The organism is Paraburkholderia sp. RL17-347-BIC-D, from assembly GCF_046027915.1.
Taxonomy (GTDB): Bacteria; Pseudomonadota; Gammaproteobacteria; order Burkholderiales; family Burkholderiaceae; genus Paraburkholderia.
The window spans coordinates 1-115104 of sequence record NZ_JARESS010000006.1; the positions used below are offsets into that span (position 1 = coordinate 1).

Below are 115104 nucleotides of genomic sequence, written 5' to 3' on the forward strand. Positions count from 1 at the left end.
GGGGGGGCCCGGGGGGGGGGGGGGCGGGGGGGCCCCAACACCCCCCCCGCCGCCCCCCGCGCCTGGAAACCGGGAGTGAACGTTATGTGTCGGATATACATCAACGCCGATCCGATCCTGTATGAATCGCGCACGCGCTCGTTGCGCATTCACGGCGTGATCACCACGGTCCGGCTGGAGAATCTGTTCTGGGACGTGCTACACGAAATCGCCGCGCGCGAGAGCATGACGACCAGCCAGTTCGCCGTGAAGCTCTACGACGAACTGATCGCGCTGCGCGGCGAAATGCCGACTAACTTCGCATCGTTTTTGCGGGTGTGCTGTTTGCGCTATCTGTCGATGCGCACGGAGAAGGGCGACAGTGCGCCCGATGCGGTGCCCGAGCCGGCAAGCGTGTTGAACGAAACGAGGCCGCGGATTCTGAAGACGGTTTGATGCGAGAGGGCAGCGCGAAGCCGCAGTTACGGTTTCTTCTGCATTGCATCAACGCATCATTGGTGCTTCGGGGCCTTCACAGAAGGAGCCTGCGTTTCGGGAAGTCGCCTTCGCTTTTCCACCGCCCCGGCCGTTGACGTCGCGTCAGTTGCCGCTTGACAGTGACAAAGCGGCGAGTGGCGTAGCGCGTTAGGAAGTAGTTACCCCGGCCGAGCGCGCCTGATAGCTGTCGGATTTCATCGGCGCCGCCTTGACGCGCGGGCACAATTTTCCAGTCCGCCTCGCCGGTTCCGGCGAGCATCGGCGCGCGGCTTTTGCCATCGTCCGCAGTGTATTACGCCGGTCCCACCGACTGCCGTCCCGGCATCAGGATTTCCGTGGCCGGGCCGCTGTACGAACCCATCGGCGCCACGGCGCCCACCTTCTTCAGAAGCAGGACCGGCGCAAGCTAGCGGTGCAAAGGCGCGGCTTCCATGCGAGCGAGCGGATAGTCGGCGTCGGTCAATATCGCGCCAGCCTGCTCGGCTTATGCGCCTTATGCGATTGTGCGCAAATGGGAAACTGATCGGAGGTGCAATTTAGGATTCCTCCTATTCTCTTGGTCGCTTCAACCTAGTGAAGTGTTGGCGGCAATATCAATTTCTAACACGCATTGGGGTTTGGGAGCTTGATGAACTATGAAGAATGTTTTAACGGGGCAACAAGAATACTAGCTCGGACTGCCACCGCACTTGCTTGCTTGCTCATGAGCGCTCATGTGAGTGCAGACGGTGGCGACTCGCTTTGTCTCGGCCTCTACGGCAAATCCGGCGCTTCACCGGGTACGCCTGCGTGTGTTCTAACCGTTACGTCAAATACCCCAGTCGGGATGGGTAGCTATAACTGCCCAAACAATCGACCTCTCATTGAGAGCTGGTGCGGGACCCCCTCTCCGGCCGATCCCGACAAAAATTGTGCGGCCGCCGATCCGGTCCTTCCGGCAAATGGGGTGACCATCTTAACGGAAACTGATTTTGCAAGCGGCGACGATACACCTTTAAAGTTCATTCGCTCATATCGGTCATCACCGTTTATCAGGACCGACGCGGGTATTGGTGTCAGCTGGTTCCATAATTGGCAAAGACAGCTCGGGCTGGCAAATGCGGGCGGAAATCCACCGCAAGTTAGCGCGTACCGACCGGAGGGAGGTCGAGTCGTCTTTGCGAAGTCCGGCGACGCATGGCGAGTCGTGGATGGTTCGCCGCTGAGCCTAACGCAGCAGTCGTCGTCGTGGACGCTGAAAGACCTGCTTACCGACGAAACGGAAACGTATTCGGCTCAGGGCGTCGTACAGTCCGTCAGTACCCGGACGAACATGACCACCAGTCTCACCTATAGCGACTCCAGTACGCCGATGAGCATTGCACCGGCATCGGGGCTCCTCATATCCATTAGGCAGCACGCCGCCGGTTCCAATCCGAACATCGATCTGAGGATTCAACTCGCCTACGATTCGCAACAGCGCATCATTCAAATGACCGACCCTACCGGTGCTGTTACACGGTACGGGTATGACACGCACAACAATCTCGTTTCCGCTACGTTGCCGGACGGCAATGTACGCCGCTACGTCTATGACGATAAGCGATTTCTTGCGGTTCTCACTGGAATCATTGATGAGGGCGGCTCGCGCGCAGCGACGTGGGCATACGATGAGCAAGGCCGAGTTGTTGCTGTAAGCCATCCCGACACGACAAAGAATGTGCAACTATCCTATGGCGGTGGTTCGACCACACTTACAGACGGCAAAGGATATACGTTTCTCGCGTCGTCGCTGATCGCTGGTATGCAGCGACCAACCGTAGTGAATTCGACGTTTGCTAACTCAGACGTCGGGCAATGGAGATAGCGCCACCTATACTTACGATGATGCTGGGCGTCCGACAAAATCGGTGAGAACGACGACGTCTGGCACTGCCATAACCTCGATACGGTATGCCGACGCAACGAGTCTATTGCCCTCGTTGATCGCATCCCCTGGATGGATGCGTTCTTACGTCTATGACACGAACGGCAACACAACGGGGATTAGCGAACTGTCTACGGACGATCCGACGGGTGTCAAAGGTTTCGATGCGTCAACGGCCGGAGGTCAAACGCGCACCTATGGGATGGCCTACGACCCAACGAATCTACTGCTGTTCGCTCAGATGTACGAGAACGGAATCAAAACGGGAGAATGGTCATATGTGGTGGACGCGTACGGTAGCCTCCGCCAGAGCACAAATCGTATCAATCTTTCCTCTCAAACAATATCGATTCGGGATCAAGCGCATAGAGCCGCACAGATCAATGGTCCGGGCTTCACCGCAAGTATCGCTTATGACTCACGCGGACGAGTGACTATCTTCTGGTACAGCGAACAAGCCGGCGTGCTCAACGGAAATGTATCGCGCACATTGAAGGTCAATTTCGCCTACACAGCGAATGGGGATGTGTCATCACGGACCGCAACCGTTTCAACCAACCAAGGGCCTGACGTTGCAATAACAAGTGATGAGATTGACACATGGCTCAGCAATTACGAGAGGGGCATTACGCCCGCTGGGCCGCCACCGAATCATGTAGGGGCAGCAAAAAGTATGCTCGGGGCAGCGAACCAGACTGAACCCTTGTGTGTACTATGCTATCTGAGAGCGGCCAATCCAGTCGCCCAGCGGCTCTACTACGGAGAGTCCAATCGGTGGGCAAACCCGCTTGACACGGGACCAAATCTGCCCAGTACGCCGAAGAAAATCCTTGCTGCGGCTAAGTGCACTGACGGCTGTGCGGCTGAGAAGGCAGCGTGCAGGACTTTATGTTCTACAGCGCGTTATGATCCCGACATGCGCAACATCTGGGGCGGCTCAATGCGCAGATGTATGATGGGTTGCATCCCCGCTCGATGCGGGGGTAATTGAGGCAATACAACCGCGCACCGACGCAGCAAACGTTCACTTAGGAGCAGGCGGGCTCTTGCATCATCCGGGCCGCCTATTTGAAAAACACGCTCTATTCCGTTTTAAGGCAGACTTCTGGAATGAAAGATCGAAAACAAAAAAAGACGCCTTCGATAACTTCGATTCAAGCGCAATTAGTGGACAACCTGGATTCGAAGCAGTTATTTCAGATTGACGAGGCGATTCTGCAAAATGTTACGCACGACTGGCGGAAGGTGGCGATGGTCGCGGGAATGGCGATGATTCAAAACAAGGGCCACCTTAAAGGGGTCCCCGATGTCTTTTATGCGCGAAGGATCGAGATGCTGGCGTCGGATGGAAAACTTGAAATATCCGGCGATGCAATGGAAATGCGGCATAGTGAAGTCCGGTTGCCGACGAAGACATAGGCGCGGTCAATCACGGCGATGCCAGAGTTGGTCGATGCATTGCTGCTCAAAGGGGCGCGGCTCGGAACTTCGCGATGCTGCGTCGTATTGCCCTGAATCTGCTCGAACGCAATACGTCCTCATGGGTAGGACTGAAGAGCCGCTGTCTCAAGGCTTGCACCGACGATCGATATCGCGCCAGTCTGATCGACTTATGAGCCTTGTGCGATTGCCCTGATGCCGCCGCGGCGGATCCACAACCGGCGCGCACCTCCGCGCGTGCTACGATGTCTAGCTCATCACGCACAAAAGTCGGAGACACAGATGCGTCCCGAGAGCGCCGCCCGTTTCGATGAACAATTCGCGCCTCGCATCGCCGAGGCGATTGCCGCCTGTTTCGCCACTACGGTGCATACCGAAGTGCTGCCGTACGGTGGCCATGGACGTCCCACACGCGTGCGAATTCATGCAACGCCCATCGAAGATATGGGACATTACCCGTATCCGTTGAATCTGTATCTGACCTGGGACAGCGACGAGATCGAGAGACTGATGGGCGAGGAAGGGCCGTCGCGTTTCGCCGGCTACCTGGCCGCGTTGCCGCGCAAGCTTGCAGGCTGGGATCATGCGCGCGAACTGGATTTTCTCTCGCATACGCAGGCCGATCCTCTGGTTTTGATCGGCGGACTCGACTTCGAGTCGTAAGCGGCGCATTGCGCGCCGCTTCATCCTCACACGACAACAGGCGCCGCGCGGCGCCGATCCCTCAAGCCGCGGCGCCCAGCCTGAAGAAACTCACGCTTTGCACCAGCCCCGACGCCTTGCTTTGCACCGCATCGGCCGCGGCGGCTGCCTGTTCGACGAGCGCCGCGTTGCTTTGCGTCACCTGGTCCATCTGCGTGACGGCATCTTTTACTTCCGCGATACCCGCTGCCTGATCGACGCTCGCCGTCGCGATCGATTCGACGATACGCGTCACGCTGCCGGCGCTTTCCACCACACCGTCCATCGTATTGCTCGCGTGATTGATCAGTTGCGTGCCAGCGTCGATCGTGGCGACCGACTCGCGAATCAACGCCTTGATCTCGTGCGCGGCATCGGCGGAACGTTGCGCGAGACTGCGTACTTCGCTCGCCACCACCGCGAAGCCGCGCCCTTGCGTGCCGGCACGGGCCGCTTCGACCGCGGCGTTGAGCGCGAGGATATTGGTCTGCGCCGCGATCGCTTCCACCACCGCGATGATATCGACGATGCGCTTGGACGCCGCGTCGATCTGGCCCATCGTGCGCACCGCGTCGCTCATGACGGCGCCGCCTTCGCGCGCGGCTTGCGCGGCGGTTTGCGCGAGCGTCGTGGCCTCGCGCGCATTGGCGGCGTTGCGCTGAACCGAGTCGGTGAAGTGCTGCATCGAAGCAGCGGTTTCTTCGAGCGAGGCCGCTTGCTGTTCGGTGCGCGCGGACAGGTCGAGGTTGCCCGCCGCGATCTCCTGCGTGGCCGACGAAATCGTCGTCGCGCCTTCACGAATCTCGCTGACGATATGCCGCAAGCGCTGGTTCATGTCGTTGAGCGCGATGAGCAACTGGCCGGTTTCGTCGCGGCTCATCACCGCCACGTCCGCGCGCAAATCGCCTGCTGCGACCGCCTGCGCGACGCCCACGGCCTGCCTGACCGGCAGTGTGATGCTGCGGCTGAGAAACCAGACCGCGAATGCACCGGCGCCGAGCGAACCGATCACGACCGACAGCAACAGCGCCGTGGCAAGCGTATAGGAGCGTTCCGCCGCTTCGCTCGTGCGCACATTGGAGTCTTGTGCCTGTTGCATCACCGTGGCGACGATGTCGTCGATCGCGGCGGTCGGCGCGCGGTCGATGCCCTTCACGAGACCGTCCACTACGTGCGCTGTGTTCGGATCGGCGGCATCGTAATGCTTGAGCGCATCGAGGTAGCTGTCCTGCAACGAAGCATGCGTGGCGAGCGCCTTGTCGACACCGTCCACGTTCGCACCCAACGCACTCAACTGATCCTTCAGGCGCAGCAGGGCGGCGTGCGTCGTGCCGCTTTCCTTGCCGAAGGCATCACGGTATTTGGCGAACGCGGCCGGATCGGCGCCGCGCAACAACAGGTCCTTCCATTCCTGCACCTGTTTCTTGAACTCGACCTGCGCGACGCGCGCCGTGTCGGCGGCTTGCGCGTATTGACTGAGCGATTGCGCCGACTGGATTTGCAGCTCATGCGTTTTCAACAACGCGTGCCAGCCTTCCAGACCCACGATCATCGTCGCGGCTAACAACACCGCGCCGAGCAACGCCAATTTAACGGCGATCTTCAGATTTCTATAGAACGTCACTGCGATGTCCCAGGTAAGGCGTTTAATCGAGTTTGAATTGCGTCACCGCGCTTGCGAGGCTCACGGCCTGGCTTTGCAGCGCGGCGGCGGCCGCTGTGGATTCCTCGACCAGCGCGGCGTTCTGTTGAACCATCTCGTCGAGCTGGCTGACCGCGCGGTTCACTTCCTGAATGCCGCGCGTCTGCTCGTTGGCGGCCTGGGTGATTTCGGAAATGATGGTCGTCACGTTGGCGACGTTGCTGACGATCTCCGTCATCGTCTCGCCGGCCTGGCGCACCTGACCGGAACCCGACGTGACGCTGGCCACGGTCGATTCGATCAGCGCCTTGATTTCCTTCGCCGCCTGCGCGCTGCGTTGCGCGAGGCTGCGCACTTCGCCGGCCACGACCGCGAAACCGCGGCCCTGTTCGCCCGCGCGCGCGGCTTCCACCGCGGCGTTCAACGCGAGGATGTTGGTCTGGAACGCAATGCCGTCGATCACGCCGATGATGTCGGAGATCTTCACCGACGCATGCTGGATCTCGCCCATCGTCGCAATCACTTCGGAGATCACCACGCCGCCGCGCGAGGCGACCTGCGAGGCGGAGACGGCGGTATCGTCGGCCTGCTTCGCGGCGCTTGCCGATTGCGTGACGGTCGAGGTGATTTCCTCCATCGACGCGGCGGTTTGCTGCAAGCTCGCCGCGGCCGATTCCGTGCGGCCCGACAGATCGACGTTGCCCGCCGCGATTTCGTTCGCGGCCACGCGCACCGATTCGCTGGCGTCGCGAATCTGGCGCATCACGTGGCTGAGTTTGTCGATGAAGGTGTTGAACGAACGCGCGATCTGCGCGACTTCGTCGTTGCCGGCGGCCGGCAGGCGTTGTGTGAGATCGCCTTCGCCGGAGCCGATGGCGTCCATGGCGTCGCGCACTTTCGACAGACGCTGAAACGAAACAGCCGTGACCGCCGCCACGACCGCGGCGGCGATGCCGGCGATCACGATCAGCGCGATCACCGAAGCGGTCAGCAGCGAACGCATGCCGGCCGTCGCTTCGGCTTTGTCGAGCGCGACGACCGCGTACCAATCCGTGCCGGGAATCGCTTGGGCACGCATCAGCTTCGTGCTGCCGTTCACGTCCATTTCCAGCGGACGGTCGGTACTGAAGAGGGCGGCGAGCTTGTCGCTCGTCAGGGCCGGCGCCACGTCGGAGACCGGCTTCAAGGTTAGTTTCGCGTCGGGATGCGCGACGATATGGCCGCTCGCATCGATCAACATGCCGAAGCTCGCCGGCGTCGGATGAATCGACTTGACGTTGGCGATCACGCTGTCCATCGCGACGTCGCCGGAGACTACGCCTTTCACCGCGCCGTCGCGCACCACGGGCGCGGCGAACGCTACCACCAGTTTGCCCGTGCCCACGTCCACGTACGGCGGCGTCACCACCGGCTTGCCCGCCGCGGCGGCCTGCTTGTACCAGGGACGGCCGGTCGGATCGTAGTCGGGCGGAATGCCGGTCGGGTCGGAGAACTTGGCGGTCTTGTCCGCGTAGCCGACATACACGTTCGTGAACTTGCCGGCCGCGGCGATCTGCTTCAGCGCGGCGGACGGATCGGCTTGCAGCACTGCGTCCTGCAACGAGTTGATCATCTGGCTGTTGGCGGCGACCCAGTCGCTGATGCCGTCCGCGTGACCGCTTTCGACCGCGGTCAGGCTGCTGTCGATCGCATCGGCGTTGTACGAGTTGGCGACGACATAGTTGAGAACCGCGTTGGCGGCGAGCGCGACCACAACGATAGCGACGCACAGGGCGACGATGCGCGCGCGAATGGAGGTGAACATGTCGGGAGTCTTTCGGAGTGAGCGGTGAACCGGAGTCGGTGAGGCGGGGGCCTCACACGCTGTATACGGCTTCAACAAGTGGGACTTGAGCGGCGATTGCTTTCAATTGCTCACCAACGGCGGGAGAGCCGTGCGGGGCGGCGTGTCGACTGTCGGCGAAATACTTCTTGCGGGTTGGCGTTTTCAATGCGTGCGGAAACAGCGTTTCGCTGCACGCTGGTAAGCGGCCGGTGATGCGCTGTATTCGTATGACAATAACGCCGATCGCCTTACATGACTGGAGAATGCAAATGATGCGGATGGTCGAGTGTCTCCGCCACGATGCGCAACGCCTCCTCGCATTCGTCGCGCGTTTTCGATCCGCCGAGACAGACGCGCATGGCGTTGGGCGGATTGCCATCGGTGGAAAATGCGGCGCCCGCCACGGCGGCGATCCCCTGATTGCGCAACTGCAAGGCGAGTTCGGACGCGCTCCAGCCGCTTTCCACCGGCACCGGCAACCACAAATGAAAGCCATCCTGATGCGCTTCGTAAGGCCACGCTTCGAGCATGCGCGAGGCAATCGCCTGGCGAGCGCGCGACTCGTTGCGGATCGCGTTGAGCATGTCCGCAGCGGTCCCGTCCGCGATCCACTGCGTCGCGAGCGTGACCGTGAACGGACTCGCCATCACGGTGGTGGCGCGTAATGCGCCGGCTAGCCGCTGTGTTTGCCGCGGCGTCGGCGCATGCAGATGCGCGACGCGCAAACCGGCGCCGAAGCTCTTCGACAAACCGGTCACGTAATACGTCAGTTCGGGCGCGAAACTCGCGAGCGCATCGGGCGCGCTCTGCGGCAGCATTGCGTACGCATCGTCTTCGATGATCGGCACGCTGTAGCGCAGCGCCACGTCGGCGAGCGCCTCGCGCCGTTTGTGCGTGAGCGTCAGCGTGCTCGGATTCTGCAGCGTCGGATTGCAATAGAACGCGCTCGGCTTGTCCGTCTTGCAGAGCGCTTCGAAGGCATGAGCGAGCGGCCCTTCGTCGTCGCGTGGCAACGCTTGCAGACGCACGCCGAGTTGCGCGGCGATCGCCTTGATGCCGGGGTAGGCGAGTGCATCGAGACAGATGGTGCCGCCGGGCCGCGCGAGTTGGGAGACGAGCGCCACCAGCGCGCTATGGATGCCGGGGCACACCAGCACGTTCTGCGCGTCGCAATGCGGCACGCGGCGCCTCAGCCATTCGGCACCCGCGTTCTTGTCGGCCGCCGAGCCGCCGAAGTCCTGATAACGGAGCAACTGATAAGGATCGCTATCGGCCATCTGCCGCGCGGCGGATTCGCGCAGGCGGGTCACGTAATCGGGCGGCTCGGGCGGCGTGTTCATCGACATTTCGATGCTGCTGCCGCCTGCGAGCGGCAAGGTGGCCGTACGCCCGCGCACGAACGTACCGCTGCCGGCGCGCGAATCGAGCAGGCCACGTTTGCGTGCTTCGGCGTAGGCGCGCGCCACCGTCGTGTAGTTCAGCGCGAGTTCCAGGGCGAGATCGCGCAATCCCGGCAAGCGGTCGCGCGGACGCAGTCGCCCGGTGGCGAGATCTTCTTCGATCAGATCGGGAATCGCCAGATAGGCCGGCTTGCGAATGTCGGCGAGACGCTTGATCCAGTGATGTGTCGGGCTGCTCATTGCCTTCGGGTCTCTATTCACGTTGAAAGAAGTTGATCGCATCCGCATGCAATCAATGATCGGATTGATCGACCGTGGTGAATGACTGCACCATGCCGACACGTCGTTATGCGCGAATCGCACATGGGTGGTGCGGTAGAACCCCGCCAACGGCGTTAGCGCGGTATGTCTGAGTCGTATGCAACCTTCGCGCCAAAAATTTTTTCGAGTCGCACTTCGAATCGAGACGGAATTGATTGCTGATTGATCGCATTCGCCTGGCCGATCAATGGCACGGCCGTTGCATTGGAAGAAGCGCGCACAGCTTGAACGCGCGCCCTCTTTTACTTAGCAAACCTGATCGGAGAGTGTCATGCCAGCCGTCAACAAACCGCTGCATCAGAAAGGCGATTACCTTGTCGACTACGAGGAGAAAGTCTTCGAAGACGTGAAAGCCGAGCCGGGCGAGAAGGCGCTCGTCACGTTTCACACGGTCGCGTTCGAAGGCTCGATCGGCTTCGTCAATCTGCTGCAGGCGACGCGCCTGCAACGCAAGGGCTTCGAAACCTCGGTGCTGCTGTATGGACCGGGCGTCACACTCGGTCTGCAACGCGGCTTTCCCACGCTCGGCGACGAAGCGTTTCCCGGTCATCTGAACTTCAACAAGCAACTGATGAAGTTCATGGAAGAGGGCGGCAAGGTCTACGCGTGCCGCTTCGCGCTGCAGGCACTGTATGGCCACGGGGAAGCCTCGCTGATAGAAGGCATCCGGCCGATCAGTCCGCTCGACGTGCTCGACATCCAGTTGCTTCACCGCAAGGACAACGCGTTGATCATCCATACGTGGACGGTTTGACGAAAGGCGAGTGACCACCATGTCCGAAAAATCGACGGGCAAGCGCGTCGTGCGCGCCGCAGCGGTTCAGATCGCGCCCGACTTCGAGCGCAGCGGCGGCACGCTCGAAAAGGTCTGCGAGGCAATCGAAAAAGCCGCACGCGATGGCGTGCAACTGATCGTGTTTCCCGAAACCTTCGTGCCGTATTACCCCTACTTCTCTTTCGTGCGGCCGCCCGTTGCGTCCGGCGCCGATCACATGAAACTCTACGAAGAGGCCGTGATCGTGCCGGGCCCGGTGACGCATGCGGTGGCCGAGCAGGCGCGTTTGCATCGGATGGTGGTGGTGCTCGGCGTCAACGAGCGCGATCACGGCAGCCTTTACAACACGCAGTTGATCTTCGACGTGGATGGCCGGATCGTCCTCAAGCGCCGCAAGATCACGCCGACGTTTCATGAACGGATGATCTGGGGGCAGGGCGACGCAGCGGGTTTGACGGTGGCGAATACGGCGGTGGGGCGAGTCGGTGCGCTTGCCTGCTGGGAGCACTACAACCCGCTCGCGCGTTATGCGTTGATGACGCAACACGAAGAGATTCATTGCAGTCAGTTTCCCGGTTCGCTGGTGGGGCCGATCTTCGCCGATCAGATCGAGGTGACGGTCCGGCATCACGCGTTGGAGTCGGGTTGCTTCGTCGTGAATGCGACGGGGTGGCTCACCGAAGCGCAGATTGCGTCCGTGACGCCGGATACGAATTTGCAGAAGGCGCTGCGCGGCGGCTGCAATACCGCGATCGTGTCGCCGGAAGGCCAGCATCTTGCCGAGCCGCTGCGCGAAGGCGAAGGCATGGTGATCGCCGACCTCGATATGGCGCTGATCACCAAGCGCAAACGCATGATGGATTCGGTCGGCCATTACGCGCGCCCCGAGTTGCTGAGCCTCGCGATCAACCGGCGTCCTGCGGAAACCGTGGCGCCGATGCCGGCGTGGCCGGCCGCCGCGAGCGCCGATTTCAATTCAACCGAAGGAGGATGCGATGAGCGCCAGCGAGTCGCTGTCGGCGCAGAGCCGGCAATTGATGACTGAATTGCAGTCCGCCGGTCTGCGGCTCGTCTCGCCGGATGCGGGCGCGGCGAGCCGGCGCGGCGGCGCGGGACCGTCTGACCACAAGGCGGTGACGGTGGACGGGGTGACGATCATGGTGCCCGTGCATACGAGCACCGCGTGGCACTCGCCCTTCGTCGCGCAGACGCCCGATGCGAGTGGTTCGAGCGCGCTGCTGCGCGGCACGATTCCGATCGCCAACATCAGCTTTCCGAAAGCGCCGCGTTTTTACTCGATGCAGACGCTAGACGGCGTGCCGTACTCGCATATCGCCGCATTGCACAGTGCGGACGTGCTCGCGACCACCGTGTTGCAAACCTGTATTCGCTACGAGAGCCGGCGCAAGAGTTGCAAGTTCTGTGCAATCGGGCAGTCGCTCGCGGCGGGCCGCACGATTGCGCGCAAGACACCGGAGCAACTCGCGGAAGTGGCGCGCGCGGCCGTATTGCTCGACGGCGTGAAGCATATGGTGTTGACCACTGGCACGCCGCCCACGCCGGATCGTGGCGCGCAGATTCTGTGCGAGAGCGCATTCGCGATCAAGGCCGCGGTCGACCTGCCGATCCAGGCGCAATGCGAGCCGCCCGACGACGATCGCTGGTTCGCGCGCATGAAAGCGAGCGGCATCGACACACTCGGCATGCATCTCGAAGTCGTGACGCCCGCTTTGCGCGAATGGATCATGCCGGGCAAGGCGAGCGTGCCGCTGTCGCGCTACATGGAAGCGTTCGAGTCCGCCGTGGCCGTATTCGGGCGCGGGCAGGTCAGTACCTACATTCTCGCCGGGCTCGGCGATAGCGCGGAAGCCATCCTGACGATGTCGCGCGAACTAATCGAGCTCGGCGTGTATCCGTTCGTCGTGCCGTTCGTGCCGATCAGCGGCACGCCGCTCGAAGATCATCCGGCGCCCACGCCTGAATTCATGAAGTCGGTGTTGCAGCCGCTTGGCGGCATGCTCAATGCCGCTGCCATGCGCTCGAGCGATATCAAGGCCGGTTGTGGCAAATGCGGCGCGTGCTCGTCGCTGTCATCGTACGAGGAGTGATCATGTTCGGTGAAGCGATTGCAGGCGAGGCGCTGGATGGTGACATCGTTTTCGCGCCATATGCGCCGGGCGAATTCCGGATCAAGTGGACCACGTTGAATTGGGAAGCCGAAGAGGCGTTCAAATTGCGGCGCGCTGTGTTCTGCGTCGAGCAGGGCATTTTCGTCGGGGACGATCGCGACGATATCGATCAGCACGCACAGCAACTGGTCGCCGTCAGTTGCCTCGGCGGCATGCCGGAGCAGGTGGTCGGCACCGTACGCATTCATCGCGATCACGACAACGTGTGGTTCGGTTCGCGCCTCGCCGTGCATGCGGCGTTTCGCCGACATGGAAAGATCGGTGCGACGCTGATTCGTCTCGCCGTGAGCAGCGCGCATGCGCTCGGCTGTGAGACGTTCCTGGCGCATGTGCAGAGCCAGAATGTGCCGCTCTTTCGCGCGATGTATTGGGACGTGCTCGCGGAGGAAACCCTGCTCGGCAGACCGCATCATCTGATGCAGGCGCAATTGGACCGCTATCCGCCGTGCGTGACGCCTAATAGCGGCTTTGTCACGCGCACGCAAGCGCAAGCGTATTCGCGTCGTCTCGAACCCGCGCGGAGTGGGGCATGAGCGTCGCCGATCTCGTCGCCGGCTTGCGCGAAAGCCGCGGGTTCCGGCACAAGACCGATATCGTCGACGTGGTCGACTCTCTGGCGAAGCGTTTGCCTCGCGGCACGCACGATCTCGCGCAAGCCGTGGCGCTCGGCGACGACTGTGCCGCGCTCGCCGATGGCGACGGCTATCTGCTCTTTGCGATCGAAGGCATGGTCAGCGATTTCGTGAGCACCATGCCGTGGTTCGCCGGCTACAGCAGCGTGATGGTCAACGTCAGCGATATCTATGCAATGGGCGGGCGGCCGTTGGCGGTGGTGGACGCGCTGTGGAGTCCGGGCATCGGCGCGGCCGACCAGGTGCTGGCGGGCATGGCGGCGGCCTCTGTCGCGTATGGCGTGCCGATTGTCGGCGGCCATACGAATACGCGCAGCGACGCGGCGCAACTGGCGGTGTCGATTATCGGCCGCGCCAAGGCGTTGCTGTCGAGCTTCAACGCGAAACCGGGCGACAGTCTGATGATGGCAGTCGATCTACGCGGCCGTTTCGAAGAACCGTATCCGTTCTGGAATGCTTCCGTGAACGCACCGCCCGAGCGTCTGCGCGGCGATCTCGAACTGTTGCCTCAACTGGCGGAAAGTGGTCTGTGCGACGCCGCGAAAGATATCAGCATGGCGGGCACGCTCGGCACTGCGCTGATGTTGCTCGAATGTTCGAAGATGGGAGCGCGGATCGATCTCGCGTGCATTCCCAAGCCTGACGGTGTGACGCTGGAGCGCTGGGTGACTGCCTTTCCGAGTTTCGGCTATTTGCTTTCCGTGCGGCCGGAGCATGTCGATGCCGTGCAGGGGCAATTCGACGCGCGTGCCCTCGCGTGTGCGGTGATCGGTTCCGTTGATGCAACGAGCGAGGTTGTTATGCATCAGCGGGACGATGTTGCAACGCTATGGGACTTTCAGCGCGAACCGTTCATCGTCGGGAAGGGTGATACGAAATGAACGCGTTGCGTATCGCCTTGCTGACGCACTCGGTCAATCCGCGCGGCGGCGTCGTGCATACGCTGGAACTGGCGGCGGCGTTGACGATCCTTGGGCACGACGTGACGGTGTTCGTGCCGGCCGCGCCTGGCGAGACGCTGTTTCGTCTGCCGGCGTGCCGCGTGGTGTATGCACCTATCTTATTGGCTCAGGCCGATGCCGTTGCGATGGTCGAAGCGCGGATCGATGCGTTCCGGCGAGCACTCATCGAACACGACGCAAGCGCGTTCGACGTGCTGCACGCGCAGGACAGCATCAGCGGCAATGCACTCGCCGAGATGAAAGCGGAGGGATTCATTCACGGCTTCATGCGTACGGTTCACCACCTGGATCATTTCAACGATCTCAAGTTGGCAGCCTGGCAACGGCGCGCGTATCAGGACGCGGATCAGGTGTTGTGCGTGAGTGATACTTGGGCGCGTGAAATGCAATCCATGTATGGCATTAGTGCCATCACTGTGTCGAACGGCGTGGACGTGAAGCGTTTTTCTTCGCAGCCGGATCAACACGACGCGCAGCTCAGGCAGCGCTTCGGCATCGACGGTGGACCTATCGTGCTGGCAGTGGGCGGCATCGAGGCGCGTAAGAACACACTGGCGCTGCTCGAAGCGTTCGCATCCATGCGCCGCAATGTGCCGCATGCGCAACTCGTTATCGCGGGCGGTGCGAGTCTGCTTGATCACGATGCCTATACCAGCCGCTTGCTGCAACGCGCAGGCGAGTTGGGTCTGTCCATCGGCCCGCATGAAAGCGTCATGGTGACGGGTCCGCTCGAAGACGCTGTCATGCCCGCGCTGTTTCGCTGCGCCGATGTCCTTTCAATGGTGTCGTTGCGAGAAGGTTTCGGTCTCGTCGTGTTGGAGGCGCTCGCGAGCGGCACGCCGGTGGTGGCCTCGTCGATTGCGCCATTCACCGAGTATCTCGACAACACCACTTGCTACTGGGCCGATCCACTCGACGTGGATTCGGTCGCTGCGGCATTAACGCGAGCGTTGAGCGAGAGTTGTCTCGACTTCGAGCACGCCGTGCCTGCGTTGCTCGCGCGCTTTAGCTGGGCCGCGAGCGCGCAGCATCACGTAGACGCCTACCGCCGTTACCTCGCGAAGCGCGCTCTGCTTACTCATTGATTCGAGGATTAGCGATGCCTGTCATGCACTTTCGCATTAAATGGCCAGATGGCGACGAAGCGAACTGTTATTCGCCTTCGCTCGTGATCGGTGACTTTTTCGCACCGGGCGAGGCCTACGCGTTGGAAGATTTCGTCGCGCGATCGCGGCAGGCGCTGGGTATCGCGTCCGAGCGTGTGCGCGAGAAATACGGCTTTGCCTGCTCGGCGGCGATGGACCAGCTTGCGCAGATCGAGCGCGACGCGGCGCGCTTTCGCGATCGTCCGGGGGCGACCGTCAAGGTCATCGAATTCAGCTAGGCGCTTATTCTTTCAGAGGACGCATCATGTCGAATCCAGCACATCGCGCACGCGCCGAGGGCCATTACAGTGTGCTCGTCATCGGCGGCGGGCAGGCGGGTCTGTCGGTCAGCTACTACCTCAAGCAGGCCGGCATCGACCATCTGGTCGTGGAGAAGAACACCGTGACGCACACGTGGCGTGAGCAGCGTTGGGACGCGTTCTGCCTGGTGACGCCAAACTGGCAATGCGCGCTGCCCGGTTATCCGTATCGTGGCGACGATCCACACGGCTTCATGAAAAAGGATGAGATCGTTGCGTATCTCGACGGTTTCATTGAACACGTCGATGCGCCGCTGATGGAGCGCACTGAAGTCAAGCGCGTCAAGCAGCGCGACGACGGCGTCTATTCGATCACCACGACGCAGGGCGATTTCACCGCGGATCAGGTGGTGGTGGCCTCGGGCGGTTATCACACGCCGATCGTGCCGCGCCTTGCCGAGCGCTTGCCTGCGCGGATCGTACAACTGCAGTCGTCGGCGTATCGCAATCCGCAGGCTCTGCCTGATGGCGCGGTGATGGTGGTCGGCACGGGGCAGTCCGGCGCGCAGATCGCTGAAGATTTGCATCTGGCCCGCCGCAAGGTCGTACTCGCCGTCGGCGAGGCGCCGCGTTGCGCGCGTTTCTATCGAGGCCGCGACGTGGTCGACTGGCTCGCCGACATGCAGTACTACGACATGCCGGTCGAAAAGCATCCGTTGCGCGAAGGCGTGCGCGACAACACCAATCACTACGTCACGGGCCGCGACGGTGGCCGCGATATCGATCTGCGCAAGTTCGCCGCCGAAGGCATGGAGTTGTACGGCCGCCTCGACGATCTGCGCGACGGGCAATTCCATTTCTCGCCCACGCTCGCGGCCAATCTCGATGCGGCGGATGATACGTATAACCGGATCAACGTGAGCATCGACGGCTTCATCGAGAAGCACGGTATCGACGCGCCGCAGGGTGGCGCGTACGAACCGGTGTGGCGTCCGGCGCAAGAGCGCACTAGGCTCGACGTGGAAGCGAGCGGGATTGCCGCGATCATCTGGTGTATCGGCTTTACGCCGGACTTCAGCTGGCTCGACGCCCCCGTGTTCAACGGTCGCGGTTATCCGGCGCATACGCGCGGCATCACACCGATCGACGGCTTGTATTTCGTCGGCTTGCCGTGGCTGCATACGTGGGGCTCGGGGCGTTTCTCCGGCGTCGCGCGCGATGCGGAGTTCATCGTGCACGCGATTCGCGAGAAGGCACGCGAGCGCGCGTCCTTATCGGCCGCCGTCGCCGCGTGACGTTGCCAGGCGCAAGTGCCAAGGATGGAGCAAAAAAAAACGGCCGCTGCGTTCTACATCGCAGCGGCCGTTGTATTTCACCGAAACTTTCGGCTAAGGCTTAACTACCCAGCGCCGGATCGCTCATGCTGCTCTTGCCGGTCTCGACGTGTCCGGCAAAGCGCCGCGCGAACAGCGGATCAGTATTGACCGTAATGGCCAGGTCGTACCAACCGTGGGCGTTGCGCAGATCGAGGTAGAGCTGGTCAGTATCGCCGCCGCGTACCGTACGCCTGATCACGTTGTTCGGGTCGTACGCGTTGATGATCTTGAACTGGGAAGGCGCACTGCCCACGTTCTCCAGCCGCAATTGCAGATTGCCGTTCGCGACGTCATAACCTTCCTCGACTTCAGGCCGCGCGATGTCGGAGCCGTTCCACCAGCTGCGCGAGACCGGCTTGCCCGCAAAGCGGCGCAGAAAGCCATTCGGGCCGTACACGGTGAAGTCATAGCTGCCGTCGGCGTTCAACGGAAGCTGATCCTGCAGACGCTTGCCGGCTTCGACCGTATACGTGCGCGGCGCGTCGAGACCGTGAGCGGCGTAGACGAGAAACACCGCGCCGGCGCGGCCCGTATTGACGAAACGCATCGTGAGCTGGTTCGTCGCGCCTTCGCCATGTACGCGCACGAACAACTCGTACGGCACCGCGCGAGCGGGGCGCACGCCGGGTTCCTGTTTCGGCACCGCCTGGATGGCCGGCGGCAGCGGCACATAATCGGGATGACGGTTCTGATCGGGCGGCACGTAGCCGCTCGTGCCCGGCAGCGTCGGGAAGGCGTCGTTCGGATTGCTGAAGTTGAACGCCGACAGCAGGTCGCCGCATACCGCGCGGCGCCACGGTGTGATGTTGGATTCGCCGAGATTGCGCTCATGACCGAAACGCTTTTCGATGAAACGGATCACCGACGTGTGGTCGAACAGTTCCGAGCACACGTAACCGCCTTTCGACCACGGCGACACCACCAGCATCGGCACGCGCGGTCCGAGTCCGTACGGGGCGGCGGGAATCTTCGCATCGCCGGGATAGATTTCGTTGCTGGTATCGACGGTGGACAAACCGTTCGCGCTCGACGACGGTGCGAACGGCGGCGACACGTGGTCGAAGAAGCCGTCGTTCTCGTCGTAATTGATCAGCAAGACCGTCTTGCTCCATACCTCGGGATTCGACGTGAGAATCTGCAAGACCTGGTCGATGTACCACGCGCCGTAATTCGTCGGCCAGTTCGGATGCTCGGAATAGGCTTCGGGCGCGACGATCCACGACACTTGCGGCAAAGCATTATTCTGCACGTCGCGCTTGAGGATATCGAAATAGCCGTCGCCCTTTGCGGCGTTCGTGCCGGTGCGTGCGTTGTCGTAGAGCGGATTGCCGGGCTGCGCGTTGCGGTACTGATTGAAGTAGAGCAGCGAGTTGTCGCCGAAGTTGCCGATGTACGGGTTCTGCGTCCAGCCCCACGCGCCGTTCGCGTCGAGACCGGTGCCGATGTCCTGATAGATCTTCCACGAGATGCCGGCGTTTTGCAGCACTTCGGGATACGTGGACCAGCCGTAGCCGAGCTCGGAGTTGTCGATCACCGGACCGCCGCCGCTGCCGTCGTTGCCCACCCAGCCGCTCCACATGTAGTAGCGGTTCGGGTCCGTCGGTCCCATCAGCGAGCAGTGGTACGCGTCGCAGATCGTGAACGCGTCGGCGAGCTGATAGTGAAACGGAATGTCCTCGCGCGTGAAATAGGCCATTGTCGTGGCGCTCTTGGCGGGCACCCATTGATCGTAGCGGCCGCCGTTCCATGCCGCGTGCGTGCTGGTCCAGTCGTGCGCGAGATCCTGCAGGAATTGCAGACCCAGATTGGGCGCGGTGGGGCGGAACGGCAGCACGTAGCCGACATCCGCCGCGAGCGGCTGATACCACACGGGCTTGCCGTTCGGCAAATTGATCGCGCGCGTATCGCCGAAACCGCGCACGCCCTTGAGCGTGCCGAAGTAATGGTCGAACGAGCGGTTTTCCTGCATCAGCACGACGATGTGCTCGACGTCGCGGATCGTGCCGGTCTTGTTGTTGGCAGGAATGGCGAGCGCGTTGCGAATGCCCAGCGGCAGCATGCTCAACGCGGTGGCGGAACCGGCTGCATGCGCGGCGGAGCGCAGAAAATCACGGCGATTTTTTGAGGTCATGGTATTGGCTTTTGATCTTCGGTGGAGGAACGAGGCACGTGGCGCGCGAGCCTCGCCCGCGCGTCGCGTGACACGCAAAACTCAGTCGACGGTGTGGATCACAGGTGTGGCGAGCGGCGTCGACGCGGCGGCGGACAATGCCGGATCGGCGCTTGATGCGGGTAGTGCAGGGGTTTGAATCGTCAGTGCTGGGGGCGCGGGTGAAGCGGAAGATGGATTCGCCGACAGAACCGTGGCGGCGCTGCTGTCGCCGGCGGAACTCTCGGTAGAACTAAGGGCGCGTGTGTCCGGGGATTTGTCGTCGTCGTTGCCGCAAGCGCCGAGCAGCATGCAGAGCGACACGGCGGCCAGTGCGCCCGCCAAACGTTTGCGATGGAAGGCAATAGACGGCTGCGACACAACAGACATGGCAATGTCTCCGGCACGGGGAAGTTGCGCCAGGGCATCCATGTGCCCAGGTCAGCGATGCGCAAGAATAGTCGCTTACCTGTGTAACTTTTGTGAAGATGTGGAAATTTGGGTATTTGTTGAGAATTGGGCGGCGGGCGATTACATCTAGGCCAGCCAATAGATATGCGCTGTTCGGCGTCGGGAAGGTGGCTGCTTAGCGCTGCGTCAGAACGAATGCCGCAATGGCTTCGTTCAACGGCCCTGGCGCGTCGCGATGCGGCGAGTGCCCGCAAGCGTCGAGCTTGACCAGTTGCGCATGCGGCACGTGTGCGGCGATCGTATCGATCTGCGCCATCGTGCCGTAGTTGTCGCCATGGCCTTGGACCGCGAGCAAGGGCTTGCGGATAGACGCCAGTTCCCCGGCAATGGACCACTGCCTGAAAGCCGGATTCAACCAGATGTCGTTCCAGCCATAGAACGCGGAATCGACGTCCGCGTGATAGCGGCTGAGCTTGCTGCGCAGGTCGGTGGTTTCGTAGAGTTGTTTGGTTTGCGCGATGCTTTCCACCGAAATATCTTCGACGAAGACATGCGGCGCAATCGCCACCGCGCCAGCCAACTCGTCGGGATGGAGCGCCGCGTACAACAGCGTGATCGAACCGCCGTCGCTATGGCCGATGACCCACATGCGCCGGCGTTCGCGCATATCGATATCGAGTGCGTCGAGCAACGCGGGCAGGATATCGCGCGCCTGCGCCGTCATGAAATCGACGGGCCACTTCACCTCATGCGGGCGCGGTGTGGAAAGCCCGTAACCGGGCCGCGAATAAACAAGCCCGCGCATGCCGAGCCGCTCGCACAGCGCTTGCGGCCAGTCGCGCCACATCGCGATCGACCCGAGGCCTTCATGCAGGAAGACGGCGATCGGCGCGTTGCCCGCCGCTTCATTCACCCAGCGATACTCGATGCGCAACGGTCCATGCGACGCGGTAGCGGGCAAGTCAGCGAAATTGCTAGCGGTCGTTGCTGCAACGCTGCCAATGGCGGGGTTCTGCATAAATCACCTTATGACTGCTCGCGCAGTTTGAAGCGTTGAATTTTTCCGGTGGCCGTCTTCGGCAGATCGTCGACGAACACGATGTCGCGCGGATATTTATGCGGCGCGAGCCGGTCCTTCACGAAGGCCTTCAACTCATCCGCGAGTATCTCAGACGCCGCGAATTCACGCTTTAACACCACGAACGCGCGAGTCTTCACGAGGCCGCCATGATCGACACCGACCACCGCCGCCTCGAGCACCGCGTCGTGCTGCACCAGCACCATTTCCACTTCGACAGGAGAAACATACTGGCCGCTCACTTTGAGCATGTCGTCGCTGCGGCCCGCGTAGACATAGCAGCCGTTCGCCAGCCGGCAGTATTTGTCGCCGCTGCGAATCCACTCGCCGAGAAAGGTGGCACGCGTCTTCTCGCGGTTGTTCCAGTACATCACGGCCGCGCTCGGCCCCTTGATATACAGGTCGCCGACTTCGCCATCGGCCACGGCGTTACCGGCATCGTCGCGCAATTCGACTTCGTATCCCGGCACCGGACGGCCCGTCGTGCCGTATTCGACCGCGCCCGCACGATTGGACAGGAAGATGTGCAGCATTTCTGTCGAGCCGATGCCGTCGAGAATCTCGCAGCCGAAGTGCGCGGTAAAGCGCTCGCCGATTTCACGCGGCAGCGCTTCACCCGCCGAGGTGCAAATGCGTATCGCGACATCGGCGCGCGCGGGCAGGTTGGGCGACACCAGCATGTTCGCGTAGAGCGTCGGCACGCCATAAAACACTGTCGGGCGATGCTTGACGAGGCGCGTGAAAATCGCGTCGGCGGTGGGGCGTTCCGCCATCAGGATCGCCGTGGCGCCGACCGACAGCGGGAACGTCAATCCGTTGCCGAGACCGTACGCGAAGAACAGCTTGGCCGCGGAGAACACCACGTCGCTCTCGGTGATGCCGAGAATCGGCTTCGCATACAGCTCGGCGGTCCAGTACAGGTTTGCATGCGTGTGGACGGTGCCCTTCGGTTTGCCGGTCGAGCCCGACGAATATAGCCAGAAGGCGATGTCGTCACAACCCGTTGCGGCGGCCTTGGTGGCAGGCGCGGCGGCGTCGATCAGTTCTTCGAGCAAGGGCGCGAGGAGCGGCTCGCCTTCACACGGCTGCGAGACGATCAACTGACAACCGTCATGTTCGGCGGACTCCAACGCCTGCGTCACATTCTGCAACAGCGCACCCGAGGCGATCACGGCGCGCGCATGGCTATGCGTGAGCATGTAGACATAGTCGGCGGGTGTGAGCAGCGTGTTCGCGACCACCGGCACGACGCCCGCGTAGAGCGCGCCGAGGAAGGCAACCGGCAGCGCAACGGTATCGAGCATCACGAGTAACACGCGCTCTTCGGGATGCACGCCGAGCGTGCGCAGCGCGCTCGCGAAGCGCCTCGCGCGTTCCTCGAGTTCACCGTAGGTGGCGCTGCCGGTGTCGTCGATATAGGCGGTTTTGGCGGCGCGAGCTTCGTTCAGCCGAAACAGGTAGGCTGCGAAATTGAATAGCGCGGGCGGCGCTTCGACCGTCGCGGCGGGCTGATTCGCCGTCTTGTCCAACAGGGCTTCCATGTGTCTCCTCCATCGGGTGGGTGCGGTCCGGCTGTTCTGTGCTCGTGATCCGCTCGATGCTTGCAGGCTAATGGGTGGACTCGGTCCTCATCGCTGAACGCGTGCGCGGTCAGGCCGCGGGCAAATGAGTCGCTTGCGTCAGCGCGTCCAGTGCCCCGCTGGCCGCCTGGATGGCTGAGCGCCGGTGATAGAAACCCAGCGCGCGCAAACCGCCCAGTTCTTCGCCGCCGCCAGCGCGGCCGGGGCCGCCGTGCAGGGACATCGGCATCACGTTGCCGTGACCGGTTTGACTCTGCTGGACCGAGGGCGAAATGGCATGCACGCGGCCGTGCGAATCCGCGAGTTCCAGCGCAAGGCGGCCGAGATGCGCGTCGTCGTTCGAATAGATCGAGGCGACGAGCGATCCCTGGCCGCGTCGCGCGAGAGCGACCGCGTGCGCTTCGGGCAATGCGTTTACATCAGCGGTGACGCGATAGGGCGCCACGCTTGCCACCGGTCCGAACACCTCGACATCGTGCAACAGCGTCGCGCTATCCGGATCGTTGACGAGGAACAGATGCGGCGCGATGCAAGCCGCGATATTCGCGTCCGCATCGATGAGCGGTACAGCGGAGCCGTCGTAGGCGAGCACCGCTTCTTCGCGCAGCGCCGCGATGCCGGCCAGCACGTTCTCGTATTGCTCGCGGCTCACGAGCGAGCCCATGCGCACCGCCTCGTTGCGCGGATCGCCGACGGTGATTTTCGCGAGCTTCGCCTTGAGCGCTTCGAGCACCGCTTCAAGTACAGCCTCGGGGACGAACGCGCGACGGATCGCCGTGCATTTCTGCCCGGATTTCACGGTCATTTCCCGTACCAGTTCCTTGATGAACAATTCGAAGGCGGGCGTGTCGGGCGTGGCGTCGGCGCACAGAATCGCGCTGTTCAGACTGTCGGCTTCGACGTTCAGGCGCGCGCCGCGCTGCACGAATGCGGGGTGCGCGCGCAACGTGGCGGCGGTTTCGGCCGAGCCCGTGAACGACACCACGTCGAAGGGTTGAATCTGATCGAGCAGGCCCGCCGAGCTGCCGCAAATCACCGAGAGCGCGCCGGGCGGCAGAATGCCGGCGTCGATCACATCGGCGATCATGCGCAGGGTGAGCCACGCCGTTGCCGTGGCGGGCTTGACGATGACGGGCACGCCGGAGAGCAAGGCCGGCGCCACTTTTTCCCACAAGCCCCACGACGGAAAATTGAACGCGTTGATAAAGAGCGCGACGCCGCGGGTCGGCGTGAGCACGTGCTGCGCGCTGAACGATTGATCCTTGCTCAGCGAGACGCTGTTGCCGTCGCGCAGCGCATGCACTTCGCCGAGCGACGCGCCGAGTTTCGCGTAATACGACAGCGTGAAAATGCCGCCGTCGATATCGACCGCCGAATCGTTGCGCGTGGTGCCCGAGTTCGCGGTGGCGATCGCGTAGTAGTCGTCGCGCTTCGCTTGCAGCAGCTTGACGATATCGGCGAGGCTGGCGGCGCGTTGCGCGTAGGTCAAAGCGCGCAATGCGGCGCCGCCGTTATCGCGTGCAAAGCCGAACGCGCGGGTGAGATCGAGGCCTTCGCTCGATACACGCACGAGCGCCTCGCCCGTCACCGGATCGGTGAGCGTGACGCCGGCGCCGCCGCCGGCGATCCACTGGCCGGCCACATGGTTCTTCAAGAGTTCGGTCATGGCAGCGCTCAGGCGGGAGTGAATTCGATTGCGCCTTGCGGCAGGAGGTACAGCACCAATGCTTCGCCGTTCGCCACCGTCGGACGATGCGCGGTGCCGGGCCCGTACACGCACCAGCCGGCCGGGTGGCCGTCGAAGGTCGCGCCTTCGGTGAGCGGCATGATCAGATCGATCTCGCCGTTCGGGTGAACATGATGCGGACCGGCAATATCCTTCATATCGACGACGTCGACGGAAAAGCCGTGGGTCTCGGGCAGCGCCTTGAAGATGCGGCCGTAGCGAATGCCACCGCCTTCGCGATTGCACAGCCAGCCTTCGGCGACACCGGTTCGGCACGCCTCGGCAAGTTCGCGGAACGTGACGCTGTCCGCGGGATAGGCGTCGTTCAGCCAGTCGGCCAGTCTGCTGTCGAGCGGTCGGCCGTCGAGTTGCTCTGTGACGCCCGCGATCAGGCGCTGGAATTCATGTGGGGACATGCGAGCCTCCAGATCGGCGCATTCGACCGCCGCACGCACGTTAATGCATGCGAGCCGTCGCGCCATCTCTGTGACGCTGCCGAAAAATCTCGACAGCGTTTGTTATTGGATCAATATTTGGCGAAAATTAACCGTTCACTCGGTGCCTGTCAAGCACTATAGTACATGTATCGCAGTTAGGAGGCAGCAAAACATGAACCAAAATTACTCTCCTGCACCGCTGGACGATTCCGCCGACGACGCCGCAGGCCGCACCGAACGGGCGGCGGAGCGCGATCCCTTTCTGACGGCGATGGGCGAACGCGTGCGACTCCTGCGCGCGCGCCGCGGCATGACGCGCAAAACACTGGCAACGGAAACCGGCTTGTCGGAGCGGCATCTGGCGAATCTGGAATCGGGCGTGGGCAATGCGTCGGTGCTGGTGCTGCGGCAGATCGCGGCTACTCTGAACTGTTCGCTGGCCGAGGTGATCGGTGACGAAACCACCGCTTCCGCCGAATGGCTGCTGATCCGCGAACTGCTGCAGGGGCGCGATCAGGCAGCCTTGCAGCGCGCCCGCGTGGCGCTCGCCGAGATGTTCGCGCAGGCGCCGCGCGACCCGCATCGCAAGGACCGGATTGCGTTGATCGGCCTGCGCGGCGCCGGTAAATCGACGCTCGGGCGAATGCTGGCGCAGGAGCGCAAGGTGCCGTTCGTCGAACTCACGCGCGTGATCGAACAACTGGCCGGCTGCCCGCCGTCGGAGATTCATTCGCTTTACGGCGCGGCCGCTTACCGGCGTTATGAACATCGCGCGCTCGAGGCTGTGATTCAGGAGCACGAGCGCGCGGTGATCGCGTCGCCGGGCGGGCTGGTGTCGGAGTCGGGCACCTTCAATACGTTGCTGTCGCACTGCTATACGGTGTGGCTGCAGGCCGTGCCCGAAGAGCATATGCGCCGCGTCGTCGCGCAGGGCGATCTGCGGCCGATGTCGGGCAACAAGGAGGCAATGGACGACCTGAAGCGCATCCTGGCGGGACGCGGCGAGCTATATGGCCGCGCTGACATGACCTTCGACACCAGCGAAAAAACCTTGGCAGACGCCTATCTGCAATTGCGCGACCGCCTTGCTGCAAGGCTCGCCGCGGAATCGCCGGACGAGGCTGGCGTAAGCTGACATGCAATTCGGCGCCAGGGTTTACGTGTAAACATGCACTAAAGTGCTTTACATGGATTTGACGATGCACTATTGTTCAAAAACAGTATTTGCATCGTCCAGCCAGGAGAGGCCCCATGTCTACAGCAGAAACCGCCGTCGCGCCGGTCGACTACCGCACCGATCCCTCGCAGTACAAGCATTGGAAGCTGAGCTTGAATGGTCCCGTTGCGACGCTCGGCATTGATATCGCCGAGGACGGCGGCATCCGTGACGGCTACAAGCTGAAGCTGAATTCGTATGACCTCGGCGTCGACATCGAATTGCACGACGCAATACAACGGATCCGCTTCGAGCATCCGGAAGTGAGAACCGTGGTGCTGACGAGCCTGAAGGACCGCGTGTTCTGCTCGGGCGCCAACATTTTCATGCTGGGTCTCTCCACGCACGCGTGGAAGGTCAACTTCTGCAAGTTCACCAACGAAACGCGCAACGGCCTGGAAGACTCGTCGCGCTATTCAGGTTTGAAGTTTCTCGCGGCAGTGAACGGTGCCTGCGCCGGCGGCGGCTACGAACTCGCTCTGGCATGCGACGAGATCTATCTGGTGGATGACCGTTCGTCGTCGGTCTCGCTGCCGGAAGTGCCGCTGCTCGGCGTGCTGCCCGGCACCGGCGGCCTGACGCGCGTCACGGACAAACGCAAGGTGCGTCACGATCGCGCCGACATCTTCTGCACGGTGGTGGAAGGCGTGCGCGGCGAACGCGCGAAAGCATGGCGCCTGGTGGATGAAGTCGTGAAGCCGAACCAGTTCGATCAGGCGATCCAGGCGCGCGCGCTCGAACTCGCCGAACAAAGTGACCGTCCCTCGGACGCACAGGGCGTTGTGCTCACGCGTATCGAACGCACGGATCGTGAAGACGGCCTCACTTATAAAACGCTCGACGTGACGATCGACCGCGCGAAGCGCATTGCGACGTTCACGGCCAAGGCACCGCAATCCGAACCGCCCTCGAGTATCGATGCCATCGTCGCGGCCGGCGTGAACTGGTGGCCGCTGCAATTCGCCCGCGAACTCGACGACGCTATCCTTTGCATGCGCACCAACGAGCTCGCGATCGGCACGTGGGTCTTCAGGACCGAAGGCGATGCCCGCAATCTGCTCGCCGCTGACGCCTCGCTCATGCAGCACAAGGACCACTGGTTCGTGCGCGAGACCATCGGCCTGTTGCGCCGCACGCTGGCGCGCATCGACGTTTCGTCGCGTTCGCTGTTCGCGCTGATCGAGCCGGGTTCGTGCTTTGCCGGCACCTTCGCGGAACTCGCGTTCGCCGCTGATCGCACTTACATGGCGGCGCTGCCGGGCAATGAAGAGGAAGAGCCGGCTATCACGCTGTCGGAAGTCAACTTCGGCCTCTATCCGATGGTCACGCATCAGTCGCGTCTAGGCCGGCGTTTCTATGAAGAAACCGAGCCGCTCGACGCCGTGCGCTCCCTGATCGGTCAGCCGATCAAGCCGGTCGAAGCCGAACGCCTCGGCCTCGTGACCGCATCGCCCGATGACATCGATTGGGCCGACGAAATTCGCATCGCGCTCGAAGAACGCGCCGCGATGTCGCCGGATGCATTGACCGGACTCGAAGCGAATCTGCGCTTCAACGGGCCGGAAACGATGGAGACGCGCATTTTCGGCCGTCTCACCGCATGGCAGAACTGGATCTTCAACCGGCCGAACGCGGTGGGCGAGAAGGGCGCGCTCAAGGTGTACGGCAAGGGCAGCAAGGCGCAATTCGACGTCTCGCGTGTTTGATAAGCATTTGATACGCGCTTGATGGACATCTGAACGCCATCAACGCAACGAGCGCGAAACAGGCCGCCATCAGCCCGACACGCGCCTCTCACCGTCACTGCAGTTTCTGAACCAGGAACCGACCATGTCATCGATCAACTACAGCGAAAAGATTCCGAACAACGTCAACCTCGCCGACGACCGGGCGCTACAGCGCGCGCTCGAACAATGGCAGCCGAATTTCCTCGCGTGGTGGGGCGATATGGGCCCGGAAGGCTCGCATGGCTACGACGTGTATCTGCGCACCGCGGTGAGCGTCGATGCGGGCGGCTGGGCGCATTTCGATCACGTGAAGATGCCGGACTACCGCTGGGGCATTTTCCTCACGCCCGGCGAGCGGGACCGCAAGATTCACTTCGGTGAACACAAGGGTGAAGCGGCCTGGCAGGAGGTGCCGGGCGAGCATCGCGCGAATCTGCGCCGCATCATCGTGACGCAGGGCGATACCGAACCGGCGTCGGTCGAGCAGCAGCGCCACCTCGGTTTGACGGCGCCCTCCATGTACGACTTGCGCAACCTGTTCCAGGTCAACGTGGAAGAAGGCCGCCATCTGTGGGCGATGGTGTATCTGCTGCATCGCTACTTCGGCCGCGACGGACGTGAGGAAGCCGAAGCATTGCTCGGCCGCCGTTCAGGCGACGACGACAATCCCCGTATTCTCGGCGCATTCAACGAGAAAACGCCGGACTGGCTCGCGTTTTTCATGTTCACGTACTTCACCGATCGCGACGGAAAATTCCAGTTGTCGGCACTTGCGGAGTCGGGATTCGATCCGCTCGCGCGCACCACCAAATTCATGCTGACCGAAGAAGCGCATCATATGTTCGTCGGCGAATCGGGTGTGTCTCGTGTGATCCAGCGTACGGCCCAGGTGATGAACGAACTCGGCACGGACGACGTCGCGAAGATCCGCGCGGCCGGCGTGATCGATCTGCCGACCATTCAGCGCTATCTGAACTTTCATTACTCGGTCACGATCGATCTGTTCGGCGCGGATCATTCGTCCAACGCGGCCACGTTCTATAGCTCGGGCCTCAAGGGCCGCTACGAAGAAAACAAGCGCGACGACGATCATCAGTTGAACGGGCAGAGCTACAAGCTACTCGACGTGCAGGACGGCAAGCTGGTCGAGCGCGAAGTGCCCATGCTCAACGCCATGAACGAAGTGCTGCGCGACGACTACATCAAGGATTCGGTGGCGGGCGTGGGGCGTTGGAACAAGGTGCTCGAAAAGGCCGGTATCGATTTCCGGATGACGGTGCCGCATAAAGCGTTCAATCGGCAAATCGGCACATTCGCCGGCACGCGTGTGTCGCCCGACGGCCGCGTGGTCAGCGAAACCGAATGGGCCGCCAACGAAGCGAAATGGCTCGCCACACCGGAAGATCGCGCTTACGTCGCGTCGTTGATGGGCCGCGTTACGGACGCGGGCAAATTCGCCAACTGGATTGCGCCGCCTGCGATGGGCGTGAACCGTCAGCCGGTCGATTTCGAATACGTGCGCTTCAACTGAGTGCGCGAGCGGCGCGTGGCACGTTGGCGCCGCATCTCAAGGTGGAGGAAGTCATGAACGGCCCAGTATCGATCGAAGTTCTCCGGCAGCATCTGATCGATCCGGAAATCTGCATTCGCTGCAATACGTGCGAAGAGACTTGCCCGGTCGATGCGATCACGCACGACGACAACAACTACGTGGTCAAGGCGGATATCTGCAACGGCTGCATGGCATGCGTGCCGCCGTGTCCGACCGGCGCGATCGACAACTGGCGCACGGTATTGAAGGCCGATGCGTATCCGATCGAAGAGCAGTTCACGTGGGACGTCCTGCCGGAACAGAACACGATGGCCGTGCCCGCCGCGGACGAATCGTCGGGCGCGGGCGCATCGGGTGATTCGCCGGCCGAGGCGAGCGGCATCGAAGTGGATACCGTGCGCGGCTCGGTCGTGCCGCCGTGGTCGGCCGCAAAGCCGTATGTGAACCTCTATACGCACAAGGAGCCGACTAGCGCGACGGTGGTCGGCAACTACCGGCTCACCGATGGCTCGACCGATAGCGACATTCATCACATCGTGCTCGATTTCGGGTCTATGCCGTTTCCGGTGCTGGAAGGCCAGTCGATCGGCATTCTCCCACCCGGTGCGACCGCCGATGGCCGTACGCATCACGCGCGCCAGTATTCGATTGCGAGTCCGCGCGATGGCGAGCGGCCCGGTTATAACAACGTCTCGCTCACTGTCAAACGCGTGTCGCAGCAGCACGGCGATTCGACCGATGGCGTGTGTTCGAATTACCTGTGCGATCTGAAGAAGGGGGACGTGGTCAACGTGATCGGCCCGTTCGGCGGCACCTTCCTGATGCCGAACCATCCGAACTCGCATTTGCTGATGATCTGCACCGGCACGGGTTCAGCGCCGATGCGCGCGATGACCGAGTATCGCCGCCGGCGCCGTTTGAAGGGCGCGACCGGCAAGCTGATGCTGTTTTTCGGCGCGCGGACCAAAGAAGAGTTGCCGTACTTCGGGCCGCTCACGAATCTGCCGAAAGACTTCATCGATACCAATCTGGCGTTCTCGCGTACGCCGGGTCAACCGAAGCGCTATGTTCAGGACGCCATGCGCGAGCGCGCGGTCGATGTGGCGCACATGCTCAAGGACGACAACACGCATATCTACGTGTGCGGGTTGAAGGGCATGGAAGATGGTGTGTTGCAGGCGCTCAAGGAGATCGGTGAGCAGCATCAACTGGACTGGGAAGCGCTGTGGGTCAAGTTGAAGAAGGAGGGGAGGTTGCACCTGGAGACGTATTAAGGTGCCGTGTCTTCTAAGGCTCCGCTGTTCATCATCGACAGCGGGGCCCTTTCAGTTACTTCTATCTCGCCAGGTCGGCGCCATCCTCATGCTGTGCGGGTGACACCGCCCCGCACGCCCGAATCACCAACTGCACCACTTCCTCCGTCGTCGCATCGAACGCCTTCTGCGTCAACGCACGCTTGCCTTTAAGCGCGCGAATCTGCGCATCAAAGTCGGCGTAATGCTGAGTCGTCGCCCAGATCATATACATCAACGTTTGCGCATTCACCGGCGCGAGCAACCCGCGCGCGATCCAGTCGTCGATCACCTTAACGCGGCTGTCGAGCCACGGCTTCACGCGTTCGGTGAGTATGTCCTCCATGTGTTCCGCGCCGTGAATGATCTCGCTTGCCCACACCTTCGAACCGAGCGGACGGCGGCGCGACAATTCCATTTTCGCGCGCACGTACCCACCGATCGCTTCGACCGGGTCGTCGCTGCATTCGAACGTATCGGCCGCGCGATGCCAGTCTTCGAACAGGTCTTCCAGCACACGCCGGTAGAGCGCGAGCTTTGTCGGGAAGTAGTAATGCACGTTGGCTTTCGGTAAGCCCGCACGCTCCGCGATCATCGCGGTGCTGGTGCCGTCGAGTCCGCGCTCGGCGAAAACCGCCTCGGCGCACGCCAGAAGATGGGCTTCATTCGACTCGCGAATGTGCGCCTTGCGCCGCCGCAAAGGTGCGCGTGTTTCCTCGTTTTCCGTGATGTCGGCCGCCACGTCGTCGTCTCTCATGTTCGCCTTCGGCGGCATGGGTGCCGCGTCGCGCTTCATTCTAGTCGTTTGGCGCGCTGCCCACACGCGCATTCGTCGCACGCGCCGAAGCCATGCTGCGGTGCAATGGCACACTTCTCGCTATGTTTCTCACCGCACGAAAGGTGTTGATTTGGCGAGCTTAATCGTCTACAACCTGTCCAACTGGACAGGATTGGAAGAGCGGCCGATGCCCCAGGGTTTGCCCTCTGTATAAGAGGCGATCGAAGGTGTCGAATGTGCACTGCCCCCGTGCGAGCACGCCCCAAAACCCGCCACCAATGCACCAGTTTCAAGTCGGTTCACCGAAAGGAGCGAGACGAATGAACGCGGTATCCGAAGCGCTGAAGCACGCTGAACCCACCACGTCGATCAAGGTCGACGGCAAGCGGCTGTGGGACAGCCTGATGACGATGGCGAAGATCGGCGCGACGCCCAAAGGCGGAGTCTGCCGCCTGGCGCTCACCGACCTCGACAAGCAAGGACGCGACCTGATCGTCAGTTGGGCGAAGGAAGCCGGCTGCACGGTCAGTGTCGACCAGATGGGCAATGTATTCATGCGCCGCGCCGGGCGCAATCCCGATGCGTTGCCGGTCATGACCGGTTCGCACGCCGACTCGCAGCCGACCGGCGGCCGCTTCGACGGCATCTACGGCGTGCTGGGCGGTCTCGAAGTGATTCGGAGCCTGAACGATCACGGCATCGAGACGGAGCATCCGGTTGAAGTGGTGATCTGGACCAACGAGGAAGGCTCGCGCTTTGCGCCCGCGATGGTGGCGTCGGGCGTGTTCGCCGGCGTGTTCACGCTCGACTATGGCCTGTCGCGCAAGGACGTGGACGGCAAAACCATCGGCGAGGAACTCAAGCGCATCGGCTATGCGGGCGATATTCCGTGCGGCGGACGGCCGCTGCACGCGGCGTTCGAGTTGCATATCGAACAGGGGCCCATTCTCGAAGCCGAACAGAAAACCATTGGCGTCGTGACCGACGCGCAAGGTCAGCGCTGGTACGAAATCACGCTGACAGGGCAGGAGGCGCACGCGGGTCCGACACCCATGCCGCGCCGTCGCGATGCGTTGCTCGGTGCCGCGCGCGTGGTCGATCTGGTCAATCGCATCGGTCTCGACAATGCGCCGTTCGGCTGTGCGACGGTCGGCATGATGCAGGTCTATCCGAACTCGCGCAACGTGATTCCGGGCCGCGTGTTCTTCACGGTCGATTTCCGCCATCCGGACGATGCGGTGCTCGCGAAAATGGATGCGGCCTTGCGCAAGGGCGTGGCCGACATCGCCAACGGCATTGGTCTTGAAACCGAACTCGAACAGATCTTTTACTACGCGCCAGTCGCATTCGACGAAGCCTGCGTGAAGTCGGTGCGCGCGGCGGCCGAACGCTTCGGTTATCCGCATCGCAACATGGTGTCCGGTGCAGGACACGATGCCTGCTATCTGTCGCAAGTCGCGCCGACCTCGATGGTGTTCGTGCCGTGCGTGGACGGCATCAGTCACAACGAGATCGAGGACGCCACTTTCGAATGGATCGAGGCCGGCGCCAACGTGTTGCTGCACGCCATGCTGGAGCGTGCATGCGAGCCGGTTTCATGACGCTGTCGTAACTCTTTGGCGGTTGCGCTCGCTTTACCCGCTTCACCGTAGTGCCCATAAAACATGCCGTCCCGGCTCCGCTTGAAGCGTGGCCGGCAGGAGCGGCTACGTCCTCACATCGAAGAAGGAACGAGTATGGCCATCAAGCAAACCGGCGACATTGCCGCTCAGCGGCTATCGCCCGAGCAGCTCTCGTGCGAGTTCTCCGACATCGCGCCCTTGCTCGACGCAAGCGCCGCAGCCGCGGCGGCGAGCCGCTGCCACTACTGTTACGACGCGCCGTGCGTGAACGCCTGCCCGACGCAGATCGACATTCCCAGCTTCATCCGCAAGATCAGCAACGGCAATCTGAAGGGCGCGGCCGTGGATATTCTGTCGGCCAACCCGTTGGGTGGCATGTGCTCGCGCGTCTGCCCGACGGAGATTCTTTGCGAAGGCGCATGCGTGCGTAACCATCAGGACGCGAAGCCGGTGGCGATCGGCGCGCTGCAACGTCATGCCACCGATTGGGCGATGGCGCGCGGCGAAGTGCTGTTCAAGCGCGCGGCTGAAACCGGACGACGCGTCGCGGTGGTCGGCGCGGGTCCGGCGGGACTCGCCTGTGCACACCGGCTCGCGCTGGCCGGTCATGACGTGACGATCTACGACGCGCATGAAAAGGCCGGCGGTCTGAATGAATACGGCATCGCCGCCTATAAAACCGTCGACGATTTTGCTCAGCGTGAAGTGGAGTGGCTGTGCTCCGTCGGCGGCATTGAGATCAAACACGGCGTCGCGCTTGGTCGCGATGTCGACCTCGACACGCTGCGCAAGCAACACGATGCGGTGTTCCTCGCGATCGGCCTCACGGGCGTGCGCTCGCTTGCCATGGAAGGCGAGGATCTCGGCGGCGTGATGAACGCGGTGGACTTCATCGAACAGGTGCGCAGCGCGAGCGACTTCGGCACGGTGCCGGTGGGCCGGCGCGTGGTGGTGATCGGCGGCGGCAATACGGCGGTCGACGCGGCCGTGCAAAGCCGCAAGCTCGGCGCAACATCGGTGACGATGGTTTACCGGCGCGGCGTCGAAGCAATGAGCGCCACTTGGGCCGAGCGCGACTTCGCGCAGACCAACGGTGTCACGCTCGTCACGCACGCCACGCCGATGCATTTGATCGGCGACGGCGGCGTGGTCACGGGTGTCGAATTCGCGCGCACATCGCGTGAAGGTGGAGAGGAGCGCTTCATGGTCGAAGCCGACATGGTGCTCAAGGCGATCGGTCAAACGCTGGTGCCGGTCGGCATCGAGCGTGAATTGCTGACGCTGGACGACAGCCGTATCGCTGTCGATGCGAACGGCCAGACCTCGCTGGCGGGTGTATGGGCCGGCGGCGATTGCGCGGCCACCGGCGGCATCGACCTCACGGTGCAAGCGGTGCAGGACGGCAAGATCGCGGCTGCCGCGATCGACGCGCAGTTCGCCCGCACGGCGGCGAAAGCCGCCTAGAGCGACCCAAGCCAAACCAAGCGAAGCAGCACCTCAGACAAAGAACAGCAGTCCCCAAGGAGCCGAACATGGCCGATCTGCGCTGTACGATTGCCGGCATCACTTCGCCGAATCCTTTCTGGCTCGCCTCCGCGCCGCCGACCGACAAAGCCTATAACGTGAACCGCGCCTTCGAGGCGGGCTGGGGCGGCGTGGTGTGGAAGACGCTCGGCCTCGACCCGCATGTGGTGAACGTCAGCTCGCGCTACGGCGCGGTGCAATGGAACGGCCAGCGCATGGCGGGCCTGAACAACATCGAACTGATCACCGACCGTCCGCTCGACGTCAATCTCAAGGAAATCGCGCAAGTCAAACGCGACTGGCCGGACCGCGCGATGATCGTCTCGCTGATGGTGCCGTGCAACGAACGCGACTGGAAGTGGATTCTACCGCTCGTCGAAGACACCGGCGCGGATGCGGTCGAATTGAATTTCGGCTGTCCGCATGGCATGAGCGAGCGCGGCATGGGCGCGGCGGTCGGCCAGGTGCCCGAGTATGTCGAGATGGTCACGCGCTGGGTGAAAGAAGGCACCAAGCTGCCGTGCCTTGTCAAACTGACGCCGAATATCAGCGACATTCGCCTCGGTTCGCGTGCGGCCTACAAGGGCGGCGCGGATGGCGTGTCGCTGATCAACACGATCAACTCGATCGTGGCGGTCGATCTCGATGCGATGTCGCCGTTGCCGATGGTCGATGGCAAAGGCACGCACGGCGGCTACTGCGGACCAGCTGTGAAGCCGATCGCGCTGAACATGGTCGCGGAAATCGCGCGTGACGTGGAAACGCCGAATCTGCCGATCTCCGGCATCGGCGGGATTTCCACATGGCGCGACGCCGCCGAATTCATGGTGCTCGGCGCGGGCAGCGTGCAGGTCTGCACGGCGGCGATGCACTACGGATTCCGTATCGTTTCCGACCTCGCGGATGGCCTCTCCAACTGGATGGACGAAAAAGGCTACGCGACGCTCGACGACATTCGCGGTCGCGCCGTCCCGAACGTCACCGACTGGAAGTACCTGAACCTCAAATACGACATCAAGGCGCGCATCGATCAGGACAAATGCATTCAGTGCGGCCTGTGTCATATCGCCTGCGAGGACACGGCTCACCAGGCGATCATGAAAGAAAAAGATGGCGTCCGGCATTTTGAAGTGATGGACTCCGAATGTGTCGGCTGTAATCTGTGCATGCACGTGTGTCCGGTCGAACAGTGCATCACGATGGAGCGCGTGGACAACGGCGAGTACGCGAACTGGACCACGCATCCGAACAACCCGGCACGCGTGGGCGCAGAGGAGGGCGCAGCGGCGGACGCGACCGAAACCGCGGAGCACGCCCATGCGGACGCGGCAAAAGCGGCCTGAAATACGATGTGGTTAGAAATAACGCAGCGCTAGTACTGAACCTGTCATTCCCCAAAGGTCCCGACGCGCCGATAGAAGCCGCGCGGGCCTCAACGATCGAGTGGAGATCTTTAGATGAAGCAGACAGCGCAACCCGTCGACCCGCAGTTCGCGGCCGGCGTGCAGGGCAGCAGTCTTTACAACGACGATCTTGCGCCGACCGGCGTCGCGCAGCGCACCTGGAAGTGGTATCACTTCGCCGCGCTGTGGGTGGGCATGGTGATGAACATCGCGTCGTACATGCTGGCCGCCGGCTTGACGGAAGAAGGCATGTCACCGTGGCAAGCCGTGATCACCGTGCTGCTCGGCAACCTGATCGTGCTGGTGCCGATGCTGCTGATCGGCCACGCGGGCGCGAAGCACGGCATTCCGTACGCGGTGCTGGTGCGCTCGTCGTTCGGCACGCAGGGCGCCAAATTGCCGGCGATGCTGCGCGCCATCGTCGCCTGCGGCTGGTACGGGATTCAGACGTGGCTCGGCGGCAGCGCGATCTATACGCTGCTCAACATTCTCACCGGCAACGCGCTGCACGGCGCGGCTTTGCCGTTTCTCGACATCTCGCTCGCTCAGCTCGCGTGTTTCCTGGTGTTCTGGGCACTGCAGATCTACTTCATCGTGCATGGCACCGATTCGATCCGCTGGCTCGAAAGCTGGTCCGCGCCGATCAAGATCGTGATGTGCATTGCGCTCGTGTGGTGGGCGACTTCAAAAGCGGGCGGCCTGGGCTCGATGCTGTCGGCGCCGTCGCAATTCGTGCCGGGCGGCAAGAAAGAAGGCCTCTTCTGGGTCACGTTCTGGCCCGGCCTCACGGCCATGGTCGGCTTCTGGGCCACGCTCGCGCTGAATATCCCCGACTTCACGCGCTTTGCCAGAACGCAGCGCGATCAGATCATCGGCCAGTCGGTCGGCTTGCCGGTGCCGATGGCCTTGCTCTCGGTGATCTCGGTGGTCGTCACGTCGGCGACCGTAGTGATCTACGGCAAGGCGATCTGGGATCCGATCGACCTGACGAGCCGGATGACCGGCATCGGCGTGGGCGTCGCGCTGATCATCCTGACGCTCGACACCATGTGCTGCAATCTCGCGGCGAATCTCGTCGGCCCGGCGTACGATTTTTCGAGCCTGTGGCCGAAGGGCATTTCGTATCGCGTGGGCGGCATGATTACCGCGACCATCGCGATCGTGATGATGCCGTGGAAGATTCTCGCCACCACGCAGGGCTATATCTTTACGTGGCTGGTCGGCTACTCGGCGCTGCTTGGTCCGGTCGCGGGCATTCTGATTGTCGACTATTTCCTGATTCGTGGCACGCGTCTCGACACGCGTGAACTCTTCGACGAGCACGGCGAATACAGCTATACCGGCGGCTGGAATATCGGCGCGGTGGTCGCGCTCGTGATCGGCGTGCTGCCGAATCTGCCCGGCTTTTTGCACACCGCGTTTCCGGCGTCGTTCCCGAACGTACCGGCGATCTTCAATACACTCTATACGTATGCGTGGTTTGTCGGGCTCGCGTTGGCGTCGATCGTATACAGCGCGTGGATGAAACTGAGCAAGGGACCGAGTGCGCGCGTGGCGAGCGCGTGAGCATCAACGAAACGAAGTACGTAGCACCGAAACCAGCAGTTCATAAGGAGGCGGCAACATGACGACCCTGATTCGCGGCGGCACGATTATCGACGCGGAGAACACGTATCGTGCGGACGTGTTGTGTGCGGACCCGCAGGACGGCGGCACGATCCTGCAGATCGGAGCGGACCTGGAGGCGCCCGCCGGCGCCACGATCGTCGATGCGGGCGGGCAGTATGTGATGCCCGGCGGCATCGATCCGCACACGCATATGGAATTGCCGTTCATGGGCACCACGGCGAGCGACGACTTCTACACGGGCACGGCAGCAGGTTTGTCGGGCGGCACCACGAGCATCATCGACTTCGTGATTCCGAGCCCGAAGCAACCGCTCATGGACGCCTTCAAGGAATGGCGCGGCTGGGCCGAGAAGGCGTCGGCGGACTACGGCTTTCACGTCGCGGTGACGTGGTGGGACGATTCGGTCTATCGCGACATGGGCACGCTGGTGCAGGAGCACGGCGTGTCGAGCTTCAAGCACTTCATGGCCTACAAGAACGCGATCATGGCCGACGACGAAGTGCTGGTGAACAGCTTCTCGCGTTCGCTCGAACTCGGTGCGCTGCCCACCGTGCATGCGGAAAACGGTGAACTGGTGTTCCAGTTGCAGCGTCAGTTGCTGGCGAAAGGCTTTACCGGTCCGGAGGCGCATCCGTTGTCGCGGCCGCCGGAAGTGGAGGGCGAGGCCGCCAATCGCGCGATCCGGATCGCGCAGGTGCTGGGCGTGCCGGTGTATATCGTGCACGTGTCCTCAAAGGACGCGGTCGATGCGATTGCCCGCGCGCGCAGCGAAGGTCTGCGCGTGTTCGGCGAAGTGTTGCCCGGCCATCTGGTGATCGACGAAGCGGTGTATCGCGATCCCGACTGGACGCGCGCGGCGGCCCACGTGATGAGCCCGCCGTTCCGCTCGGCCGAGCATCGCGAGGCGCTATGGCGCGGTTTGCAAGCTGGCCAGTTGCACACTACGGCCACCGACCACTGCGTGTTCTGCGCGTCGCAGAAGGCGATGGGCCGCGAGGACTTCACGAAGATCCCGAATGGTTGCGGCGGCGTGGAAGACCGCATGGCGGTGCTCTGGCATCACGGGGTGAATTCGGGGCGGCTCACGCCGAACGAGTTCGTGCGGATTACGTCGACGAATGCCGCGCAGATCTTCAACCTGTATCCGCGCAAAGGCGCGGTGCGGGTCGGCGCGGATGCCGACCTCGTGGTGTGGGACCCGAACGCGAGCAAAACGATTTCGGTGAAGACGCATCATCAGAAGGTCGACTTCAACGTGTTCGAAGGCATGACGGTGCAAGGCGTGGCGATGCACACGCTCACGCGCGGCGCGCTCGCCTGGACCGACGGCGAGCTGCGGGCGGTGCGCGGTGCGGGCCGCTATCTGAAGCGTCCGCCGAACGGCGCTTACTTCGACGCGATCCGCGTCGCCAACAAGCGCAAGGAGCCGCATCCGGTGGAGCGGTAAGCTATTCGCAATCCGACGACGGGCGGCGCCGCATTCAAACGCGGCGCCGCCCGTTTTTTCCTGCCGCGCGCTCACCGCGGCGAGACCTCTCGCGTTTTCCCCGATGGCGCGCAACATAGGTTCCGTGTTGCGATGCATGCCGCGTCTGTCTATCTGCTGTAGAGTTGAAATCCACGTCACACCAGAGGCTATGGCTGTTCGCTTAGCACGCAAGCGCATATCGATCGGAAACCTGATCCTTTGTAAAAACGCAGGCCGTTTGCTACAGTCCGCCCACTCTGCGGGCGCAAGCGCCGGCGGGGACTGTCCAACACAAGACTCAGCCACCGACGTGGCACATTTGACGGAGCCGCCTGATGAAATCGATTCGTTCCATTCTGCTGATCGCGTTGTTCCAGGCGGTGGCCGTGAATTCCGCATTCGCCGCCGACGAACTCGCGCAGATCAAATCCGCCGGCGTGTTCAGGATCGGCACCGAAGGCACCTACGCGCCGTTCACGTACCACGACGAATCCGGCAAGCTGACCGGTTTCGACGTCGAAATCGGCACAGCGATCGCGCAGCGTCTCGGCGTCAAGCCGCAATTCGTCGAGGGCAAATGGGACGGTCTGATCGCCGGTCTCGACGTGAACCGCTACGACGCGGTGATCAACGAAGTGGCCGTCACCGACGCGCGCAAGGTCAAATACGACTTCTCCGACCCGTACATCACGTCGCACGCGGCGCTGATCGTGCAGTCGAACAACACCACGATCAAGAACTTCGACGACCTGAAGGGCAAGAAGTCGGCCAACACGCTGACCAGCAACTTCGGCAAGATCGCGGCGGCGCACGGCGCGGAAGTGATCCCCGTACAGGGCTTCAATGAATCGATCGATCTGCTGACCTCGGGTCGCGTCGATGCCACCGTCAACGACTCGCTGTCGTTCCTCGACTTCAAGAAGCACAAGCCGGACGCGAAGGTGAAGATCGCCGCGCTCGATACCTCGGCCGACAGCAGCGACAAGTCCGCCGTGCTGATCCGCAAAGGCAGCCCCGAATTGCAGGCGGCAATCAACAAGGCGCTCGCCGACATGAAGAAAGACGGCACCTACGCGAAGATCTCGCAGAAGTATTTCGGCAAAGACGTCTCCCAGTAAACGCCTTCCGCGAGTCTGAATCATGCCGGCATGGTTGCATCTGATGGCGCAGTCGCTGTGGCCCCTGCTGTATGCGGGGCTCGTGTTTACCGTGCCGCTTACGCTGATATCGTTTGCGATCGGACTTGCGCTGGCGTTCCTCGTCGCGCTGGTCCGCCTGTTCGGGCCGAAGTGGGCCGTGGCGATCGTGCGCTTCTACGTGTGGCTGTTTCGCGGCTCGCCGTTGCTCGTGCAACTGTTCGTGATCTTCTACGGGTTGCCGAACGTGGGCATCGTGCTCGATCCGTTGACGGCGGCGATCATCGGCTTTTCGCTGAATGTCGGCGCGTACAACTCCGAAGTGATACGCGGCGTGATCGAGTCGATTCCAAAAGGGCAGTGGGAGGCGGCGTATTCGATGGGGATGACGCGCGAGCAGGCCCTGCGTCGGGCGATCCTGCCGCAAGCGGCGCGCGTCGCGTTGCCGCCGTTGTCCAATTCGTTTATCGCGCTGGTGAAGGACACCTCGCTCGCCGCGGTGCTGACCGTGCCCGAGGTATTTCAGGCGGCGCAGCGGATCGCGTCGGTGACTTACGAGCCGCTGATTCTGTACACGGAAGCCGCACTGGTCTATCTGGTGTTCAGCTCGGTGTTGTCGTCGGCGCAAGTCAGGCTCGAGCGCAAGTTCGGCCGCCACGCACTTTTCCAGGCAGGCAACTGATGATCCGACTGGAAAAAATCGACAAGTACTTCGGTGGTCAACGGGTGCTCAACTCGGTCGATCTGCAACTCGCCTCGGGGAATGTCACCGCGTTGATCGGTCCATCGGGCAGCGGCAAGAGCACGCTTTTGCGTTGCGTGAATCTGCTCGAGATTCCCGAGTCCGGTTCGCTCGAACTCGGCGATCAGCGGCTGGAATTCAGCCGTGACCATCGGCCCTCGCGCGACGCGGTGCTGACGATTCGCCGCCGCACGGGCATGGTGTTTCAGAATTTCCAGCTCTTTCCGCATCTCACAGTGCGGCAGAACGTGATGGAAGGCTTGGTGACCGTTCTGAAGTGGGACAAGGACAAGGCGCGGGCTCGCGCGGACGAACTGCTGGAGAAGGTCGGCATCGCGCAGAAGGCGGATGCATGGCCTTCGACGCTCTCCGGCGGGCAACAACAGCGTGTGGCGATTGCGCGGGCGTTGGCGCCGTCGCCGGAAGTGTTGTTGTGCGACGAGCCGACCTCGGCGCTCGACCCCGGTCTCGCCGCGGAAGTGGTGGAGGTGCTCAAGCAACTCGCCACCGAAGGCATGACCATGCTGATGGCCACGCACGATTTGCGGCTCGCCGCGACGATCGCGCGTGACGTGGTGTTTCTGAACAACGGCGTGGTGGTGGAGGCCGGGCCGTCGCGCGAGATCTTCATGCAGCCGCGCGCGCCGGAAACCGAGCGTTTCGTGTCGACGTTGACGCACAGTCTGCCGGATGAATGGACTCAATGACGCGAACCTGCAAGGCCGTCACGCCCGCGATGCGGTTGAATAAAAAAGGGGGCGTCGTCGAGACGCCCCCTGCGCATATAACCGCTACAAATCGACCACCAACGGCCAAGAACCTTAGACCCCCACGCTCTCCGTGACATCGTTCATCGCGGCGTCGAAGAAGCTCTCCTTCGCCTGCGCATTGACCCGTGCGTAAGCGCGATTCACGCCGCTGATCACCGCGCGAATCGACGCCGTCACCAGATTGGCATCGATGCCGACGCCGAACGCGCTGCCGGTCACATCGGCGCCGGCCATTTCGGCGACCGCCACCGCGCGGGCATCCGCACCCTGCGTCAACGCGCGTTCTTCATAGTGCTGAATCCGCACCGGCACGCCGATCGCGTGCATCAACGCGTCGAGCGGACCATTGCCTTCGCCGGTCAACACGCGCCGCGTGCCATTGATGTCGACCGTGAGTTTGATGTGTTCGCGTCCTTCACGCTCGGACAGGCTGTGACCGACGTAGTGGATCGGCGCCGTGTTCTGCACATACTCCTGCTGGAACAATTCCCAGATTTGCGCGGACGTGACTTCCTGGCCGCTGTCGTCGGTGAAACGCTGCACCGCCGAGCTGAAGTCCACTTGCAGGCGGCGCGGCAACACGACGCCGTAGCCCTGTTCGAGCAGATAGGCAATGCCGCCTTTACCCGACTGGCTGTTCACGCGAATCACCGAGTCGTAGGTGCGGCCGAGATCGGCCGGATCGATCGGCATGTAGGGCACTTCCCAGACGGCGTCCGGTTTCTGCACCGCGAAGCCCTTCTTGATCGCATCCTGATGCGAGCCCGAGAAGGCCGTGAATACCAGATCGCCGACATACGGATGACGCGGATGGATCGGCAATTGCGTGCATTCTTCCGCGGTGCGCGCGACTTCGTTGATGTTCGAGAAGTCGAGCCCCGGATCGACGCCCTGCGTGTAGAGGTTCAACGCGAGCGTGACGAGGTCCACGTTACCGGTGCGCTCGCCGTTGCCGAACAGGCAGCCTTCGATACGATCCGCCCCGGCCATCACGGCAAGTTCAGCGGCCGCCACCGCGGTGCCGCGATCGTTATGCGGATGCACGGAGATGAACAGCGAATCGCGGCGCTTGAGATTGCGGTGCATCCACTCGATCTGGTCCGCGTAGATGTTCGGCGTGGACATTTCGACGGTGGCCGGCAAGTTGACGATGGCCTTGTGTTGCGGCGTCGGTTGCCAGATGTCGAACACGGCGTCGCAGACTTCCTTGGCGAATTCGATTTCGGTGCCGCTGAACACTTCCGGGCTGTACTGGAACGTGAAGTGCGTTTCCGGCATGGTCTCGGCGATCCGCTTCATCGTGCGGGCAGCGTTTTGCGCCAGTTCCTTCACGCCGCTCTTGTCCAGATTGAAGACGATCTTGCGGAATTCCGGCGCGGTCGCGTTGTACAAGTGGACGATGGCGCGCGGCACGCCACGCAAGGATTCGAAGGTGCGCTCGATCAGGTCGTCGCGTGCTTGCGTCAAGACTTCGATGGTGACGTCGTCGGGAATGTGGCCGCCTTCGATCAACTCACGCACGAAATTGAAGTCGGTCTGCGAAGCGGACGGAAACGCGACTTCGATTTCCTTGAAGCCGATCTGCACCAGCGTCTTGAACATGCGCATCTTGCGCTGCGCGTCCATCGGCTCGAAGAGCGACTGATTGCCGTCGCGCAGGTCGGTGCTCATCCAGATCGGCGGGTGCGTGATGGTGCGCGACGGCCACTGGCGATCCGTCAAGTTGACCGGTTTGAACGAGCGGTATTTGGTAGCAGGGTTCTTCAACATTTTCATCATCCGTGGGTGAGACCAGGTAGCTGGGAGTCGACCGGACGACGAAAAGACACAACTGGGCCGCCGGTCGGAAACCGGGGCTGGGTCAGTTACTGGGGAATTGAGCGGTGCTTCGTGTGGTTCAGATGGAAGCGCGCAGCAGCAGACCTAGCCCGGTAGAGGGGGCTAGTAGTAGCGATAGGATGGTCTGGGCGCGGTACATAGTGCGCAATAGGAACATATTATTGGGACGGCGTCAAGCGCCGCCCCCGTGCGGCGCGAGATCAGTGCGCCGGCTTCACGAAGCGCAAGGTCATGCGGTCCGATTCGCCGATGGCCGCATATTTCGCCCGGTCGACGTCGCCGCCCTCGAAGGTCGGCGGCAGCGACCAGACGCCGTTGGGGTAATTTTTGCTGTCGCGCGGGTTGGCGTTCGCTTCGCTCTTGCCGGCCAGTTCGAAGCCGGCCGCGCGCGCATGTTCGATCACGTAGTCTTCGGTCACATAGCCGGTGTCGATGGTTTGTTGCAGCGAAGTGCCCGGCGCTGCGCGGTGTTCCTCGACACCGAGCACGCCGCTTGGCTTGAGCACCGCGTAGAAGGCGCGCAGGTTTGCGTCGATCTGGCCGTCCTTGATCCAGTTATGGATGTTGCGGAAGGTCAGTACCTCGTCGAAGCTGGCATCGGCCGGAAAACCGCTGAACTGGCCGGCGTGCAGCGTGCCGACCACGACGTTGCCGTAGACGGCGGGCGTGGCCGCCAGTTTGCGCGCAAATGCTGCCCGATTGGCCTGCGCTTCCGCCGACGGCGTCCCCTGTGGGCCGTCGTACTGCGCCTCGTAGAGCTTGCCGTGGTCGTGCAGATACGGCGCCAGGATCTCCGTGTACCAGCCGCCGCCCGGCTCGATCTCCAGCACGCTTTGCGACGGCGTAAGTTCGAAGAATTGCAGCGTTTCCCGCGGATGACGGTAGACGTCGCGGGCGCGGGCCTTGTCGCCGCGTTGTGGTCCGGCAATCGCCGCGTCGAGCAGCGCCGGACTGGACGACGCGGACGCGGAAGTCGAGGCCGATGGGCCGGCGCAGGCCGCCAGCAACAGCGTTGCGGTCAGTGCCGCGAGTGTGGCGCGCAGCGCACGAGACCGGAGATTGGGTCGAAGGTTCATGACGTCCATTATCGGGCGCGATCGCGCGGGAGGGAAATCGGTAATCGGCATAAGGATAGGCGCTCACTGGATTTGCGTGTCTGCAGCCGCGGCCCGGAATAAAAGGCCATACCCGCCAGTTTCTCTGTTTACCGCGACTCGCGCTTACGTCGCCGAATCCGAAGCGCGGCATGGCGCGTATAAATGGTGTGATCAGCGTTTGGCGTCGCGAGCGGGCTTGTTGTGTGGCGGGCGCGACTTGATTCCCTTCATTTCATTTTGCCGGAGGCAGGTATGAAACGAACATCGACGATGTCGCGGGTAGGGCGGGTTTTGCTGTGCGCGGCCGCGTGCGCGATTGCGGCGCAGGCGGGAGCGCAAGGTTTGAGCCCGCAGGACGACATGAACGCGCCGCAAAACAGCACGCGTTTGATGCCGAACGCGGCGCGCGGCAGCGAATATCCGACGCACGGCAACCAGCAGGCAGGCGAATTGAACCTGAACCCGACCGACCCGCGTGCGCAGCTGGTCAACGGCTTGCCGAATCACACCAATTCCGGCGGTTACGGTTCGCCGCTCGCCGGCGTGCGCACTTACGTGCAACCGCAAATGCCGTCGAATTGAGCGCTCGCGTGGACGACGGTCGTGCCGCATCGCGCGTTGGACTGCAGCGCATCCCTGCACGGACCGTGTTGTTCAATTGGGCTTTTTCGGGTAATGGGCCGTGCGTTCCCCACATGCGGGCACTGGTCAGAGTCCGAACATGATCCGCAGCGTATCGTTCTGCACGATCACCGAGACGCCGATGATCACCAGGATCAGCGGCAGCAGCGCGGTGCCATAGCGCCGGATCGGTGCGCCCAGCAACGGATGCTCCACCAGCCACACCGCGCCGGCGCACCAGAACCCGATCATCACGATAAAGATCAGCGAGATGAATGCGCCCGCGCTGTGCGAATGACTGGCGTACAGAGGCACATAGACGGCGAGATTGTCGGAACCATTGGCGACGGCCACGCACGCTACAGTCCACCAGGATGAGGCGCGGCTTGCGTGGGATGGGGCGGTTGGAGCGGGCGAGCTTGCCTGATTCGCTGCACTAGCCGGATACCCCGACCCGGCCGGCCCGGATGATGCGGGTGGCGCCGTTTCGATTCGCGCTGCTTCCTCCTGCTGCGGGCTGCCGGGACCAAAGCGCTCCCACGCTTTGCCGAACCCCACGCCGATCGGCAAAATGCCGAGCAAACCGACGTAACCAGCCGGCAAGTGCTTGAGCAATGCGGCGAGCAGCGCCGACCCCGCGATAAGAATTAGCGAGCCGGCATACTGCCCGGCGATCACGCGACGCCGCTCGTCGCCGGCTTCCGCCAGGAAGGCGAGCAGCACGAACAGGTTGTCGACGTTGGTAGCGGTGTAACCCGCGATGGCGAGCAGGGCAAGGCTGAACATGCGGGAAAGCCGGTCGGTACACAGTGAGAAAGCGTGACAAGGCGAAGCGATGCGCATCGCGAGGGCCCCGTCGCAACGTCGGCAGCGCGCCGATCGAATGGCGGCCGGTCAACACGATGCCGATGCGAGCCGCCGCGGTCAAGCAGTCACTGGGTTTCGGGCGCGCTGGATGCGCGGTGAAAGTGTCGATCGCCTTACGCGGCTCGCGCGCTGCCGGCGCTCGAAGCCGGCGCCGCTCAAGCAGGCCGTAAGCTACAATTGCCGACGGCTTGAAAAACGGAACACCAATGAAGATTCGGATTCTCTCTATCGCCTGCGTCACGACCGCTGCCGCGCTGCTGGCGGCGTGCACGGCCGTCTATAAGAACACGGACGCGTGCGAGCAGTTGATGCGAAGCAAGCTGGCGGAAACGTCGGCGGATCCGCTGAAGATCACTCATGCGGGCGCAGGCATCTATGGCTCGCGAGTGGTGGTTGAGGGATCGATCGAACGTGTGGCGGTTCCGGCGTCCGAGACTGCGGAGGCGGGTGCAGCCAGTGCGCCGCTTGCAGCTTCGGGTGCGCCGGCGGCTTCCGCTGTGACTGCTGGTGGAGCAGGTGCAGCGGGCGCCTCAGATGCATCGGCAACAGCGCTTTCGCTCAAGCCCGCCAAACCTAAGAAGACCGCCACGCCAGCAGCCGCGGAGTGCACCTTCCACGGGCCGACGCTGGACGTGTTCAACTGGCTGGCGCCGGCTGATCTTGTAACCGCGAGCCCTAACGCGACCGAGTAGCGTATCGGCGCACGGGTACGGCGGCCCGGCGCCGAATAATCTCGTGACCCCGGGCATCATGCGACCGGGTGGCGACCGGGTAGCGCACTGAGCGGCGCCGAATCTCAAGCCATCGCTTCTTCCTTGCACCGGCGTTGCTTCCCCCGCACCCGTTCCAGCACGCATTCACCGAACGCCTGCGGCCGCCCTTCAAAGCAACGTTCCACGGCCCGCGTATCGATCAGACGCTGCCGCAAGGCTGCGCGCTCGTTATGCGCGTCGATCATCCGCACGGCGGCGGCGATGTAATCCTCGACGCTCTCCGCCGTGGTCCACGACGGCATGCCCACACGCTCGAACAGCGCGCCGTCGATCCGCTCGAACACTTCCGGCCCGCGTTTGCAGATGCCGGGCAAACCCAGCGTGAGCGCGTCGACGATACCGTTGGTATTGCCGAACGGAAACGGGCTTAGAAACAGATCGGAGCGATTGACGCGCGCCAGATAGCCCGCGTATTCGTGAAAGCCGTGCACGACGGCGCTCGGCAGTGTCTGGCGGATCACATCGCGCATGCGCTCGAGCGGCAAGCCGAAGGGCACGCCGCTCATGAAGTGAAACTGGACCGGCGTCGCCGCGCGCGCGCCGATCTCACGGCACGCTTCGAGAAAGCCGGGATTGAGCTTCATCGCGCTGGCCGTGATGACGATCTTCAGCGTTTCGCGTGACGGCGGAATCTGCGCGACGATGTCCGGCAGCGCTACCGAGGGCCGGTACGGTTGACCGTCTTTCGGCAGCTTCATCAAACGTTCGCTGAAGCAGGCGGGATCGCCGACATAATCTTCCTCGACACTGACGTATTCGATCTTGTCGGAGTGAGTCGTGGCGGGGTGACCGAGGCCGACGATCTGCAGCGGCGCAATACGCAGATTCGACATGAACACCGTGAGCGCGAACATGCCGACGCTCGGCATGTAGAGCACGTCAGGCTGTTCCGCCTCGGCAAAGTCGCGGATCGTTTTCAGACATTCGCCTATGTATTCCGGCTCCTCCAGTTCGATGAAACGGTCGAACACCGCGCGCCCCATATCGTCGATGGCGTAGCCGAAGCCGAAGGCCACCACTTCGAAATGCTCGCGCGCGGCTTCGAGCGTGCGCGAGTGCGTGCGGTAGATCGAATGGGCGCCGCCAAACCATTCGAGCACGACCACCATCAGCGGTTTTTTGCCGCGCGGCTTGCGGCTTTTCGCGCGGGCTAGATTCGCCGCGGGAATATCGGTCAGCCCTAGTTGATCCAGCTTGCGGCGCACCAGCGCGTTGATGTCCCGTTTGATCTCGTGCCGCCGCGGCGTGTCCGCGTAGCTGCAGAACATATAGGCGTTGTGCAGCAAGGCGGTCGGCAGGTCGTCGAGGTCGTCGATTTGCTGCAATTTGCCGGGCAGCCATTCCATCAACGCTTCGCGCTTCATATGCGCGCTCGCCGATCCTTTGAAGACCGGCGCCAGCAAAACGAGGGCAAGGCAGGCGGCGAGCGATTTGTCGTACGCCCACAGCGCGGCGAAGTCGAGTTCCAGTTCGGACTCGGTCGAGTAGAGCGCGCAGAGTTTTTCGACGAAACTGTCGCCGGACAGAAACTGGGCGTTGTCCGCACCGCGCGGATTCAAGTAACGGGTCACATGGTCCGCATTGCCGAACGACGTGCAGGCGAACACCAGTCCGACCCACTCGTGCAGGGTCAGAATCAATCTGAAACACTCGGGTGGCAATTGGAACGCCGGGTCGGCGAACAGGGTCGACGCCGCGCTCGCGAGGCGTGTGCAGAAGCGCTTGCGTTGCTCGTCAGGCGGCAGGTCGGCGATGCCCGAGGCAAGAAAGCTGCCGTCCAGTTCGCCGCGCTTTTGCTGAAGGAGCGCCAGCGCGGCAATGAACTGGATCGCGGCTTTGACATGCTGCCGCGTATAGACGAGCTGCTCGAAATGATCGAGCGAAAAAGTGGGTTCTTCCATCTGCCGACAATTCCAGGATTTGCATGACTAACTAATTGGAACGGAGTTAGCCGGAAGGTGGAATTATCTCAGCCGATACGTACCAAATCTGTCCGTCAGGTGATTTTGCGAAATTTCGGCGTCGAAAGAAGCCGTCCGTTCAGAACGCGTAGTAAGGCCCCGGGCCCGCCGACGTTTCGCGCGAGGCGATCGCCGTATAGACGCGTCGTCCGAAGAAGAACGGCAAGCCCCAGCCGAAGCCGCTGCTGGCCACGCCGGCCAGATTGTTGAAGGCGTTATTCGACGACGCGAACAGCGCGCTCGAATTACCGACCGCAAACGACACCGTGTTCGACGCGCCGTCCGTCCCGGTGATCGCGGCGTTCGCGGCTTGAATCGAAGCCGGGCAGTACCAGAAGCCGCACTGCGGAAACTGGGTGGTGCGGAAGAACAGCCCATTCGAGCCGCTGTCGACATAGCTCTGCGAATAAGTCTGCCCGCCGCTCGTGGTGACGACGTAGCCCGTCTGCGAATTCGCCTTGAGGACGCTGGCGCCGTTCAGCGTGTTGTTGGCCTGGGTGCCGATGCCGAAGATCATCGAACCCGATACGCTGGCCGCGCCGGCATCGGCGATGGCCGGCAGGTCGATCACCACGCCATTGTTGTCGAGCGCAAAGCGGCTGACCGGATTGGTCACCTGCTGCGCCAGCGCTTGCGTGCTGGCGAGGCAGGCGCCGCCGGCGTCGCAACGGTAGTACCAGCGCGGCAGCGCGGCGGTGACGCAGCCGCTGCCACAGTCGCCCGCGAACAGGCCCACGCCGAGAATGCCGTTCGAGCGCAGGCCCGCCACCGTCTGCATGGCGCGGCCGGAGCCCGCGCAGTCGGCGGGCACGGTGGGCAGCGCCGGGTCCGCGATCGTCTGGATCGGGATCGACGCGGCCAACTGGCCGGCCATGCGCACGTCCGCGCTGCGCACCGCGCCCCAGGTGTAGCCGCCGCCGAACACCGCGCATTCGCCCGCGATGCCGCTGCCCGACGCGATTGCCGCGAGCGACAGGTCCGCCGGCAGCGCGGACGCGAGAATCCTGAGCCCGTGCGAACCGGTGTCGACCTGGACATTATCGATCGTCGCGCAATTGCTGGTGCCGGGCTCGCAGACGGTGACGCTCGTCGTCAGCATGTTGCGCGTCAGACCCGGTGCGGCGGTGACGGCGATCGGCTGGACGTTCGGGATATTCGACTGCGGCACGGAGGCGGTCGGGCCGGCACTCGAGGCGCCTACCGACCCACTGGCGGGGCTCGGGATGCTGGCCGGGGCCGCCGAGCCCGTCTGCGATGTCGCGGCCGGCGAGCCGCCGCCACCGCCGCCGCATCCCGCGAAGGCGGCGCAGACCAGCAGTAGGGCGTAAATGGAAAGGGCGGATTTCATGGCGTGGTCAGTGCTCGTCGCGGCGTGGTGCCGATGCTGGTGCTAGTGCTGAGTGCTTGCGCACATCACAGAAAATCGTCAGCCGTGACGCCGGGCGGCAGCGCCGCGGGCAGCCATGCGCGGCCCACGTAGCCCCGCATCGGGCCGCCGGATTCCACGATCACGTCCGGCCGCGCCACGCGCGAGACATGCAGATTGCCGTCCGACGGCGCCGCAGCGGCGCCGGCGCGATACGAGGCGGCGTACTTGCCGAGCAGCGCGCGCAGGTCCGGCATGGTTGGGCCTTGCCACGCGTAGCCTATGATCTGGCCGGTGCTCGTCGCGTACTCGTTGATGGTCGTGTTGCCCGCGTCGGTCAGCGTGCGCATGCGCAGTGCCCCGTTCAACATGGCGCGCGGCGCGCTCGCGCTCGCATCCGCCTGAGCCGGCATGGCGCCGCCCAATTCGGCGTGCGCTTCGAGGCTCGTGCACAACGCGGCAACCGCGATCGCTGACGCAGCAAAATTCGGGGTAAGGGTACGCAAGGGCATGACGGTCGGTCCCGTGGTTGGAGCGCTCAAAGGCTCTTGAGTTGTCTATTTCAAGATATCACTCGGGTTTTCAGACCGTGACCTGAAGCGGCATTCAACAAATTTCGATATATCAAAATCGACGTGGCGAGGGCCCCGGAAAGTGCCGTCGAATCAATGATCTGACGATCACGTAGGGCGTATCTGACAGACCGTTGGGAAATGTGGGGGATTGTTAAATTTGCAGTGCGCCGTTCGTTTTCACGCGCGAAAATGCGGCTCTTGCAACTCATGGAAACGTTGACGGAAGGAGTCGCTTCGGTGTCCTTCTCGCGCGTCGATCCCGCGTCCTTTGCGCACGTCTCACGCTGCTCAATTCACGGGCAAACCCGGGTTTTTGCACATGACTCGCCGGGATCGGTAAAATGTTGGGTTGATCCACGGAAACTTGCCGTGGCGTAGCGGAAGGATTCCCCGAACATGACTGATCTTCGTCTTACCAAGCGGTTTGCAGTAATGCTGATGGCAGGCGGTCTGGTCGCCGGCTGCGGCACCTCGTCGCCGACCAAAGTCGACTACAAGAGCGACTCGAAATCGAAGCAAGTGTCACTTGCCGTACCGCCGAACATGATCGATGAGACGGCCGATCAGCGCTCGTTGCCCCCGCAGGGCGGCGAAACCTCGTTGTCCGCGCTCAAAGAGGTTCAGGCGCAAGCCCCGTCGGCCAATTCCGTGGTGGTGGCGCCGGCGGTCAACGGCATGCATATCCAGCGCGACGGCACGGAAAGCTGGCTCGTCATCGACAACAAGGCGCCCGAGCAGGCATGGCCGCAGATCCGCCGCTTCTGGCAGGAACAGGGCTTCCTGCTGGTGGTCGACCAGCGCGACAAGGGCGTGATGGAAACCGACTGGAACGAAACGCACGCGCAGATCAACGAAGGCCTGATCCGCAACACACTGTCCAAGGCCATGGGCAACAGCTACGTGACCTCGGAGCGTAACAAGTACCGCACGCGCCTGGAAGCGGCGCCGAACGGCGGTACGTACGTGTTCGTCAGCCAGAAGGGCATGCGCGAGGCGCTGACCGGCACGAACAACGATTCGAGCACGTGGGTGCCGAAGCCGAACGATCCGGGCCTCGAACAGGAATATCTGAAGCGGCTGATGGCGGCGCTGGCGTTGGCCGATTCGCGTTCGAAACCGGCTGACGCGCAAAACGCCGACCTGTCGGCCGGCGCGCAAACGGCGCCGAACGCGGCTACGGCGGGCGCCAAGTCGGCGGCGGCGGCCACGGCGGCGCAAAACGTCGCGCTGTCCGCCCAGCAACCCATGCCGGCTGGGGACGCGGCGAACGGCACCGACGCTCAGCTTTCGTCGACGGAACTCACGCTCGGCGAGCCGTACGACCGCGCATGGTTGCGCGTGGGCCTCGCGCTCGACCGCAGCAACTTCACCGTCGACGACCGCGATCTGACCCGCGGTCTGTATTTCGTGCGCTACGTCGATCCGAAGGACATGTCGTCGGCCGAACAGGGCTTCTGGAGCCAGGTTTTCCACGGCAAGAAGGAAAAAGTTGCCAAGCAGTACATGGTGAACGTGCGCGCGGTGACGCCGAACCAGACGCGCGTGGCTGTGGTCGACGACAAGGGCGCCATCGACCAGAGCCCGCAGGCCAAGCAGATCATGAGTTTGATGTCCGACCAGCTGCACTAAGGCTGCAGCAGCTGGAACGCTGTCTGAAAACCCGCCCGGCGATCACGCCGGGCGGGTTTTTTTGTGCCTTGGGTTTCACGCAGTGCGTGGCCGACAAGAGCGCGGTCAACCCGCGTGCACGTCTTTTTGCATGGTTTCCTGAATACCGGTCCGAACCGGAATTCGACGGGAGATGGCCATGCGTGATTCCTTACTGCGGCCGGCCTGGTGGCGGGAAAGAGGAGAGTCGGCGACGCGGGGCAAGCGTCGCGCGACATGAAGCGGGTTTCAGGTATCGGCGCGGCGGGTGCCGATCCACGGCAGACGCTTGATCACGCCGGTGGCGAGCGCGGTGCCGACCAGAATCACGCCGCAACCTTCCAGCATGCCGGGCGAGACGCTTTCGCCGAGGAACAGCGCGCCCCACAGAATGCCGAAGATCGGAATGACGAAGGTCACCGTAATCGCACGCGCCGGTCCGGCCACCGCGATCAGGTGGAAGAACAGCATATACGCGACGCCGGTACAGGCGACGCCGAGCGCGATCACCGCGCCCCATGCATGCAGCGAGATCGGCGCCGCCGGCCAGTAGATCACGGCGAGCGGCAGCAACACGATGGTGGCGCCGGTCATCGTGCCGGTGGCGACGGTCAGCGCATCGACGCCGGTCAGATGGCGCTTGGTGTAGTTGGCGGCGATGCCGTACAGCAGCGTGGCGCCGAGCGCCGCGCCGGCCGCGAGCGCGGTGGTGAGCGGGGTGGCCGGCGTGCCGTTCGGCGCGGCGATCTGATCCCACACCAGCATCAGCACGCCGAGAAAGCCGATCATCAGACCGAGCGTGCGCAGCGCGCTCAACCGGTCGCGCAGCCACAGAAAGCCGACCAGCGCGCCCCACAGCGGCGTGCTCGCATTGATCACGGACGTGACGCCGGCCGACAGCGTCAACTCGGCATAGGCGAACAGGCAGAACGGCGCCGCCGAATTCAGAATGCCGACCACCAGCAGCGGGAAGGCCCGGGTGCGCAGGATCGTCGCGGATTGGCGCAGCGGACGGCGCGCGATCAGCACGATCGCGAGAAACGCCGCGCCGATGCCGACGCGCAGCGCCATCAACGGCGCCACGCCGAAGTCGGTGACGCCGACGCGGATAAACAGGAATGAGGCGCCCCACAGGGCGGCGAGGATCAGCAACTGCAGCAGGTTTTTAGCATTCATCGAGGTGGCGCCGCGCGCGGTTGAGTCGAGACGCCTGCGCATCGTAGCAGCGCAATCATGCGAAACGTTTCAGGCTGGAATGAAACGGCAAGATATGGGAGAGGCAAGGCGTCTGGTAATTGTCCATCGTAAGCGCAGCGGCGCTCTGGGCAAAACGAGCAATTCTCACGCTGATGTGAGAAATATTGCGAACAAGGCGGTGGGATGGGACGAAGCGCTAGGGAAGGATAGGGGCTCGAGCGAAGAAGCGTGAGTTATTTTGCGGCAGCGCATCAGCCGCAAATGGTCGGGATGGTCATCCTCGCATCGTTGAAGCGGCGCGCGCTAGTGAGCGCGCGGCCGCCGGTTGACGAGAGTGCATCCTACCAGGCGGGTTGTGAGAGTTGAGCAACCCGCCCAACCCGCCTCAATGCGGAATCATCCACTGCAAGAAATTCTGCTGCAGCCACACCAGCACACCAAGCAGTACCGTTAACAGAATCGAATGCTTGAAGGTTTTGGCGAACACCACGCCTTCCTTGCCTTTGAGTTCGGTGGTCGCCACCCCGGTCGAGATGTTCTGCGGCGAGATCATCTTGCCCATCACACCGCCCGACGAGTTCGTCGCCGCCATCAGAATCGGGTTGAGATTCAACTGATTGGCCGCCACCACCTGCAGGTTGCCGAACAGCGCGTTGCCCGACGTGTCGCTGCCGGAGAGGAAGACCGCGACCCAGCCGAGGAACGCCGACACCAGCGGAAAGAACGGTCCCACCGACGCGACGCCCAGCCCGAGCGTGTACGTGAGCCCCGAGTAGTTCATCAGATACGCGAGCCCGACGATGGTCGCCACCGTCAGGATGGCGATGCGCGTCTGCACCCACGTGTCGGCGATGGCCGCGCCGAACTCGCGCGGGCTCAGTTTGACCACGAACGCCGTGATGAGCGCGGCGACCAGAATGGCGGTGCCGGTGGCGAGCGGCTGGAAGTCCCACACCGCGCCGTACGGCGTGTTGTACAGCGTGATGAACACGGCCTTGTCGAGGCCGGGCCACGGCACCTTGACGTCGCCGATCAGGAAGATCTTCGCCACGGTCCAGACGATCACCACCACCGATACGATGATCCACGGATACCAGCCCTGGCCGCCGCCGATCTTGCCGCGCACTTCGCCGACACGGTCGATGTTGATCGCGAACTTCGGATCCGCCGCGGGCTTCCAGACGCGCAGGAAGGCGATCGTCAGAATGAGCGAGACCATCGACGACAACACGTCGGTCAGGCTGTAGTTCACGTAGTTGGACGCGACGAACTGCGTCAGCGCGAAGCTCGCGCCCGACACCAGCAGCACCGGCCACACCCGCAGCATGTTGCGAAAGCCCGCATAGACGCTGATCACATAGAAGGGCAGCAGGAAGGCGAAGAACGGCAACTGGCGGCCGACCATCTTGGCGAGCGAATCGGCCGGCAAATGCGTGACCGCGCCGAGCACGGTGATCGGCACGCCGAGCGCGCCGAACGCGACCGGCGCGGTATTGAAGATCAGCGTGAAGGTGAGCGCTTCGAGCGTCGGAAAGCCGAGGAGAATCAGCAGCGAACTGGTGATGGCGACCGGCGTGCCGAAGCCGGAAATCCCTTCGAGCAGCGCGCCGAACGAAAACCCGATCACCACCAGCACTACGCGCCGGTCGTTCGGCAAGTTGTCGATCATCCACATGCGAAAGGCCGCGAAGCGGCCCGAGCGCTGCGAGATGTTGTAAAGCAGGATCGCGGTGAACACGATCCACATGACCGGCCAGCAGGCGAACACCGCGCCGGCGACCACCGAATCGACCGCGAGTCCCACTGGAAACTGCCAGACAAGGATCGCCACGATCAGGCCGACGATCAACCCCGCAAGCGACGCCTGCCATGCCGGCCGGCGCGCCCAGCCAAGCAGAAGCAGCACGACGATGATCGGTAACGCCGCGACTAGAAACGATGGCAATAGCGAATTGCCGACCGGAGTGAGTAGTTGGTGAAACATCACGTCTCCTTCGTTGTTGTTCGGACTCGACGCGGCACTACGCACTACGGGACGCGTCGATCTGGCATGACGGATGGGCGTCCGCGGCACGTGTGAGCGGCCGGGATCGCTTATTTAAACAGGTACTGCGTGCGGCCTACCAAGCATAGAACCCAGTCGGGCCGCGTCAAGAAGGGAAACTACGGGCGATGCGGATGGGCGCTGGGAGCGCGTCTTGCGCGGGTTGGGCGGCGCGGCACGCACTGCGCGATGCCGTGCAGGCACCGCACGGCCGGAATCTGCCGTGCGAGCGCATCGAGTGAAGATCAGGAACCTGGACTGCGCCGGCGGGCGTCAATGCCAATGGCCGTGACCGCCCCATCCACCGTGGCCGCAACAGTAGCCACCGAAGCCGAAGCCGATCGAGACCGATGGTCCATACCAGCCCGGATAGCCGTAATAAGCGGGATAGACCGGCGGCGGGTAGTAGGCGGGATAAGGCGGCGCCACATAAACGGGCGGGGCGGCGACCGCGTAAGTCGGAGGCGGGCCTTGCTGGCCCGTCTGCGCCTGTTGTTGCTGCTGCTGTTGTTGCAGTTGTTGCGCGCCGGAGGAATCGTCTTGCCCGACCGGTACCGCCTGCTGGGTACCGGCTGCGGGCACCGTGGCGTAGTATGGATAAGCGCCGCCCGGATAGTAACCGTACGGGTAATAGCAACCGGACAAGGTGAGTACACAGACCGCGCCACCGAGCGCAATGCCTGTTTGCGAAAGACGCGGGAGAGACCTGGAAAAGCGCAGCGGCAACCGCTGGCCGATCGCGCACACCGTGTTGATGAGGCGGGACTTCATGACGCGCTCCTGGTTGAATCGAACGCCGCCATTAGGGGCGTCACGGCACCAGCTTACGCCGTCGCCGCGCCCAGAGGATTGCAAAACCGTAACGGCTTATTTCACCTCATTGCAGCGCGCTTCGCGATCCGAAGCGAGGGCGCGTCACTAGTGTTATCCGAGAGCGGCTGCGCGAGTTATTCGTGCGCCGGGCGTCGCACAACTCACGCTTGCCTCATACATAAACATAGCGCGATGACCCGCCGTACCCCTTACTTGCCCACCTCGTGTCCGATGACCCCGCCCGCCGCCGCGCCACCAATCGTCGACAGCGCATTGCCGCCGATCGCCGCGCCTGCCGCGCCACCCAAGCCCGCGCCGATTGCCGTATCGCGCCCCTGACGGCTCATGCCTTCGCATGCGGAAAGGCTCACCACGACTGCCACGATGGCCGCAAACGTACCGATTTGACGTATCGATTTCATGATGTCGACTCCAGTAGTTATGGTTGGAAGTAAACCCGTCCTTGCATTTGATGTTATCGCCGCATCCCGTATCCGGATGTATGCGCTTGTCAGCGAACCGACGGTTTCGTAATCAAATGTTTCCCTCCGTCCAGCATGCGGCGTGCCCGGACGCCATAGACGCAAAAGCCCGCCAGTGGCGGGCTTCGATGCTGCGACGCAGTGGTCTGGCGGATCGAGTGGCGTAACAACGACGCTCGATCCGCGCCCCGAACCTTACTGCCGCTGATAAATCTCAGCGCCTTTCTTCATGAACTCGATCGACTTCACTTCCATGCCTTTCTTCAGCGCTTCGTCGTCGGTGACGCCTTGTTGCGCGGCGAACTCGCGCACGTCCTGGGTGATCTTCATCGAGCAGAAGTGCGGGCCGCACATCGAGCAGAAATGCGCGACCTTGGCCGAGTCCTTCGGCAGCGTTTCGTCGTGGAATTCGCGCGCCTTGTCCGGATCGAGACCGAGGTTGAACTGGTCTTCCCAACGGAATTCGAAGCGCGCCTTGGAGAGCGCGTTGTCACGCACCTGCGCGCCCGGATGGCCCTTCGCCAGATCGGCGGCGTGCGCGGCGAGCTTGTAGGTGATGATGCCGGTCTTGACGTCGTCCTTGTTCGGCAGCCCGAGGTGTTCCTTCGGCGTGACGTAGCAGAGCATGGCCGTGCCGAACCAGCCGATCATCGCCGCGCCGATGCCCGACGTGATGTGGTCGTAGCCCGGCGCGATGTCGGTCGTCAACGGTCCGAGCGTGTAGAACGGCGCTTCGTCGCACCATTCCAGCTGCAGGTCCATGTTCTCCTTGATGAGCTGCATCGGCACGTGGCCGGGGCCTTCGATCATGGTCTGCACGTCGTGCTTCCACGCGATCTGCGTGAGTTCGCCGAGCGTCTTCAATTCGCCGAGCTGCGCTTCGTCGTTGGCGTCGTAGATCGAGCCGGGACGCAGGCCGTCGCCGAGCGAGAAGGCCACGTCATAGGCCTTCATGATTTCGCAGATGTCTTCGAAGTGCTCGTACAGGAAGCTTTCCTTGTGGTGAGCGAGGCACCACTTCGCCATGATCGAGCCGCCGCGCGAGACGATGCCCGTCATGCGCCTGGCCGTGAGCGGCACGTATTGCAGACGCACGCCCGCGTGAATCGTGAAGTAGTCGACGCCTTGCTCGGCCTGTTCGATCAGCGTGTCGCGGAAGATTTCCCACGTCAGGTCTTCGGCCTTGCCGTTGACCTTTTCGAGCGCCTGATAGATCGGCACCGTGCCGATCGGCACCGGCGAATTGCGGATGATCCACTCGCGCGTTTCGTGGATGTGCTTGCCGGTCGACAGATCCATCACCGTGTCGCCGCCCCAGCGGATCGCCCACGTCATCTTGTCGACTTCCTCGCCGATCGAGGACGTCACCGCCGAGTTGCCGATGTTGGCATTCACCTTCACGAGGAAGTTGCGGCCGATGATCATCGGCTCGCTTTCCGGGTGATTGATGTTGTTCGGGATGATTGCGCGGCCGCGCGCCACTTCCTCGCGCACGAACTCCGGCGTGATCGCCGTGAGGCCGTTCGGACCGAACGCGCTTGCGCCGAATGCCTGGCCCGGATGTTGGCGGCCCATCATCGCCGCGAGCTTTTCGCCGTTCGGGCCACTCGTCTTGAGGCTCTCCAGATACTCGGCGCGGCGCTGGTTCTCGCGAATCGCGATGTATTCCATTTCCGGCGTGATGATGCCTTGACGCGCGTAGTGCATCTGCGACACGTTCTTGCCGGCGATCGCGCGGCGCGGCGTACGGTGCAGGCCTTGGAAGCGCAGATCGGCGGTGGCCGTGTCGGCGGCGCGTTCGCGACTGAAGTCGCTCGACAGACCCGTCAGCGCTTCGGTGTCGCCGCGTTCTTCGATCCAGGCCTGGCGCAGTGCGGGCAGACCGGCGCGGATGTCGATTTTGGCTTCCGGATCCGAGTAGGGGCCCGACGTATCGTAGACATAGACCGGCGGATTCTTTTCGCCACCGAAGCTGTCGGGCGTGTCGGCCTGCGAGATCTCGCGCATCGGCACGCGGATATCGGCGCGCGAGCCAGTCACGTAGACCTTGCGGGAATTCGGCAGCGGCGCGACAGCGGCTTCATCGACGTGGGCGTCGGCGGAAAGGAACTTCGGATTGGCGTTCATCTATATCTCCTATGCAAAGCTATGTGGGGCCGCTAAGCAGGAGACGAGACGGAAGTAGTCGGAATTCGCGAGAGATGAGGCGATAGAGCCAGGGTGCGAAATCCGTACGCTTCCCTGCGCTGGCATTATCCAGATCAGGTTCAAAGGGTATTTCTCACCCACGCAGCACGGACCTCCAACCTCCGTGCGACGCAGGACCCCCGCGTTAGCAGCGCACACGATACACCGGCCGCCCGCTGCTTGGCAACCCATCTTGAAAAGTCGGATGATGGATATAACAGCGGGCCGCCACGCACTTTTCTTGAATTGACGGGGCAGCCGGAGATGCTGCGGCAAAAATTTTGCGTTGCGCGCGAGCGTTGCTTACAGCGTGAAATCGTCGGCGGCTTCGGGTTGAAACAGGATCTTTTCCAGCTTCAGCACTTTCTCCGTGCCGCTTGGCGGCGTGAAGCGGATGCGCTCGCCGCGTTTGGCGCCGAGCAAGGCGAGGCCGGCGGGCGAGAACACATTCAGGCGGCCGTGCGAGAAGTCCGCATTGGGCGGATAAACCACGGTCCAGGTCATGTGCTCGCCGCTGGTTTCGTCGACCAGCGTGGCTTGCGAATTCATCGTGACGACGTTGGCCGGTATCTCGCGCGACTCGACGATCACGGCGCGTTCCAGCACGTCGTCGAGCATGTCTTGCAAACGCGTGTCCGCGCCGGGCGCGGCGGCGTGTTTCTCGAGACGGGCGACGTCGAGTTCGGTGAGGTAACAGGTTTTGGTCTTTTTCACGAGGGGTACTCCAATTCGATCTGCATTTGAGGGGACAGCGTGCGGATGAGATCGGCCCGGAGCCCGACAACGCGGCTCAGGCAATGGAGCGAGCAGCGTTAGATCGGGCGCCGGGCGGCGTGGAGCGGGAGCGTTCGGGACGGCTCACCGGCGCGACGCGGCATGAGTTCCGCGCGCGCGCAACCGGTTGCGCGACGGGGGCGCAAGCGGAAGAAGGCACGGGAAGTCGGAAAGCGCATCAAGGTAGCCGGCAGGTAGCGAAAGAGAGTGAAGAGGGCGCCCCCATCAATCTGAATGGGCGCGATCGAAAGCTCAATGTTAGCACGGGGTCGTGCGTCCCTCGACTCGGTCGAGTTTCAAGAAAAAAGTTGGCAACGGACTGTCATAACCGGCCGTGCGATTCGACAAACGTGCGGATCCTGATCGGAGCACGTCATGCAAACCGCCGCACCCCGCCGAGACTGTCGGCGCTTCACCCGAATCATCGCGCTCGGCCTCGCGCTGACCATGCTCGCGGCCAGCGGCCTCGCGACCGCGGCCGGCGCCATCTGCAGCGCGCATAGCCCGGCGCATCGCGTGGCGCTGGTCGAGCTGTACAGCAGCGAAGGCTGCAACAGCTGCCCACCCGCCGATAACTGGCTGAGCCAATGGAAGAACAGCGGCGCGGCGCAAAGCGTGGTGCCGTTGGCGCTGCATGTGGACTATTGGAACAGCCTCGGCTGGACTGACCGCTTCTCGCAACATCGCTTTACTGAACGTCAGCAAACGCTCACCGATCTTGCCGGCGGCCACACCATTTACACGCCGGAAATCTTTGTCTCCGGACGCGAATTGCGCAGCTGGTCGCAACGCGACAGTTTTCAGAGCCGCGTCGGCAAGGTCGTCGCCGAGCCGGCGCAAGCGAATGTCGCGCTGGAGCTCAAAGGGCAGGCGCCGGGCGCGTTCAATGTCGCGGCGCAATTCACCAGCAAGGCAGCGGACACAGCGGGCCAACTGGACGCCTACCTCGCCGTTTATGAAAACTCGCTGAGCTCGCAAGTGGGCGCCGGCGAAAACAGCGGCGCCACCTTGCATCACGAACGAGTCGTGCGGCAATGGATCGGCCCGGTGCCGCTGGTCGCGGGCAGCGCGCAGATCCGCCGCGATATCCGCATCCAGGACACCGCCGCGGATGCCAACGTCAACGCGCCCGCCGACCGGTTCGGTGTGGTCGCCTTCGTCGAAAACGCGGCGACCGGCGAGGTCCTGCAGGCGGCCGAACTGGCCGCGTGCCCTTGATCGCCGCCTCTGCGCACACAGGAGATTCTCATGGCAACTCATCATGCTCTTCGCGACAGCGCGCCACCGGCCAAGCCGGAAAGCAGTGCGATCCATCCGCTGTGGGTGCGTCTCACGCATTGGCTCAACGCGCTCGCGGCCATCGTAATGATGCTTTCGGGCTGGCGCATCTACGACGCCTCGCCGATCTTCCCCGCGTTCCGTTTTCCTACCGACATCACGCTCGGCGGCTGGCTCGGCGGCGCGCTGCAATGGCATTTCGCGGCGATGTGGCTGCTGGTCTTCAACGGCTTGCTGTATCTCGCGTTGAACCTCGCAAGCGGGCGCTTCGTGCGCAAGTTCCTGCCGGTGTCGCCGCGCGCCGTGCTGCACGATTTCATCGCCGCGTTGACCGGCAAGCTGTCGCACGCTGACCTACGCGTCTATAACGCGGTGCAGAGATTCGCCTACCTGTTCGTGGTCTGCGATCTGATCGTGCTGGTGCTCTCGGGTCTCGCGATCTGGAAGTCGGTGCAGTTTCCGCTGCTGCGTGAACTGATGGGCGGCTACGACAACGCGCGCATCGTCCATTTCTGCGCGATGTCACTGATGGCCGCGTTCATCGCCGTGCATCTGGTGATGGTGGCGCTCGTGCCGCGCTCGCTGCTCGCCATGTTGCGCGGACGCTGAGCCATCTATCCGCGTAAGCGAACGTTACGGATACCGAATCATGAACAAACCCGCTCGAAACCCCACTCGCTCCATTGGCCAGAAACTCGACCGCGAATCGATCCTGATCGACGCCCGCCGCGAACTCGCGATGCCGTCGCGGCGCCTGTTCGGCAAACGGCTTCTGACGCTCGGCGGCCTGTCGATGCTGACCGGCTGCTCGCTCACCGACGACGACTCGGTCAACAAGTTTCTCACCGCCGTCTCACGCCTGAACGACCGCGCGCAGGCCGCACTGTTCGATCCGAAGCAACTCGCGCCGACCTACACCGAAGCGCAGATCACGCGGCCGTTTCCGTTCAACGCGTTCTACGGCATCGACGACGTGCCCGAGGTGAACGGTGCCGATTACCGGCTGAAGATCAGCGGGCTCGTGACCGGCCAGCGCGTCTGGTCCTTGCCCGAGCTGTACGCGCTGCCGCACGCCGAGCAGATCACGCGGCATATCTGCGTGGAAGGGTGGAGCGCGATCGGCCGCTGGGGCGGCACGCCGTTCAGCGACTTTCTGCGGCGCATCGGCGCGGACACCAGCGCGAAGTACGTCGGCTTCAAATGCGCCGACGACTACTACGAAAGCATCGACATGCCGACCGCCCTGCATCCGCAGACGCTGCTCACGTTTTCGTACGACGGTGAGCGTCTGCCCGCGAAATACGGCTTCCCGATGAAGCTGCGCATGCCGACCAAGCTCGGCTACAAGAATCCGAAGCACATCGTCGAGATGTTCGTCACTAATACGTTCCCTGGCGGCTATTGGGTCGACCAGGGCTACAACTGGTTCGGAGGCTCCTGACGCGCGCGGGTCGGCGCCGCTGAAACGGCTGCGCGACCCCAGGCGGCAGAAGCTTCGGAAATACGCCGGCTAGTGCTCTGGCCGGTTCTGATTCATCCACAACACTCGGAGTCATCTCATGAAAAAGTTTGCAATCGCAGCACTCGCCGTCGCTCTCCTGACCAGCGGCGGCGCCGCATTCGCCCAGGCAAGCGGCGCCATGTCCAACGAGGCGATGTCGAAGGACACCATGTCGAAAGATTCCATGTCCAAAGACAGCATGTCGAAGGACGGCATGAAGAAGAACACGATGAAGCACGACAAGATGAAAAAGGGCGACGCGATGGGCATGAAGCACGAAGCGTCGGGCGCGATGGCCAACTGAGCCATCCTGATAATGCGAGCTGCATAGCTCGAACGCGCCGTTGGCCTGCGCGACAGAAAAGCCGGGGCACGTCCCCGGCTTTTTGTTGCAAGTACGCCAAAAAGTTACGATTCTTTCAAGCGACGCCGTGGGCGCTTACTGCATAATGCGATGCGCGCCGACCATTCGGCGCGTGTTCGCCGTGGCCCGATTTCTACCGATCGCCGCGGCGTTGTGGCCCCATTGGCCATCTATCGTCCTTCCGTTCCACCGACATGTCCGCCAGCCTCGCCCGTCAGACCGCATCGCCGATGCGGTGTCCGCCATCCCGCAGCAGGGTCTTCAGCGGGGGCGCAGCACCTCGAGCGGCATGGGCGGGTTGAACGCATGTCGCTGCAACTCCCCAATCTTTTTTCGCGTGGTTTCCCGATCCGTTTGCCGCAGTCGCGCAACGGGCAGATCGCGCTCGCGCTCGCCGTCGTCTATCTCGTATGGGGTTCGACGTATCTCGCCGTGCACGTCGCGCTGGGTTCGTTTCCGCCGCTGCTGCTCTCGGGGCTGCGCAATCTGTTCGCCGGCATAGGGCTGTTCGTGTTCGCGGCGCGCCGCAAGCCAGTCTGGCCGAGCGCCGCCGAAATCCGCAATGCCGGCCTCGTCGGCACCATGCTGGTCGGTTTGTCGAGCGGCATGCTCGCCTATGGGATGCGCACCGTCGGCACCGGCACCGCGGCGGTCATGGTCGCGACCGTGCCGTTGTTCGCGACGGTGATTGCGGCGGTGGCGGGGCGCAAGATCGGCCGCGGCGAGTGGTTCGCGGTCGGCCTCGGTCTGGTCGGCATTGCGATTCTCAGCCACGGCGACAGCGCGCCCGGCTCGGCCGGCGGCAGTCTGGCGATCCTGTGCGGCGCGCTTTTCTGGGCGGGCGGTGCGCATCTGGCCGGGCGTCTGAAGCTGCCCTCTGACCTGTTTCTCTCGACGTCGCTGCAAATCGGCCTGGGCGGCGCGATGTCGACGCTGGTCGCATGGGTCTCGGGCGAGCGGATGCTCGAGGTGCATTTCCTGCCGGTGCTGGCGTTCATCTACCTGATGCTGATCGGGACGATGGCCGCCTACGTCGCGTACGGTTTTCTGATCCGGCACACCAGCCCGATCATCGCCAGCAGCTGCATGTACGTGAATCCGGTGGTGGCCGTAGCGCTCGGCGCGCTGTTGCTCGGCGAGCCGGTGACTCACTCCACGGTGATCGCGACCATTGTGATTCTGACGAGCGTGGGGCTGTCTTTCTGGCTCGATTACCGGAAGAAGGGACTCGCCTGAGTTTCGCTTGAAGCGGGCGACGGCCTGTTACAGCGCCGCCGCCACTTCCGCGCCTTCGCGAATCGCGCGCTTTGCGTCCAGTTCGGTCGCTACCTTCGCACCGCCGATCACGTGATAGCGCGGACCGTTACCCTGATCCGCCTTTCTCACCTTCGCGTCCGCTGCCGTCTGCGGATGCAGATCGCGCAGCGATTCCTGGCCCGCGCACACGACGATCGTGTCCACTTCCAGCCATTCCTCGACGCCTTTACGCGCGATCTTCAAGCCGCGCGCGCTGATCTCCCGATACGACACACCGTCGAGCATCTTCACACCGTTTCTCGCCAACGTCGCGCGATGCACCCAGCCGGAAGTCTTGCCGAGTCCCATACCAAGCTTGCCGGCCTTGCGCTGCAATAGCCAGATTTGCCGCGGCGGCTGGGTCGGCGCGGGCGGCTTGAGGCCACCGCGTTCCCGCACGGCCAGATCGACACCCCATTCGTCGAGCCACGCGTCACGGGGCATCGGCAGCGGCTCGCCCGCGCGATGCAGCAGAAACTCGCTGACGTCGAAGCCGATGCCGCCCGCGCCGATCACGGCGACGCGCTGGCCGACCGGCGCGCCGCGCAGCACGTCGACATAAGACAGCACGTTCGGCCCGTCGATGCCGGCAATCGCCGGCCGCCGCGGCACGATGCCGGTGGCGATGATCACGTCGTCGTAAGCGCCGGCGGCGAGCAGCGCGGGATCGACGCGCGTGTCGAGGCGCACGTCGACGCGGTGTCGCTGCAACTGGCTCTGAAAATAGCGGATCGTCTCGCTGAACTCTTCCTTGCCCGGCACGCGCATCGCCAGATTGAACTGGCCGCCGATCGTTGCGCTCGCATCGAACAGTGTCACGCGATGCCCACGCGCGGCCGCCACCGTCGCCGCAGACAATCCCGCCGGACCCGCGCCGACGACCGCGATCGAACGCGCGGCCCGCGTTCCGGCGACCGGCCGGTAGATCAGTTCGGTTTCGCACCCCGCGCGCGGATTGACGAGGCACGTCGCGCGCTGGTTCTTGAACGTGTGATCGAGACAGGCCTGATTACAGGCGATACAGGTGTTGATTTCATGCGTGCGTCCTTCGGCCGTCTTCACGACGAACTCGGGATCGGCCAAGAGCGGCCGCGCCATCGATACCAGATCGCCAGCGCCCTGTGCGAGCAGTGCTTCGGCGACGTCGGGCGTATTGATGCGGTTCGACACGATCACCGGCACCTTGACCGCGGCCTTCAATCGCGCGCTCAGCGTGGCGAAGGCGGCGCGCGGCACCGAGGTCACGATGGTCGGTACCCGCGCTTCGTGCCAGCCGATGCCGGTGTTGAACATCGTCACGCCGGCGGCTTCCAGCGCCTGGGCGACCTGTACGGTTTCGTCCCACGTATTGCCACCTTCCACCAGATCGATCAGCGAGATCCGGTACACGACGATAAAGCGTTCGCCGCACACCGCGCGCACCCGCTCGACGATCTCGCGCGCGAGCCGCATCCGGTTTTCGATGCTGCCGCCGTAGGCGTCGGTGCGCCGATTGGTGCGCGGGCAGAGGAACTGGTTGAGCAGATAGCCTTCGCTGCCCATGATCTCGATGCCGTCATAGCCCGCGCGTTGAGCGAGGCGCGCGCAGCGCGCGTAGTCGCGCACGGTCTTCGCAATGCCGGCGATGCTCAGCGCGCGCGGCTTGAACTTCGAGATCGGCGATTTGATCGCGGACGCGGATACGACGAACGGTTGATAGCCATAGCGGCCCGCATGCAGGATCTGTAGCGCGATCTTGCCGCCTTCGGCATGCACGGCCTCGGTCAACTTCCGGTGATTGCGCAGATCAAGCACGGAATTCAGCGTGCCGCCGAACGGCAACAGCCAACCCTCGCGATTCGGCGAGATGCCGCCGGTGACGATCAGGCCGACGCCGCCCTTCGCGCGCTCGCGGAAATACGCGGCCAGCTTCGGGTAATTCCAGAAGCGGTCCTCCATGCCGGTGTGCATCGAACCCATCACCACGCGGTTGCGCAAGCGAGTGAAGCCGAGGTCGAGTTCGGCGAGTAAGTGTTGGTAAGACATGCGGAGGACCATGTAAGTATTGGGCGCGCACGAACAATACACCGCCCGGCGTGCCATCCCTCCGAGGAAAAATTCTAATCCTCGCAACTCGTTGCTCCGTAAGACATTCTTCAGCCGCCACCAGCCATATCGAAGCCCGCGGCACACGCATTGCTCGAAGCGAACGTCCATCGACACGGACCGCGCCGTTCGGAAAAGTGGCGCGATGTGCAGCAGGGATAGGAGGGGTGCTCATTTCGCAGAGCTGGCCTGAACCGTTCGTATGACCAACGAACAAGGTGCCGGACGGCGTGTTGTGCGAAGCGGGACGTCCGCAAAATCAATGGGCCGCGAGCCCGACAAATCAATAAAGGTGAACATAATGAAACTGATCCGAACCATGGTGGCGATGGCTGCCGTTGCATCCGTTCTAAGCGCGTGCGGTGGCGGTTCTGACGACGTAGGCAAGGAGCTCGGGCTGACCAATCCGGAGATCCATTTCATCCATGCGATTCCCAGCGGCCCGGCAGTCGACTTTCTCGTGAATGGCACTGCGCCCTCGGGACAGACGAACATCAGCTATAAAGGTGTGACGAACCTCACCAATATCAACACGGGCGCGACCACGGTCGCTTACTCGGCGACCGGTACGACGACGGCGCTCGCGAGCGGCAGCTTTCCCGATGTCGCGAAGGGCCACGAATATACCGTGCTCGCATTGCCGGGTTTGGCTGCGCCGGACATCGGCCTGATCGACGATCCGTTCGACAAGGGTCTGCTCTCGAATAGCGCGCGTCTGCGCGGCTTCAACGCGTCGGCGAACGCGACCAACCTCGACCTGTATCTGGTCCAGTCCACTTCCACCGACATCGCCAACGTCTCGCCGACGATGGCCGGTGTGGCCTTCAAGAACGCGGTGCCGGCGAGCGGCCAGGATTCGATCTACGTGTCCGGCGGCACCTACGTGCTGATCGCGACCGCGGCGGGCAGCAAGACGCCGATCTTCCAGTCGCCGGCCTTCACGTTGTCGAACAATGCCGACTGGCTGGTGACGTCGGTGCCGATCGCCGGTGCGCTGAGCCAGCTCGTGCCGGGTCAGATCCATCTGCTGGTCGCGCAGAACGGCAACACGCAAACGCCGAGCGTCGAATTGACGAATACGCTGAACGGGCAATAAGGGCTGACGGAAGCGCGAACAGCCGCGCTAACAAAAGCGCACTCAATAGGCGGCAAGTCCTGGGGAGGACGGGGCGGCGATCCACGCGAGTGGGTCGCCGTTTTGTTTGCGGCTTTGGCAAACAGATGCGGCTTTGGCAATCAACCGTAGCTCAGACAAAGACCCGCGGCTTCAGCAAACTCCCGCGAGGAAACCAAGAAGAAACGCCAAAGCGAGCGCACAAAAAAACCCGCCACGGTTTCCCGCGACGGGCTCTCACAATCCTGCAATCCAGGCGCAGCAAAGCGTCCGGCGTCTGCTTGGTTTTTTACGCTGCTTACTTGGCCTTTTCAGCCGAGTTCGTGATGGCGTCGCCACCCTTCGAAATATCCTGCCCAGCCCCCGCCATCGTGTTGCAACCGGCGAGCGCAGCTGTCCCTGCAATGAGAAGCAAAGCGATCAGTCGATTCATGAAAGTTCTCCTTGTCGAGAATGCATTGGTTGACGTGCCCATGTTGTACGGCACGCGCCAGCTGAGCTAGCTGTCGTCCGACCGGGGCTTACGCCAGTCGATCCGGTCTGATTGCATGGTAAAAAAAGGGCGGGGGCGGCGCTGTCGGCTGGGCTGCGATTTTCTTGTAGGCGTGCTCCGGTGTTTGCGTCGGTGCACTCCTACAAGCCTGCCGGCAGCGTGCCGCAAGCCCGTCCTAGACGGAGGTGCGCGAAGGCGTCGCCGGCGGCAGATCGATCGAGGGCGTCGCGGTGCTGACGCTCGGCATCTCCACGTGGATGTCGGTGCCGTTCGGCACGCCGCGCCGGATATCGAAGCGCCCACCATGCGCGGCGACCCGCTGGCGCATGCCCAGCAGCCCGTGCGTGTGCGTGCGCTTCAGATCGGCCGGCATGATGCCGACGCCGTTATCGGCGATATGCAGCGCCACCTGGCCGTCGCCGACCTGCAAGGCGATCGATACCTTCGACGCTCGCGCGTACTTGGCGGCGTTCGTGAGCGACTCCTGCGCGACGCGGAACAGCGCGATCTCCGTTTGCTCGTCGAGCTTGATGTCGTCGGCGGGCAGATGCAGTTCGAGCGTCCAGTTGTTGCGCTGCGCGGCTTCGTCGGCGAGCGTGCGCAAGGCGGTGACGAGCCCGAAGTTGGCCAGCACCGTAGGCCGCATGTCTTCGATGATGCGGCGCTTGAGCGCAATGCCCTGGTCGAGATTGGCGAGTGCCCGCTTGAGTTTCTCGGAGATGTCCGGCTCGCTGTCCTTCAGCTTGCGGTTGGCCCACGCCACGTCCATTTTGCTCGCCGTCAGAATCGCGCCGAGTTCGTCGTGCAGCTCGCGCGCGAGCTGGGTTTTCTCGTTTTCGCTGACCGCCTGCAAGTGCCAGCCGAGCGCTTCGAGCTGCCGGGTGCGTTCGTTGACGAGCTGGTCGAGGCCTTCCTGTTGTGTGATCAATTGACGCTGCACGCGTGCCTGACGATCGATCTGAATGCCGAGATTGCGAAACAGCAGAATGAACAGCACGATGTTCAGCGCCGAGAGGCCCGCTGCGCACAGCGTGGAGATGCGCTGATCGCCGCGGCTCGCGGCCAGCGCGTGTTGCGCGCGGCGTTCCTCGTTGTCGCGCAGCAGCGAGAGCGTGCTGTCCACCAGCGACGCGTCGGCCGGACTGGCCTCGCTCGCGCTGCCACAGGCGGACAGATCGAGCGGATGCGGCGCCGCACGCTGCAGCGCGGACGCGCCCGCGCCGATACGCGCCTCGATCAGTCCAAGAATCTGCGTGAAGCTGGCGAGCTCGGCGCTGTCGGCTTTGCCGCCGCGGTAGAAGCGGTTCAACTGCTGTTCGCTCTGGCGGATGCGCACGGCGGTCGCACAGAACTCGTGCGCGGCGGCGTCCTGCTTCGTCAGAAGAAAATCGCTTTGCTGGGCGCTTAGGCGCGATAACTGGCTTGCGAGCGTGCTCAGTTGCACGGTGACGTCGCGCGCTTCGAGCGCGGTCTCGTACTCGGCGGCAATGCGCTGGCGCGCGGTCTCGAGAATCACGAGGCCGCCCACGGTAATCACGATCGCCACCGTCATGGCGATCGCCCAGCTGCGATTGCGCATCCAGTCGCTCAGCCGGGTGGCGGCCCCAGGATTGCCCGCGTCCGGCACGTTCTGCACATTTGGCACATTCGGCTCCTCTGATGGGGCATCAGTGTAACGTCCGCCGCGTTCGGCGACGGTGCCGCTCTCGCGCGGCCGTCGCGGCGCAGCACGCGGCGGTGGTGTGGTGGACACGCTCACCGTAACGCTGCCGTAATCCAATGTAAGCGGATTCTCACACGAAAACCGGCGTGCGTCGGAATGCGCCTCGCGTCGCTGATCGATAGGATGGACCTGATCGTTCAATCAATGTTTCGGGAGGAAGCCATCATGCTGAAATGGGCGTTGTTCTTCGCCGTCATCGCGGTGATCGCCGGTCTTCTCGGCTTTACCGGTGTAGCGGCGGGCGCGGCGGCGATCGCGAAGTTCCTGTTCATCGTGTTTGTGATTCTGTGCGTGGTGTTCCTCGTGCTGGGGTTCGTAGTGACGAAAAAGATCGTCGATTAGCGCTGCTCAAATGAGGAAGTCGCGAGCCGCGCCTTCGAAGCTTCGAGAACGGTTCGCCAGTCGACGTCGTACGCCAATGCCACGCAGATACAACAAGAAGGAGAGTCGCCATGCTTCACTATGCCATTGTCTTTTTCGTGATTGCGATCATCGCCGCCGTGTTCGGCTTTACCGGCATCGCGGCGGGTGCGGCCGAAATTGCAAAGATCCTGTTCTACATTTTCCTCGTCGTATTCGTGGTTACGCTGCTGCTCGGCGTATTCCGAACGTAGACGGGTGGTCATTCGCAGCAATGATCCCTTGTGCCGGCGCATCAGGCGCGATTCGTGCGTGATGCGCAGTTCCCCCAATACCGGATAAAGGAGAAATTCAATGTCGAAATCACCTGGCGCCCAGGGCGCGGCATCTCAATCTCGCGATCCGTTCGTGATGGACCTTAAAAAGATCCGCGAAGACGCACGCAAGCACATGTCCGACGGTCCGGTCACGCAAACCTATGGCGCGGATCGCGAGACGGTGCTGAAGCTGTGCAACGACGCTCTGGCCACCGAAATCGTCTGCGTGCTGCGCTACAAGCGGCACCACTTCATGGCGAAGGGCATCAACTCCGAGGCCGTGGCGGCGGAGTTCGCCCAACATGCCGCAGAGGAACAGCAACACGCCGACAGCATTGCCGAGCGGATCGTGCAACTCGGCGGCGAGCCGGATTTCGCGCCGGACGGTTTGAAGACGCGCTCGCATTCGGAATACAAGGAAGGCGACAATCTCACGGACATGATCAAGGAGAACCTGATCGCCGAGCGGATTGCGATCGACACGTACCGCGAGATCATTCGCTATCTCGGCGAGAAGGACGTGACCACGCGTCGTATGTTCGAAGATATTCTCGCCGTCGAAGAGGAGCATGCCGACGATATGGCGGATTTGCTGGCTGGCCGTGAGTAAGCGGCGGCGCAAAAAAACGTAGAAGCGAAGACCCTGCAGAAGGACCGTAACAAAACGGCGAGCGGCGGCTCCGTACATCACGGCCCGCTTAGCCGGCTCAGGCAGCGCGGCGGACGGCGCAGCGGACGCGGGTAGGTCTGGAAGTTTCCCGCGCCGGCATGCGCCGCCCGGTTTTCCAAATCCGGCAGACGCCATGCCGGAGATCATTACAATGTCTGCTTTGGAGCGATTCCATTGCACGGACACCTAAACCGATGATTCGAGTGTTGATAGCTGACGACCATGCGATCGTCCGAGGTGGCTTCAGACAGTTCGTCGCTGACGAGCCGGATATGTGCGTCGCGGCCGAAGCGGCCACCGGCGACGAAACCATCAGCCTCGTGCGCGAACAGGCCTTCGACGTGGTGCTGCTCGACATCGCGATGCCGGACAAGAACGGCATCGACACCTTGCGCGTGATCAAGCAGGTGCGCCCTGAACAGGGCGTGCTGATTCTGTCGGGCTACCCGGAGAGTCAGTACGCGATCAATTTGCTGCGCGCGGGCGCGAATGGTTATCTGAACAAGGACTGCGAGCCCGAGGAGATCGTGCGGGCGATTCGCGCGGTGGCGCGCGGGCATCGCTATCTCTCCGAGGCGGTCGCCGACACGCTCGCCGACAATCTCGACAAGCCGGCCGCGGGGCGTCCGCACGAAGCGCTCTCCGAGCGCGAATTCCAGATTTTCTGCAAGCTCGCGGCGGGGCAGATTCCCACCGAGATCGCGGAGGAATTGCATTTGTCCGTGAAGACGGTGAGCACTTACCGGGCTCGCGTGCTGGAGAAAATGCGGTTGGCGAACAATGCCGATCTGACTTATTACGCGATCAAGAACGGCTTGATCGAATAATGGACGATCGAGATATTCCGATGAACAGCGAATCGAACCCTGTTGCCGAGCCAGCCCAACACACGCCGTTGCGTGTGTTGCTGATCGAGGATTCGCCGCTGATCCGCAGAAGTCTCGTGGAAACGATCGACGCCTCCGGCCTGCTGAAAGTCGCCGCATACGCGGATTCCGCGGATCAGGCTATCGCCCTGTTGAGCGACGAATCTTTCGACGCGGTGATCGTCGACTTGCAGTTGAAGCAGGGCTCGGGCGTGCCGGTCCTCGCTTATTTGCAGCGTGAAGGATTGATCGACAAGGTGTTCGCCGCGGTGCTGACCAATCACGCGTTGCCCGCGTATCGTGAGCGCTGTGAGCAATATGGCGTGCGCCACTTTTACGACAAGTCGTTCGAATTCGACCGCGTAATCGACGCGTTGCACGAATACGCGTCCGCGCGAAGCAGCAAATAAGCGCTTCGCGCAACTGCCGCGTTAGCTGTTCGCGCGCGCGGGAAGCGCTAGATGATTCCACGCCGAGAGCCCCGCGAATACGATCCCGGCCACACTCACACCGATCCATCCAAACGCCGGCCAGACCGCTGCGCCGACGGCGGAGCCGAGTGCTCCGCCAATGAAATACGCCACCATGTACACCGTGTTCACGCGGCTGCGCGCGTCCGGCTTGAGTGCGTAGATGCGCGACTGATTGGAAATCTGCGCGGCCTGCACGCCGATATCGAGAATGATCACGCCGACTACGAGGCCCGCAATGCTCGTCGCCGATGCGCCGAATACGACGAACGAAATCGCCACCAGCACGATCGAAAGAGTGATGATCGCGCGCGGTCCGCGTCGATCGGAAAACTTGCCGGCGAGCGGGGCGGCCATCGCGCCGGCCGCGCCGACGATGCCGAATAGCCCGGCCGCCTGCGGCCCGAGATGAAACGGCGCGCCCGCCAATAGCAAGGCCAGCACCGACCAGAAGATGCTGAACGCCGCGAACAGGCCCGCGCCGGTGAGCGAAGCTTCGCGCAGTTCGCGAAGCTCGACGATCAGATGCCACATCGAGACCAGCAGCTTGCCATAGGGCAGCGTCGACGTCGGCTGGCTTTTCGGCAGACGCGCCATGATGACGGCCGCCAGCACCAGCAACGCGACCACGGACGCGCCGAAGACCGCGCGCCAGCCGAAATATTCGGCGATCACGCCCGAGGCCGTCCGCGCCAGGAGAATCCCCAGCAGCAAACCGCTCATCACCATGCCGACCGCGTGGCCGCGTTCGGACGGCGGCGCGATTTCCGCCGCGAACGGCACTGCTTGCTGCGCGATGGTGCCGAGCACGCCGATCGCCAGACTCGCGACGATCAGCACGGTCAGCGTCGGCGCCGCGGCTGCCACGACCAGCGCGACGCAAATGGCGGCGATCTGCAACAGGATCAGACGGCGCCGGTCGAAACGATCGCCGAGCGGCGCAAGCAGCAGCATGCCGGCCGCGTAGCCGAGTTGCGTGACGGCCGGTACCGCGCCGACCCACGACGCGCTGCGCGGGAATGATTGGCGGAAGTCGTCGAGCAGCGGCTGGTTGTAATAGATGTTCGCAACCGAGACACCGGCGATGGTGGCGAGCAGAAACAGCAGGCCGCGCAACGACCGGTCGGCGGAAGCGGGGGTGGACGCGTTGGAAGTGGACATGAGAGGGGACTGTCGACGGACCGGCCCATGCGCGGTCCTCAAGCGTGCCGATCATACCGGAGCACGGCGGATCGTGCTGACGGCGGCGGGCGGAGCGACAAGGCGGACACCGATCGCTTGAGAATGCCTTGCCGACAAAATGAGATGGTCGTTCGGCTTTCGTTCGTAGAATCGGCGCGCCTTTAACCGACCGACGACTACTAGAACGACTCCATGACCTCGATCACGAAACACGAACCTCGACGCATCGGCGGCTCGCTGCTCGTCGCCCTGATTTGCCTCGCGGCGTGGGCGCTCCATACGGCAATCGCGATGCGCGATCCGCTCAAACTCATGCTCGAATGGGAAGTGCTGGCCGTGTTCGCGCGGCCCGAAACGCACGGCTGGTATCGCACCGTGATCGCGATGGTGGGCTGCGACGTGCTCACGGGCGTGTTCGTCGTCGCGGGCATCGGCTGGCTGGCGCTGCTTGCGTGGCGCAAGTCGGCGCGTTTTACCGTGCATGTCCAGGCGTGGCTGCTGGCGATTGTCGTGTTGCGCACCGGTGCATATCTGCTCGGCGATTACATGACGCACGCAGCCGGCGTCGACATCACCATTCCATACGACGGCTTCATTCAGGCTCTCGTGGCGGCCGCGCTCGGGATTCCGTATTTCAGGTCGTCCCGGCGCGTGCATGAGACGTTTATCGGCGCGTGAGCCGTGCGCGTCAATCGATCAGATCGCCCTCGGGCTCGTAGAACGGATACGGGCCATCGGTTTTTTCCACATACGCGTGGTGCGTGACGATGCCGGTCGCCGTGTCGTAGCGATGCAGCGCGTACGCGGGCGGTTCCATCATGAACGCCGACGGCGCATCCTCGCGCAGATCGAGCGCGACCTGATGCGCGGGCGCCGGCACCGCGGACGCGATCGTGCCGCCGAAACGCACGAACATCGGCCGGTGCACATGCCCGCAGATCACCCGCTCCACGTTCGGATAACGCGCGATCAACGCCGCGAGTCTGTCGGCGGCGGTGGGATCGAGCCGCAAATCGTCCATGTGCCCGATGCCGCACGCAAACGGCGGATGATGCAACGCGACCACCGTTGGTTTGCCTTGGGCCGCGTCGAGTTGCGAGGCGAGCCACGCGAGCCGCGCGTCGCACAGCGTGCCGGCGCTTTGGCCCGGCACCATCGAATCGAGCGCAATGATTCGCAGCGGGCCGACATCGACCGCGTATTGCACGAACTCGCCGCCGCTCGCCAATTCCTTGCGATCGGGAAACGCGGCGCGCAGCGCAGCGCGTTCGTCGTGATTGCCGACCAGCATGAAATAGGGGATCTCCAGCGGCGCGAGCAGTGTTTTGAGGTGCTCGTACTGTTCCGGATCACCTTGATCGACGAGGTCGCCGGTCATGATCACCGCGTCGGGACGCGGTTCGAGCGCATTGAGGGCGGCGACGCAGCGCGCGAGATAGGCGCCGGTGTCGACGCGGCGGTAAGCGAGCGCACCGGGCCGTTTGATATGCAGGTCGCTAATTTGAGCCAGCAGCATGGGGATGTCCTTGTTATAGCGCGCCATTGAAACAGCGCGGCGTCATTACGATAGCGCAATCAGCGCGTCCTGCGCGATGGAAATGCCGACCGGCGTGCCGCGCGCCAATTCCACGCGACCGGCCACGTCGATCAGCAACGCATCCGGCGCGGCGCCGCCGACCGTCAGACGCGTGCGTTCGCCGAGAAACGCGGTGCTTTCGATGTGGCCGCGCAATTGCGCATGAGCCGGATCGGCAAGATAAGCGTCTTCCGGGCGGAAGAAAATCTCGTGCGCCGAGTTCGCGTGCGTCGAGCCCGCGGGCAGCGGCACGGCGCCGCCGGTGGTCGTCAGCATGCCGTCGCGCCGCTCGCCCGCAAGCCGGTTGATCGTGCCGACAAACTGCGCGACCGTCCGGTTGGCGGGGCGGTAGTAGATCTCACGCGGCGAGCCGATCTGCTCGATGCGCCCCGCGCTCATCACGACGATGCGGTCGCCCAGTTCCATCGCTTCGGCCTGATCGTGCGTGACGTAGACGGTCGTGATGCCCAACTCGCGCAGCAGCGTGTTCATCTCGCTGCGCAAGGCGTCGCGCAAACGGGCGTCGAGCGCCGTCAAAGGTTCGTCGAGCAGCAGCACGCGCGGCTGCACGGCGAGCGCGCGAGCGAGCGCCACACGCTGACGCTGGCCGCCGGAAAGCTGATCGATCGGTTTGTCGGCGTGAGCGGTGAGACGCATCATGCCGAGCAATTCGTCGACGCGTTGCCGCGCCGTCTCAGTGGGCACGCGTTTGATCTTCAAACCGTAGCCGATGTTGCCGCGTACCGTCAGATTCGGAAACAGCGCGTAGCTCTGGAACACCATGCCGACCTGGCGCTTTTCGATCGGCAGGGCAGTGACATCGTCGTCGCCGAACGCGATGCGGCCGCCGGCATCCGGTGTTTCCAGACCCGCTATCATGCGCAGCGTCGTGGTCTTGCCGCAGCCGGACGGGCCGAGCAGCACCAGCGTTTCGCCGGCGTCGATATGCAGGTCGAGCGGTTCGAGCACGCGCGTGCCGCGAAACGTTTTGGCGCACTGCGTCAGCGTGATGGGAACGGAAGCGAGTTTCATGGCGTGATGGACTTCGAAGGAGATGCAGCGGCGCGTTTTTTCGCCGCACTGCGCTGGCCGGTCGCATCGACGCCGAGCCATTGCATGGCGACGAGCAGAGGCATCGTCATGATGAAAAACAGAATCGTATAGGCGCTGCCGATCTCGATGCGCAACGACGCGTAGGTGTCGGCGAGACCGACCGGCAGCGTCTTGGTATCGGGCGTGTGCAGCATCCACGTGAGGTTGAACTCGCCGATCGAAAGCGTCAGCACCGCCAGCGCGCCGGCCACGATGCCGGGCCGCGCGTTCGGCAGCACGATCGTCACGAAGCGCTGCAGGAAGCTCGCGCCGAGACTCGCCGCGCCTTCCTCGAGCGTGCGCAGATCGCTGCTCGCGCACACCGCGGCGACTGCCCGCACCATGAACGGCAGTGTAAACACCACATGCCCGACGACGATGAACGCCACGCTCATGCGGAACATCGTGAAGCCGCCGTAGACCACCAGCAGTGCGAGCGCGGACGCGAGCCCGGGCAGCGCGATCGGCAGCACCAGAAACTCTTCGATGATGCGCGAGAGCCGCGTCTTGCTGCGCGCGAGCACGTAGCCCGCGGGCACGCCGGTCAGCAGCGTGATGAGCAGGGTCGCTGCGGCCACTTCGAGCGAGAGAAACACCGAGCCGTGATACTGCGTCCACACTTCGCCGAGCCAGCGCAGCGTGAGTCCGCTGGAGACGCCCTTGAAGTAGTTGACGGTCAGGCCCGCCATGATCGACATGACGACCGGCACGATCAGGAACGCGCACAGCAGCAGCGTGACGGCCCATTGACCGGCTGCGAGCCACGTCCTCGTATCCCACATCCGCAAGCGTGAGCGCGGCTTGGTGGACGGTTGCAGAGAGGCGGTGACGAAATTCATTGGAGCGTTATCCGGTTGCGAAACCCCAGGTTTTGAAACGCCGCTCATGCGCTTGCCGCCACGGCCGAACCGCTCACGCTGCGCGCCAACGCCAGCACGGCCCACGTCACGATGCCGAGCACGATGGAGAGGCCCGCGGCTGTCACCATGTTCGCGTTGAGGGTGAACTCGGTGTAGATGGTCATTGGCAGCACGTCGATGTCGGTGGCGAGCGTGAAGGCGGTGCCGAACGCGCCCATCGCGGTGGCGAAGCACACCGCGCCCGCCGCGATCAGCCCGGGCGACAACGCGGGCAACACGATGTCGCGCGTGATGCGCCACGGCGACGCGCCGAGCGAACGCGCGGCTTCTTCGAGCGACGCGTCGAGCTTGGTCGCCGAGGCCATCACGGTGACGATCACGCGCGGAATGGAGAAGTACAGGTAGCCGAGAAAAAGGCCGCTCATCGAATACGCGAACACCCAGCGGTCGCCCGTGAGTTTGAGCGAAAGCGCGCCGATCAGCCCCTGGCGTCCCGCCAGCATGATGACCATGAAGCCGACCACCACGCCGGGAAACGCCAGCGGAAAAGTAAGCAAGGCAAGCAGCGTGCGTTTCAAAGGAAACTCGCGACGCGCCAGCAGTAGACCCGCGATCACCGAGAGCACCAGCGTCGCCGCCGTGACCGCCGCGGACAACAGCACGGTCGCGCCGAGGCTCGACATGTAGCGCGGATTCATCAGCATCGCGCGATAGGTGGCGAACGCGTGGCCGTCGCCGCTCAGCTGGGCGAGCGCGCCCATGGGCAGCAGCCAGAAGGCGATGAACACCGCCAGCGCCGGCGCGATCAACGCGATGCGCCAGCGCAGCGGGAACGTGACGTCGTTCAATGCATCACCTGCAGATAACGCTCGCCGAAGCTCGACTGCTTCTCGGCCATCTTGCCGAAGTCCACCGGTTTGGCGCGCGCATAGTCGCTGGCCGGCAGGAATTTCGCGGCGGTTTCCGGGCTCATCGCGTTCGCGCGCACCGGACGCAGATAGGCTTCGGCCCACAGCTTCTGGCCTTCGTCGGAGAGCACGAAGTCGAGCACCTTCTTGCCGTTCGCTTCGTGCGGCGCACCCTTCACGAGACTCATCACGTACGGCACGGAGATCGTGCCTTCCTTCGGAATCACGAATTCGACATTCGCGTGATCCTTGTACTTCGCGCGATAGGCGTCGAAATCGTAGTCGAGCAGGATCGGAATTTCACCGGACATGACGCGCGCATAGGCGGTCTGCTTCGGCACGATCGGCGCGTTGGCCTTCAGCTTGCGAAACCAGTCGAGGCCCGGCTCGAAGTTATCGAGCGTGCCGCCGAGCGCCTGATTCACCGCGACCGCGCCCGCATAGCCGACGAACGCGCTCGACGGATCGAGGTAGCCGATCATGCCTTTGTACTCAGGCTTGAGCAGGTCGGCCCAGGAGCGCGGCACGGGCTTGCCTTCGAGCGCGTCCTTGTTGACGAAAAAGCCCAGCGTGCCCGAGTGGATCGAGAACCAGTAGCCTTGCGGGTCTTTCATGTTGGCGGGAATGTCGTCCCAATGCGCGGGCTTGTACGGCTGGATCACGCCCTTGTCCTTCGCCTGGAAGGCCGACGAGACGCCGAGATACACGACGTCGGCAACCGGGCTCTTCTGCTCGGCCATCAGTTGCGCGATCGACTGGCCGGAGTTCTTGTTGTCGAACGGCACGCGAATGCCGGTCTTTTGCTGGATCGCCTTGATCTGGCTCGCCCAGTCGGCCCATTCAGGCGGGCAGTTGTAGCAGATCGCGGTTTCGTCGGCGCGGGCGGCTTGCGGTGCGATTGCGGCGAACGCGGCGGCGACCATCATGCCAGCCGACAGCGCGGCAGCCGTGGAGCGCGCGAGGCGGCGCCAGAGCGGTTTGATTGGCGAAGCGAATGGTTTGGAATAGCGGATCACTGCGGGTCTCCAGGAGAAGAAGCGAGCGGGTGGTTCGGGTTTTGGGGTGGGTGACTCAAAGTCGTCTTGCGGGGCAGCGTGTTAATCGTTTTCATGTCGGCACGCGTTGGTGCATAGCACGCGCGTTAGCCAATGGCGCTTGTGTGGCGCTTCAGGCGAACGGCCGCTCGGCGGATGTTGATGCACGCACAGGCATTGCGTCGTTGCGGTTCGAAATCGCCGCGATGGTGGCGCCCTGGCGCAAGCTGTGCGGCAAAGTCAGCGTGAGCGACGTTTCATTCAAGGCTTCGTAAGTGCCGGTGACGCGCGCCAGCAAACGCTGCCAGGCCGCGCAGCCGATTTCGCGATTCGGCGCGCAGATGCTGGCGAGCGCTGGCGACAGCAGTTCGCCCATGGCGAGGCCATCGAAGCCGAGAATCGACATGTCGTGGGGAATCTGCAGACGTGCGCGGCGCCGGCCGCGCATGACCACCATCGCCAGCAGGTCGTTGCTGCAGAAGAGGGCGCTGGGGCGGTTTGGGCCGCTCGTCAGATGGGCGAGCACCGAGGGCGACAGTTCCTCGGCGTTGAAATCGACCTCGAGCGCGGGCGCCGGCGTGAGGCCGGCTTGCTGCATCGCCTGTGAATAGCCGAGATGCCGCTGACGGGCGCGGTCGGACGCGGCCAGCGTGCCGGCCAGCATGAGGATGCGGCGATGGCCGTGGGCGATCAGCATGCGCACGCCGTCGTAGGCGGCCAAACGATTGTCCACCGAGACCGACGGACGACGCACCGTGTCGTTATGCATCAGCACGTAGAGCAGTCCCGCGCGGTCGAGTTCGTCGAGCAGCGGGTGCGTGTCGGCATCGGCGACCGTCAGGATCAGGCCTTCCACGCGGTGTTCGCGCAGCGTTTCGATGGCGTGGCGTTCGCGGTCGGCGTCGTACTGCGTGGTCATCAGCATGAGCCGGTAGCCCTGCGCCGAGGCGAGTTCGTCGATGCCTTGCAGGCACTCGGCGAACACCGGATTGGCGAGCGTCGGCAGGATCACGCCGATCAGGCGCGTGCGTTCGCCGCGCAATTGCCGCCCGAGCGGGCTGGGGCGGAAGTTCAGGGCGTCGATGGACTGACGCACCTTGTCGAGCGTGACCGGGTTGACGGTGTGCGGCGCGTTGATTGCGCGCGACACCGTGGCGATGGAGAAGCCGGCGTGGGCAGCGACATCTTTGATCGTAGGGATCATGGGTTTGCGCTCGGGTTGTAAACGTTTTCGTGAGCGGATTATCGGGAAGGTTTGTGACTTACGGATGACGCCGGTATTTGCCGATGCGGCGTGTGGAATGGGAGTGTGCGGGGCGGCGCCTGGGCGGTTTGGTACGCCCGGCGGGCAATGGTAGAATTCGCGTCCACACGCGGTTCGACCCCTGCCGGGGTGATGAAATTGGTAAACATAGCGGACTTAAAATCCGCCGCCTAACGGCTTGCCGGTTCAAGTCCGGTCCCCGGCACCAGCAGTCCCCGCAAGGGTTTCGGCCTGTTTGTGGCTTGGCCACAAATCCTTAGGGTGTGAGTTTTTTTGCCTTAGGCCGGATTCCAGGGCATTACCTGTATCCATTCGCTGTGCTGTACCACCGTCTGGCGGAAAAAGACCACGTCGCGCGATCAGCACGCCGGAGACGGGCTAGGTTCTAGTTTCCTGCCATTGCTGCGGACTCCATTCGGTCAGCGGCTGATCGGCACGCACGTAGAGCGGGTGGCGCGGCGAGCCGTTCTTCGTCGTGCCAAGACACCACAGGCGCGCGCCGGCATCACGCATGATGCTGACGACACAAGCGGCCCGCTCGGGCCTGGCATTCGAGCCCCATGCGCAAACCACGTCGCCGTACTCGCGGGCGAAGGTCCACAGGCAGTCGTCGTTGTCGGGGCCGACCGGATCAGGATGGGACCAAAGGGCGGCCGGATCTGTCGAGCGCAGCGCGTACAGGTTGGCGACTGCCAGGCCATTACAATCCCAGAGCTTTGCGAAGCCGCGGCATCGGCGAATGGTCGGATCGTCGAGCTGCGCGTCAGCGGTGCTCGGATTGAGCATCACGAATAGCGCGGTCGATTTCTCGGGCGACAACGATTCGGCAGCACGCATCAGCCAATAGCGATAGGTGCCGCACGAGCTGATAAAGGCGTTCACGATTTCACCTCCTGATCCACCGCAAAAGATGCGGCGCATAATGACGAAATCCATTTGTCAGGGTGATGGAGGTAAATGTGACTACTTTTGCTATCGATGCCATTCGCATCAACCCGGCCAGCGACAGGATCACCCACGTGCGCTGGGCTCCCGTCGACCCGTCGACGCGTGACTGGTTATCCCCCACGTCGATTGTCGAGGTGGCCGAAGTCGTCGCCGCGATCCGCCGGGGAGACGCTGTTTGGTCCCTTTTTACGCTCGGCGGCACTCGGTTTCTGGGGCCAAAAATTGTGCCTGTCTCCCACACCGACGGCCGCGATGGGATTGACACTGACGTCCCCGGCGATCATGTCGAAAAATGCATCGACGACCTGCCGCACGTTTGACCGCCTAGCTTAGGCCATCGACGATCAGCGTGCGCATTGCAGGAGCGCTTTTCTGCAATGGCCCGTTTCCGGGAGGCTCTGATGCGAGCCTCACTGTTCGATTTCGGTGACATTGATGCGATCACCTATATCGTGCAGGTGTCGCGGCTGGCTGAACGCATGCATACGCGCATTGACCTCGGGCATCTGCAGCCTTGGGGCGAGGACAGCATTGCCGTGATCAAAAGGGCGCTCGTGAGGGGGCCCATAGGGATACGGCGCAAGCATCCGACAACGTGCGATGCTGACGACGTCTACCAACTTGCGTTTCCCACCAAAACAACCCAACTCCATCGGAGAAGAATGATGGGCAATGAAAAATCGAAGCGCGCACGCCGCGCCGCCGAAAGCCTCTTCGGGGATTTGCCGACCAGCAGCAACACCACGGCCAGCCGGTCCTCGAATCCCTTCGGCAACGACCCCTTCGACAATCCCGCCAGCGTGACGCCGACAGGGAACGAACTCGTCGTGCTGCCGGCCCAGTTCGAACTGCCGCCCGGCTATGAAGACGCGGCGGCCATGCGCGATGCGCTCGCCCGCATCTGGCGCATGGACTGGATCAAGGTCGGGAAAGACGAATGCGTGGTCAGACTGCCAGTGGGTTGGCGCGCGGACAAGTCGGTGGACGGTGTTCTGCGAATCGAATCGGCGAGCGTCGTTCGTGCGCAGGGCCGCATCGTGGAGGGCGCCGCATTGCAGATCCTTCCGCGCTACTACCTGAAGGCGGAATTCCACGAGGCGAACGACCACTGCCGGATCGTCGTGCGGGATCGCGGCCGTAACAACAGCGTCCTGAAGGATTCGTTCTGGGATACGCGCAGTGGCCCGAACCATCCTCAGTGGAAGATCCTGTCCGACTGGCTGGACAAGGAATACCCGGATCATCGCGATCCGCTTCGGTATTGGGAAGATTGCGAAGACAATCGCCGCGGTGTTTGAGTAGGTGCCGACCAGAACCATGTCCCACCTGAAATACCTGAGCGGCTACCCTCCCGCGCTGCAAGAGAAAGTCAAGAAGCTGATCGCCGAAGATCAACTCGGCTCCTATCTCACGGCGCGCTATCCCAACACGCACGACGTGCAAACAGACAGAGCGCTGTACGCCTACTGCGCCGACCTGAAACGCGAGCACCTGCGCAGCGCGGACCAGATCGACAAGGTCACCTACGACAGCAAACTCGACGTCGTACGCCACGCACTAGGTCTGCATACGAGCATTTCCCGCGTGCAAGGCGGCAAGCTGAAGGCGAAGAAGGAAATCCGCATCGCCTCGCTGTTCAAATCGGCGGCGCCGGAATTTCTGAAAATGATCGTGGTGCACGAACTCGCTCATCTGAAGGAAAGCGACCACAACAAGGCCTTTTACCGACTCTGCGAGTTCATGCAACCGGGTTACCACCAGATCGAATTCGACTTGCGTCTTTACCTGACGCATCGCGCATTGGCGAAAAGCCAGACCTGATCGTCAAGCGTCACGCGGCAACCGCTTCAATCCCGGAAGCCTTCAACAAAACCGGAATCGACTTAGACGTCGGCGTTCCCGCGCCATCGGCGACCGACGACAGCGGCACGAGCGGATTCGTCTCCGGATAATAAGCGCCGAGACAACCGCGCGGAATGTCGTACTCCACGAGCAGAAAACCTTCGGCGTGACGCTCGATGCCGTCGGCCCACACGCTCGTGATATCCACGCGCTGTCCCGCCACGAAGCCGAGCATCGCGAGGTCGTCCTTGTTGGCGAACAAAACGCGACGCTGCCCATACACACCGCGATAGCGGTCGTCCAGACCGTAGATCGTCGTGTTGTACTGATCGTGCGAGCGCGTCGTCATCAACGTCATCAGCCGCTCGCCGTGTTCTTTGCGCGCTTGATGAATCGGCGTAGCCATATCGATCGCGTGCACCAGGAACTGCGCCTTGCCGCTCGGCGTCTTCCAGATCCGCTCGCGCGACGCCACGCCGAGGTGGAAGCCGCCAGGATTCTTCAACCGCTCGTTGTAGTCCGTGAAGCCCTCGATCACCTGCGCGATGCCGTCGCGGATCAGCGAGTAGTCCGCGGCCTGCGCAAGCCAATCCACTTTCTCGCTGCCGAGCGTCGCATGCGCCATGCGCGCCACGATCGCGATTTCCGACAGCAGATTCTCCGACGCCGGTTTGTTCATGCCGTACGAGATATGCACCATGCTCATCGAATCCTCGACGCTCACACCTTGCGCCACGCCGTTCTGCAGGTCGATTTCGGTGCGGCCGAGCGTCGGCAGAATCAGCGCGTCGCGTCCATGCACGAGGTGGCTGCGATTCAGCTTGGTCGTGATGTGCACGGTGAGGTCGCACGAACGCATCGCTTCCCATGTGCGCGGCGTATCGGGCGTCGCGATCGAGAAATTGCCGCCCAGGCCGATGAACACTTTCACCTTGCCGTCGAGCATCGCCTGAATCGTATTGACGACGTCGAGTCCGTGTTCGCGCGGCGGCTCGAAATCGTAGACTTCGCCGAGCCGGTCGAGAAACGCCTGGGTCGGCCTTTCTTCAATGCCGACCGTGCGGTCGCCTTGCACGTTCGAGTGCCCGCGCACCGGGCACAGGCCCGCGCCGCGCCGGCCGATGTTGCCGCGCATCATCATCAGGTTCGACAGGATCTGCACCGTCGGCACCGAATTCTTGTGCTGCGTGAGGCCCATGCCCCACGTCGAGATCACGGCGCGCCCCTTCACGTAGATGTCGGCGAGCTTCAGCACGTCTTCGAACGGCACGCCCGCTTCGGCGACGATCGTGTCCCAGTTTTCGGCGCGCAGGTCATCGGCGAACGCCTCGAAGCCCACGGTATGTTCGGCGATGAACGCGACGTCGAGCACGCGCTCAAGACCCGACGCCACAGCCTCATCGTCGAGTTCGATCACGCGCTTGGCGACGCCCTTGATCAGCGCGAAATCGCCGCCGACCTTCGGCCGGATGAACACGGAGCTGATCTTGGTGCTGCCCATCGTCAGCATTTCCACCGGATGCTGCGGGCTCGCAAAGCGCTCGAGGCCGCGTTCCTTCAGCGGATTGATCGACACGATGGTCGCGCCGCGTTTGGCGCACTCGCGCAATTCGCCGAGCATCCGCGGATGGTTGGTGGCCGGATTCTGGCCGAAGATCAGGAGCGTATCGGCGTGTTCGAAGTCGTCGAGCGTCACCGTGCCTTTGCCGATGCCGACCGTATGCGGCAAGCCGCGGCTGGTCGCCTCGTGGCACATGTTCGAGCAGTCGGGGAAGTTGTTGGTGCCGTACATGCGCACGAACAGCTGGTACAGGAACGCGGCTTCGTTGCTGGCGCGGCCCGAGGTGTAGAAGGCGGCGCGGTCCGGATCGTCGAGGCGCTTCAGGTGATCGGCGATCAGGTCGAACGCTTCGTCCCAGCCGATCGGCACGTAGCGGTCGCGCACGGCGTCGTAGACGAGCGGGTCGGTCAGGCGGCCGTGCTGTTCGAGTTCGAAGTCCGATTGCGTCATCAGTTCGGCAATGGTGTGTTGCTCGAAGAACGCCGGCGTCACGCGCTTGCTGGTCGCTTCGGCGGCCACGGCCTTCACGCCGTTTTCACAGAACTCGAAGGTGGATGCATGCTCGCGATCCGGCCACGCGCAGCCGGGGCAGTCGAAGCCGTCCGGCTGATTCTGCTTGAACAGCATGCGGTAGTCGCCGCCCGTCACCTTTTCCTTGATCAGGTTGATGGCGACGTACTTGAGCGCGCCCCAGCCTGCGGCAGGGTGCGTATAGGGTTCGATGCGAGCTTCGGGTTTCTTCATGATGTTGCCGCCGGATCGGGCTTGAACGAGGCTGTTGAGCCGATAGGTGCAAGCCTACTGTGTTCCAAAAAGGGCGCAGCATACAGAAAATTGGAAAGAGAAGGGATACAGTTGCGAGACTTTTGTCATAGACTGGCGTTCCAGCCCACGCTTCGGTTTGACTCAGGTCCTTGAAACTGTACGAAAAACTCGCCGATGAAATGACCGAAGCCGTGCGCCGCGGGGTGTTCGCGGCGGGCGAGCGGATTCCGTCGGTGCGCCAGGCGAGCCAGCAGCACGGCGTCAGCATCAAGACGGTGTTGCACGCATACGCGTTGCTGGAAAGCCGTGGGATTGTCGAGACCCGTCCGCAGTCGGGCTATTTCGTGCGCGACGCCGCAGCGCGGGCAGTAGCGCTCGACGAACCGCGGCCCGGCCGCCTGTCAACACCGCAGACGCCGCCGGTGGCCGCCGCGGTGGACGTGAGCCGCCTCGTGCTGTCGACGTTGCGCAGCATCCGCGCGCACGACGCCGTGCCGTTCGGCTCGCCGTATCCGGATCCGTCGCTGTTCCCGTGGCGGCGCATCAACCAGTACGCGAACGCGATCGCGCGACGCCACGCGAGTTGGAACCTGATTGACGACCTTCCGCCGGGCAACCCCGAACTGATCCGGCAGATCGCCAGGCGCTACGCCGAGAACGGCGTGCCGGTCGATCCCGACGAAATCGTCATCACGCTCGGCGCGACCGAAGCGATCAACCTGAGCTTGCAGGCGGTCGCCAAACCCGGCGACACGGTGGCCGTCGAATCGCCGACTTATTACGCGATGCTGCATGCCATCGAGCGTCTGGGCATGCGCGCGATCGAGGTGTCCACGCATCCGGTGCACGGCATCGATATCGAGGCGCTCGCGCAGGTGATCGCCGAACAGAAGATCGCGGCGTGCATGGTGATGCCGAACTTCCAGAATCCGCTCGGTTTCCAGATGCCCGACACGCGCAAGCGGCAACTGGTCGAACTGCTCGCCGCGCACGAGATACCGGTGATCGAGAACGATGTCTATCAGGAGCTGTACTTCGGCGAGACGCGGCCGTCAACCTTGAAGAACTTCGACAAGAAAGGACTGGTGCTGCACTGCGCGTCGTTTTCGAAGAGCCTGACCGCGTCGTACCGGATCGGTTGGGCGCTGCCGGGACGCTATCGCGCGCAGGTCGAGAAGCTGAAGTTTCTCAATACGCTGACCACGCCGTCGGTGCCGCAAGTCGCGGTCGCGGATTATTTGCGGCAGGACGGCTACGACCGGCATCTGCGGCACGTGCGCAAGGTCTACCGGCAGCAGGCGAGCATCATGATGGCGATGGTGCAGCGGTTTTTTCCGGTCGGCACGCGTATGTCGACGCCGCAGGGCGGATACGTGCTGTGGGTGGAACTGCCCGAGCGCGTCGATTCGATGCGGCTTTACCAGGCGGCGCTTGCGCGCAGCATCACGGTCGGGCCGGGCATGATGTTTTCGACGCGCAACGATTTCCGCCACTTCATCCGGCTCAACTACAGCTATCCGTGGACGGCGCAGACCGAAGCGGCTTTGAAGACGTTGGGTGAACTGGTCACACAGATGGCATAAGAGAACGAGGAGACATTCACCATGGAAGACGACGAACTCGATCCGGTGCTGGCCGCCGTGCTGACGCAACTGTGGCGCGCGCATCGGGAAACGCCGGGCGGCGCGTGGTCGCTCGCCAAACTGTCGAAGCAGGCGGGCGTGCCGATGAGCGGCTTGCGGCGGCACTTGACGGCGCTCGTCGACGGCGGTCTGGTGGACACCACCTTCAACGAAGAAGGTACAGGCACGGCGCGCCTGAGCGAACTCGGCGAAAGTCTATGTGCCGACTTGTTCGGCGATGGCGAGTTGCCCGATGACGACGAGGCGGATCCGTCGCCGAAGCTTCACTGAAGCGCGTCGCGCGTGACTGGGCGACAGATCGGCGAGCCGCGTGCGCGGCTCGCCTGAGCGCGAGCTTAAAGCTGGCTCATACCGCCATCGGCGATGATTTCCGTGCCGACGATGAACGCCGATTCCGGCGCCGAAAGATGCAGCACGGTCGAGGCGATTTCTTCCGGCGTGCCGAAGCGGCCGACCGGCACCTGGCCGAGAATCTGCGCGGCGGTGGCTTCGAGCGCGGCGGCGTCGAGACCGAGCTTGCCGTACAGCGGCGTTTGCACCGGGCCGGGGCTCACCACATTGACGCGCACGCCTTGCGGCAGCAATTCCGACGACAGCGTCTTCGCCAGCGAAATCACGGCGGCCTTGCTCGCCGCATACACGGACGACGCCGGCATACCGATATGCGCATTGATCGATCCGTTGATCACGATCGAGGCGCCGCGATTGAGCAACGGCAACAGTGCCTGAATCTGGAAGTAGGCGCCCTTGACGTTGGTGTTGAACATCGCGTCCCAGAAGGCTTCGTCGACATCCGGGAACGGCGCGAATTTCGCGGTGCCGGCGTTGACGAACACCGCGTCGAGCCGGATGCCGGCGGCGCTGATCGCGGCGGCCAGTTCACGCGCCGACGCCACCGAGCCGGCGTCGTTGCGCACCGCGACGGCGTCGGCGCCGAGCGCCAGTCTGGCCGTTTCGAGCGCATCGGCGTCGCGGCCGGTGATGACCACACGGGCGCCTTCGTGGGCGAATGCCTTGGCGGCTGCGAAGCCGATGCCGCTGCTGCCGCCGGTGACGAGAACCGACTTACTTTGGAAGCGAGTCATTTTGAATCTCCGAAAGAGTGTTGCGGGTTGGTGAGAGTCATAGTGCGCCTGTGCGAGATGCTTGCCGTACCACTTCTCCGATGCACTCGTTCGAAGTCATCGAACATGTTTCCTGGGCACCCAGAATACTCGATTCGTTATAGACGAGATAACGAATAATAATTTTTCCGCTGAAATTGACCTTCGAATATGGCCCCCTATGCTGGAGCCTTGCCCGGGTTATCCCGAGCGCTGGGGCAGGCACCTTCAACCATCTTCGGAGAATCCATGAAAACAACGCTGGCGCGAGCGCTGCATCATTCACTGCGCATCAAAACCGTCCGAACCGTCCGCACGCTCATTTCAGCGACGCTTGGCGCGAGCCTGGCATTCAGTGCCGCGGGGGCGTCGGCCGCCGCCACGCAGCCGATCGGCATTGCCTTCGTCTATCTCGGCAATCCCGGCGACGCCGGCTGGACCTACGCGCACGAACAGGGCGTGAAAGCGCTCGAAGCGAAATTCGGCGACAAGGTCAAGGTGACGCGCGTCGAGAACGTGCCGGAGTCGGCGGATTCGGAGCGCGTGTTCCGCGATCTGGCGTCCAAGGGCAACAAGATCGTGGTGGGTTCGAGCTTCGGCTTCCAGGATTTCGAACTGAAGGTCGCGAAGGACTTCCCGGACGCCGTGTTCGAACATGCCACCGGCTACAAGAAGGCCGCCAACTTCGCCACCTACGACGTGCGCACCTATCAGAGCGCTTACCTGGCAGGTCTCGTCGCGGGCTATACGACCAAGTCGAATACACTCGGCTTTGTCGGCTCCGTGCCGGTGCCCGAAGTCGTGCGCAACATCAACGCGTTCACGATGGGCGCACGCTCGGTCAATCCGAATGCGCGCGTGAAGGTGGTATGGATCAACAGCTGGTTCGATCCGGGCCGCGAAAAGCAGGCTGCCGAAACGCTGATCGGCCAAGGCGCCGACGTGCTGATCCAGAACACCGATTCGACGGCGACCATGCAGACCGCCGAGCAGAAGAAGGTGCATGCGTTCGGCTGGGACTCGGATATGAAGAAGTTCGGGCCGAACGCGCAACTCGGCGCATGCGTGAGCAACTGGGGCGTGTACTACACGCATCTGGTGGATCAGGTGATGGCGGGCACATGGAACAACTCGCCGGTGTGGTGGGGGCTGAAAGAGAAAGCGATCGATCTCGCCGACATCAACACCGACGCCGTATCGCCGGCCGCACAAAAGGCCTTGAGCCAGAAGCGCGACGACATTATCTCCGGCAAGTTCAATCCGTTTGCCGGTCCGATCATGGATCAGTCCGGCGCGGTGAAGGTCGCCGCCGGCAAGTCGCTGAGCGATCCGGAACTGCTGCGTTTGAACTGGTTCGTGCAAGGCGTAGATGGCTCGCTGCCCAAGTAGAAATTTACTTCGCTAATCTAACTACTATTCAAGGAGATCGCCAGTGAGTCTGACCGTTTCGACGGAGGCCGCCGCCGCGGCCGCGAACTATCCGCCGCAGGGTTTGACGCCCACGCACGAACAGATCGTGCGGCATCTGCGGCATTCGAGCCGGGTGGCCGAGCGGGCGACGCTGCTAGGACATCATCCGTTCGGCGCGGTGCTGGTCGGGCCGGACCAGGAGACCGTGCTGATGGAGCAGGGCAACGTCGACACGGTGAATCACGCCGAGTCGGTGCTGGCGCGCGTGGCGGCGTTGAACTTCACGCCCGAGTATTTGTGGAGTTGCACGCTGTACACGTCGGTCGAACCTTGCTGCATGTGCGCCGGGACGATGTATTGGGCCAACATCGGCCGGGTCGTGTTCGGCATGACCGAGAAGCGCTTGCTGGAAGCAACCGGCGATCACGCCGAGAATCCGACCATGAGCGTGGACTGCCGGTATGTCTTCGATCATTGCCAGAAACCAGTCGAGGTGGTCGGGCCGGTGCCCGAGGTGGAAGCCGAGGTGATGGAAGTTCAGCGCAGATTCTGGAGCGGCCGGTAGCAGTGCTTTTCCCCCTTCGCGGGAGAACGACCACCTTGCACGCATGCTGGCGTGGCGGCGCTCCGCCAGCATGCGCATCACCTTTCTCATTGCGCGGCGTCCGCCTGCATCTCCGCCGGTGCGAGCATCGCGACGCCGCAGAACCAGTCGCCGCCACGCGCTTGATGTTTCCACTGACCGCTGGTCTCCCTGAGCACGGTGGAACACTGCTCGTTCACCACGATCCCCGGATTCGCTGCCGTGCACTGACGCATCGCCACCTCGGTGGGCTGCGCGGGCGCCATGAGCGGCCTGCGCCGCGTGTCCGGTTCAACCGGCGTAGCGGACGGCGGCGGCGTTCCGGCTTGCATGCTGTCGATCAGTTTCCGCAGTTCTTCGATACGCGTCGCGTACCACGTCCCCAGACACGCCGCATCGCGGCAGTTCGCTTCACGCCATGCCCACTTGCTGTCGCTGTCGGTGAGAAAGGCCCGCCGGTTGGTGACCCGACGACGCGCTTTCCAGTACAGTTGCCCCAGCGTGTCGTCGAGCTTCGAGAGCGCGGGGTCGTTGCAGATCATCTTCTCCGTTAGCGAGCGCCCCCTGTTGCAGTCGAAGCTGGTGGCGTGGGCGAATGGCTGCGCGAGCATCAGCGCGGCGATCAGAAGTGGGCGGATTCTTGTCATGGCGGTCCCGGCAGTGCATGGCTTTTTCATGCAATGGATGATCAGCCGAGTCGCCGGAATACGGACGACCGAAAAACGCGTGAGTTCACGTGGGTGGTTACCAAATCTTGCCTCACCGGGACGGCAGGAATCGACGCGAGAGGTTGACCAAACGCTTTCAGGCATGTGCCGTGCAACTCGCCTGTGAGCCGACGCACCGCGCATGGCAATGCGGCGTGCGTTGCAGGGACCGGAAGCAGGACTCACCACAAGCAGGACAGGCCGCCAACACCTGGCAACACCAACGCGGCCCTTGAAACGGGAGAAAGAATGAAACAACAACTCGTTCGTTGTCTGTATGCGGCGGCCGGCGTGCTTGCGTTGCCCGCTGTAGCTGGCGCGCAGTCGCAGGCTTATACCAACACTACCGTCAACGTTCGCGCGGGTCCGGCGCCGGATTACCCGATCGTGGTGCAATTGCCGCGCGGTGTGCCATTGAGCGTCATGGGCTGCATCAGCAACTATCAATGGTGCGATGTCGCCGCGCCGAACTTGCGCGGCTGGGTCTATGCAGGGTCGCTCAGTTATCCCTACCAGGGCGCCAACGTACCGGTGATGAACTACGGCACGGTGATCGGGCTGCCGATCGTGACGTTCTCGATCGGTACGTACTGGGGCAACTATTATCGCGGCCGGCCCTGGTACGGCCAGCAATCGCGCTGGGCGCATCATTCGCCGCCACCTCCGCCGCGGCCCGGCGCGGGACGGCCACCGGGGCACGGCGGAGGAAGGCCACCGGGCGGACCGCCACCCGGGCACGGCGGAGGAAGACCGCCGGGTGGGCCGCCACCGGGGCACGACGGAGGAAGACCGCCGGGCGGGTCGTCACCGGGGCATGGCGGAGGAAGGCCATCGGGTGGTCAGCCACCGGGGCATGGCGGAGGAAAGCCATCGGGTGGCCAGCCGCCGGGGAATGTTGGCGGGCGGCCACCGGGTGGCCAACCGCAGGGCAATGCCGGTGGCCGGCCTCAAAGCGGTCATTCTAAAGGTGGCGGAGACAGGCCGCCGGGCGGCGGCAACGGCGGTAACGGTGGCGGAGGACACGGAGGCGGCGGAGGCGGCGGTGGTGGTGGCGGAGGCGGCGGCCGTCCACCGGATCAGCATAGCTGATCGCGCTCATGCGCAAGTCGCCGCAGCGTGTTCCAGCGCGATTCGGGTTCCGCCTGCGCCACAGGCGGTAGAGGAGCCCGAAACCCGGCCCGCGCGGCGCCCGCCCACGGCGTCATCACCCGCTCCAGCATGGCCATTGGGCCGTTTGACCCAGCGATCAACCGGCCCAATTAGCCAACCCGTCTGCGACACGCGACGAATTAAATTCGCCGGCCTCGCGTAAACCCCCGTGTGCCGCGTACACTAACTTGCCGATGTCGGGTTAGGGGGCGCACATATGACTTGCGAAGCGACATCAGAAAACACGCTGGGAGCAGCGCCTGAAGGCCGCTATGGATCGAATCTCGCCGAAGGGGTGCTGGCGTCGGAGCGCACGGTGTTGCGGTTGATCACCCGCAACACGCCGCTGCCGGAATTGCTTGACGAAGTATGCCGCCGCGCGGAAGCGCTGCTGGGGGAAGGCGCGTCCTGTTCAATCCTGTTGCTCGACCCCGACGGCGTGCACACCAGAGTGGGCGGCGCGCCGTCGCTGCCGGCGCACTTCAGCGCGGCGATCGACGGCGCCGCGATCGGCCCACGGGTGGGCTCGTGCGGCACCGCGATGTACGAGCGGCGTCTCGTCGTCGTCGAGGATATCGAAACCGATCCGCTGTGGGCCGACTTCCGGCACCTCGCGTTGCCGCTCGGCCTGCGGGCCTGCTGGTCGGTGCCCTTTGAAAACGATTCCGGCGTGGTGCTCGGCGCCTTCGCGGTGTACTACCGCGTGCCGCGCCGTCCGAGCGCCGAGGAAGAGGCGATGCTGCGCGACATCGGTCACAGCGTCGGTCTCGCCGTGCATCAGGACACCATGGTTCAGCGCCTCGCGCACAGCGAGGAGCATCACCGGCTGGTGGTCGATCACCTGATCGAAGGGATCGTGGTGCAGTCGCGCGGGGGTATCGTGCTCGCCTGCAATCCGAGCGCGCAGCGCATTTTGCGCGCGACCCCGCAGATCGTCGGCCGTAGTATTCATACGGTGATGGTGCGCGCGTATCACGAGGACGGCTCGCTCGTCGCCGATACGGCTCGCCCGACCGCCCAGGTGCTGGCAACCGGCAAACCCGTGCTCGGCGTCACGATCGGCGTGGAGCTGATCGGCGGCGACATCGTCTGGATCACCGAGAACGTCGTGCCGATCATCAAGCCGGGCGAGAGCGAACCCAGCTCGGTGCTGATTTCGTTCACCGACATCGGACCCGTGCGCGAGGCGCAGCGCCAACTCAAGTTCCTCGCCACCCGTGATTCGCTCACCGGCCTCTACAACCGCGCCTATCTCACCGAGCGGATGCGCGATCTGTTCACGCCGGACATGTCGTCCGGCATGGGCGAGCTGGCGAGCGTCGCCGTGCTGTTCGTCGATCTGGACGGCTTCAAGAAAGTCAACGACACCGCCGGTCACGAGGCCGGCGACTCGCTCCTGTGCAGCGTGGCGGAGCGCCTCTCGGCGTGCATCTCGGCCGAGGACACGCTCGCGCGCGTGGGCGGCGACGAGTTCGTGATCGTGGTCAGCGCGTATGAAAACACCGGGCATCTGATCGGCCTCGCGCGCCGCATCCTCGACATGATCGCGGTGCCGTTCGCGGTGGCGGACAACGAGTACTACCTGGGCGCGTCGATCGGCATCAGCCGCTTTCCCGAAGACGGCCAGGACGTCGCCACGCTCATGCGCAACGCCGATTCGGCGATGTATCACGCCAAGCAGCGCGGCCGCAACAACTTCCAGTTCTTCACCGCCGAGCTGAATCAGCATCTGCAGCGCCGCTTCACGATCGAGCAATCGCTGCGGCGCGCGCTCGCCGCCAACGAACTGAGCCTCGTGTACCAGCCGATCGTCGATAGCCACGACGGCCGCACGATCGGCGCGGAGGCGCTCCTGCGCTGGTACAACAGCGAGCTGGGCAACGTGTCGCCGGGGGAATTCATCCCGGTGGCCGAAGATGCCGGGCTGATCGTCGAGATCGGCGACTTCGTGCTGGCGCGGGCCTGCGAGCAGGTGGCGCAATGGCGCCGCACGCTGGCGCCGGAGCTGATTGTCGCGGTGAATCTGTCGCCGCGGCAATTCAACGACGGCCTGGTGGAGCGGATCGAACGCTGTCTCGCGCAGTCCGGGCTCGAACCGACGGCGCTGGAGCTGGAGATCACGGAGCGGCTGCTGATGAGCGACAGCGAAACCGTCCTGCCGATGCTGAGCGCACTGAACGCCATGGGCGTGCGCATTTCCGTCGACGATTTCGGCACCGGCTATTCATCGTTGTCGTATCTGAAGCGCTTCCCGCTGCATAACCTGAAAATCGACCGCTCGTTTGTCGCGGGGCTGCCGGATCATCGCGATTCGATTGCGATTACGCAGGCGGTGGTGGCGATGGCGCACTCCCTCGGCATGAACGTCACTGCCGAAGGGGTGGAAACCGCCGAACAGGCGGCGTTCCTGCGCGCGATCGATTGCGACAAGCAGCAGGGCTATCTTTACAGCCGTCCGGTCGGGGCAAGCGCGTATGCCCGCGCTTTGTGGGACGCGCAACTCAACGTGGCCGACGCCTCCTGAATCCGGCTGCGACCCGCATGCAAGCCCGGACGCCTTGCCGGGCCTGCGAATGCGGGCTTTCGCCGGGTGCGGCCGTGGGCAGCCGGATTCGATTGTTCGGTTTGACAAACAAGTGACTTCGCGTTCCCGGTATTTATCCGCGAGGTCGGTCTCCCTAAAATGCTCCCATCGAAAGGTAAATTGAGTGCGATGCCGAATCGGCATCGTGCGATGGGAGTTGTCATGCCAGCTTTAATCAGAGACCAGCTTTATCGGCCGTCGGTGGTCTTACCGATGGTCGCCCTCATGCAGGTGATGGTGTCGCAGGATTTCAATCTCGGCCAGGTCGGCTGGGTAATGGCGTCCCGCGGCGCGCAGGCCGCGCTGCAACGTTCGCGCGAATTGATCTGCGCCGTGCATTGCCACGCCTGAGCAAAACAGACGGAAAACAGCAGTCATCCGCAACAATCCGCGGCAGTAGTGAGCGGCACAACATGGTGATTCCAAGGGCGAAGGGTAAGATGCTACGACCAGCACCCCAGCCTCGGGAGAGTTGCCATGCCACAGCACTTCGACGCAGTTGTGATCGGTACGGGACAAGGCGGCTCACCGCTCGCCGTGCGTCTCGGTCAAAGCGGCCGCAAAACCGCGGTCATTGAACGGGCTGCCTTTGGCGGCACCTGTGTGAACGTCGGCTGCACGCCGACCAAATCCTATGTGGCGAGCGCCCGCGCGGCGCATGTCGCGCGTCATTGCGCGGAACTCGGCGTGCAGGTGGGCGGCGCGATCAGCGTCGACCTGGCCGCGGTCAAGGCGCGCAAGGACGAGATCATCGGGCAGTCGCGCGACGGCGTCGAGAAATGGCTGCGCGGCACGAAGAACGTGAGCGTGTTCAAAGGCCACGCGCGCTTCACCGAACCGCATGCGCTCGCTATCAGCGGGCCTGACGGCAACCTGCTCGACGAGATCAGCGCCGACGAAATCTTCATCAATACAGGCACGCGCGCCGTCGTGCCGCCGCTCGACGGGCTCGAGCGGATTCGCTACTACACCAACTCCAATTTGCTCGACCTGACCGAATTGCCGAGTCATCTGGTGATCGTCGGCGCGAGTTATATCGCGCTCGAATTCGCGCAGATTTTTCGCCGCTTCGGCAGCCAGGTGACCGTGCTGGTGCGCGGCGAGCGCCTGCTCACCCGCGAGGACGCCGATTTCGCCGATTCCGTGCACAAGGTGCTGGCCCGCGAGGGCGTGGAGTTCCGCTTCGGCGTGCAGCCTTCACGGGTCGAGCCGCATCCGCATCGCGAGAACGAAGTGTGCATCGGCTTCGAGCAGAACATCCCCGCGCTCGAAGCGTCGCACCTGCTGTTCGCGACCGGCCGCGAGCCGAATACCGACGACCTCGGCCTCGCGGCCGCCGGCATCACGACGGACAAACACGGCACGATTCCGGTCGATGGCCAGTTGCGCACCAACGTGCCGGGCGTCTGGGCGATCGGCGACGTCAACGGGCGCGGCGCGTTCACCCACACCTCCTACGACGACTATCAGATCGTCGCGGCCAATCTGCTCGACGGCGGCTCGCGCAGCGTCGATACGCGGATCATGACGTATGCGGTATTCGTCGACCCGCCGCTCGCACGTGTCGGCGCCTCGGAGGCCGAGGTGCGCAAGGCGGGCCGCGACGCGCTGATCGCCACCATGCCGATGACGCGAGTGGGCCGCGCGCGCGAACGCGGCGAGACCGACGGCTTCATGAAGGTGATGGTCGACAAGGAGAGCAAGCAGATTCTCGGGGCGGCGATTCACGGCATTGAAGGCGATGAGGCGCTGCACACGTTCATCGACATCATGACGGCGGGCGCGCCGTATCCGACGCTGGAGTATGCGATGCATATCCACCCGACCATCAGCGAACTGGTGCCGACCTTGCTCGATGGACTCAAGCCCATGAAGTGAGCGGCGCACACAAGCGGAGCACACACGGTGCAGCGCGCAATCAGAAGCGGCAATCTGTTCGACGACCGGGCATCAGCGGGTGCGGACGAGCAGGTCGACACGTTCGTGGAGCAGGGCGGCGTGAGCATCGAGCGGATCGTCTCGATGGGGCATGCCAGCCCGCCGGGCTTCTGGTACGACAGTCCGCGCGCCGAGTGGGTCGTGCTGCTGAGCGGCGCGGCGGCGCTCGAATTCGAAGGCGAGGCCGAGCCGCATCGGATGAAGGCCGGCGATCACGTGCTGATCGACGCGCATTGCCGGCATCGGGTGGCATGGACGAGCGATCAGGAGCCCAGCGTGTGGCTCGCCGTCTACTACCCGGACGGCGCTTCAGCCTGAGCGCGGCACGCTGGCGATCGATCAGGCGCATCGACAAAGCGTTGGGCCATCGCGGATAATCGGCAACGGCGCGGGTCGTCTGCGGAATGCGGGCGAACGGTGCGCGCAACCGCATTCATCATCAGGAATCCAACCGATGGGCAAGGGACGTGTCGAAGCCTTCAGCGATGGCGTGATCGCCATCATCATCACGATCATGGTGCTCGAGTTGAAGGTGCCGGAAGGCTTCGATCTCGCCGCGCTGCGTCCGGTGCTCCCCGTGTTCTGCGCGTACGTGCTGAGCTTCATCTACGTCGGCATCTACTGGAACAATCATCATCACATGTTCCATGCCGTGCAGAAGGTCAACGGCGCGGTGCTGTGGGCCAATCTGCATCTGCTGTTCTGGCTGTCGCTGCTGCCGGCCGTCACGCATTGGGCCGGCGAAAACCATCTGGCCTCCTGGCCGACCGCGATGTACGGCGTCGTGCTGTTCATGTCGTCGATCGCGTATTTCATTCTGACGGGCGTGCTGATCCGCGAGCACGGCGGGGACTCGACCCTCGCCAAAGCGGTCGGCAACGACTTCAAGGGCAAGGTCTCGGTCGTGATTTATCTGGCGGGCATTGCGCTGGCGTTTGTCGCGCCGTGGGTTTCGGCCGCGCTCTATACGCTGGCTGCCGCGTGGTGGCTGGTTCCGGACCGGCGCATCGAACACCTGCTGGAATCGTAAGCTTGCTGCTCGCGCTCAAAGTCGTACTGGTGCCCGCGTTTCTCGCTGCGCTGACCGTTGCGGGGCGCGTGTGGGGGCCGTCAGTGGCGGGGTGGCTCGCGGGGCTGCCGGTAGTCGCCGGGCCGATCGTGTTGCTGCTCGCGCTGGAGCGCGGTCCGTCGTTCGCGGCGCAGGCGTCGGTGGCCTCGATCGCGGCGATTGCCGCGTCGGAAGCCTTCAATTTTGCGTATGCGTGGGCTTGCCGGCGTGTCGCGTGGCCGCTCGCGCTGGTCGTCGGCATGGTGGGCTGGGTCGGCGTGGCCATTCTGCTCACGCAGCTTCCGGCCGGACTTGCATGGGCGGTGGCGGCGGCCTGTGTCGCCGTGGCGGTGTCGCAAAGCGGCTTGCCGCGCGTGACTGGTCACGTGCCGGCGGCGCGCCTCGGACTCGGCGACCTCGCCGTGCGCATGCTCGCCGGCGCATTGCTGACGGTCGCGGTGACCACGCTGTCCGCGTCGCTGGGCGCGACCTGGAGCGGACTGCTGTCGGTGTTTCCCTTGCTCGGCATCGTGCTCGCGGTGTCGGCGCAGCGCGCGCACGGCGCGGACTTCGTCGCTTTGCTGATGCGCGGCATGGTGACCGGCCGCGCCTCGTTCGCGGCGTTCTTCGCCGTGACCGCTACGATGCTGCCGCGGTATGGCGTGTGGCTGAGCTTCGCATGCGCGGCGCTGGTCTCGATCGTCGTGCAGGGCGCGACGCGGCGGATGCTCAACGCGGAGCGGCCGGTGCAGCGCGTGCCGCATGAGCTCGCGGAGCAGCAGTCGGCGGATTGAGCGCACCGGTTCAACGCAGTTCGAAGCACGCGGAACACTTGCTCATGCGAAACGACAGCGCACGCCGTCCGCTCATTTGCCCGATACTTCCAACATGACTTTGCGCACCCCACAATCCACACACACCCGAATCGGCCTGATCTCCGACACGCACAATCTCGTGCGTCCCGAGGCCTTGCAGTACCTCGCCGGTTGCGACGCGATCATTCACGCGGGCGATATCTGCAACGAGGCGGTGCTCGAAGCGCTCAGGCGGATTGCACCGCTCACGGCAGTGCGCGGCAACAACGACACCGGCGACTGGGCCGCGTCGCTGCCGACACACACCACGCTGACCGTGCAGCAAGTGACGATTCTCGTCGTGCACGACATCGCCGACGTGGGCGCCGATCCGCGCAGCCAGGGCATCAACGTGGTGGTGACGGGCCATTCGCACAAGCCATTGATCAGCGAGCGCGACGGCGTGCTGTTCGTCAATCCGGGCAGTGCCGGGCCGCGGCGCTTCAAGCTGCCGATTTCGGCGGGCATCTTGATCGTCGAAGGCGCTCACGCCAGCGCGAGCTTCGATTCGCTGGTGCCATAAAAAAACGGGCCGGCAATTTTGCCGGCCCGTTCTCTAACAACTCGCACTAACAGTCGAACAACTCGCCCTTAGGCGCGCGCCGTAGCCGTTGCCGCATAGCCTTCGTCCATCTCTTCGGCTTCACGCTCGCCGCGCAGCACGGCATGCGCTTCCGCGCGCGTGGCCACGCACGGGCCCGAGCCGAGCAGCGGCTTGCGGGCGGTTTCGCGCAGCGCCATCACCGAGACGATGCCAATCAGCGACGCGCCCATCAGATAGTACGCGGGCATCATCAGATTGCCGGTACGGTCGACCAGCCATGCCGTCACGAGCGGCGTCGTACCGCCGAACAGCGATACCGAGATATTGAAGCCGATCGCGAGCGCGCCATAGCGGATCCGGGTCGGGAACAGCGCAGGCAGCGCCGACGGCATCACGCCGGTAAAGCACGACAGCAGCACGCCGAGAATCATCAGGCCGCCGAACACCGGCAGCACCGTGCCCATGCGGATCAGCAGCAGGGCGGGAATCGACAGTGCGAACAGACCCACGCAACCGAACAGCATCACGGGCTTGCGGCCGATCGTGTCGGACAGACGGCCGGCCGCGAGCGTCATCGGCATCATCAGCACCATCACGAGCAACACGAGGAACAGGCCGTGCGTTTCGTTGAAGTGCAGCGTGGCCGACAGATAGCTCGGCAGATACGAGAGCGCCATGTAGTCGGTGACGTTGAAGATCAGCACGAGGCCGACGCACAGCAAGAGCGGCTTCCATTGCTGCATGAGCAACTCGCGGAACGACTGCTTCGGCACGGCCTTGTCTTCAGCTTCGCGTTGCTCGGCCTGCTTCTTGAACGCGGGTGTTTCTTCGAGCTTCATCCGGATATACAGACCCACCAGACCCAGCGGGCCGGCGATCAGGAACGGCACACGCCAGCCCCACGAAAGCAGCGCATCGTTCGAGAGCGTCGCGGTCAGCACGGCCACCGTACCCGCGCCGAGCACATAGCCGATCAGCGTGCCGAATTCGAGGAAGCTGCCCATGAAGCCGCGGCGCTTGTCGGTCGAGAATTCGGCAATGAAGGTCGCCGCGCCGCCGTACTCGCCGCCAGTCGAGAAACCTTGCACCAGACGCGCAACCAGCAGCAGCACCGGCGCGAAAATGCCGATCGTCGTGTAGCTCGGGATCAGACCGATCGCGAAGGTGCCAAGCGCCATCATGATCATGGTCATGGCGAGCACGCGCTGTCGGCCGATACGGTCGCCGAGCGGCCCGAACACCATGCCGCCGACCGGCCGCACGAGGAACGCCGCGGCAAACGTGCCGAACGTGGCGATCAACTGCGCAGCCGGACTGGCGGACGGGAAGAACACTTTGCCGAGCGTGACAGCGATGTAGCTGTACACGCCGAAATCGAACCATTCCATCGCGTTGCCGAGCGCCATGGCGCCGACGGCACGCTTGAGGAGAGATTTGTCGACGACGGTGATGTCGTCGAGAGAGAGGCGTTGTTCTTCTTTGTGGTGTCGCCAGAAGCCGTTGCTGGAAGCGGTCAAGGTGAAAACTCCAATGACTGCGACGAAACTCATGATGCGCATGAACGTTCCGCCACGGTTGCTGGGAGTGCAGTTTCGCGAGCAAGGCGAAAAGCGTCTCCGTCGCCGCTGAGGGCGATGGAGCTGGGCGCGATGGAAAGCAGAACGCCCGTGCCTCGCGAGACAGGTCGCGAAAAAACACTCGTCTAGATTGTGCTGACTGTTGCACCTGCGTGGCCGTGGAAGGGGGGCAGGTGCATGAGGACGCTGGGGTGGCTGAAAGCTGGCCCATGCGCCGCTGGAAGGCTTGAAACGAAAAAGGCCGGTGCTTTTATTCGCCGCTCATGTGGCCCACGAGGGGGCGCATGACACGGGGAAGCGACCGACGAGCCTTCTTGTATAAAAACTGTTCAGTTCGGGATGGCACACGCACTGCGCGCCAGATTGAAGAGAACGTGAATGAAGGTGAAATGCTGTTGGAACGAGGCACATGATAGCACGATAGCAGAGGATCGTGCAAACCCGATGTTCGGCGGGGGCCTTGGCGGGGGCGCTCAATCCCTTGCGGGGCGGGGGGTTGAGCGGATCCTGGCGGTCTGGAAAAGGGGCTTAAAACGGCGGGAAAATGTACCGTTTGGAGAATTCTTTCGGCGCTGCCGGGGCCGCGAATCTGGCAGCGTCGCCCCGGTCAATCTGGCGGCGTGTAGACGCGAAAAAAATCCGCGCACGCGGCGCGGATTTCGGTGATGCAGCCTGAAGCGCGAAAGCGTTCAGTTAAGCCGATGGCGGCACATAACCCTGCGCGGTGTCCGCGCCTTCGCCGAAGAAGAACTTTTCGGTCTGCTTCATCAGGTATTGGCGTGCGCGCGGATCAGCCATGTTCAGGCGGTTTTCGTTGATCAGCATGGTCTGCTGCTTCAACCAGGCCTGCCAGGCTTCCTTCGAGATGCTTTCGTAGATCCGCTTGCCGAGTTCGCCCGGCAGCGGCGGGAAATCGAGGCCTTCGGCTTCCTTGCCGAGCTTCGCGCATTGAACCATACGAGTCATGCTGTGCTTCTCCTAAAATCGGTGTGGGGGCGGGCAGTCGCTATATATATATAGGGCCGCTCAGAGCTGTTTCATCAGCACGAGCGACTTGCGCTGCCAGTTATAGAGTCGGCGGCGGTCTTCCGGCAGGTCGTCGACCGTGACTTTGACAAAGCCGCGTTTGAGGAACCAGTGTTCGGTACGCGTGGTGAGCACGAAAATGCGCGTCAGGCCGCGCGCCCGCGCGCGCTGCTCGATGCGCTTCAACAGTCGCTCGCCGTCGCCGGTGCCTTGCGCTTCGGGCGCGACCGTCAGGCACGCCATTTCGCCGATGCGCTCCTGCGTGTACGGATACAGCGCCGCGCAACCGAACAGCACGCCATCGTGCTCGATCACCGAGAAGTGGTCGATGTCGCGTTCGATCTGGTGACGGCCGCGCCGCACCAGCGTGCCGTCCGATTCGAGCGGCTCGATCAGCGCAAGAATGCCGCCGACGTCGTCCGGCGTGGCTTCGCGCAGGCTTTCGAGGTTCTCGTACGAGATCATCGTGCCCACGCCGTCGTGCAGGAACAGTTCGAGCAGCAGGCTGCCGTCGAGCGCGTAGGGGATGATGTGCGCCCGCGCCACGCCGCCGCGGCAGGCGCGGATCGAGTGCTTCAGATAGAAACCCGCGTCGCCGGTGACCTCGCCGCTTTCGTGCAGCTTGTAGGCGTCGTCGAGCGACAGTTCGCGCACCAGTTCGGGGCCGTTTTCGCCGGCTTCCATCAGGCCCGGCGTTTCGGTCAGGAACACGATCTTGTCGGCGCGCAGCGCGATCGCGGCCGCGGACGCCACGTCTTCCATGGCCAGATTGAAGGCCTCGCCGGTGGGCGAGAAGCCGAGCGGCGAGAGCAGCACCAGCTTGCGGCTCGCGAGCGAGTGGCGGATCGAATCGGCGTCGATCTTGCGCACCACGCCGGTGTGAGCGAAATCGACCCCGTCGAGAATGCCGACCGGCCGCGCCGTCACGAAGTTGCCCGACACCACGCTGATGTGCGCGTGCGCCATCGGCGTATTCGGCAAACCCTGGCTGATGGCGGCCTCGATATCCAGACGCACTTCGCCGGCCGCTTCTTTTGCGGACTCGAGCGCGCGCGCATCCGTAATTCGCATGCCGTGCGAAAACTCGGACTCCACGCCGTGCAGGCTCATCTGCTCCTCGACCTGCGGACGCGAGCCGTGCACCAGCACGATCTGGATGCCCATGGCCTGCAAGAGCGCGATGTCGGACACGAGCGCGTTCAGGAGCCCCTGATGCACCACCTCGCCGCCGAACCCGACGACGAACGTCTTGTTACGGAATGCATGGATGTAAGGGGCGACTGAACGCATCCAGTCGACGAATTGCGCGTGCTGGGCGAGATCTTCCGTTGCTCCGGCGGGGGCCGGAGCGCTCGCGGGCGCGGGGACGAGGTCGGTTTGGGAATTCATGCCGGGGATTATAATGCGCCCCCATGTCGAATGTACCCAAAAGTCCCGCTGCGGCGAACGAGAATCCGGCGCCGGCCGCCGATCAGGTGAAGGCCGGCGACGCGAAGCGCCGCGATGCGCAGGACGCCGAACGCAACGCGCCGCACACGGCGCGCGAGCCGCGGCGCGCCGCGGAAAATGCGCAGGCGTCGGCGCAGAGAAATAATCCGGGCCGTGAAGCCCGCGGTCAGGAAAGTGGCGACGTGGCGAAACACGCCGGAAGTGGCGAGTCGCAGCCGCCTCACGGCAAGGAAGGTCGAGGCCCGGGCCACAACCCGGGGCGTCCGCAGAAACAGAATGCGCCGCACGGCCAGCAGACGCAGCGAAGTGGCGATCGGCGTGCTCAGCCCGCGAATGTGCCGGGCGCGAATCAGCAGAAAGGCGGCGGTCGTGGCGATCAGCCGCGGCACGCATCGGCGCAAGGCGCGGAGCCGCGCCGCGAGTCCGGCGGCGCGCCCGCGCAAAAATCGCCAGCGGCGAGCGAAGCCGAGCGCAGCGCCGGCCGCCGCGAGCAGCAGCCGCCGCGCGAACCACGGCCGCCGCGCGCTCCACGTGTGGTCGAGCCCAATCCGATTCCGCCGATTACCTATCCTGAAGCGCTGCCCGTGTCGGGCCGTCGCGAGGAAATCGCCAAAGCCATCGCCCAGAATCAGGTGGTGATCGTCTGCGGCGAGACGGGCTCCGGCAAAACCACCCAGCTGCCGAAAATCTGCCTCGAACTCGGGCGCGGGCTCGGCGCGGGCGGCTCCGGTCTGATCGGCCACACGCAGCCGCGCCGGATCGCCGCGTCGGCGACGGGCCGCCGCATCGCCGAGGAACTCGGCACGCCGTTCGGCGAAGTGGTCGGCTACAAGGTGCGCTTCACCGACAATCTGTCGCCGGGCGCCTCCGTCAAGCTGATGACCGACGGTATCCTGCTCGCCGAAACGCAGACCGATCCTCTGCTGAAAGCGTACGACACGCTGATCATCGACGAGGCGCACGAGCGCAGCCTGAACATCGACTTTCTGCTCGGCTATCTGAAGGAAATTCTCGTCAAGCGCCCCGATCTGAAGCTGATCGTGACCTCGGCGACGATCGACGCGGACCGTTTCGCGCGCCACTTCGGCAGCGAAGAAAAGCCCGCGCCGGTGATCGAGGTGAGCGGGCGGCTTTATCCGGTCGAGGTGCGCTACCGGCCGGTCGCGGAAGACAGCCCGGCCGTGAAGGCCGCGGAAGGCAATGCGTCGTCCGCGCCGCGTGGCGACCGGCCGAAAAGCCAGCGCGAAACCGATCGCGATCTGATGGACGCGATCGTCGACGCCGTCGACGAACTCTGCCGCGAAGGCCCCGGCGACGTGCTCGTGTTCCTGCCCGGCGAGCGCGAAATCCGCGACGCCGCCGAGGCGCTGCGCAAGCACCATCCGCCGCACACGGAAATCCTGCCGCTGTTCGCGCGTCTTTCCGCGGCCGAACAGGAGCGCGTGTTCCGCACCTCGAACGCGCGCCGGATTGTGCTGGCCACCAACGTCGCCGAAACCTCGCTGACGGTGCCGGGCATTCGCTACGTGGTCGATACCGGCCTCGCGCGCGTAAAGCGCTACTCGTATCGCAACAAGGTCGAGCAGTTGCAGGTCGAATCGATTTCGCAGGCCGCCGCGAATCAGCGGGCCGGGCGTTGCGGGCGCGTGGCCGATGGCATCTGCATTCGCCTGTACGAGGAAAGCGACTACCAGGGCCGCGTGCGTTTTACCGATCCGGAAATTCTGCGCTCGTCGCTGGCGTCGGTGATTCTGCGCATGAAGTCGCTGCATCTGACGGCGATCGAGACCTTCCCGTTCATCGAGCCGCCGCCGGGCCGCGCGATCGCCGACGGCTATCAGCTGCTCAACGAACTGGGCGCCGTCGACGACGACAACCAGCTCACGCCGCTCGGCCGCGAACTCGCACGCCTGCCGCTCGACCCGCGCGTCGGACGGATGATTCTGGCCGCGCGCGACCAGCAGGCGCTCAAGGAAGTGCTGATCATCGCGAGCGCCTTGTCCGTGCAGGATCCGCGCGACCGGCCGATCGAAGCGCAGGAGCAGGCCGATCAGGCGCATCGCCGTTTCGCCGACGAGCGCTCCGAATTCCTGCAGTGGCTGAAAATCTGGAACTGGTTCGAAGAAGCGATTGCGCACAAGAAGTCGAACAAGCAGTTGCACGAGGAGTGCCGCAAGAACTTCCTGTCGCAACTGCGCCTGCGCGAATGGCGCGACGTGCACTCGCAACTGCTGACGGTGGTGCGCGAGCACGGCTGGCGGTTGAACGAAGCGGAAGCGACTTTCGAGCAGATCCATCTTGCGCTGCTGACGGGCTTGCTCGGCAATATCGGTCTCAAGGCCGACGACGAGCCGTATTACCTCGGCGCGCGCGGCATCAAGTTCTATTTGTGGCCGGGCTCGGCGCTGGTGAAGAAAGCCGGCAAGTGGGCGATGGCCGCCGAACTGGTCGAGACGAGCCGCCTGTACGCGCGTTGCATCGCGAAGATCGAGCCGGAGTGGATCGAGAAGATCGGCGCGCATCTGTTGAAGAAGTCGCTTTCCGAGCCGCATTGGGAAAAGCGCGCGGCGCAGGTCTCGGCGTTCGAACGCGCGGTGCTGTACGGCCTGCCGATCTATCACCGGCGGCGCGTGAGCTTCGGCAAACAGGATCCGGCGCGCGCCCGCGAGCTGTTCATTCGCGGCGCGCTGGTGGAAGGCGAGTTCGATACGAAGCTCGCATTCTTCGCGCACAACCGCAAGCTGCTCGCCGATATCGAGCAGCTCGAACACAAGTCGCGCCGCCAGGACGTGCTGGTCGACGACGAGCTGATTTTTGCCTACTACGATCAGGCGCTGCCGAAGGGCATTTACACCGGCGCGTCGTTCGAACGCTGGTATCGCGACGAGGTGAAAAAGAGCGGCCAGCCGGAAGACAAGCTGCGCCTGCTGTATCTGTCGCGTGATGATTTGATGCGGCACGAAGCCGCCGGCGTGACCACCGATCTGTTCCCGAAACGGATGACGATGGCGGGCGTCGAAATGGCGCTTACCTATCACTTCGAGCCGGGTTCGCCGCGCGACGGCGTGACGCTCGCGGTGCCGCTGTATGCGCTGAATCAGGTCGACGCGCGGCGCTGCGAATGGCTCGTGCCCGGCATGCTGAAAGAGAAGACGCAACTGCTCTTGAAGTCCTTGCCGCAGAAGCTGCGCCGTCATTGCGTGCCGCTGCCCGAGTACGCGGCGGGTTTCGTCGACCGGCATAGCGGTCCGCGTTTCGGGGCGGGCGGTTTGCTCGAGTCGCTGATCGCCGATATTCGCGAGCAGACCCAGGTCGCGATGAAGCAGTCGGACTTCAAGCTCGAGACCTTGCCGCCGCATCTGTTCATGAACTTCAAGGTCGTCGACGAGCATGGGCGTCAGCTAGCGATGGGCCGCAATCTGTCGCAACTGCGTGCCGAACTCGGCGGCCAGGCGCAGCAGCATTTCCAGAAGATCGCGTCGAGTGCGGCGGGCGCAGCGTTGGCGGACGCGGGCGGCGGCGGTGTCGCGACGCCGTCGCAAGCGTCCGGTGCGGCCGGTGGAGCGGCGCAGCGAGGCAAGGGCGCTGCCGCCCCAGGTCCGCAGACCGCGCCGCAAGCCGGCACTCAAGGCACGGCGCTGTATGAAAAGCTGACGACGTGGAACTTCGGCAAGCTCCCCGAGTTGCTCGAAATCCGCCGGGGCGGGCAGACGCTGTTTGGTTATCCGGCGCTGGTGGATCGCGGCACGCACTGCGACGTCGAAGTGTTCGATTCACCGGACGAAGCCGCGCGGATTCATCGCGCGGGATTGCGCCGGCTGTTCGCGTTGCAGCTGAAGGAGCCGATCAAGTATCTGGAAAAGAATCTGCCGGGCTTGCGCGAAATGGCGATGCAGTTCATGCCGCGCGGCACGCAGGAAGAGTTGCGCGACCAACTGATTGACACCGCGCTCGACCGCGCCTGTCTGCAAGACCCGTTGCCCGACGACGACGCCAGTTTCCACACGCGCCGCGACGAAGGCCGTAGCCGCCTGACGTTACTGGCTCAGGAAATTGCCCGGCTGGTCGGGCAAATTCTGAGCGAATACGCGACGGTCGCGAAGAAGCTGGTGCAGGCGAAGTCGTTCACGGCGGCGCACGCCGATCTGCAGAACCAGCTCGACGGACTGATCGGCAAGCGCTTCGTGGTCGACACGCCGTACGCGCAACTGGCGCATTTCCCGCGCTATCTGAAAGGGATCGCGCTGCGCATCGACAAGCTGAAGGCGGACCCCGCGCGCGACGCGCGGCAGTTCGCCGAATTCCAGCCGCTGCTGCAGAACTATCAGCGCGCGGTGGCGCAACGCGGCGGCGTGCTCGATCCGCGCTTGTCGGAGTTCCGCTGGCTGCTGGAGGAGTTGCGGATCTCGCTGTTTGCGCAGGAGTTGCGTACGCCGATGCCCGTTTCGGTGAAGCGGCTTTACAAGGTGTGGGAGTCGATGCAGCGCTGATCGACGTGAGGGGCGAGGGCGCGCTGTGCGCTGCCGCCTCATGCGGGTGGCTTCGGTTATGGCCCGGCTGCCCTTCGCGGCGCGGATAAAAACGCGCGCGCCGCCATGCCTTGTGGGAATGACGGCGCGCGCAGAACGGCGCGGGGCTTTTGTCGGTCCCGCGCTCGTCGCACCTGCAACGTCGATGGCCAGGCGATTGCTCGTGACTCGGCTTGGCCCGGCCTGTCCTGCCAGTTCCGCCTACCAGTGCATGCCGGCGCCGATCGACGCGCCGAACTGGCCGCGCGAATCCGTGGTGCCTTGCAGCTTGTAGACCCACTTACCCGTTTCCGAAAGCTGCGATACGCCGATGGCCAACGCCGACTGGCCGGCGTACGTGCCACCGGCCATTGCGACCATGCCGTGACCCGGCATGACGGCCTGCGGCAGACCGGCCATTGCCATCGCGGATGCCGTGCCGCCGTAGCTGTCGCGACGGGCTGAGCGGATCTGGTCGTCCGTATAGCTGTTCGCCTGGCTCACTGCTCCGCTGACGCTTTGCTGCAACTGGTTGACGTTGACGGCATCGGCGCCTTGCACGCCGGCTGCGACGTTGGTGATCTGGCGTTCCTGGCCCGCTGCGCCGACGGATACGCTGTTTGCCCGGTCCGCGATCGAGCCTTGGCCTAATGCGACGGAATTGTCAGCGCTGGCGTTTGCTGCTGCGCCGAGCGCGGTGGCGTTGGCGCCGCTGGCGACGGAGTTTGCGCCGAGTGACGTGGCGTTTGCGCCGCTCGCCAGCGAATTCGCGCCGATGGCCGTAGCGTTGGTGCCGGTGGCCTGCGCGTTGGCGCCCGCGGCGACGGAGCGGGTGCCGGAGGACACGGCGCCTTCGCTATCGCGGTTGCCTTCCGCGCTGAAGAACGGATTGGCGGTATTGACCACGACGTTGCTGACGGCGCCGTCGATGGCGGCGTTCAGTTGAGCGACGTTGACCGCGTCGGTTGCGTCCACGCCTGCCGCGACGTTGTGGATGACCGTGCCGCCGTTCGCCGCGTCGCCGCCGAGTGTGACGCTGTTCTTGTTGATGGTGCCGTCGGCGTTCTGGTCATACATGACCGCACCGTCGAGCTTCGCGGCATTGGCGGCGCCTTGGTCGCTCACGGCTTTCAACTGCGCGACGTTGACGGCGTCGGTGTCGGCGGTGCCGGCCGCGACGTTCGTGATCTGGCGTTCCTGGCCCGCTGCGCCGACGGACACGCTGTTCGCCCGGTCCGCGACCGAGCCTTGGCCGAGTGCGACGGAGTTGGCGGCTGCAGCGCTGGCTTGATATCCGAGCGCGGTCGAATTCGCGCCCGCTGCGCTGGCCACATAGCCGAGAGCGGTTGAACCGTCACCTTCAGCGATTGCGAAGCTGCCGACTGCCGTGCCGAAATTGCCGTTCGCCTGCGAACTCGTGCCGGCGGCAAATCCGGCTTGCCCCGCAGCGAGCGCTGAACTGCCGATGGCCACCGCGTTGCTACCGGTGGCCGACGCGTCGTCGGTGCCGTCGTTGAGTCCGTTCGCCTTGAAATAGCGCGAGGCGTTCGCGCTGGCGGCTTGCAACTGACTGAGATTGACGGCGTCGGTCGCGTTGGTACCGGCTGCGACATTCGTGATCTGCCGTTCCTGCCCCGCCGAGCCTACCGACACCGTGTTCACGCGGTCGGCCACCGAATTCTGGCCGAGGGCCACGGAGCCATCCGAACTCGCTGTGGCCATGTAGCCGAGCGCGACGCTCCCGACGCCCGTCACGCTCGAATACGCACCGACCGTCGTGGCGCCGACGCTGCTGGCAACGGACGAGCCGCCGATCGAGGTTGAGCCCGGTGCGTTGGCCGCAGCGCTCGCGCCTAGCGCTGTAGAACCGACGCTGCGGGCAGCGGCGTTCGAGCCGAGTGCGACCGCATCGGCACCGGTCGCGCTTGCGCCTACGCCAGCCGCGACCGCATGTGTGCCGCTTGCCACTGCATCGTCAGAACCGTCGGCGACGCCATCGGCCTTGAAGTAGTGCTGGGTGCCGCTCTGCGCAATGGTGTCGACCTTGCCATCGACCGCACGCAACTGGCTCACGTTGACCGCATCGGTCGCCGCCGCGCCCGCTGCCACGTTCGTCAGGCGGCGCTCCTGGTTCGCTGAACCGAGCGACACTTCGCCCGCCGGGGTGGACGCCGCGATCGCCGTTGCGCCCGATCCAGCCGGTGCAAAAGCTGTCTGGGACAGGTCCGCTGCGGTGGAGGAATTCGCGCCCAATGCGACGCTGTTGGCCGAGGTGGCAGCCGCATTGTTGCCGAGCGCCACAGCGCCCGCCGCGCCGGCCGTTGCCGCGTAGCCAAGAGCAGTGGCATTGACGCCGGTCGCCTGCGCGAATCCGCCGAATGCCATCGCCCCCACCTCGCTGACAGCGGCCTGATTGCCGATCGCGATACTGTAGTCGGCCGCCGCCAGAGCTGAATCGCCGCCAGCGAAAGAGCCCGTGCCGCCTGCGGCAGACTGATGACCGATCGCGGCAGCATTCGTACCGGCCGCTTTCGCTTGCGCGCCTGCGGCCACTGAGTTGTCGCCCTTCGCATAGGAACTGACGCCAATCGCGGTCGAGCTATTGCCCAGCGCGCTCGCTTGCACACCCGTTGCAATCGAGCCGTATTTTTGCGCGGTCGATTGCACGCCCGTCGCAATCGAAAACGTGCCTGACGCCGTTGCCTGAAAGCCCGTCGCAATCGCGCCATCGCTGAGCGCGCCTGATTGCTTGCCCAACGCCATGGAATACAGGCCTACCGCGTTCGCTTGCATGCCGAGCGCAATTGAATAGGGGCCCGCCGCTTGTGCCGCGATGCCTGCTGCAATCGAGCCAACGCCCGTGGCGAGCGCATCCGCGTCCAAGCCGGGATTAACCGGGGCTCCCGCAAAAAATACGGTGGCGTGTGCCACCGACACCCCCCAGGACAATGCCGCCAGAACCAGTACCGCTTGGGCGATGGCTTTCTTGCGAGTCGTCGTGCGCTTTGCCGTTGATCTTGCCGTCGTCGGCGATGCCAGCCAGGTTTCCGGCGTTTCACACCAAACCAATGGGTTATTGCTTTTCATTGTTTTAGAAACTCCGCGGTATTGCGTGCGTGGACGGTGCATGAGCGCGGGTAAGCCGGCAAGGATTTCATCGCCCTGATAAATTGCGCAAAAATGAAAGTCGGCAGCCGTTGGTTTAGCTGCGTTAGCGCCTTGGCGGTCTTTTTTTGCTCGTGCGAAACACCCGCGTCATGCCCGTTCACCCACAAGATTGATAGGTGGGCGATGAGGCGGCAGGATTGTCCGATTTGGCGGCGGGACGGGGATATCAGTTAAATCTGCAACGAGTGTGGAAAAATCATTTTATGTGGGCGTGTCTTAGTTTGCAGGAGCGTAAATAGAATTAAATAAAGAGCATTCGAAGATTTTTCTGAAAATGAATCATTTAATCTGAGTGTGTTCTTGTATCTATGAGCTTTCAGTGAGATTCGACATGTCAAGCGTGATACATATTGCCGGCGTTTCAAAAAAGAGGTGATCGCACGTTGCCCCGCGCGGCTCGCCATCCAGCCGCCACGGCCCATCGTGTCCCTCATTTCTCCTGCCCCGCAGACCGATCTGCGTCAACCGCTGGCCCCGGCAAACGTTCTACAATGATGGTTGTTCTCCGAAGTGAGTTTTCATGCGTAAATTTTTTCTTCCCAGCTTGACTGCCACGGTCGCTGCGGGCGCGCTGCTGGTCGCCGCCACAGGCTTTTTTTCTCCGGCGGCCCACGCCAACAACGTGATCGTGCTCAATTCCGGCGAAGCCACGCTGAGCCTGATCGACGAGGCGACCCGCCAGGTCGTCGGCACGGTGCCCACGGGCAAGGAACCGCACCACCTGATGGCCACGCCGGACAATTCGTCGTTGATCGTCGCGAATTCGGTGTCGAACAATCTGATGTTCGTCGACCCGAAAACGGGCCAGGTGCAGCGCTGGGTCGAGAACATCGAAGATCCGTACCAGATCGGTTTTTCGCCTGACCGCAAATGGCTGGTCACCACCGGCCTGCGTCTGGACCGTCTGGACATCTATCACTACGACGGCCAGAAGAACCAGATGACGCTGGCCTCGCGCTTGCCGCTCGCGGTCATGCCGAGCCACATGGCGTTCACGAACGACAGCAAGACGGTATTCGTCACGCTGCAGGTGTCGGGCGAACTGGCCGCGATCGACCTGGCCACGCAAACCGTCAAGTGGAAGATGAAGGTTGGCAAGGTGCCGGCGGGCCTGTGGATGACGCCGGGCGAGAAATACCTGCTGGTCGGCATGACCGGCGCCGACTACGTCGCGGTGGTCGACTGGCGCAACCAGAAGATCGTCAAGACGATCCACACCGGCAACGGCGCGCACAACTTCCGTTCGCTGGCTGACGGCAAGCACGTCGCGGTGTCGAACCGCGTGGCGAGCACGATCAGCATCATCGACGAGGACACGCTCACCAACGTCGGCGACATCACCGGTTTGATGCCGGGACCGGACGACATGGAACTTTCCGCCGACAAACGCTATCTGTGGGTTACGTTCCGCTTCGCGAAGCACGTCGGCATCATCGACCTGACAACGCGTAAGCTGATCCAGACGATCGCTGTCGGCCGTTCGCCGCACGGCATCTATTTCTTCAATCGCGCGCCGGTCACGGCGCCGAACGGCGCTTGATGCAGGGGCCCATGCCGCACCACGCGAACCGTCACGGATGAAGTAACCAGACCAGCACCATGTTCCATCTGATTTTTTCTTCCCTCGACAACTTCGTCTCCGCCGTGCAGACGTTGTTGTACGTCGACGTGGTACAGCCGCTGCTGTTCCGCTTCGATCTGATGGATTACGACGAAGACACCTACGACAGCCTGTACTGGGTGATCGTGGGCGTCGTCGAAGTACTGGCCATGTACGCGGTTCTGCGCCCGCTCGAAGCGCTGCGTCCGGTAGAGAAGTGGGAGACCCGCAAGGCGGTGCGCGTCGACGTGATCTACACGTGGATCGCCAAGCTCGGCATTCTGAACCTGTTCTTTTTCTTCGCGCTCCAGCCATTCTTCGACACCGTGCAGGCGTGGCTGCGACTGCACAACATTTCGAATATCGAGTTCGACAATCTGTGGCCGGGCGTGACCACGCAGCCGCTCGTCACGTTCGTGATGTATCTGCTGGTGCTTGATTTCGCCGGTTACTGGTATCACCGCTGGGAACATCGGATCGGCGTGTGGTGGGAACTGCACGCGGTGCATCACAGCCAGCAGCAGATGTCGCTCTGGTCCGACGACCGCAACCATCTGCTCGACGATCTGCTGCAAGCCTCGTTCTTCGCGGTGATCGCGCTGGTGATCGGTGTGCCGCCGTCGCAGTTCGTCGTGCTGGTCGCCATCACGAATCTCGCGCAGAGTGTCCAGCACGCGAACATCCGCCTGTACTTCGGCTGGCTGGGCGAGCGCCTGCTGGTCAGTCCGACCTTCCATCGCCGTCACCACGCCATTGGTTATGGCCACGAAGGGCTGAAATACGGTTGCAACTTCGGCGTGCTGTTTCCGTGGTGGGACATGCTGTTCCGCAGCGTGTCATGGAGCCGCGAGATGGAGCCGACCGGCATCAGCGATCAACTCGAAGGCCGCCGTTACGGCGACGGTTTCTGGGCGCAGCACTGGCTTGCTTTCGTACGTATCGCCGGCCGTCTTTCGCCGAAACGCCGCACCGAAAGCAACGACGCCGCCGCCGTTTGAGCGCGCTTCCTCCCACGCCGCCGGTTTCCCCGGCGCCGCGTCACGTGGTTTATCCTGTTCACGTTTGCGACCCTTCGCCGGGCTGCCCGGCGGGTTTGTCGCGCGGTTCACTCCATTCCATCGTTTCGTTCACCGGCACTGGCTCGCATGAATGACCTGTTGCGCTCGTTCGGGCGCGCGCTCACGAGCGCGCTCCACCCGCGCATGCTCTGGCTGACCTTCATGCCGTTTCTCGCGGCAACGGTCGGGTGGGGCGTGATCCTGTGGTTTTCCTGGCAGACGCTGATCGGTGCGACCCGCAGCTGGCTCGAGGGCTGGTCGTTCACGCTCACGCTTTATCATCTGTTCGACTGGCTCGGTTTTTCAGCGCTGCATGCGGCGATCGCGCCGTTTATGGTGATCGCGATGACGATTCCGCTGATCGTCGTCACGGTGCTGCTGCTGATCGCCACGCTGTCGATGCCCGCGGTGATCCGCTTCCTGTCGGCAAGGCAATTCCCGAGCCTGGAAATGCGCCGCGGCGGAACGTGGTACGGTAGCCTCGGACAGGCGTTGTGGACCACGCTGGTGTGTCTGGTGCTGCTGATCGTCACGTTGCCGCTCTGGCTCGTGCCGCCGTTCTTCGCGCTGATTCCGCCGCTGCTGTGGGGCTGGCTGACGTATCGTGTGATGAGCTACGACGCGCTCGCGCTGCATGCCACGCGTGACGAGCGGCGCGCGCTGGTGCGGCGTTTCCGTTTGCCGCTGTTGTTGATCGGCATCGCGAGCGGCTTGCTGGGTTCGCTGCCTACGCTGTTGTGGGCGTCGTCGGTCTGGCTGATCGTGCTGTTCCCGGTGGTCACGGCCGTGACGATCTGGATCTATGCGTTCATCCTCGTGTTCTCGGCGTTATGGTTCGGCTACTACTGTTTGCGCGCGTTGCAACGCATGCGCGCGGATGAGCACGGCGGCGTGCGGCACGCGGCGCCGCTTCCCTACTGATGAATTACTGACTAAGCGAAAAAGAGGCGGCAATGGCATTTGGCGTCATCATCATCGGCGATGAAATCCTGTCGGGCAGGCGTATCGACAAGCATCTGCCGAAGGTCATCGAATTGCTGGGCGCGCGTGGGCTGTCGCTCGGCTGGGCGGAGTATATCGGCGACGATCCGGAGCGCATCACCGCGACGCTGCGGCGCACGTTCGCCTCGGGCGACATCGTGTTTTCCACGGGCGGCATCGGCGCGACGCCGGACGACCACACGCGCCAATGCGCGGCGGCCGCGCTCGGCGTGCCGCTCGAACTGCATCCGGAAGCCGCGAAGCTGATTCAGGAGCGCATCCGCGACATGCATCCGGCGAACGCGGCCACGCCGCTCGATCTGGAGTCGCCGGAGAACCGGCATCGCCTGAATATGGGCACGTATCCGCAGGGCGCGTCGATCATTCCGAACGGCTACAACAAGATTCCGGGCTTTTCGATCAGGCAGCATCACTTCGTGCCGGGTTTCCCGGTGATGGCGTGGCCGATGATCGAGTGGGTGCTGGATACGCAATACGCGCATCTGCATCACGCCATGCCGCACGCGGAGAAGTCGCTGCTGGTGTTCGAGTTGCCGGAGTCGCGCCTCACGCCGCTGATGGAAAAAATCGAACGCGATTTTCCGGGCGTGCGGGTCTTCAGTCTGCCGAGCGTGGGCGATGCGGAACGCGGCGGCGTGTACGCGCGGCATCACATCGATCTGGGCGTGAAGGGCGAGCCCGAAGCGGTGGCGGCGGCCTTCGTCAAGCTGCGGGAAGGCGTGCACCTGCTGGGCGGCGATATCGTCGAGCCCGAGGCGGCGGCTGCGGCGGCGAAGCCGCGCGGCTGATTCGCGCGACATACGCTTGTCTTGATTCGGGCGCTGCGGCGCCCGTTTTTCATCGCGCTCGTCGCCGATTCTGAGCGCGGCAGAGGCGGATCATCGGCCTGTCACATTCGGCGCCGACGATGTGCCTGTCCTCACGTGCGCGCCTCAATGGACGGTTTTGAGGCGGCGTCGACGAGCCGCGGCGACAAGCAAATATCACGCAGCGGTCGCGCAGCGATCAGGTGACCGCAAGGCAACCGCGCGCCACACAACCGCCGCACTCACGCGCCGATCCACGGCAAC

General features: G+C 63.4%; 101 protein-coding genes, 1 tRNA gene and 1 riboswitch (1 of these 103 only partly in view). Of the genes, 60 read left to right on the forward strand and 42 right to left on the reverse strand.

Annotated elements, in window-relative coordinates; translation table 11 throughout:
- Window positions 1–84: 84 nt before the first annotated feature.
- A complete protein-coding gene (locus P0D96_RS10290; RefSeq protein ID WP_408180123.1) occupies window positions 85–435 on the forward strand; it encodes a ribbon-helix-helix domain-containing protein in 351 nt (116 codons plus the stop codon).
- Between the two features lie 76 nt (window positions 436–511).
- Here P0D96_RS10290 and P0D96_RS10295 read toward each other — a convergent pair whose 3' ends face one another.
- A complete protein-coding gene (locus tag P0D96_RS10295) occupies window positions 512–736 on the reverse strand; it encodes a hypothetical protein (RefSeq protein ID WP_408313293.1) in 225 nt (74 codons plus the stop codon).
- Window positions 737–1303: 567 nt separating this feature from the next.
- Between P0D96_RS10295 and P0D96_RS10300 the strand changes: the two genes are divergently transcribed.
- The 3 genes from P0D96_RS10300 to P0D96_RS10310 all read left to right on the forward strand — a co-directional run bounded on the left by P0D96_RS10300 (window position 1304) and on the right by P0D96_RS10310 (window position 4486).
- A complete protein-coding gene (locus P0D96_RS10300; protein ID WP_408313460.1) occupies window positions 1304–2323 on the forward strand; it encodes an RHS repeat domain-containing protein in 1020 nt (339 codons plus the stop codon).
- Window positions 2324–3493: 1170 nt separating this feature from the next.
- Window positions 3494–3802 (forward strand): DUF3658 domain-containing protein, encoded by a 309-nt coding sequence (locus tag P0D96_RS10305; protein WP_408257936.1) that lies wholly within the window; start codon window positions 3494–3496, stop codon window positions 3800–3802.
- Between the two features lie 303 nt (window positions 3803–4105).
- Window positions 4106–4486, forward strand: a complete 381-nt coding sequence (locus P0D96_RS10310; protein ID WP_132373722.1) for a DUF5594 family protein — start codon at window positions 4106–4108, stop codon at window positions 4484–4486.
- 61 nt (window positions 4487–4547) lie between these two features.
- Here P0D96_RS10310 and P0D96_RS10315 read toward each other — a convergent pair whose 3' ends face one another.
- The 3 genes from P0D96_RS10315 to P0D96_RS10325 form a co-directional block, all read right to left on the reverse strand.
- Entirely contained in the window at window positions 4548–6128 is a 1581-nt protein-coding gene (locus tag P0D96_RS10315; RefSeq protein ID WP_408313295.1) for a methyl-accepting chemotaxis protein, read from the reverse strand.
- Window positions 6129–6150: 22 nt separating this feature from the next.
- The gene (locus P0D96_RS10320; RefSeq protein WP_408290243.1) at window positions 6151–7950 is read right to left on the reverse strand and encodes a methyl-accepting chemotaxis protein; all 1800 of its coding nucleotides are present in this window, start codon (window positions 7948–7950) and stop codon (window positions 6151–6153) included.
- 269 nt (window positions 7951–8219) lie between these two features.
- Window positions 8220–9611, reverse strand: a complete 1392-nt coding sequence (locus P0D96_RS10325) for an aminotransferase-like domain-containing protein (RefSeq protein ID WP_408313297.1) — start codon at window positions 9609–9611, stop codon at window positions 8220–8222.
- 352 nt (window positions 9612–9963) lie between these two features.
- On the opposite strand from P0D96_RS10325, the gene P0D96_RS10330 reads away from it, so the two are divergent.
- From P0D96_RS10330 to P0D96_RS10365, 8 genes are read left to right on the forward strand one after another with little or no spacing between them, the layout of a single operon-like run.
- Window positions 9964–10446 (forward strand): MSMEG_0572/Sll0783 family nitrogen starvation response protein, encoded by a 483-nt coding sequence (locus tag P0D96_RS10330; protein ID WP_054040483.1) that lies wholly within the window; start codon window positions 9964–9966, stop codon window positions 10444–10446.
- 19 nt (window positions 10447–10465) lie between these two features.
- The gene (locus P0D96_RS10335; protein ID WP_408180077.1) at window positions 10466–11512 is read left to right on the forward strand and encodes a Nit6803 family nitrilase; all 1047 of its coding nucleotides are present in this window, start codon (window positions 10466–10468) and stop codon (window positions 11510–11512) included.
- The gene (locus tag P0D96_RS10340; protein ID WP_408313462.1) at window positions 11505–12575 is read left to right on the forward strand and encodes an MSMEG_0568 family radical SAM protein; all 1071 of its coding nucleotides are present in this window, start codon (window positions 11505–11507) and stop codon (window positions 12573–12575) included. The genes P0D96_RS10335 and P0D96_RS10340 overlap by 8 nt, the downstream gene beginning before the upstream one ends.
- Window positions 12576–12577: 2 nt before the next feature.
- Window positions 12578–13189 (forward strand): MSMEG_0567/Sll0786 family nitrogen starvation N-acetyltransferase, encoded by a 612-nt coding sequence (locus tag P0D96_RS10345; RefSeq protein ID WP_132373727.1) that lies wholly within the window; start codon window positions 12578–12580, stop codon window positions 13187–13189.
- Entirely contained in the window at window positions 13186–14169 is a 984-nt protein-coding gene (locus tag P0D96_RS10350) for a sll0787 family AIR synthase-like protein (RefSeq protein ID WP_408313300.1), read from the forward strand. Before P0D96_RS10345 ends, P0D96_RS10350 begins: the two co-directional genes overlap by 4 nt.
- Window positions 14166–15335 carry an MSMEG_0565 family glycosyltransferase gene (locus tag P0D96_RS10355; RefSeq protein WP_408313302.1) on the forward strand — a complete coding sequence of 390 codons (1170 nt, stop codon included), beginning with the start codon at window positions 14166–14168 and terminating at the stop codon, window positions 15333–15335. Before P0D96_RS10350 ends, P0D96_RS10355 begins: the two co-directional genes overlap by 4 nt.
- 14 nt (window positions 15336–15349) lie before the next feature.
- Window positions 15350–15634, forward strand: a complete 285-nt coding sequence (locus P0D96_RS10360; RefSeq protein ID WP_408313304.1) for an MSMEG_0570 family nitrogen starvation response protein — start codon at window positions 15350–15352, stop codon at window positions 15632–15634.
- Window positions 15635–15660: 26 nt separating this feature from the next.
- Window positions 15661–16950 (forward strand): MSMEG_0569 family flavin-dependent oxidoreductase, encoded by a 1290-nt coding sequence (locus tag P0D96_RS10365; RefSeq protein WP_408313306.1) that lies wholly within the window; start codon window positions 15661–15663, stop codon window positions 16948–16950.
- 100 nt (window positions 16951–17050) lie between these two features.
- Here the strand turns inward: P0D96_RS10365 and P0D96_RS10370 are convergent, their stop codons facing one another.
- From P0D96_RS10370 to P0D96_RS10395, 6 genes are all read right to left on the reverse strand, one after another.
- On the reverse strand, window positions 17051–19162 hold the full coding sequence (locus P0D96_RS10370; protein ID WP_408313308.1) for a phosphocholine-specific phospholipase C: 2112 nt from the start codon (window positions 19160–19162) through the stop codon (window positions 17051–17053).
- An 81-nt stretch (window positions 19163–19243) separates the two neighbouring features.
- Complete coding sequence (locus P0D96_RS10375) at window positions 19244–19570, reverse strand: hypothetical protein (RefSeq protein WP_408180124.1); 327 nt, start codon at window positions 19568–19570, stop codon at window positions 19244–19246.
- Window positions 19571–19766: 196 nt separating this feature from the next.
- Entirely contained in the window at window positions 19767–20609 is an 843-nt protein-coding gene (locus P0D96_RS10380) for an alpha/beta fold hydrolase (RefSeq protein WP_408313310.1), read from the reverse strand.
- A gap of 8 nt (window positions 20610–20617) precedes the next feature.
- Window positions 20618–22210, reverse strand: a complete 1593-nt coding sequence (locus tag P0D96_RS10385; RefSeq protein WP_408313312.1) for a benzoate-CoA ligase family protein — start codon at window positions 22208–22210, stop codon at window positions 20618–20620.
- Window positions 22211–22319: 109 nt separating this feature from the next.
- Entirely contained in the window at window positions 22320–23915 is a 1596-nt protein-coding gene (locus P0D96_RS10390) for a 3,4-dehydroadipyl-CoA semialdehyde dehydrogenase (RefSeq protein ID WP_408313314.1), read from the reverse strand.
- A gap of 8 nt (window positions 23916–23923) precedes the next feature.
- Entirely contained in the window at window positions 23924–24391 is a 468-nt protein-coding gene (locus tag P0D96_RS10395; RefSeq protein ID WP_408313316.1) for a DUF4863 family protein, read from the reverse strand.
- A 193-nt stretch (window positions 24392–24584) separates the two neighbouring features.
- Here P0D96_RS10395 and P0D96_RS10400 point away from each other — a divergent pair, with 193 nt between their 5' ends.
- The 4 genes from P0D96_RS10400 to boxA all read left to right on the forward strand — a co-directional run bounded on the left by P0D96_RS10400 (window position 24585) and on the right by boxA (window position 30181).
- Window positions 24585–25547: a helix-turn-helix transcriptional regulator gene (locus P0D96_RS10400; protein ID WP_408313317.1), complete on the forward strand. Its 963-nt coding sequence runs from the start codon at window positions 24585–24587 to the stop codon at window positions 25545–25547.
- 116 nt (window positions 25548–25663) lie between these two features.
- A complete protein-coding gene (boxC, locus tag P0D96_RS10405; protein ID WP_408313319.1) occupies window positions 25664–27334 on the forward strand; it encodes a 2,3-epoxybenzoyl-CoA dihydrolase in 1671 nt (556 codons plus the stop codon).
- A 124-nt stretch (window positions 27335–27458) separates the two neighbouring features.
- Window positions 27459–28886, forward strand: a complete 1428-nt coding sequence (gene boxB / locus P0D96_RS10410) for a benzoyl-CoA 2,3-epoxidase subunit BoxB (RefSeq protein ID WP_408313321.1) — start codon at window positions 27459–27461, stop codon at window positions 28884–28886.
- Between the two features lie 53 nt (window positions 28887–28939).
- The gene (gene boxA, locus P0D96_RS10415; protein ID WP_408180092.1) at window positions 28940–30181 is read left to right on the forward strand and encodes a benzoyl-CoA 2,3-epoxidase subunit BoxA; all 1242 of its coding nucleotides are present in this window, start codon (window positions 28940–28942) and stop codon (window positions 30179–30181) included.
- Window positions 30182–30242: 61 nt separating this feature from the next.
- On the opposite strand, the gene P0D96_RS10420 is transcribed toward boxA, so the two are convergent.
- Window positions 30243–30995, reverse strand: a complete 753-nt coding sequence (locus P0D96_RS10420) for a TetR/AcrR family transcriptional regulator (RefSeq protein ID WP_408313324.1) — start codon at window positions 30993–30995, stop codon at window positions 30243–30245.
- Between the two features lie 302 nt (window positions 30996–31297).
- Between P0D96_RS10420 and P0D96_RS10425 the strand changes: the two genes are divergently transcribed.
- The 8 genes from P0D96_RS10425 (at window position 31298) to P0D96_RS10460 (ending at window position 41208) form a co-directional block, all read left to right on the forward strand.
- Window positions 31298–32578: a Zn-dependent hydrolase gene (locus tag P0D96_RS10425; RefSeq protein ID WP_132373743.1), complete on the forward strand. Its 1281-nt coding sequence runs from the start codon at window positions 31298–31300 to the stop codon at window positions 32576–32578.
- Window positions 32579–32713: 135 nt separating this feature from the next.
- Complete coding sequence (locus P0D96_RS10430; protein WP_408180094.1) at window positions 32714–34063, forward strand: NAD(P)-dependent oxidoreductase; 1350 nt, start codon at window positions 32714–32716, stop codon at window positions 34061–34063.
- A gap of 68 nt (window positions 34064–34131) precedes the next feature.
- Window positions 34132–35466 carry an NAD-dependent dihydropyrimidine dehydrogenase subunit PreA gene (gene preA, locus P0D96_RS10435; RefSeq protein WP_408313326.1) on the forward strand — a complete coding sequence of 445 codons (1335 nt, stop codon included), beginning with the start codon at window positions 34132–34134 and terminating at the stop codon, window positions 35464–35466.
- 114 nt (window positions 35467–35580) lie between these two features.
- Window positions 35581–37092 carry an NCS1 family nucleobase:cation symporter-1 gene (locus P0D96_RS10440; RefSeq protein WP_408313328.1) on the forward strand — a complete coding sequence of 504 codons (1512 nt, stop codon included), beginning with the start codon at window positions 35581–35583 and terminating at the stop codon, window positions 37090–37092.
- 58 nt (window positions 37093–37150) lie between these two features.
- Window positions 37151–38602 (forward strand): dihydropyrimidinase, encoded by a 1452-nt coding sequence (gene hydA, locus P0D96_RS10445; RefSeq protein WP_408180097.1) that lies wholly within the window; start codon window positions 37151–37153, stop codon window positions 38600–38602.
- A 356-nt stretch (window positions 38603–38958) separates the two neighbouring features.
- Window positions 38959–39741, forward strand: coding sequence for an amino acid ABC transporter substrate-binding protein (locus P0D96_RS10450; RefSeq protein ID WP_132373748.1), 783 nt, complete (start codon window positions 38959–38961; stop codon window positions 39739–39741).
- A gap of 22 nt (window positions 39742–39763) precedes the next feature.
- Complete coding sequence (locus P0D96_RS10455) at window positions 39764–40441, forward strand: amino acid ABC transporter permease (RefSeq protein WP_012433671.1); 678 nt, start codon at window positions 39764–39766, stop codon at window positions 40439–40441.
- Window positions 40441–41208, forward strand: coding sequence for an amino acid ABC transporter ATP-binding protein (locus P0D96_RS10460; RefSeq protein ID WP_132373749.1), 768 nt, complete (start codon window positions 40441–40443; stop codon window positions 41206–41208). Before P0D96_RS10455 ends, P0D96_RS10460 begins: the two co-directional genes overlap by 1 nt.
- A gap of 114 nt (window positions 41209–41322) precedes the next feature.
- Here P0D96_RS10460 and leuA read toward each other — a convergent pair whose 3' ends face one another.
- Window positions 41323–43041: a 2-isopropylmalate synthase gene (leuA, locus tag P0D96_RS10465; RefSeq protein ID WP_132373750.1), complete on the reverse strand. Its 1719-nt coding sequence runs from the start codon at window positions 43039–43041 to the stop codon at window positions 41323–41325.
- Between the two features lie 269 nt (window positions 43042–43310).
- Window positions 43311–44195, reverse strand: coding sequence for a class I SAM-dependent methyltransferase (locus P0D96_RS10470; protein WP_408313331.1), 885 nt, complete (start codon window positions 44193–44195; stop codon window positions 43311–43313).
- 264 nt (window positions 44196–44459) lie between these two features.
- On the opposite strand from P0D96_RS10470, the gene P0D96_RS10475 reads away from it, so the two are divergent.
- On the forward strand, window positions 44460–44789 hold the full coding sequence (locus P0D96_RS10475) for a hypothetical protein (RefSeq protein WP_132373752.1): 330 nt from the start codon (window positions 44460–44462) through the stop codon (window positions 44787–44789).
- Between the two features lie 126 nt (window positions 44790–44915).
- Here the strand turns inward: P0D96_RS10475 and P0D96_RS10480 are convergent, their stop codons facing one another.
- Window positions 44916–45614, reverse strand: a complete 699-nt coding sequence (locus P0D96_RS10480; RefSeq protein ID WP_408290289.1) for a cadmium resistance transporter — start codon at window positions 45612–45614, stop codon at window positions 44916–44918.
- 287 nt (window positions 45615–45901) lie between these two features.
- On the opposite strand from P0D96_RS10480, the gene P0D96_RS10485 reads away from it, so the two are divergent.
- On the forward strand, window positions 45902–46387 hold the full coding sequence (locus P0D96_RS10485) for a hypothetical protein (RefSeq protein ID WP_408180101.1): 486 nt from the start codon (window positions 45902–45904) through the stop codon (window positions 46385–46387).
- Between the two features lie 104 nt (window positions 46388–46491).
- Here the strand turns inward: P0D96_RS10485 and P0D96_RS10490 are convergent, their stop codons facing one another.
- The 3 genes from P0D96_RS10490 to P0D96_RS10500 form a co-directional block, all read right to left on the reverse strand.
- Entirely contained in the window at window positions 46492–48369 is a 1878-nt protein-coding gene (locus tag P0D96_RS10490) for a glycosyl transferase family 1 (protein WP_408180102.1), read from the reverse strand.
- Between the two features lie 139 nt (window positions 48370–48508).
- A complete protein-coding gene (locus P0D96_RS10495) occupies window positions 48509–49777 on the reverse strand; it encodes a DUF3443 domain-containing protein (RefSeq protein ID WP_408180103.1) in 1269 nt (422 codons plus the stop codon).
- 65 nt (window positions 49778–49842) lie between these two features.
- Entirely contained in the window at window positions 49843–50307 is a 465-nt protein-coding gene (locus P0D96_RS10500; RefSeq protein WP_408180104.1) for a DUF2844 domain-containing protein, read from the reverse strand.
- A gap of 459 nt (window positions 50308–50766) precedes the next feature.
- Here P0D96_RS10500 and bamC point away from each other — a divergent pair, with 459 nt between their 5' ends.
- Window positions 50767–51999 (forward strand): NlpB/DapX family lipoprotein, encoded by a 1233-nt coding sequence (bamC, locus tag P0D96_RS10505; RefSeq protein WP_408180105.1) that lies wholly within the window; start codon window positions 50767–50769, stop codon window positions 51997–51999.
- Window positions 52000–52266: 267 nt separating this feature from the next.
- On the opposite strand, the gene P0D96_RS10510 is transcribed toward bamC, so the two are convergent.
- The 6 genes from P0D96_RS10510 to P0D96_RS10535 form a co-directional block, all read right to left on the reverse strand.
- A complete protein-coding gene (locus P0D96_RS10510) occupies window positions 52267–53193 on the reverse strand; it encodes a DMT family transporter (protein ID WP_408180106.1) in 927 nt (308 codons plus the stop codon).
- A 406-nt stretch (window positions 53194–53599) separates the two neighbouring features.
- On the reverse strand, window positions 53600–55198 hold the full coding sequence (locus P0D96_RS10515) for an L-lactate permease (RefSeq protein ID WP_132373760.1): 1599 nt from the start codon (window positions 55196–55198) through the stop codon (window positions 53600–53602).
- Window positions 55199–55531: 333 nt separating this feature from the next.
- On the reverse strand, window positions 55532–56029 hold the full coding sequence (locus tag P0D96_RS10520) for a hypothetical protein (RefSeq protein WP_408313333.1): 498 nt from the start codon (window positions 56027–56029) through the stop codon (window positions 55532–55534).
- 251 nt (window positions 56030–56280) lie between these two features.
- Window positions 56281–56493, reverse strand: coding sequence for a YMGG-like glycine zipper-containing protein (locus tag P0D96_RS10525; protein WP_408180108.1), 213 nt, complete (start codon window positions 56491–56493; stop codon window positions 56281–56283).
- 255 nt (window positions 56494–56748) lie between these two features.
- Window positions 56749–58680 carry a phosphomethylpyrimidine synthase ThiC gene (gene thiC / locus P0D96_RS10530; protein WP_132373762.1) on the reverse strand — a complete coding sequence of 644 codons (1932 nt, stop codon included), beginning with the start codon at window positions 58678–58680 and terminating at the stop codon, window positions 56749–56751.
- Between the two features lie 93 nt (window positions 58681–58773).
- Window positions 58774–58892: riboswitch (TPP riboswitch) on the reverse strand.
- A gap of 151 nt (window positions 58893–59043) precedes the next feature.
- Window positions 59044–59454 (reverse strand): GreA/GreB family elongation factor, encoded by a 411-nt coding sequence (locus tag P0D96_RS10535; RefSeq protein WP_132373763.1) that lies wholly within the window; start codon window positions 59452–59454, stop codon window positions 59044–59046.
- A 435-nt stretch (window positions 59455–59889) separates the two neighbouring features.
- Here P0D96_RS10535 and P0D96_RS10540 point away from each other — a divergent pair, with 435 nt between their 5' ends.
- From P0D96_RS10540 to P0D96_RS10560, 5 genes are all read left to right on the forward strand, one after another.
- Window positions 59890–60732 carry a DUF1223 domain-containing protein gene (locus tag P0D96_RS10540; protein ID WP_408290299.1) on the forward strand — a complete coding sequence of 281 codons (843 nt, stop codon included), beginning with the start codon at window positions 59890–59892 and terminating at the stop codon, window positions 60730–60732.
- A gap of 30 nt (window positions 60733–60762) precedes the next feature.
- Complete coding sequence (locus tag P0D96_RS10545) at window positions 60763–61401, forward strand: cytochrome b/b6 domain-containing protein (RefSeq protein ID WP_408180111.1); 639 nt, start codon at window positions 60763–60765, stop codon at window positions 61399–61401.
- A 40-nt stretch (window positions 61402–61441) separates the two neighbouring features.
- On the forward strand, window positions 61442–62233 hold the full coding sequence (locus tag P0D96_RS10550; protein WP_408313336.1) for a molybdopterin-dependent oxidoreductase: 792 nt from the start codon (window positions 61442–61444) through the stop codon (window positions 62231–62233).
- 118 nt (window positions 62234–62351) lie between these two features.
- Window positions 62352–62597 carry a pentapeptide MXKDX repeat protein gene (locus P0D96_RS10555; RefSeq protein WP_408313338.1) on the forward strand — a complete coding sequence of 82 codons (246 nt, stop codon included), beginning with the start codon at window positions 62352–62354 and terminating at the stop codon, window positions 62595–62597.
- Between the two features lie 366 nt (window positions 62598–62963).
- Window positions 62964–63893, forward strand: a complete 930-nt coding sequence (locus P0D96_RS10560; RefSeq protein WP_132373768.1) for an EamA family transporter — start codon at window positions 62964–62966, stop codon at window positions 63891–63893.
- A gap of 27 nt (window positions 63894–63920) precedes the next feature.
- On the opposite strand, the gene P0D96_RS10565 is transcribed toward P0D96_RS10560, so the two are convergent.
- A complete protein-coding gene (locus tag P0D96_RS10565; protein WP_408313340.1) occupies window positions 63921–65978 on the reverse strand; it encodes an oxidoreductase in 2058 nt (685 codons plus the stop codon).
- 361 nt (window positions 65979–66339) lie between these two features.
- Between P0D96_RS10565 and P0D96_RS10570 the strand changes: the two genes are divergently transcribed.
- The gene (locus P0D96_RS10570; RefSeq protein WP_132373770.1) at window positions 66340–67134 is read left to right on the forward strand and encodes a DUF4397 domain-containing protein; all 795 of its coding nucleotides are present in this window, start codon (window positions 66340–66342) and stop codon (window positions 67132–67134) included.
- 316 nt (window positions 67135–67450) lie between these two features.
- On the opposite strand, the gene P0D96_RS10575 is transcribed toward P0D96_RS10570, so the two are convergent.
- Both P0D96_RS10575 and P0D96_RS10580 read right to left on the reverse strand, forming a co-directional pair.
- On the reverse strand, window positions 67451–67585 hold the full coding sequence (locus tag P0D96_RS10575; protein ID WP_091792786.1) for an entericidin A/B family lipoprotein: 135 nt from the start codon (window positions 67583–67585) through the stop codon (window positions 67451–67453).
- Window positions 67586–67820: 235 nt separating this feature from the next.
- A complete protein-coding gene (locus P0D96_RS10580; protein ID WP_408180115.1) occupies window positions 67821–69290 on the reverse strand; it encodes a sensor histidine kinase in 1470 nt (489 codons plus the stop codon).
- Window positions 69291–69533: 243 nt separating this feature from the next.
- Between P0D96_RS10580 and P0D96_RS10585 the strand changes: the two genes are divergently transcribed.
- The 5 genes from P0D96_RS10585 (at window position 69534) to P0D96_RS10605 (ending at window position 71991) form a co-directional block, all read left to right on the forward strand.
- The gene (locus P0D96_RS10585; RefSeq protein WP_132373772.1) at window positions 69534–69710 is read left to right on the forward strand and encodes a DUF1328 domain-containing protein; all 177 of its coding nucleotides are present in this window, start codon (window positions 69534–69536) and stop codon (window positions 69708–69710) included.
- Window positions 69711–69820: 110 nt separating this feature from the next.
- Window positions 69821–69982, forward strand: a complete 162-nt coding sequence (locus tag P0D96_RS10590) for a DUF1328 domain-containing protein (protein WP_006052455.1) — start codon at window positions 69821–69823, stop codon at window positions 69980–69982.
- A gap of 100 nt (window positions 69983–70082) precedes the next feature.
- Window positions 70083–70655 (forward strand): ferritin-like domain-containing protein, encoded by a 573-nt coding sequence (locus P0D96_RS10595; protein ID WP_132373773.1) that lies wholly within the window; start codon window positions 70083–70085, stop codon window positions 70653–70655.
- Between the two features lie 254 nt (window positions 70656–70909).
- Complete coding sequence (locus P0D96_RS10600) at window positions 70910–71542, forward strand: response regulator (RefSeq protein WP_408290308.1); 633 nt, start codon at window positions 70910–70912, stop codon at window positions 71540–71542.
- A gap of 20 nt (window positions 71543–71562) precedes the next feature.
- Entirely contained in the window at window positions 71563–71991 is a 429-nt protein-coding gene (locus tag P0D96_RS10605; protein ID WP_408180116.1) for a response regulator, read from the forward strand.
- A gap of 21 nt (window positions 71992–72012) precedes the next feature.
- Here the strand turns inward: P0D96_RS10605 and P0D96_RS10610 are convergent, their stop codons facing one another.
- Window positions 72013–73212 carry an MFS transporter gene (locus tag P0D96_RS10610; protein WP_408290311.1) on the reverse strand — a complete coding sequence of 400 codons (1200 nt, stop codon included), beginning with the start codon at window positions 73210–73212 and terminating at the stop codon, window positions 72013–72015.
- A gap of 213 nt (window positions 73213–73425) precedes the next feature.
- On the opposite strand from P0D96_RS10610, the gene P0D96_RS10615 reads away from it, so the two are divergent.
- The gene (locus tag P0D96_RS10615; protein WP_408180118.1) at window positions 73426–73911 is read left to right on the forward strand and encodes a DUF2569 domain-containing protein; all 486 of its coding nucleotides are present in this window, start codon (window positions 73426–73428) and stop codon (window positions 73909–73911) included.
- A gap of 10 nt (window positions 73912–73921) precedes the next feature.
- Here the strand turns inward: P0D96_RS10615 and P0D96_RS10620 are convergent, their stop codons facing one another.
- The 6 genes from P0D96_RS10620 to P0D96_RS10645 form a co-directional block, all read right to left on the reverse strand.
- A complete protein-coding gene (locus tag P0D96_RS10620) occupies window positions 73922–74749 on the reverse strand; it encodes a phosphodiesterase (protein WP_408180119.1) in 828 nt (275 codons plus the stop codon).
- 45 nt (window positions 74750–74794) lie between these two features.
- Window positions 74795–75841, reverse strand: coding sequence for an ABC transporter ATP-binding protein (locus P0D96_RS10625; protein ID WP_408180120.1), 1047 nt, complete (start codon window positions 75839–75841; stop codon window positions 74795–74797).
- Window positions 75838–76740: an ABC transporter permease gene (locus P0D96_RS10630; RefSeq protein WP_408313342.1), complete on the reverse strand. Its 903-nt coding sequence runs from the start codon at window positions 76738–76740 to the stop codon at window positions 75838–75840. Before P0D96_RS10630 ends, P0D96_RS10625 begins: the two co-directional genes overlap by 4 nt.
- A gap of 44 nt (window positions 76741–76784) precedes the next feature.
- Entirely contained in the window at window positions 76785–77609 is an 825-nt protein-coding gene (locus P0D96_RS10635; RefSeq protein WP_408180121.1) for an ABC transporter permease, read from the reverse strand.
- Complete coding sequence (locus P0D96_RS10640; RefSeq protein WP_408180125.1) at window positions 77606–78595, reverse strand: ABC transporter substrate-binding protein; 990 nt, start codon at window positions 78593–78595, stop codon at window positions 77606–77608. Before P0D96_RS10640 ends, P0D96_RS10635 begins: the two co-directional genes overlap by 4 nt.
- 241 nt (window positions 78596–78836) lie before the next feature.
- Window positions 78837–79907, reverse strand: a complete 1071-nt coding sequence (locus tag P0D96_RS10645) for a LacI family DNA-binding transcriptional regulator (RefSeq protein ID WP_408313344.1) — start codon at window positions 79905–79907, stop codon at window positions 78837–78839.
- A gap of 183 nt (window positions 79908–80090) precedes the next feature.
- Here P0D96_RS10645 and P0D96_RS10650 point away from each other — a divergent pair.
- Window positions 80091–80175: transfer RNA gene (locus P0D96_RS10650), tRNA-Leu, on the forward strand.
- A 170-nt stretch (window positions 80176–80345) separates the two neighbouring features.
- Here the strand turns inward: P0D96_RS10650 and P0D96_RS10655 are convergent.
- Entirely contained in the window at window positions 80346–80849 is a 504-nt protein-coding gene (locus P0D96_RS10655) for a DUF1643 domain-containing protein (RefSeq protein ID WP_408282991.1), read from the reverse strand.
- A 77-nt stretch (window positions 80850–80926) separates the two neighbouring features.
- On the opposite strand from P0D96_RS10655, the gene P0D96_RS10660 reads away from it, so the two are divergent.
- The 3 genes from P0D96_RS10660 to P0D96_RS10670 are packed head-to-tail and all read left to right on the forward strand — an operon-like array spanning window position 80927 to window position 82736.
- Window positions 80927–81235, forward strand: a complete 309-nt coding sequence (locus P0D96_RS10660) for a hypothetical protein (protein WP_132373785.1) — start codon at window positions 80927–80929, stop codon at window positions 81233–81235.
- 36 nt (window positions 81236–81271) lie between these two features.
- The gene (locus tag P0D96_RS10665; protein WP_408313346.1) at window positions 81272–82213 is read left to right on the forward strand and encodes a hypothetical protein; all 942 of its coding nucleotides are present in this window, start codon (window positions 81272–81274) and stop codon (window positions 82211–82213) included.
- A 19-nt stretch (window positions 82214–82232) separates the two neighbouring features.
- A complete protein-coding gene (locus P0D96_RS10670) occupies window positions 82233–82736 on the forward strand; it encodes a M48 metallopeptidase family protein (RefSeq protein ID WP_408313348.1) in 504 nt (167 codons plus the stop codon).
- A 10-nt stretch (window positions 82737–82746) separates the two neighbouring features.
- On the opposite strand, the gene P0D96_RS10675 is transcribed toward P0D96_RS10670, so the two are convergent.
- A complete protein-coding gene (locus tag P0D96_RS10675; protein WP_408313350.1) occupies window positions 82747–85062 on the reverse strand; it encodes an FdhF/YdeP family oxidoreductase in 2316 nt (771 codons plus the stop codon).
- Window positions 85063–85232: 170 nt separating this feature from the next.
- Between P0D96_RS10675 and P0D96_RS10680 the strand changes: the two genes are divergently transcribed.
- Both P0D96_RS10680 and P0D96_RS10685 read left to right on the forward strand, forming a co-directional pair.
- Window positions 85233–86666: an aminotransferase-like domain-containing protein gene (locus P0D96_RS10680; RefSeq protein ID WP_132373790.1), complete on the forward strand. Its 1434-nt coding sequence runs from the start codon at window positions 85233–85235 to the stop codon at window positions 86664–86666.
- A gap of 21 nt (window positions 86667–86687) precedes the next feature.
- Complete coding sequence (locus P0D96_RS10685; RefSeq protein ID WP_132373791.1) at window positions 86688–86996, forward strand: winged helix-turn-helix domain-containing protein; 309 nt, start codon at window positions 86688–86690, stop codon at window positions 86994–86996.
- Between the two features lie 65 nt (window positions 86997–87061).
- Here P0D96_RS10685 and P0D96_RS10690 read toward each other — a convergent pair whose 3' ends face one another.
- On the reverse strand, window positions 87062–87811 hold the full coding sequence (locus P0D96_RS10690; protein WP_408313352.1) for an SDR family oxidoreductase: 750 nt from the start codon (window positions 87809–87811) through the stop codon (window positions 87062–87064).
- 267 nt (window positions 87812–88078) lie between these two features.
- Here P0D96_RS10690 and P0D96_RS10695 point away from each other — a divergent pair, with 267 nt between their 5' ends.
- Both P0D96_RS10695 and P0D96_RS10700 read left to right on the forward strand, forming a co-directional pair.
- Window positions 88079–89218 (forward strand): BMP family ABC transporter substrate-binding protein, encoded by a 1140-nt coding sequence (locus P0D96_RS10695; protein ID WP_132373793.1) that lies wholly within the window; start codon window positions 88079–88081, stop codon window positions 89216–89218.
- A gap of 43 nt (window positions 89219–89261) precedes the next feature.
- Window positions 89262–89804, forward strand: coding sequence for a nucleoside deaminase (locus P0D96_RS10700; protein ID WP_408175816.1), 543 nt, complete (start codon window positions 89262–89264; stop codon window positions 89802–89804).
- An 86-nt stretch (window positions 89805–89890) separates the two neighbouring features.
- Here P0D96_RS10700 and P0D96_RS10705 read toward each other — a convergent pair whose 3' ends face one another.
- Entirely contained in the window at window positions 89891–90469 is a 579-nt protein-coding gene (locus P0D96_RS10705) for a lysozyme inhibitor LprI family protein (protein ID WP_408313355.1), read from the reverse strand.
- 309 nt (window positions 90470–90778) lie between these two features.
- Between P0D96_RS10705 and P0D96_RS10710 the strand changes: the two genes are divergently transcribed.
- From P0D96_RS10710 to P0D96_RS10745, 8 genes are all read left to right on the forward strand, one after another.
- The gene (locus tag P0D96_RS10710) at window positions 90779–91618 is read left to right on the forward strand and encodes an SH3 domain-containing protein (protein WP_408313357.1); all 840 of its coding nucleotides are present in this window, start codon (window positions 90779–90781) and stop codon (window positions 91616–91618) included.
- Window positions 91619–91895: 277 nt separating this feature from the next.
- Entirely contained in the window at window positions 91896–94202 is a 2307-nt protein-coding gene (locus P0D96_RS10715; RefSeq protein ID WP_408282978.1) for a putative bifunctional diguanylate cyclase/phosphodiesterase, read from the forward strand.
- A 222-nt stretch (window positions 94203–94424) separates the two neighbouring features.
- Window positions 94425–94613 carry a hypothetical protein gene (locus tag P0D96_RS10720; RefSeq protein WP_012433618.1) on the forward strand — a complete coding sequence of 63 codons (189 nt, stop codon included), beginning with the start codon at window positions 94425–94427 and terminating at the stop codon, window positions 94611–94613.
- Between the two features lie 126 nt (window positions 94614–94739).
- Window positions 94740–96140, forward strand: a complete 1401-nt coding sequence (locus P0D96_RS10725; protein ID WP_408175822.1) for an FAD-containing oxidoreductase — start codon at window positions 94740–94742, stop codon at window positions 96138–96140.
- Between the two features lie 27 nt (window positions 96141–96167).
- The gene (locus P0D96_RS10730; RefSeq protein WP_408282976.1) at window positions 96168–96518 is read left to right on the forward strand and encodes a cupin domain-containing protein; all 351 of its coding nucleotides are present in this window, start codon (window positions 96168–96170) and stop codon (window positions 96516–96518) included.
- Between the two features lie 136 nt (window positions 96519–96654).
- Window positions 96655–97230: a TMEM175 family protein gene (locus tag P0D96_RS10735; protein ID WP_132373799.1), complete on the forward strand. Its 576-nt coding sequence runs from the start codon at window positions 96655–96657 to the stop codon at window positions 97228–97230.
- Between the two features lie 5 nt (window positions 97231–97235).
- Window positions 97236–98042 carry a hypothetical protein gene (locus tag P0D96_RS10740; protein ID WP_408313464.1) on the forward strand — a complete coding sequence of 269 codons (807 nt, stop codon included), beginning with the start codon at window positions 97236–97238 and terminating at the stop codon, window positions 98040–98042.
- A gap of 94 nt (window positions 98043–98136) precedes the next feature.
- Window positions 98137–98625, forward strand: a complete 489-nt coding sequence (locus P0D96_RS10745) for a metallophosphoesterase family protein (protein WP_408282973.1) — start codon at window positions 98137–98139, stop codon at window positions 98623–98625.
- 68 nt (window positions 98626–98693) lie between these two features.
- Here P0D96_RS10745 and proP read toward each other — a convergent pair whose 3' ends face one another.
- The 3 genes from proP to argA all read right to left on the reverse strand — a co-directional run bounded on the left by proP (window position 98694) and on the right by argA (window position 102638).
- Window positions 98694–100196: a glycine betaine/L-proline transporter ProP gene (gene proP / locus P0D96_RS10750; protein WP_408313466.1), complete on the reverse strand. Its 1503-nt coding sequence runs from the start codon at window positions 100194–100196 to the stop codon at window positions 98694–98696.
- Between the two features lie 720 nt (window positions 100197–100916).
- The gene (locus P0D96_RS10755; RefSeq protein WP_007181244.1) at window positions 100917–101189 is read right to left on the reverse strand and encodes an oxidative damage protection protein; all 273 of its coding nucleotides are present in this window, start codon (window positions 101187–101189) and stop codon (window positions 100917–100919) included.
- Window positions 101190–101249: 60 nt separating this feature from the next.
- Complete coding sequence (gene argA / locus P0D96_RS10760; protein ID WP_132373802.1) at window positions 101250–102638, reverse strand: amino-acid N-acetyltransferase; 1389 nt, start codon at window positions 102636–102638, stop codon at window positions 101250–101252.
- 23 nt (window positions 102639–102661) lie between these two features.
- On the opposite strand from argA, the gene hrpA reads away from it, so the two are divergent.
- Window positions 102662–107188, forward strand: coding sequence for an ATP-dependent RNA helicase HrpA (gene hrpA, locus P0D96_RS10765; protein ID WP_408313360.1), 4527 nt, complete (start codon window positions 102662–102664; stop codon window positions 107186–107188).
- Window positions 107189–107428: 240 nt separating this feature from the next.
- Here the strand turns inward: hrpA and P0D96_RS10770 are convergent, their stop codons facing one another.
- The gene (locus P0D96_RS10770) at window positions 107429–110293 is read right to left on the reverse strand and encodes a YadA-like family protein (RefSeq protein WP_408313362.1); all 2865 of its coding nucleotides are present in this window, start codon (window positions 110291–110293) and stop codon (window positions 107429–107431) included.
- 601 nt (window positions 110294–110894) lie between these two features.
- Here P0D96_RS10770 and P0D96_RS10775 point away from each other — a divergent pair.
- The 4 genes from P0D96_RS10775 (at window position 110895) to P0D96_RS10790 (ending at window position 114822) form a co-directional block, all read left to right on the forward strand.
- Window positions 110895–111914: a YVTN family beta-propeller repeat protein gene (locus P0D96_RS10775; RefSeq protein WP_408313364.1), complete on the forward strand. Its 1020-nt coding sequence runs from the start codon at window positions 110895–110897 to the stop codon at window positions 111912–111914.
- A gap of 59 nt (window positions 111915–111973) precedes the next feature.
- A complete protein-coding gene (locus tag P0D96_RS10780) occupies window positions 111974–112972 on the forward strand; it encodes a sterol desaturase family protein (RefSeq protein ID WP_132373806.1) in 999 nt (332 codons plus the stop codon).
- Window positions 112973–113119: 147 nt separating this feature from the next.
- Window positions 113120–113953, forward strand: coding sequence for an EI24 domain-containing protein (locus P0D96_RS10785; protein ID WP_408175831.1), 834 nt, complete (start codon window positions 113120–113122; stop codon window positions 113951–113953).
- 32 nt (window positions 113954–113985) lie between these two features.
- On the forward strand, window positions 113986–114822 hold the full coding sequence (locus P0D96_RS10790; protein WP_408175832.1) for a competence/damage-inducible protein A: 837 nt from the start codon (window positions 113986–113988) through the stop codon (window positions 114820–114822).
- Window positions 114823–115082: 260 nt separating this feature from the next.
- On the opposite strand, the gene P0D96_RS10795 is transcribed toward P0D96_RS10790, so the two are convergent.
- On the reverse strand, window positions 115083–115104 hold the final stretch of the coding sequence (locus tag P0D96_RS10795) for a rhodanese-like domain-containing protein (RefSeq protein WP_012433603.1). It continues 443 nt past the right edge of the window; the window shows 22 of its 465 coding nt (coding positions 444–465); its start codon lies beyond the right edge, outside the window — the gene reads right to left on this strand; the stop codon is at window positions 115083–115085.

What these genes read in the sequence shown, in the direction of transcription:
- P0D96_RS10720 (WP_012433618.1), top strand. Translation starts at nt 94,425, where the DNA reads ATGCCAGCTTTAATCAGAGACCAGCTTTATCGGCCGTCGGTGGTCTTA.
- P0D96_RS10605 (WP_408180116.1), top strand. Translation starts at nt 71,563, where the DNA reads ATGAACAGCGAATCGAACCCTGTTGCCGAGCCAGCCCAACACACGCCG.
- P0D96_RS10645 (WP_408313344.1), bottom strand. Translation starts at nt 79,907, where the DNA reads ATGATCCCTACGATCAAAGATGTCGCTGCCCACGCCGGCTTCTCCATC.
- P0D96_RS10330 (WP_054040483.1), top strand. Translation starts at nt 9,964, where the DNA reads ATGCCAGCCGTCAACAAACCGCTGCATCAGAAAGGCGATTACCTTGTC.
- P0D96_RS10695 (WP_132373793.1), top strand. Translation starts at nt 88,079, where the DNA reads ATGAAAACAACGCTGGCGCGAGCGCTGCATCATTCACTGCGCATCAAA.
- P0D96_RS10390 (WP_408313314.1), bottom strand. Translation starts at nt 23,915, where the DNA reads ATGACCGAACTCTTGAAGAACCATGTGGCCGGCCAGTGGATCGCCGGC.
- P0D96_RS10585 (WP_132373772.1), top strand. Translation starts at nt 69,534, where the DNA reads ATGCTGAAATGGGCGTTGTTCTTCGCCGTCATCGCGGTGATCGCCGGT.
- P0D96_RS10745 (WP_408282973.1), top strand. Translation starts at nt 98,137, where the DNA reads ATGACTTTGCGCACCCCACAATCCACACACACCCGAATCGGCCTGATC.
- thiC (WP_132373762.1), bottom strand. Translation starts at nt 58,680, where the DNA reads ATGAACGCCAATCCGAAGTTCCTTTCCGCCGACGCCCACGTCGATGAA.
- P0D96_RS10355 (WP_408313302.1), top strand. Translation starts at nt 14,166, where the DNA reads ATGAACGCGTTGCGTATCGCCTTGCTGACGCACTCGGTCAATCCGCGC.
- P0D96_RS10295 (WP_408313293.1), bottom strand. Translation starts at nt 736, where the DNA reads ATGCTCGCCGGAACCGGCGAGGCGGACTGGAAAATTGTGCCCGCGCGT.
- P0D96_RS10670 (WP_408313348.1), top strand. Translation starts at nt 82,233, where the DNA reads ATGTCCCACCTGAAATACCTGAGCGGCTACCCTCCCGCGCTGCAAGAG.
- P0D96_RS10675 (WP_408313350.1), bottom strand. Translation starts at nt 85,062, where the DNA reads ATGAAGAAACCCGAAGCTCGCATCGAACCCTATACGCACCCTGCCGCA.
- preA (WP_408313326.1), top strand. Translation starts at nt 34,132, where the DNA reads ATGGCCGATCTGCGCTGTACGATTGCCGGCATCACTTCGCCGAATCCT.
- P0D96_RS10340 (WP_408313462.1), top strand. Translation starts at nt 11,505, where the DNA reads ATGACTGAATTGCAGTCCGCCGGTCTGCGGCTCGTCTCGCCGGATGCG.
- P0D96_RS10485 (WP_408180101.1), top strand. Translation starts at nt 45,902, where the DNA reads ATGAAGATTCGGATTCTCTCTATCGCCTGCGTCACGACCGCTGCCGCG.
- boxB (WP_408313321.1), top strand. Translation starts at nt 27,459, where the DNA reads ATGTCATCGATCAACTACAGCGAAAAGATTCCGAACAACGTCAACCTC.
- P0D96_RS10640 (WP_408180125.1), bottom strand. Translation starts at nt 78,595, where the DNA reads ATGATGGTCGCCGCCGCGTTCGCCGCAATCGCACCGCAAGCCGCCCGC.
- P0D96_RS10725 (WP_408175822.1), top strand. Translation starts at nt 94,740, where the DNA reads ATGCCACAGCACTTCGACGCAGTTGTGATCGGTACGGGACAAGGCGGC.
- P0D96_RS10560 (WP_132373768.1), top strand. Translation starts at nt 62,964, where the DNA reads ATGTCGCTGCAACTCCCCAATCTTTTTTCGCGTGGTTTCCCGATCCGT.
- P0D96_RS10755 (WP_007181244.1), bottom strand. Translation starts at nt 101,189, where the DNA reads ATGACTCGTATGGTTCAATGCGCGAAGCTCGGCAAGGAAGCCGAAGGC.
- P0D96_RS10395 (WP_408313316.1), bottom strand. Translation starts at nt 24,391, where the DNA reads ATGTCCCCACATGAATTCCAGCGCCTGATCGCGGGCGTCACAGAGCAA.
- P0D96_RS10440 (WP_408313328.1), top strand. Translation starts at nt 35,581, where the DNA reads ATGAAGCAGACAGCGCAACCCGTCGACCCGCAGTTCGCGGCCGGCGTG.
- P0D96_RS10555 (WP_408313338.1), top strand. Translation starts at nt 62,352, where the DNA reads ATGAAAAAGTTTGCAATCGCAGCACTCGCCGTCGCTCTCCTGACCAGC.
- P0D96_RS10705 (WP_408313355.1), bottom strand. Translation starts at nt 90,469, where the DNA reads ATGACAAGAATCCGCCCACTTCTGATCGCCGCGCTGATGCTCGCGCAG.
- P0D96_RS10540 (WP_408290299.1), top strand. Translation starts at nt 59,890, where the DNA reads ATGCAAACCGCCGCACCCCGCCGAGACTGTCGGCGCTTCACCCGAATC.
- P0D96_RS10785 (WP_408175831.1), top strand. Translation starts at nt 113,120, where the DNA reads ATGAATGACCTGTTGCGCTCGTTCGGGCGCGCGCTCACGAGCGCGCTC.
- P0D96_RS10600 (WP_408290308.1), top strand. Translation starts at nt 70,910, where the DNA reads ATGATTCGAGTGTTGATAGCTGACGACCATGCGATCGTCCGAGGTGGC.
- P0D96_RS10630 (WP_408313342.1), bottom strand. Translation starts at nt 76,740, where the DNA reads ATGAATTTCGTCACCGCCTCTCTGCAACCGTCCACCAAGCCGCGCTCA.
- P0D96_RS10620 (WP_408180119.1), bottom strand. Translation starts at nt 74,749, where the DNA reads ATGCTGCTGGCTCAAATTAGCGACCTGCATATCAAACGGCCCGGTGCG.
- P0D96_RS10460 (WP_132373749.1), top strand. Translation starts at nt 40,441, where the DNA reads ATGATCCGACTGGAAAAAATCGACAAGTACTTCGGTGGTCAACGGGTG.
- P0D96_RS10550 (WP_408313336.1), top strand. Translation starts at nt 61,442, where the DNA reads ATGAACAAACCCGCTCGAAACCCCACTCGCTCCATTGGCCAGAAACTC.
- hrpA (WP_408313360.1), top strand. Translation starts at nt 102,662, where the DNA reads ATGTCGAATGTACCCAAAAGTCCCGCTGCGGCGAACGAGAATCCGGCG.
- P0D96_RS10545 (WP_408180111.1), top strand. Translation starts at nt 60,763, where the DNA reads ATGGCAACTCATCATGCTCTTCGCGACAGCGCGCCACCGGCCAAGCCG.
- P0D96_RS10775 (WP_408313364.1), top strand. Translation starts at nt 110,895, where the DNA reads ATGCGTAAATTTTTTCTTCCCAGCTTGACTGCCACGGTCGCTGCGGGC.
- P0D96_RS10570 (WP_132373770.1), top strand. Translation starts at nt 66,340, where the DNA reads ATGAAACTGATCCGAACCATGGTGGCGATGGCTGCCGTTGCATCCGTT.
- P0D96_RS10715 (WP_408282978.1), top strand. Translation starts at nt 91,896, where the DNA reads ATGACTTGCGAAGCGACATCAGAAAACACGCTGGGAGCAGCGCCTGAA.
- P0D96_RS10515 (WP_132373760.1), bottom strand. Translation starts at nt 55,198, where the DNA reads ATGTTTCACCAACTACTCACTCCGGTCGGCAATTCGCTATTGCCATCG.
- P0D96_RS10450 (WP_132373748.1), top strand. Translation starts at nt 38,959, where the DNA reads ATGAAATCGATTCGTTCCATTCTGCTGATCGCGTTGTTCCAGGCGGTG.
- P0D96_RS10425 (WP_132373743.1), top strand. Translation starts at nt 31,298, where the DNA reads ATGAACGCGGTATCCGAAGCGCTGAAGCACGCTGAACCCACCACGTCG.
- P0D96_RS10565 (WP_408313340.1), bottom strand. Translation starts at nt 65,978, where the DNA reads ATGTCTTACCAACACTTACTCGCCGAACTCGACCTCGGCTTCACTCGC.
- P0D96_RS10525 (WP_408180108.1), bottom strand. Translation starts at nt 56,493, where the DNA reads ATGAAATCGATACGTCAAATCGGTACGTTTGCGGCCATCGTGGCAGTC.
- P0D96_RS10380 (WP_408313310.1), bottom strand. Translation starts at nt 20,609, where the DNA reads ATGCAGAACCCCGCCATTGGCAGCGTTGCAGCAACGACCGCTAGCAAT.
- P0D96_RS10685 (WP_132373791.1), top strand. Translation starts at nt 86,688, where the DNA reads ATGGAAGACGACGAACTCGATCCGGTGCTGGCCGCCGTGCTGACGCAA.
- P0D96_RS10370 (WP_408313308.1), bottom strand. Translation starts at nt 19,162, where the DNA reads ATGACCTCAAAAAATCGCCGTGATTTTCTGCGCTCCGCCGCGCATGCA.
- P0D96_RS10300 (WP_408313460.1), top strand. Translation starts at nt 1,304, where the DNA reads ATGGGTAGCTATAACTGCCCAAACAATCGACCTCTCATTGAGAGCTGG.
- P0D96_RS10735 (WP_132373799.1), top strand. Translation starts at nt 96,655, where the DNA reads ATGGGCAAGGGACGTGTCGAAGCCTTCAGCGATGGCGTGATCGCCATC.
- boxA (WP_408180092.1), top strand. Translation starts at nt 28,940, where the DNA reads ATGAACGGCCCAGTATCGATCGAAGTTCTCCGGCAGCATCTGATCGAT.
- P0D96_RS10480 (WP_408290289.1), bottom strand. Translation starts at nt 45,614, where the DNA reads ATGTTCAGCCTTGCCCTGCTCGCCATCGCGGGTTACACCGCTACCAAC.
- P0D96_RS10710 (WP_408313357.1), top strand. Translation starts at nt 90,779, where the DNA reads ATGAAACAACAACTCGTTCGTTGTCTGTATGCGGCGGCCGGCGTGCTT.
- P0D96_RS10430 (WP_408180094.1), top strand. Translation starts at nt 32,714, where the DNA reads ATGGCCATCAAGCAAACCGGCGACATTGCCGCTCAGCGGCTATCGCCC.
- bamC (WP_408180105.1), top strand. Translation starts at nt 50,767, where the DNA reads ATGACTGATCTTCGTCTTACCAAGCGGTTTGCAGTAATGCTGATGGCA.
- proP (WP_408313466.1), bottom strand. Translation starts at nt 100,196, where the DNA reads ATGAGTTTCGTCGCAGTCATTGGAGTTTTCACCTTGACCGCTTCCAGC.
- hydA (WP_408180097.1), top strand. Translation starts at nt 37,151, where the DNA reads ATGACGACCCTGATTCGCGGCGGCACGATTATCGACGCGGAGAACACG.
- P0D96_RS10350 (WP_408313300.1), top strand. Translation starts at nt 13,186, where the DNA reads ATGAGCGTCGCCGATCTCGTCGCCGGCTTGCGCGAAAGCCGCGGGTTC.
- P0D96_RS10375 (WP_408180124.1), bottom strand. Translation starts at nt 19,570, where the DNA reads ATGTCTGTTGTGTCGCAGCCGTCTATTGCCTTCCATCGCAAACGTTTG.
- argA (WP_132373802.1), bottom strand. Translation starts at nt 102,638, where the DNA reads ATGAATTCCCAAACCGACCTCGTCCCCGCGCCCGCGAGCGCTCCGGCC.
- P0D96_RS10625 (WP_408180120.1), bottom strand. Translation starts at nt 75,841, where the DNA reads ATGAAACTCGCTTCCGTTCCCATCACGCTGACGCAGTGCGCCAAAACG.
- P0D96_RS10780 (WP_132373806.1), top strand. Translation starts at nt 111,974, where the DNA reads ATGTTCCATCTGATTTTTTCTTCCCTCGACAACTTCGTCTCCGCCGTG.
- P0D96_RS10290 (WP_408180123.1), top strand. Translation starts at nt 85, where the DNA reads ATGTGTCGGATATACATCAACGCCGATCCGATCCTGTATGAATCGCGC.
- leuA (WP_132373750.1), bottom strand. Translation starts at nt 43,041, where the DNA reads ATGTTGAAGAACCCTGCTACCAAATACCGCTCGTTCAAACCGGTCAAC.
- P0D96_RS10475 (WP_132373752.1), top strand. Translation starts at nt 44,460, where the DNA reads ATGAAACGAACATCGACGATGTCGCGGGTAGGGCGGGTTTTGCTGTGC.
- P0D96_RS10420 (WP_408313324.1), bottom strand. Translation starts at nt 30,995, where the DNA reads ATGAAGCGCGACGCGGCACCCATGCCGCCGAAGGCGAACATGAGAGAC.
- P0D96_RS10610 (WP_408290311.1), bottom strand. Translation starts at nt 73,212, where the DNA reads ATGTCCACTTCCAACGCGTCCACCCCCGCTTCCGCCGACCGGTCGTTG.
- P0D96_RS10360 (WP_408313304.1), top strand. Translation starts at nt 15,350, where the DNA reads ATGCCTGTCATGCACTTTCGCATTAAATGGCCAGATGGCGACGAAGCG.
- P0D96_RS10365 (WP_408313306.1), top strand. Translation starts at nt 15,661, where the DNA reads ATGTCGAATCCAGCACATCGCGCACGCGCCGAGGGCCATTACAGTGTG.
- P0D96_RS10335 (WP_408180077.1), top strand. Translation starts at nt 10,466, where the DNA reads ATGTCCGAAAAATCGACGGGCAAGCGCGTCGTGCGCGCCGCAGCGGTT.
- P0D96_RS10345 (WP_132373727.1), top strand. Translation starts at nt 12,578, where the DNA reads ATGTTCGGTGAAGCGATTGCAGGCGAGGCGCTGGATGGTGACATCGTT.
- P0D96_RS10520 (WP_408313333.1), bottom strand. Translation starts at nt 56,029, where the DNA reads ATGAAGTCCCGCCTCATCAACACGGTGTGCGCGATCGGCCAGCGGTTG.
- P0D96_RS10495 (WP_408180103.1), bottom strand. Translation starts at nt 49,777, where the DNA reads ATGAAATCCGCCCTTTCCATTTACGCCCTACTGCTGGTCTGCGCCGCC.
- P0D96_RS10590 (WP_006052455.1), top strand. Translation starts at nt 69,821, where the DNA reads ATGCTTCACTATGCCATTGTCTTTTTCGTGATTGCGATCATCGCCGCC.
- P0D96_RS10500 (WP_408180104.1), bottom strand. Translation starts at nt 50,307, where the DNA reads ATGCCCTTGCGTACCCTTACCCCGAATTTTGCTGCGTCAGCGATCGCG.
- P0D96_RS10325 (WP_408313297.1), bottom strand. Translation starts at nt 9,611, where the DNA reads ATGAGCAGCCCGACACATCACTGGATCAAGCGTCTCGCCGACATTCGC.
- P0D96_RS10310 (WP_132373722.1), top strand. Translation starts at nt 4,106, where the DNA reads ATGCGTCCCGAGAGCGCCGCCCGTTTCGATGAACAATTCGCGCCTCGC.
- P0D96_RS10470 (WP_408313331.1), bottom strand. Translation starts at nt 44,195, where the DNA reads ATGGACGTCATGAACCTTCGACCCAATCTCCGGTCTCGTGCGCTGCGC.
- P0D96_RS10400 (WP_408313317.1), top strand. Translation starts at nt 24,585, where the DNA reads ATGAACCAAAATTACTCTCCTGCACCGCTGGACGATTCCGCCGACGAC.
- P0D96_RS10320 (WP_408290243.1), bottom strand. Translation starts at nt 7,950, where the DNA reads ATGTTCACCTCCATTCGCGCGCGCATCGTCGCCCTGTGCGTCGCTATC.
- P0D96_RS10385 (WP_408313312.1), bottom strand. Translation starts at nt 22,210, where the DNA reads ATGGAAGCCCTGTTGGACAAGACGGCGAATCAGCCCGCCGCGACGGTC.
- P0D96_RS10305 (WP_408257936.1), top strand. Translation starts at nt 3,494, where the DNA reads ATGAAAGATCGAAAACAAAAAAAGACGCCTTCGATAACTTCGATTCAA.
- boxC (WP_408313319.1), top strand. Translation starts at nt 25,664, where the DNA reads ATGTCTACAGCAGAAACCGCCGTCGCGCCGGTCGACTACCGCACCGAT.
- P0D96_RS10615 (WP_408180118.1), top strand. Translation starts at nt 73,426, where the DNA reads ATGACCTCGATCACGAAACACGAACCTCGACGCATCGGCGGCTCGCTG.
- P0D96_RS10595 (WP_132373773.1), top strand. Translation starts at nt 70,083, where the DNA reads ATGTCGAAATCACCTGGCGCCCAGGGCGCGGCATCTCAATCTCGCGAT.
- P0D96_RS10455 (WP_012433671.1), top strand. Translation starts at nt 39,764, where the DNA reads ATGCCGGCATGGTTGCATCTGATGGCGCAGTCGCTGTGGCCCCTGCTG.
- P0D96_RS10510 (WP_408180106.1), bottom strand. Translation starts at nt 53,193, where the DNA reads ATGAATGCTAAAAACCTGCTGCAGTTGCTGATCCTCGCCGCCCTGTGG.
- P0D96_RS10575 (WP_091792786.1), bottom strand. Translation starts at nt 67,585, where the DNA reads ATGAATCGACTGATCGCTTTGCTTCTCATTGCAGGGACAGCTGCGCTC.
- P0D96_RS10490 (WP_408180102.1), bottom strand. Translation starts at nt 48,369, where the DNA reads ATGGAAGAACCCACTTTTTCGCTCGATCATTTCGAGCAGCTCGTCTAT.
- P0D96_RS10790 (WP_408175832.1), top strand. Translation starts at nt 113,986, where the DNA reads ATGGCATTTGGCGTCATCATCATCGGCGATGAAATCCTGTCGGGCAGG.
- P0D96_RS10770 (WP_408313362.1), bottom strand. Translation starts at nt 110,293, where the DNA reads ATGAAAAGCAATAACCCATTGGTTTGGTGTGAAACGCCGGAAACCTGG.
- P0D96_RS10690 (WP_408313352.1), bottom strand. Translation starts at nt 87,811, where the DNA reads ATGACTCGCTTCCAAAGTAAGTCGGTTCTCGTCACCGGCGGCAGCAGC.